Source organism: Arthrobacter humicola (assembly GCF_022803015.1).
GTDB classification, from domain to species: Bacteria; Actinomycetota; Actinomycetes; order Actinomycetales; family Micrococcaceae; genus Arthrobacter; species Arthrobacter humicola_A.
Genome location: NZ_JAFKON010000002.1, coordinates 398,318 through 512,087 on the forward strand (window position 1 = coordinate 398,318; position 113,770 = coordinate 512,087).

The window sequence follows — 113,770 nt, forward strand, 5'->3', positions numbered from 1 at the left end:
TGCGCGAACGCCTGGCCGGCAAGCTCGGCGCGGGGAACTGACGGGAAGGCGCGACCGGTCAGGCCGGTGTTAGGTCACACGTTTGGGTCTTTTTGTTTGTCTTGGTGCGGCCTAGCGTGGATTTACGGCGCCGCCCGTCCGGGTGGCCGGAGCATGGAGGAGATCCAATGACGACGCACGTAGCCGACTGCAGCGTGAGCAATTGCTCCTTCAATGACCACTCCCACTGCAACGCGGCCGCCATTACCGTCGGCGGCGCCGCAGATCATGCCTCCTGCGCGACCTTCATCGACATCGGTGTGCACGGCGGGCTCCCCAAGGTGCTGGCCGACGTCGGCGCCTGCCAGCGTTCCGAGTGCACCCACAACGACCATCTGATGTGCAAGGCGCCCGAAGTTCACGTGGGCCCGGGCGTCGACAACGCCGACTGCCTCACCTACGCCCACACGTAGCCGCACCCGCCGTCCGCGTCCATCGACCATCCGCCCCGCTGGCGCTGAAATTCCCCACCTTTGGTCGCCGCACCCGGCGTGTCGGGGCGGACCGCCGGTGAGGCCCGGCGTCGCTGGTTCAAAGGTGGGGAGAATCGGTGGTGGCAGAGGGCAAACGTGGCGGCAGGCGCGCTAGCCCTGGGTGAGCCGGTACCGTTCGATCTGCTTGAGCCGGCGCAGGAGGCTGTCGCGCCGGGGGTGCGGAACGGCGTCGGCCGGCTCGGCGGTGAGCTCGATGTGTTCGGTGCCGTACTGCCACAGCAGCAGGTCATCGAGGAGCCGGTCCGGGCCGGGGGAGTAGCGGTGGTCCAGGGCCTTGCGGACCTCGGTGATCCGGTTGGCGCTAAGCAGCCCGGCGAGCTGCATGGTCTGGTTGAGGCCGTGGGCGGCCATGAGCTCCGCGGCCCAGCCCCAGTCGTCGTCGACCTTCCGGTCCACGTGCGGAAGCAGGGTCCGCCAGACGTCGCGGATCCGGTTGGGCGTCAGCTGCGCGGCACCCTCCCCGTCCATGTCCCAGTAGCCGCGGACCTCCTCGTAGCGTTCGTGCAGGTCCGAGAACGCGCTCTCCACGGTCTCCAGCATGGCGGCCGTGGCGGTGAACTGACGGTCGAAGTGCGGGGTCCAGGCCCGCGGGTCCTCGGCCTTGAACCGGATGTCGTGCTCGATCTCGCTCCAGGCGTGGGCGAAGACTGTGCGGATCTGGCACTCGAAGAAGTAGCTGCCGTTCGGCGGGACGTCCGGGTTGAAGGCCAGCTGGTAGTCCTTGACGGCCTCGTTCTGGATGGTCCGTAGGATCAGGTGCCGGCTGGAGTAGCCGTAGGTGCCGGACTCAATGGAGCCGATGTCCTTTTCCCTGTCGCCCCGGCAGTCAAAGAGCTGGCGCTGGCGCTTGATCAGATTCGCCACCACCGCGTTTTCCGCCGGCAGCTTGGTGATCACACGGATTCCCACCATGTCATTCAGGGTCCGGAACGGGTCCGGGAACTTCAGCACAGGTGGCCCGCCCGGCTCCAGCGGTTCTTCAGTGCGGGAGATCTTCTCGCGGAAGGATTCAACGGTCTTGGTGCGTCCGGTGACGAACAACGGCGTGACTTCGGTGTCCTTGAGCATGGTCCGCAGCGTGAGCAGGACCTCCCGGGTGACCAGCTTCAGGGCAGGCCGGACCCGCTCGTACAACTCCACGTTCTCCTGCACGGAATCGCGCAGGCTCACGTCCAAACGGTCCCAGTTGCTCGCCATGGCTCCAGCTTACGGCGCACCACCGACACCGGCCCGCAGGCTGGCACCGCCGGGCACGCCCGCAGGCAAGTGCAGCGCAGCAGGCATGGGAGCGGTCCGGCATGCGAGGGGTCCGGCCTGCGCGGGGCCGCTTGGTGCCCAAGGTAGGCTCAACACATGGCTGAAATGCGGCGGCGGACTATGATCGCGGCCGCAGCGGCGGTGACTCTGGGGGCAGTCTCCGCCGCCTGTTCACCGGGCCCCAAGGAGGACGCTGTGAAGAGGCACAAGTACCAATATGGCGAGGACCCCAGCCAGTGGGGTGAGCTCTTCCTCCCGGAAGTTGCCGCGCCCAAGGGTGTGGTGGTGGTGATCCATGGCGGGTACTGGCGTTCGCAGTACGGCGCAGAACTGGGGGAGCCCCTTGCCAAGGACCTCGCCGCACACGGCATGGCAGCCTGGAACCTGGAGTACCGGCGGGCCGGCAACGGCGGAGGCTGGCCCAACACCTTCGCCGACGTCCTGGCCGGCATCGACAAGCTCGGTGAACTGGCCGACGAGCACGGGCTGGGACTGGACCGCGTGGTGGCCCTGGGCCACTCGGCTGGCGGTCACCTCGCCGTCTGGGCGGCGGGACGCCGCCGGCTCGCGGGGCTTGGTGCCCCGGACGCGGACCGCCAGCTGACGCGTCGGGGCGACGACGACGGCGCGGTGCAGCTCACCGGCGTCGTCAGCCAGTCGGGGGTACTTAACCTCGCGGCCGCCGAGCGGCTCAACCTCAGCAACGGCGCCGTCAGCAACTTCCTGGGCGGCTCGTCGGAGAAATATCCCAAACGGCATAAATTTGCGGACCCCATGAGTGCGGTGCCGCTGGGCGTGCCCGTATATGCCGTTCACGGCACGGAGGACGATACCGTGCCGGTAAGCCAGTCCGAGACCTACACCGGAGCAGCCAAGGCGGCCGGTGCGCCGGTCCAGCTGCTCAAGGTCCCGGGCGACCACTTCGCGCTCATCGATCCGAAGGCACCCGCGTACCGGAAATGCCGTGAACTCGTGCAGCAGCTGCTGGTCTGAAATCCGGACGTCGCCAGGCGCCCGCCTGCCCGCCCGGCGCCCGCCCGGCGACCTGCCAGGCCTGCCGCCCGGCCGGGAGGGGGTCCCGGTGTCCCTGACGGCATCCCCTGGCCGGCGAAAGCGAATAGACTGGAGCGCAGGTGCGCCGGGAAGTCTGGTCGGCATAGTTCCGTCGACCCCATTTTGAGGATCCCATGAGCGCCCTGCCCCCTTCGCCAACACCCTCTTCACCAACACCGCCCCCTCCTTCGCCGCCCCGCCTCACCATTTTCGGCCGGGGCAGCTATGCCGAGGCCCTGCGGATCGGCGAGATCCTCCGCAAGGAAACCGTGGGCGGCGCCCTGCTGGTCGCCGCGGCGATGGTGGCCCTTATCTGGGCCAACTCCCCGGCCTCGGAGAGTTACTTCGCGCTGCGCGACTTCACCATCGGCTACGCGCCCTGGCATCTGGACCTGAGCCTGGGCGCGTGGGCCGCCGACGGCCTGCTGGCCATCTTCTTCTTCCTGGTGGGGCTCGAACTCAAGCGCGAGTTCGTTGCCGGCGACCTGCGCCAGCCGAGCAAATCCGTGGTTCCGGTGGCCGCCGCCGTTGGCGGTGTGGCCGTTCCGGCACTCATCTACGCGGCCATTAACCTCTCCGGTCCCGAAACGCTGCACGGCTGGGCCATTCCCACCGCCACCGACATCGCCTTCGCCGTCGCGGTGCTGGCGCTCATCGGTTCCCACCTGCCCAGTGCGCTGCGGATCTTCCTGCTGACCCTCGCCGTCGTCGACGACCTCCTGGCCATCGCCATCATCGCGATCTTCTACACCAGCGATCTCCACCCCGAGCCGTTCCTGCTGGCCCTGCTCCCGCTGGGCCTCTACACGTTCCTGGCGCACAAATACCGGCGGTTCTTCGGCACGCACGCAGCCGCAGCTTGGGTGATCCTGCTGCCGCTCGGCTTCGCGACGTGGGCCCTCGTGCACGCATCAGGCATCCACGCCACCGTGGCCGGGGTCCTGCTCGGATTTGCCATTCCCGTCAAACGTTCGAAGGCCAGCGGCGGCCCTGAAGCCGGCCCGGGCCTGGCGGAGATTTTCGAACACCGGTTCCGCCCCATCTCGGCCGGGATCGCCGTCCCGGTCTTCGCGTTCTTTTCCGCCGGGGTGGCCATAGGCGGCTGGCAGGGCCTCGGCGCCGCCCTGACGGACCCCGTGGCGGTGGGCATCATCGTGGCGCTGGTTGCCGGAAAGCCGGCGGGGATCCTCGGCACCACATGGCTCATCACCAAAGTCACGCGGGCACGCCTGGACGCGTCCTTCAAGTGGATCGACGTCTTCGGCCTCGCCATCCTCGCCGGCATCGGTTTCACGGTCTCGCTGCTGCTTGCCGAGTTGAGCTTCGGCCAGGGCACTGCGCACGAAGACCACGCGAAGGTAGGGATCCTCGCGGCCTCACTGCTCGCCGCGCTCCTCGCCACCACGGTGCTCCGCACACGCAACCACCAGTACCGGCGTGCGGAGGAGGCGGAACAGGTCGACTCGGACCACGACGGCATCCCGGACGTCTACCAGCAGGACCGCCCCGCAGGCTAGGTTGGCAGGCCAGGCCGACGGGCTATATTTGGGGTGTGGCGGGAGGGGCCGTCCGGAGGGTCAATGATACCCCAAGGGGTATCATTGATTGAGCTGGAATACGCGCGCCGGGCCGTCCGGCGCCCGCGAAAGGAACAGGCATGAAGAGCATTTCCGTCAAGGACCTGGCCGCCCTGGGCGACGCCACCGAAATCGTCGATGTCCGCGAGGAAGACGAATACGTCGCCGTCCGCGTTCCCGGCGCCCGGAGCATCCCGCTCTCACGGTTCGTCCAGTCCCTCGCCGAGGTCCCGGCCAGCGGCACCGTCTACGTCATGTGCGCCGCCGGGGGCCGCAGTGCCCAGGCCGCCACCTACCTGGAGGACCAGGGATACGACGCCGTCAACGTCACCGGCGGGATCATGAAGTGGCAGGACGAGGGACACCCCGTCAACCGGGGCTGACCTTCAAGGGGCTGACCGCACCGGAGGGACCATGGAAGTCATCGTCATCGAGACCCCGCAGCTCGGGGACCGCAGCTACCTGGTCCACGACGGCTCGGTGGCGCTGGCGATCGACCCGCAGCGCGACACGGACCGCATCGAGGCGGCCGCCCGTGACGCCGGGGTAGCCATCACGCACGTGGCCGAAACGCACATGCACAATGACTACATCACCGGCGGGCTGATCCTGGCCCGCGCCCACGGCGCCAGCTATCTCGTCAACGCCGCCGACGCCGTCGGGTTCGAGCGCACTCCCATCACGGACGGCCAAACAGTCCGCGTGGGCTCGCTTACCGTCAAGGCGGTCGCCACGCCCGGCCACACGCATACCCACCTGTCGTTCATCGTGGACGACGGCGGGAAGCAGGCTGTCTTCTCGGGCGGCAGCCTCCTGTATGGCTCGGTGGGCCGCACGGACCTTGTCGCCGAGGCGGACACGGTTGGCTTGACCCACGACCAGTACGCTTCGGTCCGTCGCCTCGCCGCCGAGGCCGGCCCTGACGCGGCGCTGTTCCCGACCCACGGATTCGGCTCGTTCTGCTCCTCCGGACCCGCCAGCGGTGCCCGGTCCTCCACCATCGGCGAGCAGCTTGCCGCCAACCACGCCCTAACGGACCCCGATGAGGACCACTTCGTCCGCCAACTCATCGCCAACCTCACGGACCACCCCTCCTACTACGCGCACATGAGTCCGGCCAATGTCCGGGGCCCGGGCCCTGCCGAGCTGGCCGTTCCGGCATCGCTCGATGCCGCCGAACTCACCCGGCGCCTGGCCGGCGGCGAGTGGGTGGTGGACCTGCGCCGGCGCGTGGCGTTCGCCAACAGCCACCTCAAGGGCAGCGTCAGTTTTGAGTATGGCGCCGGCTCCAGTTTCACCACCTATCTCGGCTGGGTGCTGCCGTGGCGCGAACCGCTGACCCTGGTGGGCTCGCGGGAAGACGTTGAGAACGCCATCCGCGACCTCTCCCGGATCGGCATCGAATCCCCCGACGCCGCGCTCGGTTCCGAGCCGCACGCCCTCGCCCCGCAGGCCGGGCTCGCCTCCTACCCGCGCGTGGGCTGGGACGGCGTGCTCGCCGGCCGGGCGCCTGAGGACACCGTCCTGGACGTGCGCCGGGCCGACGAATTCGCCGCCGCCCGTGTGGTGGGCGCGGTCAACGTGCCGCTGCACGAGCTGTTGCTGCGCCTCGGGGACATTCCCGCCGGGAAACTCTGGGTGCACTGCGGTTCCGGGTACCGTGCCGGGGTCGCCGCCAGCCTCCTGCAGCGGGCAGGCCGGGACGTGGTCCACATCGATGCCAGGTTTGCCCACGCCGCGTCCGCGGGGATCGTGCTGGACACCACCGCGGCCTGAGCGCCTGCGGCCCGGGAGCGCCGGCAGTGACGCCGGCACGGCGGAAACGGGAGGCGGGCGCAACACACGGCACCGGAGGGCATTCTCTGGCAGAGTATGGTCATGCTCACAGTTATTGGCGAGGGGCTGGTTGATGTAGTCCAGCGGTCCTCCGGCGTCCAGGCCCATGTCGGCGGCAGCCCCCTCAACGTGGCCGTGGGGCTGGCGCGGCTGGACCATCCGGTCCAGTTCATCGGCCGCTACGGCCGCGATGCGTATGGTGAGGCCCTCGCCGCGCACCTGAAGTCGAGTTCCGTGCTGCTCCCGGTGGGACCCGATGAGCTGCCCACCAGTGTGGCCGCCGCCCTGATCGACGACGCCGGCGCCGCCACGTACACGTTCGACCTCGCCTGGGAGCTTCCCGGCGTCGCGGCGCGCCTGCCGTTCCTGCTCCAGGGAACCACACTGCTGCATACCGGTTCGATCGCCACCATGCTGGCGCCGGGCGCCGCCGATGTGTTTGCCGCCGTCGAGCGCGCCCACCCGTCCGCCACCATCAGCTTCGACCCCAATTGCCGTCCCAGCATCATCCCGGACGTGGACTACGCCCGCGGGCAGGCCGAAAAGTTCGTGCGCCTCGCCGACGTTGTGAAGGCCTCCGACGAGGACCTCGAATGGCTCTACCCGGGCGTGGACCCGCTGGACTCGGCCCGCCGCTGGCAGGCGATAGGCGGCTCCGAAGGGCCGGCAATGGTGGTGGTGACCCGCGGCAGCAAGGGGCCCTGGGGTATCAACGCCGCAGGTGAGGCGCAGTTCCCCGCCCCCGAGATCAACGTTGCGGACACAGTCGGCGCCGGCGACTCCTTCATGGCCGCGCTCCTGTCCGGCGTGGTGGATCTGGGCCTGGACGGGGCACAAAACCGCAAGGGCCTGCGCGAACTCTCCGCCGAAAGCCTCCGCGATGTCCTCGCCCATGCCTCCCGGGCAGCGGCGGTCACCGTGTCCCGCGCCGGCGCGAACCCGCCCACGCGCGCGGAGCTGGCACGGATGGAAATGGGGGCCCAGCCCCTGCAGTGAGTGAAAGGCAGCCATGACACGCCACGATGTTCCGGTGTTCCCCGTCCGCAGTGAATCCTTCGCGGAGGGCCAGACGCTCCCGGCTGCCCAGCGCAGCGGCAAAATGCGCGCCGGCGGCCGGGACGAATCCCCGCAGCTGAGCTGGAGCGGCGCCCCGGCCGGCACCAAGGGCTACGCGGTGACGATGTTCGACCCCGACGCCCCGGGGCGCGGCGGCTTCTGGCACTGGGCCGTGCTGGACGTCCCCGCCGACGTCACCTCGTTGCCGGCAGGAGCGGGCGCGGAGGGCGGCAGGCTCCTTCCCCCGGGCGCCATCCAGTTGAAGAACGACGGCGGGTTCCACGGCTATCTGGGCGCCGCGCCGCCTCCCGGACACGGGCCGCACCGGTATGTCATCACCGTCCACGCGCTCGACATCGCACCTTCCGGACTCAACGAGCACACCGCTCCGGGCAGCCTGGAAGCGAAGCTGTCGCAGCACACCCTGGGCCGCGGCACGCTCACCGGCATCTTCGAACGCCACTGAGCCCGCCTCCGCCGAGCTCGCCGTCGCCCCGCCTGCCCGCCCGCCGCCACCTGCCGCCGTCGAACTCGCCGGAAACTCCCCAGTTCGCCGTGATTGTCCGGCGAACCCGACGCGGTCCGGCGAACTCGGCGCACACCTCGGCGAATGCCTCCGCGAGGGCCTGCCGCCCCGGCGCACGTAGACTGGCACTATGCGGCTGGTAGCAAGTGACATTGACGGAACGATCCTCGGCCATGACGGCAAAATCAGCGACCGGACCGTCCGCGCGTTCCACGCCTGCCGCGACGCCGGGCTGGAACTGGTGTTCGTCACCGGACGGCCGCCGCGCTGGCTCCACCCCCTGCAGGACCAGCTGGGGCATACCGGAACGGTCATCTGCTCCAACGGCGCGGTCGTGTGGGACCTCGAGGCGGACCGCCTGCTCTCGGCGCGGACACTGGACCTCGACGCCATGTTCGAGGTCCGCCGCATCATCAAGCGCTTGCGTCCGTCGGCGCTGTTTGCCGCCGAAACCCTGACGGGCTTCCATCTGGAACCGGGCTTTATCCAAAACGGCTCGAGCGAACTGCTCGGGGAATTCACCCCGGCCCCGCTGCACACCACCCTCACCGAGGGGGACGCCGTGGCGAAGTTCCTGGCCATTGTCCGGGAGGGCACCGCCGACGAGTTCCTGGCCGAGGTGACGCCCGCCGTCGCCCATCTGGCCGCCGCGACGCACTCGGCGCCGAACATGGCCCTCCTCGAGCTGTCTCTGCCAGGCGTGAACAAGGCCGTGGCCCTGGCTGAATATGCGTCGTCCCTCGGCATCGGCGCCGCGGACGTGGTGGCATTCGGGGACATGCCCAACGACATCGAGATGCTTCGCTGGGCCGGGCACGGCTACGCGATGGCCAGCGGCCACCCGGAAGCGATCCGGGCCGCCGGGCGGCAGGCCCCGCACTTCGACGACGACGGCGTTGCCCAAATCCTCGAGGCCAAGCTCGCCGAACTCGGCGTCCGGCTGCCCTAAAACCCCGGCCCCGGCCCAGGTCCCCACGCCCGCACCCGGCGCCCGCCCACGTCCCCGCACCCGCGGCCCGGTTCACGCGCCCGCCCACGTCCCCGCACCCGCGGCCCGGTTCACGCGCCCGCACACGTCCCCGCACCGGTCGCCCGGTTCCCGGCGGACACCGGATTCCCAGCTCGCTGTCAACTGGCGTTCACCTTGGCCTCCTAGGCTGAAAGCTCGCGACGAAACGTTTGACCGAGAATGGGGACATCATGGCCAGGCACCGCATCAACAACACGGACGAACAACCCCTGCACCCGGTGGAACCGGACCGGCACTGGCGGCAGCTGCGCCAGGGCGACCGCGTCAGCGTCCGGCTCGCCCCGGGCGTTGAGGCCGGTGGGCTTGTGGACGCCGTGACGGCGGACCACAGCGTGGTCTGGGTCGACCTCGACGGCGGCCGCGGCCGCACGCTGCTGCACTGCAGCGACGGCGTCGAAATCCGCCAGCAGGCTGCTGACACCCCGTCCCGCTGAGGCCGCTGACCCGGCCCCGCTGACCTGGCACCGATGGGCCCGAGCCGCCAGTGCCGGGCCGCAAGCCCCGGTCGAACCCCGGTCCCGGCAGACCAAGGTACGCTTCAGGAGTGACTGACCTGCACCCCTACTTTGCCCCTCGCGGGGATCGCGACGGCGGCCCGGCGGGCGCCGCCACCCCGGCCCCGGGCGGTTCCCGGGCGCCGCTGGCGCTGGCCCACCGGGGCTTTTCGCTGGACGGGCTGGAGAACTCGATGGCCGCGTTCCGAGCTGCCGTCGACCTCGGGTTCCGGTATCTGGAGACGGACGTGCACACCACGGCCGACGGCGTGTTGGTGCTCTTCCACGACAAGACCCTGGACCGGATCACAGAGGGCCGGGGCCAAATCGCGGACCTTCCGGCCTCAACCGTGGCCCGGGCCAGGATCGGCGGGACCGAACCGATCCCGCGGTTCGATGAGTTGATCGCTGCCTTCCCGGACGTCCGGCTCAATATTGACGTCAAGGACTGGAACTCAGTGGGCACCCTGGCCTCGGCGATCGAACGCCACGGACTGCACGACCGCGTGCTGGTGGCCAGTTTCTCGGACCGGCGGCGCCGGGCAGTGCTGAAGCAGCTGAGCCGTCCCGCCGCGAGCTCGGCCGGCATCGTGTCCAACGCCGTGTTCGTCCTGCTGGGCCCCGTGCTGCCGACGCCGTTGATGTCTGCCGTGGTGCGCCGGTCACTGCGCGGAGTCCACGCCCTGCAGGTTCCCGTCCGCTACGGTGCCGTGCCGGTGGTGACGCCGGGCTTTATCCGGCGGGCACACCGGCACGGGCTGCAGGTCCATGTGTGGACAGTCAACGAGCCCGCGGAAATGCACCGGCTGCTCGACCTTGGCGTCGACGGGATTGTCACGGACCGCGCGGACCTGCTCAAGTCGGTCCTCCAGGAGCGCGGAACCTGGTCCTGAAGGATCGCTCCGCTCAGGCGGAAAGTTCCATCATGAGTGGCGGCAATTCGTCGGTTAGCTCCCGGGCGAGATAGCCCAGCCCGCCCAGCCGGCTGGCAAGGCGGTCTCCGGCCGCAGCATGCAGATGCGTTCCCCAGCAGGCGGCCTGCGCATTGCCCGTTCCCCTGGCGCGGAGGCCGGTGATGGCGCCGGAGAGGACATCCCCGCTGCCCGAGGTGCCCAGCCCGCTGTGCCCTGTGGTGATTTCCCAGAGGCCGGCCCCGGACGCGGCAGCCCTGCTGCTGCGGGGTTCTGCGATGGCCCCCTGACACGTGACCACGGCCCGGTATTTGTCGGCCACCTCAGGGAGCTGGCGGTGCAGGTCCTCGACCTCCCGCCCGAGCAGGATGCCCGCCTCCGTGATGTTCGGGGTCAGGATCAGCCGGCCGGCCCACGGCGCCAGTTCGGCTTCGAGTTCCGGGACACTGGCCAGGGCAAAAGCATCCAGGACAATGCACGGCGGGCTGCCCGGGGTGGCTTGGAGGAGTTCGCGCAGCAGCGCCGTGGTCTGGTCCTTGTCGTCCAGGCCCGGCCCCACCAGGACGGCGTCGGCGGTTTCCAGCTCGGCGGCCAGGGACCCGGCGGCGGAACCGACCACGGTCCCGGCCGTCGTTTCCGGCAGGCCAAGGACACCGGCTTCGGGCAGGGCGATGGCGAGCGGCACCGCCACGGACTCCGCCACGGCCAGGGTCAGCCGGCCCGCGCCCGCGCGGAGGGCGGCGACGCCGGCGAGCAAGGCCGCTCCGGGCGTCTTGCGCGCACCGCCGATCACCAGCACGGAGCCCCGGTCATCCTTTCCGGAGCCGCCGTCAGGGAGCGGCCAGGCGCGCAACAAAGCGGGGGTGACGGCCTCGGCCCGGGGGCGGCGTTTCGCCTGCCGGGAGTTAGCGGGGGTGGACATCGGCGTCTCCCGAGTGCTGGGTTACCGGGACACCTTCGCTCGTGAGGTGGTCGGCCATATTGAACGCCTCCAGCTGCCATTCCCCCCGGCCGCCGGGCCGGACGAAGCGGCTGACAGAGGCGTTGAGGATGGTGGACGCGGCCGCGATGTCCAGCAGCTGCTCCTCCGAGAGCCCCTCCAGGATGTAGCGGATGAGCAAGATCACGGCGTCGTGGCAGACCAGCAGGACGCCCCCGCCCGGGTGCCTGTTGTCGAGGTCGGCGAGCAGCGAGCGAAGCCGCAGCACGACGTCCGCCCAGGACTCGCCGCCCGGGGGCCGGTAATAGAACTTGCCGAGCCACCGCCGCCGGCCGGCCTCCTCCGGGAGGCGGGCTTCCACCCCGGCCGAAGTGAGCATGTCCAGGATGCCGAGCTCACGGTCGCGCAGCCGCTCATCGATCAGGACAGATGTTTGCCAGCCGCCGGTCTGGACGGCGAGTTCCGCAGTCTGGCGTGCGCGCAGGTAGGGCGAGGACCAGACTGGCGTGCGCCGGCCGTCCGGGTAGCCCGCGAGGAGCCTGCCCAGGGCCAGCGCCTGCTCCCGTCCCGTGTCCGACAATCCGACATCCGCATCCCGGGCCGGGACATCAATGACATGCGCGCCGGCCTGCTGAGCCAGCGTGGCGGCAACGTTGCCCTGGCTTTCACCGTGCCGCACCAGCAGTAACTCGGTCACGCCCGGAACGCCGTGTCCGTAGTGGCTCACCGATCCCCCTATCCGTTGCTTTCCAACGTTGTCCTCTGCCGGGGCTGGCCCGGGCTGGAATATGTGTGGCAGACAGGTTACTCCCAGTGGCACGGATTTGTCCCTGCGCCGGGGCGAGCAACATCCGGGGCCGCCGGGCTGGCAGGATAGAGCCATGCGCATCCTCATCGCCCCGGACAAGTTCAAGGGCTCCCTCACCGCCGTCGAAGCCGCCGCGGCCATTGCCGAAGGCGCCCTGCGCGTCTACCCCGAGGCCGACGCCATCCAGTTTCCGGTGGCCGACGGCGGCGAAGGGACCCTCGAGGCGGCCGTCGCGGCCGGCTACGAGGAACGGCTCAACGCGGTCGTCGGCCCGATCCTGGCCCCGATCGGTGCCGCGTGGGCCATCCGGGCGGATGCTTTCGGCGGGGCCACCGCGGTGATTGAAACGGCGCAGGCCTCAGGGCTGGCGCACATGGAGCCCACACCGGCCAACGCGCTGCGCGCCCACAGCTATGGCTGCGGCCAGCTGATCGCCGCCGCACTGGACGCCGGTGCCACGGAAATCGTGCTGGGCGTGGGCGGTTCGGCCATGAGCGACGGCGGCAGCGGCGCCCTCCGCGCCCTCGGACTCAAGCCGTTGGACGCCGCCGGCAACGTGGTGCCCCTCGGCGGCGGGTCGCTTGCCGACGTCGCGTCCGTGGACATCAGCGGCCTGGACCCGCGGCTGGCCGGGGTGAAGTTCAGGATCGCCGTCGACGTCCAAAACCCGCTGTTCGGCAGCGACGGCGCGGCACACGTGTTCGGCCCGCAAAAAGGCGCCGACGCCGATGCGGTGGAACTGCTGGACGCCGGCCTGCGCAACTGGGCCTCGGTCCTGCGCCAGAGGACCGGCCGGGACGTCAACGTGCCCGGCGCCGGAGCGGCCGGCGGGTTCCCGGCGTCGTTCCTGGCCTTCAGCACGGCCGCCCTGGAAGGCGGCTTCGAGCTGGTGGCCGGCCTCACCGGGCTGGACGCGAAACTCGCGGTGGCTGATTTGGTCATCACCGGAGAAGGCTCCATGGACAGCCAATCGCTGACAGGCAAGGCACCGATCGCCCTCGCCGATGCCGCCCAAGCCCTTGGCATTCCGGTGGTCGTGGTGGCCGGCCGGATCCTCGTCACCCCGGAGGACCTTGCCCGTCACGGCGTGGTGGCCGCGGCGCAGCTGCTGGACGTCGCCGGCAGCCCCCAGGACGCAGTAGCAAACGCCGCAAAGTACCTTACCTGGGTCACCAGCCAGGTCCTCGAAGGCGCCTGACGCCCCTGATGGCCGGCCGTGCCGGCCGGCTTGCCGCCTAGGCGCCGGTCTCGTAGTGCGGTTCGGCCACGGGTTTGGACTCGGGGGAGCCCTTCTCGCGCAGGTAGACCGAGGCGCCCACCAGGACCGCCACGGCGAGGAACTCGCTTTGCCAGTTCTGGAAGGACTCGAACCAGAATCGGCTCGTCGCCAGATAGCCCAGCACAGTCACGGTGGGCTGTCCGTGCGCCTCCTGGTCACTGTTGTAGTCCTCCGCGCCGCCAACCGCGTGCAGGGCGATCGACGCCAGGAACAGCAGGAGGAACATGATCGAAAGCGAGTGTTCGTAGAGCTTGAGGACCCAGCCGCCGCGCCGCACCGGCCACGGCGTGGACTCTTTGAGCTTTGCCTGCCGGGGGTCCTCGTCCTGCGGGGCCGTCCGGCCCATCGGCTTGGACTCTGAGGACCCCTTCTGGAACAGGAAGACGGTGAGGATGACGTACATGCCCATCTGCAGGAATTCCGACTCCCAGTTCTCGAACGTCGCCTCGAGGAAGTTCCCGGTGCCAAGGTACTGCAGGACGGTCACGGCAGGTTCGCCGTGGGCCAGCTGCTCGTCGCTGTAGGTGCTTGCCCCGCTCAGGACCATGCCGCCGAAAAACACGACGAACAGCCCGATATTGGCTAAAAGCAGTCCATGTTCCTTGACCCACTTGCCCATGGTTCCCGTGCCTGCGGTGTGGCGCTCATGTGAAACGTTTGTCATAGCGACTCCTCATTGCGGGCCCGTCGACGGATCCAGGCAGGGACAAGTACCAGCAGCAGCACCAGCACGGCGAGCAGCCCGACGCCGGCGATCAGGCCCGCCGTCCGGCCTACGGTGACATCGAAGATGAGTGAGGTGGTGCCCACGCTCAGCAGCCCCACCCCGGTCAAAGAAAACCTGACGATGATGTCCGCGCTGCTCACGAGGGCCTGCTTCAGCCCTTGCCGGAACAGCCGGCGGTGCACGCTCACGGGCAGCAGGATCGTGGCCGTGGTCAGGGCGGCCAGGACGACGTTGGCGAGATACAGGCGGGTCTGGTAGTCATCGAGCGTCTCGAAGCGCGACTGAAACGGCAGCGTCAGGAGGAAGCCGGCGAGAATCTGGACGCCGGTCTGCAGTACGCGCAGTTCCTGCAGCAGTTCGACCCAGTTGCGGTCCATCCGCTCCGCAAGGGACTCGTCCCTGCCGTCGTTCTTCGGCGCTACTGGGCCAGCCATCGGTACTCCTCCGCAAAATCCTGAAACCAAGGGAACCCGCCGCAGCATGTGGCTCCACCCTCAACCTAGGCTTGAGAGTTGCCAAAAACAAGTTGGTACTAAGCTTGCTGACGATATTGTGGTTAGGGTAGAAACTGATTACTTCGCTGGGGTGGATTCAGCAGGCCCCGGCCACACGGGACCGATGAACCTCCCTGGAAACCGACACGTTGTTAGGCGGACTATGAGCGACTCAAGCGAACGGCAGGACCAGCCCAAGCAGCCCGACCAGCCGCGCGATCCGCGCGCCGGCTACCATTCCGGCCCGTTCCCGGAACAGGTCCAGAAGCAGCCCGGCCTCACCGCGCCCATGGAGCCCAAGCCCGACCACGGCGAGGAAAGCTACCGCGGCAGCGGTGCCTTGAGCGGCAAGGCCGCCCTGATCACGGGCGGCGACTCCGGAATCGGCAGGGCGGTGGCGATCGCCTTCGCCCGGGAGGGGGCCGACGTCGCCATCTCCTACCTGCCGGATGAAGAAGACGACGCGCAGGACACCGCCGAGTGGATCCGAAAGGCCGGCCGCAAGGCCCTGCTGCTCCCCGGCGACGGCCGCAGCGAGGACTTCGCGGCGGACATCGTGAAGGCGACGCTGGCCGAATTCGGGCGCCTCGACGTCCTGGTGCTCAATGCGGCCTACCAGAAGAACCGCGAGAGCTTCGAATCACTGCCCACCGAAGAGTTTGATCGAGTTTTCAAAACCAATCTGTACTCCCTGCTCTGGACGGCTCGTGCCGCGGTCCCGCATCTGGAAGCGGGTGCGTCGATCATCACCACTGCGTCAATCCAGGCCTTCAACCCGTCCCCGGAAGTCATTGACTACGCCATGACCAAGGCGGCCCAGGTGGCCTTCACCAAAGCCCTGGCCCAGGAGCTCGGACCCAAGGGCATCAGGGTCAATGCCGTGGCCCCGGGTCCCATCTGGACACCGCTGATTCCGGCCACCGAATGGCCCGACAAGCTCCCGTCCTTCGGCCAGGACACGCCCCTGCAGCGGGCGGGGCAGCCGGCGGAGCTCGCGGCCGCCTATGTCCTTCTCGCCTCCGACCACGGTTCCTACATTTCCGGAGCCGTGCTTCCGGTCACCGGAGGCAAAGGCCTCTGAACCCGCTCCGGACCCGTCCACTGCCAGCTAGTCCCATTTCCAGCACCAGTTTCCAGTACCAGGAGGAATGACATGACTGAAAACCAGCAGGATCCCAAGACCGTCACCGAGGAAGCGGGCGGCTACGGCACACCGACCGCCGAGCAGGAGATGGGCGGCGATGGGAAGAAATTCGCCCAGCCCCGCGAGGAGGAGGCCTTCGACGCCGCCGGGCTGAACCAGGACAGCCCCGACGGCGAGACGTATCCGGCCGGCGCGCCGGACCTGAGCCAGTTCGGTGCAGAAGATCAAGACAGTGCAGGAGAACCCGGAGCAGGTCGCTTCGGAGGAGCGGAGGAACAAATGAGTTCAGAAAACGCCAGCGCAACCCCCGGCTTCGACCCGGACGCCTCGGAGAATTCCGAGGCGGCAGTGCCGTCGTCGGAAGCGGAGATGGAGGGGGCCAACACGGAAGAGCCCGACGCCGGGCGGCCCTTCTCCTCTGAGTCCGGACAGGACGCGGCGGGGCTGCCGGACGGCTCCGGGACGGACCTGCCGGAGAACAAGTCGCCGAAGGACCGCGACGATGACAAGGACGCCTTCGACGCCGGCTAGTCCCAGGCCCGCCGCTGCCGGCGCTGCCGGCCGTGACAGCGAAAAGGCCGGACTCCTGCCCGTGGGCGGAGTCCGGCCTTTCTCGTCGGCGGGATTGCCCGCCCGCCGCGCGCTTCCGGGCGGCGTTCTTTAGCGGCGCTTCTTGGGGGAGCGCTTGACCGCTGCCTTGACCGCGGCCGTCGAAGCTGCGGCCGGCGCGGGATCTTCGGTTTCCGGTTCGGCCACCGTGCCGCGCACCTTCGCGATCGCCTTCATGCCGTGGTAGATCACCAGGGCCGCGGCCGAGCCGAGCGCGATCCCGGTGAACTTCAAGTCGCCGATGGTCCAGGTGTAGTCGGCAATCCCGACAATAAGGGCGACGGCGGCCGTGGTCAGGTTGATCGAGTTGGAGAAGTTCACCTTGTTCTGGACCCAGATTTTCACGCCCAGCACGCCGATCATGCCGTACAGCATCGTGGCCGCGCCGCCCAGGACGCCGGCGGGGACCGTGGCGATAAGCTCGCCAAACTTCGGCGAGAAGCTCAGGATCACTGCGAAGCCGCCGGCCACCCAGTACGCCGCCGTCGAATACACCTTGGTGGCGGCCATGACGCCGATGTTCTCGGCGTAGGTGGTCGTCCCGGACCCGCCGCCGAGAGCGGCAAGTACGGTGGCGGCGCCGTCGGCCAGCAGCGCGCGGCCGGAGACGCCGTCGAGGTTCTGCCCCGTCATGGCGGACACGGATTTCACGTGGCCGATGTTCTCTGCCACCAGCACCAGAACGACCGGCACGAAGAGGCCCACGACGCCGAGGTGGAATTCGGGGGTCTGGAAATGCGGCAGGCCCACCCACCCAGCACTGTCCACCTTGGAGAAGTCCACCTCGCCCCGGATCATCGCAACAAGGTAGCCCACCAGGACACCCACCAGGATGCTCAGCCGGCCCAGCATGCCGCGGAACAGCACGCTGACCACGATGATGACGGCCAGGGTGATGAAGGCGGTCACGGGGGCCTGGTCGAAGTTGGCCTTCGCCGCGGGTGCCAGGTTCAGGCCGATCAGCGCCACGATCGCGCCGGTCACGATCGGCGGCATGACCCGGTTGATCCAGCCGGCGCCGAACTTCTGCACCACGGCGCCGACGACGGCGAGGGTCGCGCCTGCCAGGACCACGCCGCCGAGTGCCCCGGGGACGCCGAACTGCTGCTGGGAAGCCATGATCGGCGCGATGAACGCGAAGCTGGAACCGAGGTAGCTGGGCACCCGCCCCTGCGTGATGACCAGGAACAGGAGCGTGCCAATGCCGGAGAAGAACAGGGTGGTGGCTGGCGGCATGCCCGTGATGATCGGGACCAGGAAGGTGGCACCGAACATGGCCACAACATGCTGCATCCCGATCCCCACCGTCAGGGGCCAGGTGAGCCGCTCATCCGGCCTGACGACCTCACCGGGGCGGACGGACTTGCCGTTGCCGTGGAGCTTCCATTTGGTGCCGAGCATGCTCATGCCGGGAGCCTTTCAGAGAATGTGGGGCGGGCGGGAAGGAATCTTCCCGAGCAACTTTACCGCGCAGCATTTCCCGGCCGTCCCGTCGGGCCGTCGTGCTGCGTGAGGGCCGGTGTGCCCGAGGTCACAGGGCGCAGCGGGAAGCAGGCGCCGTCCGTTGAAGTTGCAACTATTGACAGCAGGAGACGCCGGCCGCCCAAGAGTGCGCCGGCCCAGCGAAAGGGATGCCCATGACACTCGCCCACGATGAAGCAGTAATCGAGGCAGCCGCCGTCGACGCCATCTTTGCCGAAGCCCGCACGGCGAACGCCTTCACCGGCGACGTCACCGACGAGCAGGCCCGCGCGATTTACGAACTGACGAAGTTCGGCCCCACGGCGTTCAACTCCCAGCCGCTGCGCGTTACGTACGTGCGCTCCGACGAAGCCCGCGCCACGCTTGTTGATGCGCTGGCCGCCGGAAACCGCGCCAAGACGGCATCAGCGCCGCTCGTCGCGGTCCTGAGCTACGACACCGCCTGGCAGGACCAGTGGGACGCGTTCCTTCCCGGCTACAACGCACCCAAGGCCATGTATGACGCCGCGCCGGAACTCGCAGCGGCCACGGGCAACAACAACGCCCACCTGCAGGCCGGCTACTTCATCCTCGCGGTCCGCACCCTGGGCCTCGCGGCAGGTCCCATGACCGGTGCCGACTTCGCCAAGATCGACGCCGCGTTCTTCCCCGACGGGAGCCAGAAGAGCTTCCTGGTGGTCAACATCGGCCAGCCCGGGGCAGACGCCTGGGGCGAAGCCAAGCCGAAATTCGCCTACGAGGACGTCGTCCGCACCGTCTAACAGCCCCCGGCGCCGTTCTCCGGCACTGTCCTTCCGCGGAGGTGCCTGCGGCACTGTCCTCCCGCGGAGGTGCCTGCGGCACTGTCCTCCCGCGGAGGTGCCTCCGGCACCATGGGGGACAGGCCGGAGGCACTCGGGATGCGATTCTGCGGTTCAGCGCAAGGCCCACATCCAGGGCCACTTCCCATTTTAGTCCGCGCCGTCGCCGCCGGCACTGTGAGTTTGCGGAGCCCGCCCGGCCCCGGAGGCGCCGCGGCGTGGCACACTTTTCCCATGCGGAACCTGATCGCGGTGGCCTTCGTGGAACCGGTAGCCGAGGGGCTCGAGTTTCCCCGGGATGACTGGCCGCTGCACCTCACCCTGGTCAAATTCGACGTGGTCAAGGCCGGCGTCGTGCAGTCCGACGTCGTCGAACCCGGCCAGGAAACCCGCGCGGAACCCGCGCCGGGCACGCCGCCGGCCGCGGGCGATCCGCTCGCCGGCCACATCGCCGCCCTCATGGCGGACCCGGTGGCCGCTGCCCTGGGCTGCCGGATCAGCGTGGGCGGCGAAGCCGGGTTCGGGCGCGCAGGGTCAATCCCGGTCAACCTGATTGAACCCAACGACGAGCTGCAGGTCCTCCACAACGAGCTGGTCCGGATCGTGGATCAGCTGCCCGGCCGGATCTCCACGCCTGCCTTCACCCTGGAGGGGTACCGGCCGCACGTCTCGCACCACGGCGACAAACGGCTCCGGCAGGGCGACACGTTCGCGCTTGACCGAATAGCGCTCGTGGACATGGCGCCTGACGGCGGGCACGCCACGCGCCGGATCCTGAAGTTGTGGACTGTCGGCCAGGCGTAGGCGCCAGAACGGCGTCTGGGGAGGGCGCGACGTCATATCCGCGACGCCGGCGCTGGATTCCTGCGGACCGGGTGCCATACTTGGGTCAACTTCGGCAGCTATTCGACGGTAATTCGAAGACGAAGTGAGTATTTCGGGCAAGTCACAGCGGACCGGGGGGACCACTAAATGATGCTTGACGCCGCGACACTGCGGGTTGCCTTGGCGCTTGTCGACCTCACACTGCTCATGCTTTTCTACTTCATTACGTTCCGGCGCACCCGGTCGCACTACAGCGGCTGGTGGTGCATGGCGCTCCTGCTGTTCCTGGTCGGCAACGCCGCGTACCTGCTGGAGGGTACAACGCAGCAGGGGTGGGCCATCCCTGCCGGCAACGTCCTGCTGGTCGCCGGTGCCGCCAGCATCTGGGCCGGCGGTCGATCCCTCCGCGCCCCCTCCCTCCGGCCTTGGCAGCTCGCGGCCGGTCCTGCCGCGACCGCCGTCGCTTCCTTCCTCGGCCACCCGGCCACCAACGTCTGGGCGGGAGGCCCGGTGTACCTGGGATTCATGGCCTTGCTGATCGGCCTGGCATCCCGGGAGCTGTTCCTGCTCGAGCGCGACTACTCGCGCGTCCACCGTCCCCTCGCGGTGGGCGCCGGCATCCTGGCCGTGTTCTACCTGGGCCGCCTCGTCGCTTTCCTGGCGAACGGACCGGACGGTGCCGTCTTCACGTCGGTGTTCGGCTCCGTCCCGATGACGGTCTTCTCGACGATCACGCTCGTGGTTGCTTCCTTCACCATGGCCGAGCTGAGCTACGAACAGCAGACCCAGGACCTCAGGGCGCGGGCCACCGTGGACGGCCTCACGGGCCTGCTCAACCGTTCTGCGTTCCTGGACCTCGCCGAAAACGAACTGCGCCGTTTGCGCCGGACCGGCACCACGGCATCGATCATCCTCGCGGACCTGGACCACTTCAAGGCCATCAACGATCAGTTCGGCCACTCGGCCGGGGACTCCGCGCTGCAGGCCTTTGCCAGGGCCTGCTCCGGCACCGTCCGCTCCACCGACCTCGTGGGCCGTTACGGCGGCGAGGAATTCATCCTCCTGCTGCCTGGCGTCACGCCGGACAGGGCACGGGAAATCGCTGCCGACATCAGCGTCCGGCTCCATCAATCCGGGTCCGCAGTCATTCCCCGGCTGCCCACCGTGAGCTACGGCATCGCGTCCACCGGCGCCGGAGCGGGCAGCCTCGACGCCGCAGTGATCTCGGCCGACGCGGCCCTCTACCAGGCAAAGACGCTTGGTAGGGACCGCGCCGAGTTGGCCACCGGCGGCTGAACTACGAGATAACCCCGTCCACCAGCGCCTTCGCCTCGGCCTGGACCTGCTTGAGGTGCTCGGCACCCTTGAAGGACTCGGCGTAGATCTTGTAGACATCTTCCGTGCCGGAGGGCCGGGCTGCGAACCAGGCGTTTTCGGTAACGACCTTGAGGCCGCCAATCGCGGCCCCATTGCCCGGCGCCTCGGTCAGTTTGGCCGTGATCGTTTCGCCGGCCAGTTCGGTCGCGGTAACGTCCGACGGCGAGAGCTTGCCCAGCGCCGCCTTCTGCTCCCGGGTGGCGGCCGCGTCGATCCGGGCGTAGACGGGGTCGCCGAACTGGTCGGTGAGGCCCTTGTACAGCTGCGACGGTGATTTGCCCGTCACCGCCGTGATCTCCGAGGCCAGCAGGGCCAGCAGGATGCCATCCTTGTCGGTGGTCCAGACGCTCCCGTCCATCTTGTTAAAGGAGGCGCCGGCGGATTCCTCGCCGCCGAAGGCGCCCTCTCCGGACAGCAGCCCGGGGACGAACCACTTGAAGCCCACGGGCACTTCGACAAGTTTGCGGCCCAGGCTCTCGGCCACGCGGTCGATGATGGATGAGGAAACCAGGGTCTTGCCGATCACGGACTGCGGGTTCCAGCCGGTCCGGTGCCGGTACAGATAATCGATGGCGACGGCGAGGTAGTGGTTCGGGTTCATCAGCCCGCCGTCGGGGGTGACGATCCCGTGGCGGTCGGCGTCGGCGTCGTTGCCGGTGGCGACGTCGAACTTGGCGCCGTCGGACATGCGGTTGATCAGGGACGCCATCGCCGACGGCGAGGAGCAATCCATCCGGATCTTCTCGTCCCAGTCCAGCGTCATGAAAGCCCACTGCGGGTCGACGGTGGGGTTGACCACGGTGAGGTTCAGGTGGTGGCGCTCACCGATCTCGCCCCAGTAGTCCACCGACGCTCCGCCCATCGGGTCGGCGCCGATCCGGACGCCCGCCTCGCGGATCGCGTTGAGATCCAGTACCGAGGGGAGATCGTCGACGTAGCTGCTCAGGAAGTCGAACTTGCCGGTGGTCCCGGCGGCCAGGGCCTCGGCCACCGGAATCCGCTTGACGCCGCGCAGGCCGTTTTCCAGCAGCTCGTTGGCGCGGTTGGCGATCCAGCCGGTGGCGTCGGTGTCCGCGGGGCCGCCGTGCGGAGGGTTGTACTTGAATCCGCCGTCGCCCGGGGGGTTGTGGCTGGGGGTCACCACGATGCCGTCGGCCTGCGGCGCGCCAGGGGCGGCATTGCGGTTGTGCGTCAGGATGGCGTGGCTCAGGGCAGGGGTGGGCGTGTAGCCGTGGCGGGCGTCGATGAGGACGTGCACGCCGTTGGCGGCCAGCACCTCAAGGGCGGAGTTTTGTGCGGGCTCGCTCAGGCCATGGGTGTCCTTGGCCATGTAGAGGGGGCCGGTGATGCCCTGGCCTGCCCGGTATTCCACGATCGCCTGCGTGATGGCGAGGATGTGGGGTTCGTTGAAGGACGCCTTCAGGCTCGATCCACGGTGCCCGGAGGTGCCGAAGGCCACCCGCTGGCCCGGGTCCGAGAGGTCCGGCGAAACGTCGTAGTACGCATCCAAAAGCGCAGTGAGGTCAACAAGGTCTTGGGGTTGGGCAACTGTGCCCGCGCGGCTAGCCATGGCACCAGCATGCCAGACGAGGGCGGGGTGCAACACGGTTTCGCGCCAAACCCGCTCCTGTGACGAAAGAAAACCCGCCAATAGGCCCGGTCCCAAGCCAACCGTGCGGCGGTACTCTGGATCCAGGGACTTCTTGAGGGGACAAGCCATGACTGAACGGCCAAAACAAGGCAAAGACGAGACCCCGGAGGGCTACCAGCCGACCCTGCGCCTCCCGGACCAGCAACCCGACGTTCCGCCGGGGCAGACACCACCCGCCGGCCAGGACCAGGGACCGTCGGCGACGCAGCAGTTCGCGCAACCCGAATCCCCGCAGCAGCCCTACCCGGGCCAGCAGCCTCACACAGGCCAGCAGCCCGACACGGGCGAGCAGCCCCACGTCGGACAGCAGCCCTACACCGGACAGCAGCCCTACACCGGCCAGGCGGCACCTGACCGCGGCCAGTACTCAAGCCCGTACCCCCCGATCTACAGCCAGCCGGCCGCCCCGTATGGCCAGCCGTCGCCGTATGCCCAGCCGGGCAGCCCCAACGCCTACGGCCAGCCCGCGTACTACGGTGCGCCGCCGTCGCCCAAGAGTCTGAGCATCGCCAGCATGTGCTGCGGCATCGCCGCGCTGGTGGGATTCGGATTCTTCCTGCTCCCGCAGCTGGCCGCCGTGATTCTGGGGCACCTGGCCCTGCGGCGCGAACCGGCCGGCCGGGGCATGGCGATCGCCGGCCTGGTGATGGGTTACGTGGGCATCGCCGTGACCATCCTGGTCCTGGTCATTTTCGGACTGGTCATCGGCACCGCGCGCAACAGCGGGTACGGAGCCTAGGTCTGCCCTGTGGCCCCGGAGCCGCGCCTGGTCAGGCTGTCAGAGCAGCCACCAGGGGCTTCGCGTTGGCCTCAAGCCAAGCGCGCCGGCGGTTGATCTGGCCGCCCACGCCGTCCTGCCACATCCGCGCCCAGCCGCCGCCCAAGGCCGCGGCGTTGTGCCGCATCCGCTCGTAGCTGAGCGCCGCGGCGTCGATCCCGGCGCCGGGAACCCGGCGTCGTTCATCCTCGCTCCAGCCGTAGGCGTCGGCGAAGATGCGCAGCCGGCGGAACGGATTCTGGTCTTCCCAGCCCGGCCACGCATCTGACGGGTCGCGGAGCGGCACCCAGTGCATGGCGGTGTTGAGCGAATCGTGAAGTGCCGTGGCGGGCCCGGCGAGGTCAAAATCCACCAGTCCCGCGGCCAGGCCGTCCCGGACCACCACGTTCTGGGGTGTCACGTCCAGGTGGCAGATGAGTCCGGAAGCGTCGGTGGGGTTAGGCCGGACCGGCCGGGGCGGGAACGCGTGGGCCCGCGGCACGAAGCCGGCGGACGCGGTGTGCAGGCGCCGCACCAGGCGGGCCACGGAGGCCAGCAGTTCCTCGGACTGCACCCAGGATTCCGGCGGCGACCCGGCGCAGTCTCCCGGCACGAAGGTCAGGACGTCCCGGCCCTGCGGGTCGCGGCCGAGGAAGCGGGGGGAGCCCTCAAAACCGGCGTCGTCCAGCCAGTCGAGGTACTCGGCGACGGCGAGGGATTGCGGCTGGTGCGGGCGGCGGATGGTTCCGCCAACCCGCACCACGCCGTCGGTGACATCGCCTGCCGGCATGAGTTCGACGTCGGACGCCTCGCCGGGGGCGGGGGTGTAGACGCGCGAAGCAACCGGAACGCGATGTGCGGTGCTCATCGGGTCAGCGTACGCCGCCCATGAGCTTCTTGATCGCCGGGGAGGCGACCGCCAGGCCCACAGCCAGCAGCATTGCGGTTCCGCCGATGCCGATGAAGTAGGGCAGCTCGTCCTGCGGGTTGTACAGACCGGACAGGATGCCGGCCAGGGTGGTGCCCAGGGACACGGAGAGGAAGAACAGTGCCACCATCTGGGTGTGGAAGGCCTTCGGCGCCAGCTTGGTGGTCACAGACAGGCCGATGGGGGAGAGGAACAGCTCTGCAAGCGTGAACAGAAGCAGGATTCCGACCAGGGCCAGCAGAGGGGTCTTGCCACCGCCGGCCAGCGGAATGAAGGCCAGGAACGCAAGGCCCATCACGAACAGGCCGATCGAGAACTTCAGGGCCGAACCGGGCTGCTTGCGGCCGAGCCGGGTCCAGAGGGCGGCCATGATGCCGGCGAAAATGATGATGAACACCGGGTTGATGGACTGGACCCAGGCGGCAGGCATTTCCCAGCCGAACAGGTTCCGGTCCAGCTTCTCCTCCGAGTACACGGCGATGAAGGTGAACTGCTGCTGGAACAGGGCCCAGAACGCGGCGGAGGCGATGTACAGCGGGATGAATGCCGCGACCCGTCCGCGCTCGGTGGGGGTGACCTTCTTGCTGCTGAAGATCAGCGCGAAGTACAGCACCGACGCGCCGATTGCGGCGTAGGCCATGGACATGGCCAGGTTTTCGGCGTTCACCGTGCCGGTCACGAGCAGAACGGCGATGATCAGGGCGATGCCGGCGAAGACGAGGCCGTAGCGGGTGCGCTGGGCGGCCGGGAGAGGGTTCGGTACCCGGTGTGCTTCTTCGGGCAGCTTCTTGCGGCCCAGCGAGTAGATGACAAGGCCAATGGCCATGCCGACGGCGGCGGCGCCGAAGCCCCAGTGGAAGCCCTGGCTTTCCTGCAGCCAGCCGGTGACCAGCGGGCCGATCAGCGCACCGGCGTTGATGCCCATGTAGAAGATGGAGAACCCGGCGTCGCGGCGTTCGTCCTTCTCCCCATACAGGCTGCCGACGAGGGCGGTGGCATTGGCCTTCAGGCCGCCGGAGCCGACGCCCACCAGCACCAATCCGGCGATCAGGCCGGGTATGCCGGGCACGAGTGCCAGCCCGATGTGGCCGGCCATGATCAGGACGGCCGCGCCGAACAGCACCCGCTCGGACCCGAAGAGCCGGTCCGCGAGCCAGGCGCCGAGGATTGTGGAGAGGTAGACGCCGCCACCGTAGGCGCCGACGAGGCCGGCCGCCAAAGCTTGTGGGATCTCAAGGCCGCCCTGGGCAGCCGTGAAGTACATGTAGTAAAGGAGGATCCCCTGCATTCCGTAGAAGGAGAAGCGCTCCCACATCTCTACGGAGAAAAGGCTGGCCAGCATCTTTGGGTGGCCAAAAAACGAGGTGTCGCCCGGTGTTTTGGTGGGGGGACGTAACGAGGGATCGCCCGGCGTTATAGCGGGGGGATTGGATAAATGAGTTGTGCTCATTTACTTAATGGTGACATTGTGACGCGCGATTGTCACATTCGAGCAGGCCCGAGGCAAGCAGCCCGGATGGTGTTTTGCCTCTCTTTCGCCTCTCTTTCCGCCGGCTTCGCGGGCGTTCCGGGCTGGGCGGTCGTGTCCTAGACGGGCTTGCCGGCGGGCTCCTGGGCGGGCTCGCCGGCGTCGAACATAATGATCTGCCGGATGGCGTGGCCGTCTGCCAGCTGGTCCATGGCCCGGTTGATATCGGCCAGGGCGATGCGGTCCGAAATCAGCTCCTCGACGGGCAGTTTCCCGTCCCGCCACAACTGGGCGTATTTCGGGATGTCGCGCGACGGGACGGCGGAGCCCAGGTAGCTGCCCACGATCGTCCTGGCTTCGGCGGTGACGGTCAACGGTGCAAGCTGGGCGCGGGCCTCGGGGGAGGGCAGTCCGGCCGTGACGGTGGTGCCGCCGGGGGAGGTGGCGGCAAAAGCGGTCTCGAACGCGCGGGGATTTCCCGCGCACTCGATCACGAACCTGGCTTTGACCCCGGCGTCGAGGACCTGCTGCGGGGTGTATGTCTCGTGGGCGCCGAGGCCGCGGGCGTGATCGAGTTTCTGCTCCAGCGTGTCCACGGCGATGATCCGCGAGATTCCTTGCGAGACGGCGGTGATGAGCGCCGCCATCCCCACCCCGCCGAGGCCGACGATCATGATGCTGTCCTGCGGGCGGGGCCGGGCCGCGTTGAGCACCGCGCCGCCGCCGGTCAGCACGGCGCAGCCCAGCACTGCCGCGATGTCCGCGGGGATGTCGTCGTCCACCGGCACGGCGGAAGCGCGGTCCACGACGGCGTGGGTGGCGAAGCCTGAGACGCCCAGGTGGTGGTGGACGGGCTCGCCGTCGCGGCTCAGGAGCCGGGATCCGTGCAGCAGGGTCCCGTCGTTGTTGCTCTTGGACCCTGCCGTGCAGGGCAGCCGGCCGTCCTCGGCGCAGTTCGCGCAGTGCTCGCAGCGGGGCAGGAAGGACATGACCACCCGCTGGCCGGGCTGCAGGTCCGTGACGCCGGAACCGACCGTCACGATGCGGCCCGCGGCCTCGTGGCCCAGCAGCATGGGTACCGGCCGGACCCTGTTGCCGTCGACGACGCTCAGGTCCGAGTGGCAGATTCCGGCGGCCTCCATCCGGACAAGGATCTCGGTGGGCCCGGGAGCCGCCAGTTCCAGCTCGGAGATGCTGATCGGCCTGGACTCCGCGAAGGGGCGGGAGCGGCCGATTTCCTCAAGTACTGCACCGGTGATCTTCATCGATCCTCTTTCGCGGCCTGGTCGGGTTTGAGTGAACGATAGCCGCCTGCCGCCGTCAGCGTCCATTTGGGGGAGGGGGAGGTCCGACGGCGGCCGCGGGCTTGGGGTGGCTGGTTTCCAGTGCCTCGCCGGGGGACATGCCCGTTCTTGGTGCCCGGGGGTGTGTGGTGGCTGAGTTCCTAGATGCCAGTTAGGGACATGCCCACTCTTGGCCCGGGCGTGCGTGTGTTGGTTGAGTTCCGGGGCCTCACCGGGGGACATGTCCATTTGTGGAGCCCGGGCGTGGACAAGATGGCATTATGTCCACCCGCCCAGGCCGCGGGCGGACATGTCGGTGATGAGAACTGGGCATGTCCATTGCGCGGCGTGAGGGGCGGGCGGGTCCGATACGCGTCGTGCGGAATGGGCATCTCCCGACTGGTGGAGGACGGACATGTCCGGCGCCCGATGTGAGTTCCGGGCATGTCCCCTGCGCGGCGTCAGGAGTGGGCATGTCCCCGGGTGAGTGCCGGGTCCGCGGCTAGAAGCCCAATTGGGCGGCCACCTGCAGCAGGAGCCCCTCGGAGCCCATCGGCCCGATCAGCTGGATGCCCATCGGCAGGCCGGAACCAGGGGCGCCGTCGGTCCAGTGCACCGGGATGCTGATGGCCGGCAGCCCGCAGACGTTGACCATGGATGACCACGGCGCGTACTCGCACTGTTTGCGGTAGTCGCCGTCGGCGTCGCCCGCCCATTCCGCGGCCGGCCAGTAGCCTCCGCCGTGGGTCGCGCCCGTGAACCAGCCCACCGGGCGGGGTGTCTGCGCCAGGGCCGGCGTCACTATGAGGTCCCATTGGGCGTACTGGACAATCGTGTCCTGCTGGAACTGCCGGAGGAACCCGAGGGATTCGTTGAGTTTGGCTGCACTGCGCTGCTGTGCCCGCCGGCGGAAGGTCCTGGTGAGCGGCGTCAGGAGCGCCTCGCGCTGCGGCGAGATGCGCGCGCTGCCAATGCCGGCCGTCCAGGCTGTGGTGAAAGCATCCGGGTAGCGGTTGTCGTAGCGAATCGCGGCTTCCATGGCCTCGTGCCCCGCCGCCTCCAGCCGCGAGATGCCGTCCGCGAGTGCGTCGAGCGCCTCACTGTCCGGGATGAAGGGAAACTTCGTTTGCCACGGGCTGTCGAGACTTATGCCGATCCTCAGCGGGCGGGGCTCCCTGGCGGTCAGCTGGAGGTAGCTGGCGTGCGCCCGGCTGGCCATGCCCGGACCGCCCGCACCCTGTCCGCCCGCACCCTGATTGTCCGGGCCCGGCACCAGGGCATCCAGCAGCAGCGCGGCGTCGGCGGCGGAGCGGGCGAGCGGTCCGGCAACCACGAGCTGCGCGGGATCGCCCGAGCTTTCCCCGGCCGGCACCAGCCCACGTCCGGGCTTCAACCCGACCAGCCCGCATGCCGCGGCAGGGATCCGCACGGAGCCCCCGCCGTCGGACCCTGGGGCGAACGGCAACAGCCCCGCGGCCACCGCGGCAGCGCTGCCGCCCGAGGAGCCGCCCGAACTGCGGCTGAGTGCATACGGATTGCGCGACGGCGGGGCGATCCGGTTCTCGCTGTAGGCGGTCAGGCCGAACTCCGGGACCTGTGTCTTGCCCAGCGAGAGGACCCCGGCGGCCTTGAGCGCGGCGGGAACTGCGCCGTCGGCCAGGGCCGGCTTGCGTTCCAGGGCCGCACTTCCATGCGTGGTGACGACCCCTGCCACATCCGTCAGGTCCTTGAAGGCGACCGGCATTCCATGCAGCGGGACCAAGGCGCCGCCGTTGCGGCTCCGGAGGGCGTAGCGCCGGTCAGCTGCCCTGGCGTCTTTCCGCGCCTGTTCCGCGGTGACCGTGATGAAAGCACCGAGGTGCGGGTTCTGGGCTTCGATCCGGTCCAGGAAATGATCGGCGGCGGCCCTGGCGGACAGCTCCCCGGAACGGAGCGCATCGCGGAGCTCGACGGCGGAGAGTTCGTGGATTTCAGCCAAGGAGGCGGGACTCCGGCCGTATCTGGGGCCGCGCGGGCCGGCTACCCGGGGGACATGCCCATTCCTGGGACCGGCGGAAGGACACATTTGCATCATGCCCAGCGCTCGCGGCCAAGGCGGGGCATGTCCCGTGGCGCGGGCCGCGGACCGGCCGCTCCGCGGGGTGTTCGGCAGCCATGAGGTCTCCTTTGCGGTCCCCAGAAGCGTAACGTGCCGCCAGCGGGCGTGCGGTGCCAGCGGCGGGGGATACGCTGGGATCGGAGCTTGAATTCTGCGGAAAGGGTCAACATGAGCGACTTCCAGAGCGTAAGCGTGTCTGGCATCCCCGATGGTGCCAAGATCGTGGACGTCCGCGAGGACTATGAGTGGGCTGCGGGCCACGCCGAGGGTGCCCTGCACATTCCCATGGACCAGTTGCCCTCCCGGATTGAGGAGCTGGACCCGGACGAGGACGTCTACGTCATCTGCCGCACCGGCGGCCGCTCCTTCCGGGCCACCCAGTGGCTGGTCGGAATGGGATATTCCGCCGTGAATGTGGCCGGCGGCATGGACCAGTGGGTTGAGACCGGCATGCCGCTGGTGTCCGACAACGGCCTCAAACCGGTTGTCCTGTAACTGAAGAAGGAAGAACTGATGCCCGCACCGACGCTCACCTACACATTCCTCGGACCCGAGGGCACCTTCACCGAAGCGGCCCTGATGCAGGTCCCGGACGCGGCGGAGGCCATCCGCATCCCGTCCTCGAATGTGAACACGGCGCTGGACAAGGTGCGGGACGGCTCCGCCGATGCGGCCATGGTACCGATCGAAAACTCGGTCGAGGGCGGGGTCACCGCCACCCTCGACGCCATCGCCACCGGCCAGGAACTCAGGATCCTCCGGGAGGCCCTGGTGCCCATCAGCTTCGTCCTGGTGGCCAGGCCCGGCGTGGCGCTCGGGGACATCCGGCGTGTCTCCACCCACGGCCATGCCTGGGCCCAGTGCAGGCTCTGGGTGGACGCCAATATTCCCAATGCTGAATACATCCCCGGTTCTTCCACCGCCGCTGCCGCCATGGGCTTGCTGGATGGTGACGGCGCCCACTACGACGCCGCGATCTGCGCCCCGATCGTGGCCACCGAACAGCCGGGCCTGATGGTGCTGGCGGAAAACATCGGCGACAACCCCGGAGCCGTCACCCGGTTCGTGCTGGTGGGCCGCCCGGGTGAACTGCCGGCCCCCACCGGAGCCGACAAGACCACTGTCGTGGTGCCGCTGCCCGAAGACCGGCCGGGTGCGCTGATGGAGATCCTGGACCAGTTCGCCACCCGCGGCGTGAACCTGAGCCGGATCGAATCCCGGCCCACCGGGCAGTACCTGGGCCACTATTTCTTCAGCATTGACGCCGACGGCCATGTCGCCGACGCCCGGGTGGCCGACGCGCTCGCGGGTCTTCACCGGATCAGCCCGGCCACCCGCTTCCTCGGGTCCTACCAGCGTGCCGACGGCCACCGGACCAGCGTCGCGCCGCATACCTCCGACCAGGCATTCCGCGCCGCGCATGCGTGGGTGAAAGACATACTGGGCGGCGCATCTGCTGTGCCGGAATATACCCCGGGGGCTTCGCCCAGAGCGTAGGCGAATGCCATATGGCGCACTTCCACCCCCTCCCAACTGTGCGTATGCTTGCCTGATCCATATTGGGGAATTCCCCTACGGGAGGGAGCGGGTCATGTCAGGCACCAGCACAGAAAATGACGGCCAGGGAATGATTGTCAATCCCAAGCCGACAGCTGAAAATCAGGACTGGGACGGCGACGACGCCGACCGCGCGGACCGCCTGCGCTTCGAAGAGGAGCAGGCAATGATCCGTGAGCAGTCCGAAGCCCGGGCCGCCAAGGCTGCGGCCGAGGCGAAGAAGGCGGCAGAGGCCAAGAAGGCCGCCAGCGCCTAGTCCCTCGCTCCTGGCGCGCTGCAGTGGCGCGCTCCAGCCGCCGTCGGCCTAGCGGCCTTCGGTGCCGTCCTTGACCCTCACCAGCAGGGATCCCGGGTCCACCTCGACGGTGACCATCGTGGCCTCGCCGGAAGGATCGCCGTCGACCTGGGTGGGCATCGGTTCCGGGCACCGGATAGTGATCTTGCCGCACCGGTAATAGGTCATGACCGGCAGGTCCTTCTTGTGCTTCAGGACGATCTTTGTGTACATGGCCAGCCAGCCGATCGCACTGCGCGGGCTCATCACCACCACGTCCAGCATCCCGTCATCGATCATGGCCTGCGGGATGAAGTCGATTCCCCCGGGGATCAGGCCGCAGTTCGCGAACAGGACGCTGCGGATCTTCCGGGCCTGCTCAGGCTGGCCATCCAGCGCGATGGAGACCTTCTTGCGGCGCCCCAGAAGGTGCCGGGCCCCGGCTTCCGTGTACGCCAGCCAGCCCACCGCCCTCTTCAGGCCGTCAAGGGTGTCGCTGACTACTTCGGCGTCCATGCCGATGCCTGCAATCACCAGGAACGTGTGTTGCGCTGACTCCCCGGTGAGCGAATTTTCCAGGGTGAGCCGCGCCGTATCGATGAACCGCTGGTCCCCGAACAGGGCGGCCTGCACGTTGCCGGGCAGGTCGTTGACCTCCAGATGCACATTGCGGGCCAGGAGGTTTGCGGTGCCCAGCGGGATCACGCCCATGGCGGTGTCCGTCCCGGCGAGGACCTCCGCCACTACACGCACGGTACCGTCGCCGCCGCCGGCCAGGACGACGTCGGCCCCGTAGGCCACCGCAGCCCGCGCCTGCGAGAAGCCGGGGTCCTCTGCGGTGGTTTCAAAGACGCGGGGCGCCGGCCAGCCGGCCGCCGCGCACGCTGCCTCAATCAGGCCACGGGCCTCGGCAGACTTGGCCTTGATGGGGTTCAGGACCACGGCCACCTTCTGGCGGCCCGGGCCCGGGCTGTGGGTTTCCTCCCACACGGCACTGCGGGTGTGCTTGGCCTTCAGCCGGCGCACCCCCCACCAGCTGGAGACGGCAAAGACCAGGGCCCCAGCGATGACGAGGTAGAGCAGCCAGTCGCGCATTGTGATCCAACAGTATCCCGCCAGCGCATGCAGGCCGGCTTGCCGGGCAACCGTGACCGGATTGGATACTCTTGTCTGGTGATCGACGTAAAAGACCTCAGCGAAAATCCGGACAAGTTCCGTGCCAGCCAGCGCGCCCGGGGCGCCGACGAATCCGCGGTGGACGCGATCATCGCTGGGGACTCGGCCCGGCGGGCAGCCCTGATCCGGTTCGAGAACCTGCGGGCCGAGCAGAATGCGTACGGGAAGAAGGTCGCGCAGGCCAAGGGCGAGGAAAAGCAGGTCCTCCTCGCCGAGGTCAAGGCTCTGGCGGCCTCCGTCAAAGCGGCATCGGCCGAGGCCGATCTCGTCCAGGCCGCCCAGGACGAACTCCTCCGGACCATCCCCAACCTGATCGAGGACGGCGTCCCGGCCGGCGGTGAGGACGACTACATTGTGGTCAAGACGGTGGGCGCGCCGCGCGAATTCCCCGACTTCGAGCCGAAGGACCACCTCGAGATCGGCGAGCTGATCGGGGCCATCGACATGGAACGCGGGGCGAAGGTTTCCGGTTCACGCTTCTACTTCCTGCGCGGCGTCGGCGCCCGGCTTGAAATGGCGCTGCTCCAGATGGCCATGGAACAGGCGATCGACGCCGGGTTCGTCCCCATGATCACGCCCACCCTGGTCCGCCCGGAAACCATGCAGGGCACCGGCTTTGACGTCAAGCACGACGCCGAGATCTACCGTCTCGCCGAAGACGACCTGTACCTCGTGGGCACCTCGGAGGTGGCCCTCGCCGGCTACCACGCCGACGAGATCCTGGACCTTTCGGCCGGCCCCATCCGCTATGCCGGCCAGAGCTCGTGCTACCGGCGCGAGGCGGGCTCGCACGGCAAGGACACCCGCGGCATCATCCGGGTCCACCAGTTCAACAAGGTGGAGATGTTCATCTACACCACGGTTGAGGACGCTGCCGCCGAGCACGCCCGCCTGCTGGCATGGGAAGAGGAGATGCTGGCCAAGTGCGAGCTCCCGTACCGCGTCATTGACACCGCCGCCGGCGATCTGGGCAATTCCGCGGCCCGGAAGTTTGACTGTGAGGCCTGGGTCCCCACCCAGGGCGCATACCGGGAGCTGACCTCGACGTCGAACTGCACCACGTTCCAGGCGCGCCGGCTGAACATCCGGGAACGGGTTCTGAACGAGGACGGCGCGCCCAAGGGCACGCGGGCGGTCGCCACGCTCAACGGCACCCTGGCCACCACCCGCTGGATCGTCGCCATCCTGGAGCACCACCAGAACCCCGACGGCTCCGTCAACGTCCCCGCCGCCCTGCAGAAGTACCTCGGCGGCATGACGGTTTTCCCCGTCCTCTAACCCCGGTCCCGACCCCAGCCAGGCCTCCGATGGCCGCCGGGTAAACGCCCACAACAAGGACATTATGTGGGTGTTTACCGCAAGTTCACGCCTTGCTGTGGCGTGTGTCCTAGCGGCAGTCGGGGGTCTCTGCTCTACTTGTGAGATGACAACAATGACTGAATCCTCAGTCGCCGGCAACGATGACCGGCGCACCACACACCAGAACATGACAGACCAGAACACGGCGGCCCCGGCCAGCGCGGCCCGGGTGGGAAACTCCCGGAACCGAGCCGGCGACAAGATGCTGATCGCCCTGGACGTCGATGGCACCCTTGTGGACCACGACGGGCATATGTCGGTTCCTGTCCGAGAGGCCGCCCAGGCCGTGGTGGCCGCAGGCCACCACGTCATGATCGCGACCGGCCGCTCCCTCAACGCCACATTGCCCGTCATCGAACATATCGGGATCGAGAATGGTTACGCCGTGTGCTCCAACGGCGGTGTGATCCTGCGCGTCGACTCCGGACTGCCCGAGGGCTACGAAATCCTCCACAAGGCAACGTTTGACCCCGGGCCGGTCCTTCGCGCGCTGCGCAAGCGGTTGCCCTCGGCCAAGTACGCGCTCGAGGACGGGGACGGCAACTTCCTGTCCACAGAACGCTTCCAGGACGCCAGCTTCGGCGTCGAAGCGGTCGGCGTCGACTTCCAGACCATGCTGGAGGCTACCGCCGTGCGCGTGGTGGTCTTCAGCTCGGAGAATACGCCCGAAGAATTCAACACCGCGATCCGCCACATCGGGCTCGCCGGCGTCACGTATTCGGTGGGCTGGACGGCGTGGCTGGACATCGCCGCTGCCGGTGTCACGAAGGCCAGCGCACTGGAACAGCTCCGCGACCGGCTCAGCATCGAAACGCACCGTACTGTCGCCGTCGGCGACGGCCGCAATGACATCGAGATGCTGACCTGGGCGCGCCGCGGCGTGGCCATGGGCCAGGCCCCCGTTGAGGTGATTGCCGCTGCTGACGAAGTGACGAAATCGGTCTACGACGACGGCGCCGCGCACGTGCTTCGCAGCCTCCTCTAAGGCCTCAAGGGCGCGGCAAACGGTCGGGCGGTTCCGAGGAGGGGCCGGGACGGGCTAGCGGACGTCGAGGATGAGGCTCAGGAGCCGCGCCGCAGCGGGCCGGGCCGCGTGCTCTTCGTTCCACTGGGACCGGGCCACGGCCTTGCTCACGGCCTGGGTGGTGATCCCGAGTTCCTCTGCGACCGTCTTCTGCTGACCCCGAACCCCCGGGGTGAGCAGGTCCAGTACCCGCCATTCCGCCTGGCTGCGGTCGTGCACAATGTGGCCCAGGAGGCGCAGCACGGCTTCCGCCTCTGCGGCAAGATCGGCCAGCGGGCCCTCCACGGCCACCCGGACGCGGTCCTTGTGGTTCCGGAGACGATCCACCGCGCGCCGGGCGTAGATCAGCCCGTGCCCGGAGGCGTCCTTGATCTGGTTCGGCAGGGGTTCATTGACCGGGCCCACGCCAATGCCCACGTACCAGCTGCCGCTGCGCAGGGCGATCATGGCCGCTTCCACCGTCTGATGCGGACAGTCCAGGATCCCTTGGACTTCATCCTCAACGGAACGATCGAAATCAAGGCGCGCCGGAATGTGCCGCAGGTCCTTGAGGAGCTGCGGCACGCGGTCGCCGTCGCGCCGGCTGTCGGTTTGATTGATGGTCAGCGTGAACATTCTGGATGACACACTACCTGCTGGCACTTGCGGGGCAAGTTGCCGGCGGCCGGTGACGGACCGGGGTTGTGCCCCGTCCGCCGAACGTGTTGCGATGGACCAAATGTGCCGACGCAGGAACCACGAGGCGAGGATCCCAGTGAGTAGTGACGTGAATGGAACCACCCGCGCACAGATGCCGGCCGACGGCCCGTCCCTGGACAATGCGGTCCTGGACACAGGGATCCTGGACACCGCGGCCCTGGACCTGGTGGACCGCTGGTGGCGGGCGGCGAACTACGTCTCGGTGGGGCAAATCTACCTCCGGTCCAATCCGCTGCTGCGCGAACCCCTCCGCGCGGAACACACGAAGTCCAGGCTCCTTGGTCACTGGGGGACCACACCCGGACTGAATTTTGTCTATGCCCACCTGAACCGGGCTATCCGCCGGGACAGCCAGCAGATGCTTTTCATCGCCGGTCCCGGCCATGGCGGCCCCGCGGTGGTCGCCAACGCCTGGCTGGAGGGGACCTATTCGGAAATTTACGGCCACGTTGGTAACGACGAAGCCGGCCTGTCCGAGCTGTTCAGGCAGTTCTCCTACCCCGGCGGCATTCCAAGCCACGCCGCCCCGGAGACCCCCGGTTCGATCAGCGAAGGCGGCGAGCTCGGCTACTCGCTGGCACACGCGTATGGGTCTGTCTTCGACAACCCGGACCTGATCACGGCCGTCGTCATCGGTGACGGCGAAGCCGAGACCGGGCCGCTGGCTGCCAGCTGGCATTCGCACAACTTCCTGAACCCGGCGGCCGACGGCGCTGTGCTGCCCATCCTGCACCTCAACGGTTACAAGATCGCCAACCCCACGATTTTGGCCCGTATGCCCGAGGCCCAGCTGGAACAGCTGCTGCGCGGCTACGGGCACGTCCCCCATTTCGTCACCGTGGCCGATCCGGCCGACACAGCCGCGGCGCACCGGGATTTCGCGGCCGCACTGGACGCCTGCCTGGCCGGGATCCGGACCATCCAGCAGCGCCACCGCAGCGGCACTGCGCAGGACGGCACTGCGCAGGACGGTGCTGCGCAGGACGGTGCTGCGCAGTGGCCCATGATCGTGCTCCGTTCGCCCAAGGGCTGGACCGGGCCCAAGACGGTGGACGGGGAGCAGGTGGAGGGCACCTGGCGCAGCCACCAGGTTCCGCTGAACGAGGTCCGCACCAATCCTGGGCACCTGAGCCAGCTGCAGCAGTGGCTCGAGTCCTACCGGCCGGCGGAACTCTTCGACGATCGCGGACGCCTGAGGCCGGAGACGGCCAGGAACGCCCCGGCCGGTGCGCTGCGGATGAGCGCAACCCCCCATGCCAACGGCGGGATCCTGCTGCGCCCGCTCAACCTGCCGGACTACCGCCGGCACGCCGTCGACGTCGCCGAGCCCGGCATCGAAAGGATCAGCCCCATGGTGACGCTCGGCCCCTGGCTGCGCGACGTCATTGCGCTGAACCCCGAGACCTTCCGGCTCTTCGGCCCCGACGAGACGGCATCGAACCGGCTGCAGGGCGTCTACGAGGCCACCGACAAGGTCTGGCAGTACAGGATTGATGCGCTGGATGAGCATATTGCCCGCGCCGGGCGGGTAATGGAAGTCCTCAGCGAACACCTCTGCCAGGGCTGGCTGGAGGGATATCTGCTGACGGGACGGCACGGGGTGTTCAACTGCTACGAGGCGTTCATTCACATCATCGATTCGATGTTCAACCAGCACGCCAAATGGCTCAAAGTCCACCGGCAGCTGCCGTGGCGCCAGCCCGTGGCCTCACTGAACTACCTCTTGTCCTCCCACGTGTGGCAGCAGGACCACAACGGCTTTTCGCACCAGGATCCCGGCTTCATCGACCACGCCGTGAACAAGAAGGCCGAAATCATCCGGGTCTACCTGCCCCCGGACGCCAACACGCTTCTGGCCGTGATGGAGCATTGCCTGGCCTCCCGCGACTACGTCAACATCGTGGTCAGCGGCAAGCAGCCCTCGCCAACCTGGCTCGGGCCCGACGCGGCCTCGCACCATTGCCGCCGGGGCCTGGGCATCTGGGAGTTCGCCGGCTCCGAAGTCGCCGGTGAGGAGCCCGACGTCGTCCTTGCCTGCGCCGGCGACGTCCCCACGGTCGAAACCGTCGCCGCGGCCGAGCTCCTGAAGCAGGGGGCGCCCGGGCTGAAAGTGCGGGTGGTCAACGTCGTGGACCTCATGCGGCTCCAGGACGCCAGCGAGCACCCGCACGGGCTGACGGCCCGGGACTTCGACGGCATCTTCACGGCGGACAAACCGGTGATCTTCGCTTATCACGGCTACCCCGCGCTGATCCACCGGCTCACCTACCGGCGCACCAACCGGGAGGGCCTGCATGTTCGCGGCTACAAGGAGGAAGGCACCACCACGACCCCCTTCGACATGGCCATGCTGAACGGAATCGACCGCTTCCAGCTGGCAATGGACGCGATCGACCGGGTCCCCGGACTGGCCGGGAGGCACTCGCTGCTGCGCCAGTCCCTGCAGGACAGCCGCATGCGGGCCCGCGACCACACCCGGCAGTACGGTGAGGACCCGGCGGAGATCAGCAGCTGGTCGCTGCGGATTTGAGCAGTGCCCGCCGGGCTAGCCCGGGAGCTCCTGCAGCCCGCCCCGGGGCAGATGGATCCAGCCTTCGGTCAAGGCAGCCGCGGCGTGCCCGGGCCCGGGCCGCAGCGTCGCGCCGACGGCGACGGCCCGCGCGGACAGGGCGGCGATGAGGGCATCGAACATGTCATCGGACGCCGCAAGATCGGCCCGGTACTCCGCCAGGTCCAGCCACGGCGCCTTCACGGCCAGATCCGCCACCGCTGAGGACAGCTTTTCCGCCTCCGGCGCCCCGCGCCCCTTGTAGCCGCGGGCATGGATCCCCCAGAGTTTCAGCGACGCCGCCGGGTACACCTCGGCAAGCCGGCCGCTGCCGTCCCTGGCCTGCGGCCCGTACTCCTTTGCGATCTTCGCCTGGATCACCGCGCAACGCATCGCCGGGTGGGCCAGCCGGTCCGCGGAGACGCTGAGCGGGATCAGGCCGGTGCTGCCGGTGACGAAACGGTCGGTGTCGCGGTAGGCGAGCAGCCGGCGGCCCTCGATCCCGTCATGGTCCAGCACTGGATGTGGTTCAAAGCTCAGGTGCCCGGCGATGAAGGGAAGAAACGCGTCCGGCCAGCCCAGCGGGGAATCGATCCCCGTCATGGCGCTGGTGCCGAAGAGGCGGAGGATCTCCTCGTCGCCCACGTCCAACGACAGATGCGCCAGGCGCGCCGCGCCGTGATCCCATTCGATGACGGCCGCTGCCGTCTTCTTCGCGGCGGCAGCGAGGTCGACGCCGAGAGTCCGCATCACCGCGCCCCAGCCACTTGACTGAACGCCGATCGAAAAACGCCCAACAAAAACGCGGGGTCACGTACCGCCCGTTCCGGAACCCCGGATGGGCGGTACGTGACCCCGCGCTGGAGTACAGGAACGGTCAGTGGCCGGCTGCCGGAACGTAACGCTTGATGGAGGCTGCCAGTTCGGCTTCGGCGGCGGCACGGTCGCCCCAGCCCTCGGCCTTGACCCACTTGCCCGGCTCCAGGTCCTTGTAACGGGTAAAGAAGTGCTCGATTTCCTTGATCAGGAACTCGCTGACATCGCTGATCTCTTTGATGTGGTCGAACCGGGCATCGGTCGGGACGCACAGGACCTTGGCGTCGCCGCCGCCGTCGTCGGTCATGTTGAACACGCCGATCGGGCGGGACTCGACGATCACGCCGGGGTAGAGGTCGAAGTCCTGCAGGAGCACCAGCGCGTCCAGCGGATCTCCATCCTCACCCAGGGTGTTCTCGAAGAAACCGTAGTGGGTGGGGTACTGCATCGACGTGAACAGGACGCGGTCCAGGCGGACGCGGCCGGTCTCGTGGTCGACTTCGTACTTGACGCGCGATCCTTTGGGGATCTCGATGGTCACGTCATGCTTCATGGAATGCTCCTTGACGAATTCAGGGGGTGCGCGGCACGTGCATAAGGGCTGTCGGTGCCGCCGACTACTATTGAGGATATAGCGAGAGGCGCTGGTTTCAGGAACTAGTGGGGACATTTCAGGACTAAGGACCAGCAGCAGCATGAAACCGAGAACCAGCCGCGAGGGTACCCAGCCGGTGCCCGGCAGGGGTCGCAGGATGCCCGCGCTGCTGCTCCAGACCCTCCTCGTGGTGGCAGTGGCTGTGCCGGCCGGCATCGCCATCTCCCCGGCGTTCCTCAGCCATGACGGGTCATCCGACGCCTCGCAGACAGCACCGCCCTGGCAGCAGATCCCCGCCACATTGAGCCCTCCCGGCAACAGTTTGGGGGCAGTCGGGCCCCTCAGCACTTCCGCGCCGGTTCCGGCCGGGGCCGCCCTCGCCGCGCAGTTGAACAAGACCCTTAGGCCCGACGGCGCCGGCACCTTCACCGGCATCGTCCAGGACGCCGCGACGGGGCAGGTCCTCTTCGACCGGGCTGCCGACGAGGCCCGCGTTCCGGCGTCGAACATGAAGCTCCTCACAGCCGGTGCGGCCCTGCGTGTCCTGGGCCCCGACCGCCGCTTCAGCACCCGGGTGCTGGCAGGGCCGACCCCCGGCTCGGTGGTCCTGACCGGCGGAGGTGATGTCCTCCTGGGCGCCGGAGAATCGGCCCCGGGCGCCGTTCTGGGCCGCGCCGGGCTGACCACGCTCGCGAAGGCCACTATCGATGCCCTCAAAGCCGGCGGCGTCACCGCCACGGTGAACGTCCTGCTGGATGACTCCCTCTTCAGCGGCACCTCGCTCAGCCAGGCGTGGAGCCCAGAGGACGTAGCCGCCGGGGAGATGGCCCCGCTGTACCCGCTGGCGCTGAACTCCGCCAGGTTCGATCCCGCCAAGACCACCGGACCCCGCCCGCGGGACGCCGCCATGACCGCCGCCGAGGTGTTCGCCGCCCGGCTCACGGCGGCCGCGGCGGCCGGGGGGCTGTCCGTGGCCCCCGGCGTCGCCCGGGGCCGGCCCGGTGACGCGCCGGAGGGCGGGCACGCCAAAGTCCTGGCCGAGGTCCAGTCCGCCACGGTGGGGCAGCAGGTGGACTTGATGCTGCAGACCTCGGACAACTACCTCGCCGAGGTGATGGGACGGATGACCGCCCTCGGCGTCGGCCGGCCCGGCAGCAGCGACGACGCCATTGCCGCCGTGCTGCAGCAGGTCAAGGACATGGGCGTTCCCACTGACTCGCTCCGGGCCGCGGACGTCTCCGGCCTGGCCCTGGCCAACAGGGTCTCGGCCCGGCAGCTCACGGACGTGGTCCGGGCCATGACCTCGGGCACAGACCCCCGGCTGCGCGCCGCCCTGAGCGGGTTCCCGGTCGCCGGGCTCACCGGCACCCTGGGGGACCGCTACACGGATGCGGCCTCGGCCGCGGGCGCCGGGCTGGTCCGCGCCAAGACGGGCACACTGAACACAGTCATTGCGCTTAGCGGTTCCGTGGTCGACGCCGACGGCCGGCTCCTGGTCTTTTCCTTCGTCGGCAACGGGCTGACCCCCGGCGCCGCGAACAAAGCCGCGCTGGACCGCTCCGCCGCCGTCCTCGCCGGCTGCGGCTGCCGCTGACGGCGCGGGCCGGCCGGGACCCCGCGCAGGTCTGGCTCTTCGCGCCGGTCTGGCCCTTCGGCCGGAGGTCCCGGAGCCCGGCCGGTTCGCCGGTCAGCGAAAATTAAGGCGCATTGTCGGGGCCCTGTGATCTGATGGACCCCATGGAGTCCTCTGCAAGCGAGACATCAAGCGAGACATCACCCAAGACGCCGAGTGCGGCATCGGTCCAGGTCCCGGATCTCATCAACTGGGAGCTCGCCGCGTCCACGGCAGCCCGGCTGACGCCGGCGGGCCCCGTCCTGGGCAGCGCCGAGATCGGCGCCGCCGTCGAAAATCTGCGGCTCATGGCGGACATTTCCGTGCCGCACGTCCACCACATCACCGGCCTGGACGCCGCCCGGGACCTGCGTGACTCCGAGGTCCTCGTCGTGGACCGGGCCTCATGGGCCAAGGCCAACACGCAGAGCTTCGCCGTCATGCTCAAGCCCGCCATGGGAAAGCTGCTGGAGGGCCGCGGTTCCATCAGCCCCGGCGCTGCCGGGGTCAGCGCGGCCATCACCGGCAGCCAGCTCGGCGCCATCCTGGCCTTCCTTTCGAGCAAAGTCCTGGGCCAGTACGATCCCTTCTCAGCGCTGGCCGAAAACTCCACGGCCCCCGCTTCCGGACGGCTGCTGCTCGTAGCGCCGAACATCATCTCCGTGGAACGCGAACTGAAAGTCGAACCCGCGGACTTCCGGCTCTGGGTCTGCCTCCACGAACAAACCCACCGGGTGCAGTTCGCCGCCGCACCGTGGCTGCGGCACCACATGCTCCAGGAGATCGAAAACCTCAGCGGACTGTTGCTGGGCAATGTCGATTCCCTGATGGAACGGGCCTCGGCGGCCGCGAAATCGCTGAAGGACCGCGCGGCACCCGGCGCCGCGCCCGGACGCGGCGCCATCCTGGACCTGCTCCAGAACCCGGAGGAAAAGGCGGCCCTGTCCCGCCTGACTGCCCTCATGAGCCTGCTCGAGGGTCACGCCAATGTGGTCATGGACGCCGTGGACGCCAGCATCGTTCCCTCGGTGAAGACCATCCGGCAACGTTTCAACGACCGCGGCCAGGACCGCGGCATGATCGAGAAATTCATCCGCAACCTGCTCGGCCTCGACGCCAAGATGCGCCAGTACAGTGACGGCGCCAAGTTCGTCCGGGAAGTGGTGGCCGCCGCCGGCATGGGAGGCTTCAACAGAGTCTGGGAGTCCGCGGACCACCTCCCCAGCGAACCCGAGATCCACGACTCCCGGCTCTGGCTCGACCGGATGGGCCTCTAGCCGCCATGACTGCCCCCGACGGCGCCGGTTCGACCTCGATTTCCAGCGGACGACGCCGGCCCGGCCGCCTCGCGCCGGTGGTCGGCACGGCACGAAAAATGCTGCAGGACGCCCTCGCCGCGGCCGGCTACCCGGACCGCGTCCTGGTTGCCTGCAGCGGCGGCCCGGACTCGCTGGCTCTCGCCGCCGTCGCCGCCTATTTCGGGCGCCGGGGCCACGTGGACGGCCATCCTGTCTCTGTCGGCGCCGTCGTCGTGGACCACCAGCTGCAGCCGGGCTCGGCCGCGGTCGCGGCCACCACGGCCCGGACCCTCGAGGAGCTCGGGATCTCTCCCGTGACGATCAGGACTGTCGACGTCGCCTCCAGCGGCGCGGGCCCCGAGGCCGCCGCCCGGGACGCCCGCCATGCGGCCCTTGAGGCCGCCGCGGACGAGGCAGGTGCAGCCGCGATCCTGCTCGGCCACACCCTCGATGACCAGGCCGAACAAGTGCTCCTGGGCCTGGCGCGCGGGTCGGGCACCCGGTCCCTCGCCGGGATGCGGCCGGCCCGCGGCCGGCTGCTGCGCCCGTTCCTGGGCCTGCGGCGCGCGGACACCCTGGAGATCTGCCGGGTGGAGGACCTGGAGCCCTGGCACGACCCGTCCAACACCGATCCCGTGTACGCGCGTTCCCGGACCCGGGTTGAGGTGCTGCCCCTGCTGGAGGACAAGCTTGGCCCCGGCGTTGCCGAATCGCTCGCCCGCACGGCCGCGATCCTGCAGCTCGACGCCGATTATCTGGAGGACGTGGCGAACGACACGTTCGAGCGGCTGCGCCAGCAGACAGGGGAGGAGATCAGCCTTCCGGAGGCCGGGCTGAGGGATCTTGCCCCGGCCGTGAGGTTCCGGGTGATCGCCAAGGCCGCCGCCGCCGTCGGCGGTCAGCAGCCCAGCTACCAGCGGCTGCTCGCGGCGGAAGCGCTCCTGCGCCGGCAGGGATCGGCCGGCCCGGTGGAGCTTCCCGGCGGGGTCAGCGTCTTCCGGCTCTCGCTCGCGCAGCTCCTTGCGGCGGAGCCGTCCGCCGCCGGTGTTCCCCGCGAAGCCGCCCGCTGTGGGAAGCTTGTATTCCGGCCTCAACAGCCGCCCCGAAATTAGTCGCACCCCGCATCTACACAGGAGCCATTGGTGGATTCAAACGACGTCCAGGCAGACCTCAAACACGTTCTCTACACCAAGGAACAGATCCAGCAACGGATCACCGAACTCGCGGCGCAGATCGACAAGGACTACGAGGGCCGCGACCTCCTGATCGTCGGCGTGCTCAAGGGCGCCGTCATGGTCATGGCAGACCTGGCCCGTGCGCTGCACACCCACGTCTCCATGGACTGGATGGCCGTGTCCTCGTACGGCTCGGGCACGCAGTCCTCAGGCGTGGTCCGCATCCTGAAGGACCTCGACACCGACCTCATGGGCAAAGACGTCCTGATCGTCGAGGACATCATCGATTCCGGCCTCACGCTGTCCTGGCTCAAGACGAACCTGGAATCGCGCGGCACGGCGTCAGTGGAAATCTGCACCGCCTTCCGTAAGCCGACTGCCGCCAAGGTCAAGATCGACGTCAAGTACGTCGGCTATGACATCCCCAACGAGTTCGTGGTGGGCTATGGCCTGGACTACGCCGAGAAGTACCGCAACCTGGACTTCGTCGGCACCCTGGCCCCGCACGTCTACGAGTAAATCGTTCACGCGAAGGCAACCCCGCCCGGGCCCCGGGCGGCCGGAGGCCCGGCCCCGCTACGCCCACAGGGAACTTTTGCCCTTTGCCGTGCGTGAGGTAGTGCGACGGTGTATAGCTAGAAGCTGACGCAGCACCACACGCGCGCAGACCGGTCGCCGTGCAGCACTACCAGGAGGGACGGGGCCAGCCCCGAACAGATGAAAGCTAAGAGTTTCTTCAAGGGCCCCGGCATCTGGATTGTCGTCGTGGTGGCCATGCTGCTGCTGGCATTTGCCACGCTTGCGCCGGGCGGCGCCAGCCGGATCGACACCGACAAGGGCCTTGAGCTGCTGACAGCCGGCGGCAAGGTTGAACAGGCCAAGATTTTTGACGCCGAGAACCGGGTGGACCTGGTCCTGAAGGACAACCTTCAGGTCGACGGGCAGGACAAGGGCAAGAACGTCCAGTTCTACTTCGTCAACGCCCGCGCCCAGGACGTCGTCAAGGCCGTCACGGACTCCAAACCGTCCGGCGGCTTCACCGACCAGCCGATCGAAAACAACTGGTTCTCCGGGCTCTTCTCCCTGCTGGTGCCCGTGCTGTTGCTCGGCGTCCTGTTCTGGTTCCTGCTCTCCCGGATGCAGGGCGGCGGCTCCAAGGTGATGCAGTTCGGCAAGTCCAAGGCCAAGCTCGTCAACAAGGACATGCCCCAGGTGACCTTCAGCGATGTCGCCGGCGCCGATGAGGCCGTCGAGGAACTCGAGGAGATCAAGGAATTCCTGCAGGAACCGGCCAAGTTCCAGGCCGTTGGCGCCAAAATCCCCAAGGGCGTGCTGCTCTACGGCCCCCCGGGCACCGGCAAAACCCTCCTGGCCCGCGCGGTTGCCGGCGAGGCCGGCGTACCCTTCTTCTCCATCTCAGGCTCCGACTTCGTGGAAATGTTCGTCGGCGTGGGTGCCTCCCGTGTCCGCGACCTCTTCGAGCAGGCCAAGTCCAACGCGCCGGCGATCATCTTCGTCGATGAGATCGACGCCGTCGGCCGGCACCGCGGCGCCGGAATCGGCGGCGGCAACGACGAGCGCGAGCAGACCCTGAACCAGCTGCTGGTGGAAATGGACGGCTTCGACGTCAAGACCAACGTCATCCTGATTGCCGCCACGAACCGCCCCGACGTCCTGGACCCCGCCCTGCTGCGTCCGGGCCGCTTTGACCGGCAGATCGGGGTTGAGGCCCCCGATTTGATCGGCCGCGACCAGATCCTGCAGGTGCACGCCAAGGGCAAGCCGATGGCTGCCGGCGTCGACCTCAAGGCTGTTGCCAAGAAGACACCCGGCTACACGGGCGCGGACCTGGCCAACGTTCTGAACGAGGCCGCCCTGCTGACGGCCCGGTCCAACGCCAACCTGATCGATGACCGCGCCCTGGACGAGGCGATTGACCGCGTCATGGCCGGCCCGCAGAAGCGCAGCCGGGTCATGAAGGAACACGAACGCAAAGTCACCGCGTACCACGAAGGCGGCCACGCCCTCGTCGCGGCTGCCCTGCGGAACTCCGCCCCGGTCACCAAGATCACCATCCTGCCCCGCGGCCGTGCCCTCGGCTACACCATGGTGGTCCCGGAAAACGACAAGTACTCCATCACCCGCAACGAGCTGCTCGACCAGATGGCCTACGCCATGGGCGGCCGCGTCGCCGAGGAACTCGTCTTCCACGATCCGTCCACGGGTGCATCCAATGACATCGAGAAGGCCACCGGGATCGCCCGGAAGATGGTCACCGAGTTCGGCATGAGCGAACGGGTCGGATCGGTGCGCCTCGGCCAGGGCGGCGGCGAGCCGTTCCTGGGCCGCGACGCCGGCCACGAGCGCAACTACTCGGACCAGATCGCCTACATCGTCGACGAGGAAGTGCGCCGCCTGATCGACGGCGCCCATGATGAGGCCTACGCCATCCTGACCGAGAACCGGGATGTCCTGGACGAGCTGGCGCTGGAACTGCTCGAACGCGAAACACTGAACCAGGCCGAAATCGCGCAAATATTCACCCACATCCGCAAGCGCGACTTCCGCGACGTCTGGCTCTCCAAGGAGACCCGCACGCTCCAGACCGCCGGCCCGGTGGAGTCACGCCGCGAAAAGGCGGAGCGTGAAGCCCAGGAGGAAGCCACCCACGCCCGGCTCGAAGAGCCCTTGGATGCCCAGCCCCCGCATGCCCAGGGCGTCGGCGGGCAGGAGTCCTTCCAGGGCGGTGCAACAGATATCGGGACTGATGGTCATCCCGGCTAGGCTTCTTCTGTGACTTCTAACTTCGACGACGACGTTCCCGCCCCCGCCGCTGCTTCGGCGGGGGACGGGGGAGCCCCGCATTCAAAGTCCAAAGTGGACCGCCCCAGGATCGAAGCGGCAGTACGGGAAATCCTGCTGGCGATCGGTGAGGACCCGGACCGCGGCGGCCTCATTGACACCCCGAAGCGGGTGGCCAAGGCCTACGTGGAAATGTTCGCAGGCCTGCACCACGACCCCGCCGAGATCCTGGCCACCACCTTCGACCTCGAGCACGAGGAACTCGTGCTGGTCAAGGACATTCCGTTCTATTCCACCTGCGAGCACCACCTGGTGCCGTTCCACGGGGTGGCGCATGTGGGCTATATCCCGTCCCACGACGGCAAGGTCACGGGCCTGAGCAAGCTGGCGCGCGTGGTGGACATGTTCGCCAAGCGCCCGCAGGTCCAGGAACGCCTGACCACCCAGATCGTCGAGGCCCTCGTCACGCACCTCAATCCGCGTGGCGCGATCGTCGTCGTCGAATGTGAACACCTGTGCATGTCCATGCGGGGAATCCGCAAGCCCGGCGCCAAGACCGTCACCAGCGCAGTGCGCGGGCAACTCCATGACCCGGCCACCCGTGCCGAAGCCATGAGCCTCATACTCGGAAGGTAAGAACACAGACCATGGACTCCCTAGCTGCAGCCCCGGGCACCGGCCCCGCCACTTCGCCCCTGCCCATCCTGCGCAAACCGCGCCCGGCGGCGAAGTTCCAGGACCTGCCCACGGACCGGACACTGGTGATGGGAATCCTCAACGTCACCCCTGATTCCTTCAGCGACGGCGGAGCCCACGCGACGGCGGACACGGCGATCGCGGCCGGGCTGCGGATGTTCTACGCCGGGGCGGACATCATTGACGTCGGCGGCGAATCCACCCGCCCGGGTGCCACGGCAGTCGGCGCTGACGAGGAACAGCGCCGCGTCCTGCCGGTCATCGAGGCCCTGGTCAAGGCCGGCGCCCTGGTCAGCATCGACACCACCCACGCCGCGACGGCTGCCGCGGCCCTGAAGGCCGGCGCCGCGATCATCAACGACGTCTCGGGCCTGACCATGGAACCGGAAATGGCCGAACTCGCCGCCCGCACCAAGGTCCCCTACATCCTCACGCACCGCCGCGGCGACGCCAGCAGCATGAACTCCCTGACGGACTACCGTGACGTCGCCGGGGAAGTCGTGACGGAGCTCGCCGGCGTCCGCGACAAGCTGTACGCCGCCGGGGTCGCGCCGGAACAGATCATTGTGGACCCGGGACTGGGCTTCGCCAAGAACGAGGGCCAGAACTGGGAGCTCCTGCAGCACCTGGATGTCCTGCAGGCCATGGGCCACAAGGTCCTCGTCGCCGGCTCACGCAAACGCTTCCTCGGCAGCCTCCTGACCGTGGCCGGCAAGGCCGCCCAGCCGGTTGAACGCGACGCCGCCACCGCCGCCATGACCGCCATCAGCGCCTTCCGCGGCGCCTGGGCTGTGCGCGTGCACGACGTCGGCGCGAGCCTGGACGCCGTCAAGGTCGCCGCCCGCATGGTTCCCCCGGCACCGGCCGGTTCCGCCAACGCCGGCACCAACTGACCGGCCGGCACCATGGATCAGATCACGCTGAGCGGCGTCACCGCCGTCGGCCATCACGGTGTGTTCGATTTCGAGCGCCGCGACGGGCAGCCCTTCGTTGTCGACGCGGTGCTGCACCTGGACTTCAGCAAAGCGGCCGCTTCCGACGACGTCCTGGACACCGCGCATTACGGCGAGGTGGCCAACTGCATCCGGGACTGGATCACCGGTGAGCCGCTGAACCTGATCGAGGCCCTCGCGGTGCGGATTGCCGAGGACGTCCTGCAGAAATTCGCCGTCGCCGCCGTGGACATCACCGTGCACAAGCCCAAGGCCCCGATCGAAGTCGACTTTGGCGATGTCGCCGTCAGCGTGCACCGGAGGCGGACGTGAGCCCGCTCTACACCCGTGCTGTGATCGCGCTCGGCAGCAACCTGGGGGAGCGCAGCGACACCCTGTCCGCCGCCGTTGCAGACCTCGTCGACCCGCCGGAGGTGCGCCTGCTGGCCATCTCGCCGATCGTCCAGACCAAGGCCGTGGGAGGTCCGCCGGACCAGCCCGACTTCCTGAACATGGTGATTGCCGTCGAGACGTCGCTGCCGCCGCTCGGACTGCTCGAGCACTGCCACGACGTGGAGCAGAAGCATTTGCGGGTGCGCGAGGTCCGGTGGGGGCCTCGGACCCTGGACGTGGACATCATCACGTACGGGGATGTGGTGAGCTCCGATCCCGAGCTCACCCTGCCCCACCCCCGGGCCGCGGAACGGGCGTTCGTGCTCTATCCGTGGTCGCTGATCGATCCCGCGGCGGAGCTCAACGGCGAACGCGTGGGCGATCTCGCGGCGAAAGCCGCCGATTTCGCCGACCTTGCCACCTTTGACGGCTTCCAGAACCCCGCCGCAGCGGATGTCACTGCCACGGAGATCACCGGCGTGCCCGGTGCGGCGGAGCGGCCGTGAAGCTGACCAGCCCCCTGCTCCTGCTAGCCATTTGCGTGGTCCTGGCCGTGGCCGGCTGGTTCGCCACCATGCTCTCCGGCCGCTACGGCCTGGCCACCCCGGTGCTGCCGCTGACGGGCCTGGTGACCATGGGCGTGATCGTGGCCCTCACGCTGGTGCTGGGCATCCGCGTGCTCCGGTGGCGCAACGGCAAGAAGAAGAAAATCCTCAACCCCATCCTGGCTGCCTGGACCCTGGTCCTCGCGCAGGCCTGCGCCTACACCGGCTCGGTCCTGCTGGGCTGGCACGCGGGAATCGTGGTGGAGCAACTGAGGCTGTGGAACCTGCGCAGCAACCAGGAGATCACCTGGCAGGCCCTGGCCATGGCTGGCGGCGGCCTGATCATGGTGATCGTCGGGCTCGTCGTCGAGCGGTTCTGCCGGATTCCCCCCGAGGACGGCGACGCCGATTCCCGGCCAGGCGTGCAGGGAAAGCGCAGCAAGCCGTCGGCGGAAGGCGAATATGCCTACCGAAGCGATTGATCCTCCGGGCATCGACTGGCTCCGGGTCTCCCCGAAGTACGTCACGGTGCGCCTCGCGGGGTGGGCGCTGGGAACCCTGGTCGCGGTGGCCCTGCTGTCGCTTCCCCTCATCCTGGTGCTGACCGGCGTGTGGACCTGGCTGCCGGTCTGGCTGGCCGTCGCCCTCCCCGCGGTCGCGCTGCTGCTGGCCCTGTGGCGGCTCGCGCTGATTCCCCGGCAGGTGCGCTCGATCGGCTACGCCGAGCGTGAGGATGACCTCCTGATCCGGCGCGGCATTTTCTTCCAGCGCACCCTCGTGGTTCCTTACGGGCGGATGCAGTACGTCGACATCGCGGTGGGCCCGGTCGAACGCCAGCTGGGCCTGTGCACACTGAAGCTGCACACCGCGGCCGCCGCGACCAGCGCCGAGATTCCCGGGCTGCCCGCGAGCGAAGGCGCCCGGCTCCGCGAACAACTGTCCGCCCGCGGCGAAGCCCGGCTGGCCGGGCTGTGACGGGAAGGCCGTGACGGGATGGCGCTGACACCGGAGGATGCCGGACGCGCCGCCGACGCAACCGCCGTCGGATCCGGTATCGAAGGAACTGCCGACGCCGGCTGGCTGCGCGTACACCCCGCCTCGCCCTTTGTCCGCGGCTGGGTGGCGCTGGCTGCGCTGCTGTTCTTTTTTGGACGCGACAGTTTCGAACGGTTCCTGCAGGGCGGCCCGCTCTTTGACGAGCGGCTGGCCGGACGGGCGCCCTGGCTGCTGCTCGGGGGCGGCGCCCTGATTCTGCTGACCGTTCTCGGCTACGTCCTGAGCTGGTACTTCACCCGCTACCAGGTGGCCGGCGGCTACGTGCGAGTCAACACCGGGTTCCTGTTCAAGCAGCAGCGGCAGGCCAGGCTGGACCGGGTGCAGGCGATCGACGTCGTGCAACCCCTGCTTGCACGGATCTTCGGACTGGCTGAATTGCGGTTCGAAGTCGCCGACGCCGGCCAGTCCGCGGTGCGCCTGGCGTACCTGCGCGCGGACGAGGCCCGGCAGCTCCGCGCGATAATCCTGGCCCGCGCCTCCGGTGCCGCGGGCGGGACACCGGTGCGGGAGCCGGGAGACCCGGAGTCCGGAGAGCCGGCGGCCGCCGCCGTGGAAGCCCCGGAACAGGCCGTGCTCACCGTGCCGCCGCCGCGCCTGGTGGGCTCGCTGCTCCTGAGCGAACAAAGTGTCGTGATCCTGGCTGGCGGCATTGCCTCGGTGATGCTCTCCGCCGTCACGGAAAACCGGAACTTCACGGTCTTCCTGATCCCTGCCGCGATCGGGCTCATCGCCTCCTACTGGTCCTCGTTCAACAAGGGCTACAACTTCACGGCCGCCATCTCCCCGGACGGCATCCGGCTGCGCTACGGCCTGCTGGACACGCAGGCGCAGACCGTTCCGCCGGGCAGGATCCAGGCGCTGAAGGTCAGCCAGCCGCCGCTGTGGCGGATATTCGGCTGGTACCGGATCCAGGTCAACGTGGCCGGCTACGGCCTGGCCGGCAGCGCCGGCGAAGGATCGGCCCGAACCACGCTGCTTCCGGTGGGATACCTCGGCGACGTCATGGAAATCCTCTCCCTGGTGCTCCCGGATCCCGGGACCCCGGACCCGGTGGGGCTGTTCACCGCGGGGATCACCGGCCTCGCGGACCCTGCCGGGACCCCGGACAGCGCAGCGGGGAAGGACCCCGACGGCGGCTTCGTCACCAGCCCGCGCCGGGCCCGGTTCCTGGCGCCGCTGGGCTGGCGGCGCAACGGCTTCGCGGCAACGGAGACCGCCCTGCTCCTGAGGTCGGGCCGCTGGTGGCGGAACTTCGTGGTGGTGCCGCACCAGCGCACCCAGTCCATGGCGCTCCAGCAGGGCCCGCTCGCCCGGCGGTTCCGGGTGGCGGACCTGGTCCTGCACACCACGGCGGGTCCGGTGGCCCCGCGGCTCATCCAGGCCGGGCTCGACGAGGCCCGGGCCCTGTTCGATGCCCAGTCGGCCCGTGCCCGTGCCGCGCGCAAGCACCAAAAGAGCGAACACTGGCTGGAGCCGGCGGCCCAGCCGGCCGCACCACCCGCCGAAGACCCCCAGGAAGGCCCGCATCATGGCTAAACCAGGACGCCTCGGCGTCGGAATCATTGGCGCAGGGAAGGTCGGCGCCGTCCTGGGGGCGGCGCTGCGCGGAGCCGAGCACGCCGTCATCGGGGCGTCCGCCGTTTCGGACGCCAGCAAAGAACGCGTCGAAACGCTCCTGCCCGGCGTCCCGATCCTGGACGTGCAGGACATCGTGGAGCGGGCCGAACTGGTCCTGCTCGCCGTCCCGGACGATGCCCTGGGCCCGCTGGTGAACGGACTGGCCAAGCTCGGCGCCTGGCAGCCCGGCCAGCTCGTGGCGCACACCTCCGGGCGCTTCGGCGTCGGGATCCTGCATCCGGTCCGCGCCGCCGGTGCCGTGCCGCTCGCGCTGCACCCGGCCATGACGTTCACGGGCATGAGCCTGGACCTCACCAGGCTCCTGGACTGCACCTTCGGCGTCACGGCCGACGCAGCGATGCTGCCGATCGCCCAGGCACTCGTCGTCGAAATGGGCGCCGAGCCCGTCGCGATCGCCGAGGCCGACCGCGTCCTCTACCACGCTGCCCTCGCGCACGGATCCAACCACCTGGTCACGCTCGTGGCGCAGGCCTCGCAGCTGCTCCGCGACGTCGGCGTCGACGCCCCGGACCGGATGCTGGGCCCGCTGCTGCGCGCCACCCTCGAGAACGCCCTCGCCTCCGGTGAAACGGCCCTGACCGGGCCCGTGGCCCGCGGCGACACCGGCACGGTGGCCGCGCACGCCGGCGCCCTCCGCGAGTACGACGGCGGCGCGGCCGGCGATATTCTTGAGGCGTACCTGGCCATGGCCCGGGCGACAGCCCGCCGGGCAGGAAGCCGCGGGCTCCTGAAGCCGGAACAACTCGACGGCATCGAACAGGCGCTCGGCGGCCCCGGCCAGAACGGGACGCCCGCCCCGGAAGGACCCTGACATGGCAATCCAACTCGTCACCACTGCTGCCCAGCTCCGCGCCGCAAGCGCCCGGCTGCTGGCACAGAAAGGCGGCACGTCCCAGGGCCTCGTGCCCACCATGGGCGCCCTGCACGAGGGACATGCCCAGCTGGCCCGGACGGCCGTCGCCCAGAACGACGTCGTGGCGGCCACCATCTTCGTCAACCCGCTGCAGTTTGGCGAGGCGGCGGACCTCGAACGCTACCCCAGGACCCTCGACGCCGACCTCGCGCTGCTCGACGCCGAAGGGGTAGACCTGGCGTTCGCGCCGGGTGTTGAGGAGGTCTACCCCGGCGGGGCACCCCTTGTGCGGATCACTGCCGGACCCCTGGGCGAAAAATGGGAAGGCGCGTCCCGGCCGGGGCACTTCGACGGCGCGCTGACCGTCGTCGCGAAACTGCTCCACTACGGCATTCCTGGGGCCGGCCTGCCCGGGGGCGGCCAGCCCGCGTACCGCGCCTATTTCGGCCAGAAGGACGCGCAGCAGCTGGCCCTGGTCCAGCGCATGGTGGCTGACCTGAATTTTCCCGTGGAGATCGTGCCGGTGCCCATTGTGCGCTCGGCCGACGGCCTGGCGCTGTCCAGCCGCAACCGATTCCTCTCCGAAGACCAGCGCGAGGCGGCCCTGGTGCTCTCCCGCGCGCTGCGGCTCATCGAGGAGCGCGCCAACGCCCATGAGCCGCTGGACATCGAATCCGCGCAGGCCCTCGTCCGGTCCCAGCCGCTCGTGGAGCTGGACTATTTCGAGGTGGTGGATCCGCGCACCCTCGAGCCCCTGGCGGAGAACTGCCGGGACACCCCGTTCCGCGGCGAGGGGCTGGCGATCATCGCTGCCAAGGTCGGGCCCGTCCGCCTCATCGACAACGCGCCCCTGAACTCGTAGCCCCAACCCCACCACCAATACGCAACGCGGGGTCAGATACGGCCCATGCCGCCGCCCGTCATCGGCTTATCCGAACCCGCGTTGTTTTCGCGGTGACGGGAATGCCCCCGGGCCCTAGACTGTTGGAACCTGCAGCAGCGCCGACGCTCGCCGGACCCACACCAAACTCCCTGAGGGAATTCCCATGTCAACAGACGTCTCTTCCAACGCCTCTGGCGATCCCGCACCGGGCGCTGCCCCCGCCATCCCCGGATCGGCCACGCCGGCCGCGCCCGCGGCATCCACCGCGCCCACCGCGCCGGCAAAGATGCCCCGGGAGTCCGTGGCCATCATCGCCACGCTGCTGGTGGCCACCTTCGTCGTGATCCTCAACGAGACCATCATGAACGTGGCCCTGCAGCGGCTGATGGTGGACCTGAACATCGATGCGCCTACCGTGCAGTGGCTGTCCACGGGTTTCATGCTCACCATGGCCGTCGTGATCCCCACCACCGGGTTCATCCTGCAGCGGCTGACCACCCGTGCCGTGTTCATGCTGGCCATGGGACTCTTTTCCGGCGGCACCCTGCTGGCCGCCCTCGCGCCGGGCTTCGAAGTCCTGCTGCTGGCCCGCATCGTCCAGGCCGGCGGCACCGCCATCATGCTCCCGCTCCTGATGACCACCATCCTCACTCTCGTGCCGCTGGAGCGCCGCGGCGCCGTCATGGGCAACGTCAGCATCGCCATTTCGGTTGCGCCGGCACTGGGCCCGACAGTTTCCGGCCTGATCCTCCAGCATTTTTCCTGGCGGTTCATGTTCGTCTTCGTGCTGCCGATCGCCCTCGCCGCGCTCGCCATCGGGGCCAGGTATCTGACCAACATCGGTGAGACCGAGAAAACCCGGCTCGATGCCCTCTCCGTGGTGCTCACGGTCCCCGCCTTCGGCGGCCTGGTGTACGGCCTGAGCCAGATCGGCGGCGGCCAGGCAGGCTCCCGCACCCCCGCCGTGGTGGCACTGGCCGTTGGTGTGCTGGCCATGGCAGCTTTCGTCCTGCGCCAGTTGAAGCTCCAGAAGACCGGCGGCCCCCTGCTGGACCTGCGCGCCTTCACGTTCCGGATGTTCACCGTTTCCGTGCTGCTGCTGGTCGTGGCCATGATCGCGCTGTTCGGCGCGGTGATCCTGCTGCCGTTGTACCTGCAGGAAATCCGCGGCCTGACCTCCCTCGAGACCGGCCTGGTCCTGCTGCCCGGCGGCCTCGCCATGGGCCTGCTGGGGCCCTTCATCGGCCGCGTATTCGACAGGATCGGGCCCCTGCCGCTGACAGTGACAGGCTCGATCATGATGGTGCTGTCCCTCTGGCAGTTCTCCATGCTGGACGCCACGTCGCCGCTGGGGTGGATCATCGCCCTGCACGTGGCACTCAGCCTGGGCCTGGCGCTGCTGTTCACCCCCGCCTTCACGACGGGGCTGAACCCGCTGCCGCCGCACCTGTACTCCCACGGCTCGGCCATCATGAGCACGCTGCAGCAGGTGGCCGGCGCCGCCGGCACGGCGCTCCTGGTCTCGATCTACGCCTTCGTGGCCGTTGCCTCGGGCATGGTCGCCGGCATGCATGCCGCATTCCTGACGGCGGCCGTCATAGCCGTCGCCGCCGTCGTACTGTCCACCATGATGCGCAAAACCGAAGGCGCGGGACACCTGGCCGCCCACTAGCTGCAATTAAAAAAACAACTGTGAGTCTTGCAGTGGTTGGTCTGGGACTAGCTGGCAGTGTTGATGCCGGTCGTTCTGCCGGGCGCGTGACTCGAAAAACAATTTGCCCCTTGAGGGTGCGTTTCCCCCGACTTGTCCGCACTGGGCGGAGCGGCCGGTGTTGGCCTGTCCCACATCGGTGGCTTGATTAGAAGCTTGCCCAGCCTTTGCAGGTTGTGGCTCATCACAGTTTTGCCTCGAAGAGACCCTTCCCAGGTTCAACGTCGGCCGTCATGCGGCCGTTCTTGCCCGTTCGAAAGGAAGGAGGGTCGCTGCGTTGACTATCGTTGCTCAGACCCGCCCGTTCGTCATCGGCGTGGACTGCCACGCCCGCACCCACACGTACGCCATCATCGAGGCCAGCACCAGGCGACAGATCGCGTGCGAGCAGTTCCCGACCACCCCGGCAGGGATTTCCCGCGCACTTGCCTGGGTAGGCCGACGGACAGACGGCGACATGGCCTGTCTATGGGCCGTCGAGGGCATCGGCTCCTACGGGGCGCGCCTGGCCAGGGCAGTAACCGACGCCGGCTACGACGTCGCCGAAGCTCCCCGGATGAACGCCCGCGGGCGCCGGGGAATCGGCAAATCCGACCCGCTGGACGCCGCCGCCATCGGAACCGCTGTCCTGGGGCTGGAGGAGTCCCAGCTCCGAGCTCCGCGACGGGATGAAGGAACCCGCGCTGCGCTTAGGATCCTGAGCGCAGCGCGGGATCAGTTGACCCGGGACCGAACAATGAATGCCAACGCACTCCTGGCCTTGCTCCGGGCCCATGATCTCGGGATCGACGCCCGCAAACCGCTGGTTCCCGCCCAGATCGCCACTATCACCAGATGGCGGGACCGACAGGAACCGGTCGAACTTTCGATCGCCCGCGAGGAAGCAGTTCGGTTGGCACGCCGCATTCTCGAAGTGACCACCCAGCTGGCTGCGAACCAGAAACGCATGACAGAGCTGATCCAGCAAAGCCCCGCTGCGCCGCTGTTGGAGATGGTAGGCGCCGGGGCTGTCACGGTCGCTACTGTCCTGACAGCGTGGTCGCATCCAGGAAGGGTTCGCAGCGAAGCTGCTTTCGCCTCGCTGGCAGGGGTGAATCCCTTGCCGGCCTCGAGCGGTAACACTGTCAGGCACCGGCTTAACCGGGGCGGTGACAGGCGCCTCAACCGGGCCTTGCACACCATCACCATGACCCGGATGACCCATGACTCCGGAACGCGGGAGTACGTCGCCAAACGCACCCAAGAAGGCCGCAGCTACCGCGAAATCCGCAGATCCCTTAAGCGCTACATCGCCAGAACCCTCTACCGCCAACTCAACGCCCTTTACGCCGCTGCGGAACCCCCCATTCCACGTTGTTGGAATGGTCGGCCTTTGGGGACCGGACCCTCCGAACTTTCAGGCTTTGCTTTGAGACGACCGGGCGCGCCTGCCTGAAAGTTATGCATGGTCCTCAGAAACGTGGTGGGCCTTTCCGCAGGTTTGTCTAAGGTTTTGATCAAGATCCTTGCAGGTAAACGACAGGGAGGTCTAAGGTCGGCGCATCACTCGTTGGGGGTTCGGGCTTTCGGCAACTGGGAATTGCCGCGGATCATTTTCGTAGAAAGTTCTTGGGGGATGTCTACTGCTCGGAGTCTGGTTCGGTCTGCCCTTTTCACCCTGTCCCTGTGCTGAGGCTGTGGCTTAGCGTACTGCTGGTCCTGGCGGTGGGGCCTGTCGGTCTTCTGGGCATTGCTGGCCCTCTACCGTCTGCGCATGCTGCCGGTACGGTGATCACCAACCAGACAATTAGCGCGGACGCAGTGTGGACGGCGGCGGCATCGCCGTATTGGGTTCAGGGCACGCTGAGAATCAACGCCGGGGTGCGTTTGACCATGGAGCCCGGCGTCATCGTGAAGATCGGGAACACTTCCAGCAGTAATGGTCAGATCTTCGTCGACGGGCAGCTGACCGTGCGTGGATCTTCAGCTGCCCCGGTGATCTTTACTTCATACCGTGATGACTCTGTTGGTGGTGATACCAATGGGGACGGCGCTGCATCGTCACCCCAGCGGGGGGATTGGTATCACATTTATTTCAGCGATTCTGCGAGGTCCCAGTCGGTGATGGACCGCGCTGTCGTCCAGTATGGTGGCTACGGGTCGGGGGGCCTCTGCGGGCCCTATGCAGAACTACGGGTAGCTGCGGGTGCTGTCTTGTCATTGACGAACAGCGATGTTCGCCATTCTCAGTATGCGGGCGTTTCAGTCGAGTTCGGGGCCGGAGAGGTTCGGGTCGCCAATAACAGGTTCTCTGAGAGCAACTGTGGCATTGGCGCTCCCACCGGGGCGATCACGGATAATGTCTTTGAGGGCACAATTTCGGGCTACGCCGCAGCGTTCCTCGGATCGAATAACGTGAAGTTCTACGACAACTACGTGTCCAAAGCGGTCCTCGCGAACAGCTCGCCGGGCCCAACCCGGCAGCAGTTGGACATGCGGGGGAACGCCTTGATTGGTGGGGTGTCGAATGAGCCGTCGAACCAGGACGCACAGGACCTCGCCTATAACTGGTGGGGCCATGGTGTGGATGACCCGCCGACTGGTTGCTTTAGCTTCCAAACCACGTACATCCCGGATGTGACGTATGCCTTGGTGAACGGAAGCGCCTGCTATCAGCAGGGCAATCCGTCCATAGCGGGCTACTTTACGAAGGTCACGCCAGCACTCACGGCAGCACCGCCGATTCCCTCGGCCGGGGTTACCGGGACGGGCACCTATGCCGGGTCTGTTGCTGATGAACAGATATATGGCCCGGATGGGGGTTCGGAGTTCGGGACCGCGCCGGTCGGTTCGCAGTCCGACCCGGTGAACACTGCGATTGGCGCGCTCGTGCATTCGGAGTCCGACCTTGCCCTGGCGTCAAAGACTGGGAACCTTAGCCTGAACCGCTTCTACACCTCCGCCGATGCGGCGGAAGGTCCGTTCGGCCGAGGCTGGAGCCTGGGCTACGACATCCGCCTGAGCGTGCAGGGGCCCGAGGCTGTATTGAAAGCAGGCACCGGCCAGCGGCTGAAGTTCACGAAGAACGCGGACGGCAGCTTCACGGCACCGCCAGGAGCAACCTCCGGCCTGGCCCAGAACGCGGACGGGACCTTCACCGTCACCACCCGCTCGGGGCTTGTTCATTCCTTCGATGCCGCGGGGCGGCTGACAGCACTTACTGACGGTTCGGGTCGCGGACCCGCCTACATGTATGACGGAGGCGGAAGACTGACCCAGGTCAGCGACGGCGGCAGATCGATCTCATTCACCTGGGACACCACAGCGGGCCGCATCACCGGCGCCCTGACTTCGGCGGGGCAGTCCGTGACCTATAGCTACACCGGCGGGCTGCTGACCGGGGCCACGAACGCCCTGGCCGGGACCACCACCTACACCTACGACGCCGGGCAACGTCTCTCGGAGATCAAGGCACCTTCGGGCCGCACGATCGTCAAGACCGTGTATGACAACAGCACCGGGCGGGTGGCTGAGCAGTGGGACGGGCTCGGCAACCGCAACGTCTTCACCTGGGACCCGGCGGCCTCGACGGCGACCATGACGGATTCCCGCGGCGGGCTCTGGAAGGACGTCTACCTCGGTAATGTGCTGCAGCGCCGGATTGACCCGGTCGGGAACGCCACGGAGTACGAGTACGATAGCCAGCTGCGGCTGATCGCCACGTATGGGCCGGACGGCATCCGCAACGGGTTGTCCTACACCCCCGGTGGCGACGTGAAGTCCTTCCAGGGCACCACACCGATAGTCCGGTCAGAGTACAACACCCAGCACATGCCCACGACCACGGTCAACGCCCGTGGGAACAGCAGCACCCGCGGCTACGACGCGGCCAACAACCTCACCCAACTGGCCCGTCCCAATCCCGCCGGCGGGACCCAGACCAGCTCGATGGCCTATGACCCGATGGGTAACATCACCTCCGCAACGGACCCGAGCGGCAACACCAGCACCTTCGAATACAGCTCCGACGGGGACCCCATCAAGACCACATCCCCGCTGGGCTCCGTGACGTCCATGGGCTACGACAACGCCGGACGGGTCGCCAGCATGGTCTCCCCCCGAGGGAACGCCGCCGGCGCGGACCCGGCCCAGTACACCTGGCGGTACGAGTACGACGCCCTTGGCCGAATGGTGAAGGCGACCAACCCGGCCGGGCAGTTCGAGACACTTGATTACGACATGGATGGCCAGATCATCAAGGCCACGGACACCTCCGGCCGTTCCACCACCTACTAGTACGACGCGGCCGGGCACGTCACCAGCGTGCAGGGGCCGGACGTGAGTGTCCCGGCTACCACTACGGCCTACGACTCCAACGGCAAGATCACAGCCCTGACTGATTCAATGGGCCGGACAACGGCATTCCAATACGACGCTGCCAACCGGGCCACTACGGTGACCAACCCGCTGGGAACCTATACCCTCACCTACACCAGGCGGAACCAGATTGCGACCGTGACGGACCCGCAGAACGCGGTCACCTCGTACACGTATGACCCGGCAGGCAGGCTGACACGGGCCGATCTACCGGGCACGGACAGCGACGTCACCTATACCTACGATGCGAACGGCAACCGCGTCTCCATGGCGGATCCCAACGGCACCACCTCCTACACCTACGATTCTCTGGACCGGCTCACCACAGTCACTCGAGGCGGGCGGACCTTCACTCTCGCCTACGACGCCGGGTCCCGGCTGACCGGCCTTACGAGTCCCGATGGGGCAGTCACCGGCTACACATACGATGCGGACGGCCGGGTCACGCAAGTCAAGAACGGCACCAGCGTCGTTGCGGACTACACCCACGACCTGGACGGCAATACCCTCACGATCGCGCGGGCCGACGGCTCAACAGCCACCCGCACCTACGACAACCTCGGGCGGCTCACCCGAATCACCGACGCCACCACCGTCGCGATACTCCTGGACGAGACGTACGCCTACGACACCGCGGGCAACCCCCTGACCATCACTCGCCCGGACGGTACAACCGACACGTTCAGCTACGACTCCCGGGACCGGCTTACAAAGGCCTGTTACACCACCGCCTGCGCCGCCAGCAGCGAAGTCCTGGAATGGACCTACGACCACGCCGGCAACGTCCTCACCGAAGTCCGCAACGGAGCAACCACAACCCACACTTACAACACCAAAGGCCAGCGCACCCAAACCACCGCCCCCGGCGGCACCACAACCTACACCTACGATCCGAAGGGTCAGGCCCTCACCGCCGGCGGCACATCCTTCACCTACACCACTGGTGGCCGCACCGCCACGGCCACCACCCCGGCAGGCGCCCCCACCTACCAGTACGACGGTGACGGCCGCCGCCTCAGCGCCACCCTTGGGACCGCGAAAACCAGCTTCGAATGGGACCCCTTCTACCAGCTGACCAACGAACTGGACACCAACGGCGCCCTTATCCGCCACTACACCAACGGCGACCAGCCCCTCACCGCCCACGACGCCGCCGGGACGGCTGCCTACTTCCACACTGACCGGCTCGGATCCATCCGCGCTCTCACCGACGCCACAGGGACCGTCACCTCAGTAGGGGCCTGGGAACCCTACGGCCGGCCCCGGGTCACCGGCCCGAACAACCCCAACGCCCCGCCCCTGGGCTGGCTCGGCCAATACCGAGACCCCACTGGCCTTACACACCTCCGCGCCCGCCAATACAACCCAAACGCCGGCATCTTCCTCACTACAGACCCCGCCGCAGCCACCACCACCTCCGGCACCTATACGTACGGATCTTCCAACCCCCTTCGATACATCGACATCACCGGCCTCTTCTCATGGAATGAGGCCCTCGGCAACATCCAACAAGTCAGTGGAATCGTGTCCGATGTCGCCGGAGTTATAGCCATCGCAGCAGCCGTAACCGGCGTTGGTGCACCGATAGCCGCCATGGCTGGCGGCATAGCCCTCGCCGCCGGTGCAATACACGCCGGAACCAAAGCCATCCAGGCGTATAACACCTGTAACAGCGGCAAAGGATCCTGCGGCGACGCAGTCGCCGACGTACTCCTTTCAACCGCAGCCGTAGTCCCAGGAGGGAGACTCATCAAGGGCGCGGCTTCCGGAGCGAAGGCCATGTCCAGGGTGGCAAGAGCCGGAGATGAATTAGTCGATGTCTGGCGCGTAGTAGGGTCAGATGAGGCAGCCCAAATTGCAAGGTCAGGTACCTACCGAGTCCAGCCCGGAGGAATGGGCAAATACTTCTTCCCGACCCAGGGGCAAGCCGAAAACTTGGGACAGGGGTACATAAAACTAGGCCAGGGACAACAAACGCTCACGCACGGACAAGCGCCTCGATCGGTCATTGACCGGGCTGAACCTGTTCACGCCGCAAGCGAAGGCCCCGCCTGGTTCGTTCGCACAGCAGATATTCCATCCATTTGCAACGTCATCTGCATAGGACCGATCGGCCCATGAGCCCACATACAGTCTCGGCACAGTTCTGCTTCTACGCGGCAGAAAGCGGTGGTCTAGCGGCGGAAATGACAAGCCCAACGCCGTCCTTGATCATGATCTTCCCTCCCCTGACTGAGGCTGAGGAAGAGCCAGTTCAATTCGGTGCCATCCTTGATTTGGCCGGCGAGAATGTTCGACCCGACTCGATGCCGGAAGGAAAGCTCATCTTCTGGTCAGATTTATCAAGGTTGTATGCCTCCAAAGGTGTTGCTTTCCAAATCTGGTACGACGGACGATTTGTAGGAGAGGGAAGAGTCAACGACATCGTGGAAGATGCCTGAGTTCGGGTAGCACTTCATGATTCCAGCTATTGTCTCGTAAACGTACAGCTTTTCAAGACACAGTCCCCGGGCCTCGGGAGGGGCAACGGCCGTCGCGCGAGCAGACGGAATAGCCGCGTACTCGGCGTCTCGTAAAGGCGTCTCGCCGTAAATCGTCTCGCTGCGGGCGCGTCGGCGACTTTTCGAGTCAGAATTGCTTCATGAGGCAACTGGGTTACACCCGGGTCAGTACTTCCAGCCAGGACGCCCAGCTCCAGCTGGACGCAATTGTTGCAGCTGGTGTGCAGGAACGTGATGTCTTTGCCGACGTGACCTCCGGAAGCAAGACGGCGACCGAGCGCCCCGGAATGAAGAGGCTCCTCGAGTACGCCGTCGAGGGTGACACGGTCGTTGTGTGGCGGGTGGACCGGCTGGGCCGATCATTGATAGACGTGCTCAACACTGTGGCCTTGCTGCGCGGCCGCGGTGTCCAGGTCCGGTCCATCTCCGATGGCATCGACCCGGCAACCTCGACCGGACGGCTGATGCTGAACATGCTCGCAACCCTTGCCGAGTATGAGCGCGAGCTCATCGTCGAGCGGGTCAATGCCGGCATCGCTGCCGCTCGGCAAAGCGGCACACGTTTCGGGCGGCTGCTTTCCGACCCCGCAGTCATTGCCGACAAACTCGCGATCGCCCAGGACGCTCGCGCCAAAGGCCGCACCGCCGAGGACGCCGCCCGTCTCGTTGGCTGGAGCCGCGCAACGCTCTACCGCCACCAGCAAGCCGGTGCCGCGAGCGAGAGCACCACAATCTAGCCCGAAAACCACGCGCTGCATGAAGACTCCGGTTTCCGACCTCCTTAGCCAGCGACCAGGTCTACTGCACGGACCTCGCTTCGCTCGGGCTGTAGAAGCCTTTTTCTGTTTATTGCTGCTGTCCTTATGGTGTTGTCGGGTGGTTCCGTGGCCGTTGTAGGGTCGTGGCTACCCAGGGGAGGCGGGTATGGCTTTGTTGCTGTGGCCGGACGATTCACGTCGTGACGGCTCCGTAGGATTGGCCGCCCGCCACCCCGCGATGACCCGACCGCTGATTGAGAGACGCGACATGATCGCCGGATAAGGACACGACGGCGCGGTTATCTGCCGGGTTCCACCCATCCGACAGACTGGAGGCTGTTTTGGCGAAATTGTGGGCCGGCATCGATGCCGGCAAAGCCCATCATCACTGCGTCGTGATCGACGCCGACGGAAACCGTCTGTTCTCGCAGAAAATCCCCAACGACGAACCGGCCCTGCTCGAGCTCATCGCCGCCGTTCTGAAGCTCGGGGACGGGGACGAGGTCATCTGGGCAACGGATCTGAACCACGGCGGCCCGGCGTTGCTGATCGCCCTGCTCGTCGCCCATGGCCAGAGCATCCTCTATATCCCGGGCCGGATCGTCCACCACGCCTCCAAGCTCTACCGCGGCGAGGGCAAAACGGACGCCAAAGACGCCGCCGTGATCGCGGACCAGGCCAGGATGCGCCGCGATCTGCAGCCGCTGCGGGCCGGGGATGAGATCAGCACCGGGCTGAGGATCCTGACCGCCCGCCGGGCGGACAAATCCGCGGACCGGGTCCGCGCGATCAACCGCCTGCAGGCCCAGCTGCTCGAATACTTCCCCGCTTTGGAGCGGGCCTTTGACTACAGCCGCTCCAAGGCAGCGCTGCTGCTGCTGACCAAACACCGGACCCCGGACGGGATTCGCCGTACCGGCCAGGCCAGGCTCCATGCCTGGTTGAAGAAACACGGCACCCGTTCGTCCGCCGCGGTCGCCCAGGCCGCGGTGGATGCTGCGAAATCCCAGCACACCACCGTCCCGGCCCAGCACATGGGGGAGCTGATCGTCGCCGCCCTCGCACGGGAGATCATCACCCTGAACGAGGAACTGGCAGAGCTCGATGCGCTGATCAGCGTGAAGGTCACCGAACACCGGCACACCCGGACCCTGCTCAGCGTGCCCGGCTTCGGCCCCGTCCTGGCCGCGGAGTTCCTGGGCGCTACCGGCGGGGACCTCACCGTCTTTCAGACCGCGGACCGGTTCGCCGGCGTCGCCGGACTCGCCCCCGCACCCCGGGACTCCGGCCGGATTACGGGCAACCACCACCGCCCCCGCCGCTACGACCGCCGGCTGCTGCGGGTCTTCTACCTCTCCGGGCTATCGGCGCTGAAATCCTGCCCGGCCTCCCGGGCCTACTACGACCGCAAACGCGGCGAAGGCAAAACCCACGTCCAGGCCATGCTCTCCCTGGCCCGCCGCCGACTGAACGTTCTCTGGGCCATGCTCCGCGACGGCACCACCTACACGCCAGTCCCGGCGGAGGCACAACCACTGGCCGCCTGACGAGTCGACACCGGGCCCGGACCGGAGCGCAACGTTCCGTTCAGCGATTTCAAGTGCTAAGAATTTTCCGAGCCAGTTCGACGAGAACCGCCATTTTTCGCTGTGATTCCTCTTTGAGAACCGGGTTTGTCTTTGCATCGAGGTACCAGCCGAGCCGGTCATAGGCATGAACAACCGCCTCAGTGCCCGTGGTCGTCTCCTTCAACGTGACGGTCATTCCTATCGGAATGCTCTTTCGACCCCACGGCAGCATCGTGCCCCATATACGGAGAGAAAAGTTCGATCCCTCACGCACGGAGACCGACTCGCCTTCGTTGCGCGGAATGTAGCCCGCAGCCCTCAATCCCGCCATCAGCACCGCAATCGATTCTGGCGCTGTCGTTTGAACGGGAATTGATTCGCTTAGCTCGTAGATGCTCTCCATCGGGATCCCCTTGTCTCGGCACAGTCACATGCACGGCTCGACACATCCCTGAACCGTGGTGGTACTGCGAATCCTAATGGGCCGTACAACGAAACATGCAGCTTCTGATCGGGCCAAAAAGCCGTCCGCTTAGGGTCCCACTGCTGGAACGAAAAGGGCCTCGCTGCGCTCGGGCAGCACAAGGTTTTTTCCTTTTTTGCTGCTGTCCGTTGGATCTTACGTGCCCGCTCCACCGGCTCAACCGTCCTGCGGACGGCAGCCCACCGGATGCCTTGGGTCGGCGCTGCGCTGATTTCCTCCCGCAATCCATCCGCTGCTTGCCCTTCGGGTTGCCCCGGCTCCGTCGGGCACAGCTACGCGATGCTCCGCCAGCAGGCAAAAAACATGGTGGGGGAGAGGAAGCCGGTTGTTGAGGCACCCGCCCCGCCCCAAGAAACGGAGCATCACCCCATGAACACACAAACCATGACCGGCACGGTCACGGCCGACACCGCCGAACCTGTCACTGCCCCGGCCCTTCCCGCCGACGACCGGGCAGGGGACGGGTATGACTGGATGGACACCCTCGAAGGCACCGCCTGGTCCGTGCTGGCGAACTGGGGCAGCGAGGGCTGGGACGCCGGATCCTGGCCCTACATCATCGTCGCCGTCGCCCGCACCCGTGACGGGAACGGGGAACTGTTCGGCTACGGCACCTACGTCGAAGGCGACACCGCGACTTATTGGTTCCGGTCCCAGGACGCCTGCTTCGAAGCGATCACCGCCGAGGTGTTCTTCCACTGGGCCTCCGGCCAGTCCGACGGCCCGGACAACCTCCCCGCCACCGCGGCCAGGCTGCCGGAGCAGGACCGGAAGCCCTACCCGGGCTGGGCGGACTAGAAGCACCTTGGGCGTCCCGGCCGCCACCGGCCGGGACGCCGGAGCGGCACACCAATATCCGTTGACAACATCATTGAGATTCCTTCGGATCATACGTGCCCGCTCCACCGGCTCAACCGTCCTGCGGACGGCGGCGCAGCCGATGGCTTGTGTCGGCGCTTCGCTTATTTCCTCCCACAAACCATCCACTGCTTGCCCTTCGGGTTGCCCCGGCTCCGTCGGCCACAGCTACGCGCTGCTCCGCCAGCAGGCACAGAAGCGTCGGGGGGAGAGGGGAAGCTGGCCGGTCACCAAAGCCGCCCCGCTATGGTCCGCGCCAGCACCCGATTCCAGCCGCTTGACAGACATAGAAGCGTCGCGGGGTGACTTAGCGCCGGTCCGGACCTCCGGAATGGGCGCCATTTGACCCAGCGTTGCTTGATAGGGCGTTGCGTGGTGCGGGTTAGCCTGCGTAAAACGCGCTCAGCTCGGCGATCAGCTTGTCCGGCGCCTTGTTGACACCGTCGTGGCCCATGCCCGGCAGGATCGTATAGCTGGAGCCGGAGAGGACATCGTGGATCTGGGCGCAGGCCACCCCGAAATAGGCCGGACTCTTCTCGCCCACGATGATCAGCGTTTCCAGCGGCAGTTCCAGGAAGGGTTCGGCCGGCATGTCCGCGGCGATGATCGCCTTGATCTCGCGGACGCCGGTCTGCATGAGGTCGCGCAGCTGCTTGCCGATCGGGGTGCCCGCCGAGAGCTTGTTCGCCAGCGTCAGCATGGACAGCGGCATCCGGGAGAGGGCGCTGCCGGTCTCCAGGCCCTTGAGCAGGACGGCGAGGGCGCGGTCGTCGTCGCCGGCTGCGGTCGCCCGCTCGTATTCGGGCGTCCAGTCCGCCGTGACGCTGTGGTTGACGGACACGGCGGGGTCGTACACGGCCAGCCGTTCCACCGGCAGGGTGCGGGCCGCGTGCAGGGCCACTGCCCCGCCGAAGCTGTGGCCGAAGACGTCCGTGCTGGCGGTGTGCTTCATGACGGCGTCGAGGTCGTGGATGTCCACGTCGAGGGTGTAATCCTCAGGCTGCGGGGAGGACGAGCCGCGGCCGCGACGGTTGAAGGTGTGCACCGGCCGTCCCAGTGATGCGCTGAGTTTCTGCGCGAAACGGGTGTAGTCGGCGGCCGTCACCATCGAGGCCGGCACGACGACGATGCCCGAACCCGCCGAGGCGAGCTCGGCGCCCGTGCTCAAAAGCTCGATCGTTCCGCCGTTGGGGGTTCTGATGTTCTCGCGGGTCATGCTCCGAGCCTAGCCGAGGCCACGCCCCAGTGCAGTAAGCCGCGGTGCACTACGGCACCGGTCCAGCACGGCGCAGTCCACTATGACCGCAATCCACTGTGACCGCAGTTCAGTTGTGGTCCCGTCGCAGCGGCGCTGCATGATCGCCCCGCGCTAGTTGCCCAGCCGGCCGCCGGAGACCTCGAGGTAGCAGGCGCCGCAGAGCGACTCGTACCAGACGTCCTGGCCGTCGATCGCAACCTGGTTCCCGTCGAACACCACATGGTCCCCGATCCGGCGCGTGTTGAAGATGGCCTTCCGTCCGCAGCGGCAGATGGTCTTGAGCTCTTCGAGGGTGTGCGCGATCTCCAGCAGGCGCAGGGAACCGGGGAACGCGCGGGTCCGGAAATCGGTGCGGATACCGTAGGCGAGGACGGGGACGTTGTCCAGGACCGCGATGCGGAAGAGGTCGTCCACCTGCTCCGGTTCCAGGAACTGGGCCTCGTCCACCAGCAGGCAGGCCACCGGCGGGGTGTCCACGTGCTGCAGGAGGGCGTCGGGATCGTCGCCGTGGGCCTGGGCGGTGAACAGGTCGCGGGCCGACGCGCCGGCGGGGATCAGGAAGTCCACCGAACGGGTCATGCCCAGGCGGGACACGACGTCGGAGTCGCCCTTGGTGTCCACGTCCGGCTTGGCCAGCAGGACCCGCTGGCCGCGTTCCTCATAGTTGAAGGCGGCCTGCAGAAGCCCCGTAGATTTGCCGGAGTTCATGGCGCCGTAGCGGAAGTAGAGCTTGGCCAAGGGGGTCCTTTCGAAAGGGTCGCCCCCGATTCTAGCGGTCGGTCGCGTCGCAGCCCTCAGCGGCCGGGCCCACTGCGCCGCCACCGGGCCGGCACGCCCGCGGCTGCAAGGCTGCCGGCCAGGCTGACGGGCGGCGGAGTCGCAGCCCCGGGTCCGCCGTGGAGGAACCGGGCCGTGCGGAGGGCCAGCCGGCTTCCCGGCCGGATGGGGCCTTCGTGGAGCTGCCCGGGGACCACGGCGAAGCTGACCGCGGGGACGGCGTCGGCAAGCTGGTGGCTCGTGTCGGCGAAGTAGCCGGGGCTCCAGCCGCCGCTGAGCATGAGGGTGGGGGTGGTGATGGCGGCAAAATCCTCGAGTTCGGCGTCGGCATCCAGTACGGCGCGCATCTCGGCGACGGCCGTGGGCAGCAGTTGCCGCATTTCGGCGCCGAGCCTGGTCCGGGCCGAGAGGATGCTGAGCATGCGCAGTGCGCCCAGGGGCAGCATGGACACCGGGCCGGCCGTCTCCAGGCCTTGCACCAAATGCGCCCAGGCGTGGTCGAGTTCGCCGGCAGCCACGGACCTTTCCAGTTCGGGCCGCCAGCGCTGGGTGAGGTTCCCGGAGAGGCTCACGGCGGCGTCGTAAGTCACCATCCTGCGGATCGGCAGGCGCCGGGCGGCCTCGAGGGCCACGAACCCGCCATAGCTGTGGGCCACGACGTCGCTGGCGCCGGTCTCGCGGAGCACGGTTGCCAGGTCGGCCACCTCGGTGGCGGCGGAATAGTCGGCAGGCTGGTGCGAGGAACCGGCGCGTCCGCGGCGGTTGTAGCAGTGCACCGGCTGGTCCAGCAGCCGGCAAAGTTTTCGGGCAAAGGACCGGTAGAGCGCATCGGTGATCAGGGTCCCGTGCACGACGACGACGCCGGATCCTTCGCCGCGGGACGCCACGGCGGCGTCGGACGCGGTTGTTCTGCCCGGTGCGTGCCCCGCCGGGCGGATGGTGTGCAGCTCAAGGTGTCCCTTGCCGTCGTCGGTCCTCACTGTCCATGTCTCCACAACTTCGAGTCTATTCCCGCACCCCGTCCCCCTGGCCGCCGCCCGGGCAGAACCGGGCCGGGACCTTCCCGGACGCAAATCGACGGTAAACTTGGGGATTGTGACTTCCCAAAACACCCCCACCCCGAACACCGCCGCCGAGCCGCATGATGCCAGCGAACAGACCCGCATCCGCATGGAGAAGCGCGCCAAGCTGATCGAACGCGGCGTCGAGGCATATCCGGTGGGTGTCGAACGCACGCACTCGCTCACGGAAATCCGGGAGAAATACGCCTACCTGCAGGCCGATGAAACCACCGGCGATGCCGTTGGCGTGACCGGCCGCATCGTCTTCATCCGCAACACGGGCAAACTCTGCTTCGCCACCCTCCAGGAGGGCGGCCTGGACGGCAAAGCCGTGCGGCTGCAGGTCATGCTGAGCCTGGCCAACATCGGTGAGGAGGCGCTCGCGGAGTGGAAGTCCCTCGTGGACCTCGGCGATCACGTCTTCATCAAGGGCGAGGTCATTTCCTCACGCCGCGGCGAACTCTCCGTCATGGCGGATTCCTGGACCATGGCCTCGAAGGCGCTGCGCCCGCTGCCCGTGCTGCACGCCGGGCTGAACGAAGAAACGCGTGTCCGCCAGCGCTACGTGGACCTCATTGTCCGCGACGAAGCCCGCGAGATGGTGTACACCCGCGCCGCGATCACCCGCTCCATCCGCGAAACCCTGCACCGCCAGGGCTACGTTGAGGTGGAAACCCCCATGCTGCAGCTGGTTCACGGCGGCGCCACGGCCCGTCCCTTCGAGACGCACATGAACGCCTTCGACCAGAAGATGACGCTGCGCATCGCTACCGAGCTCTACCTCAAGCGCACGGTGGTCGGCGGGATCGACCGCGTCTACGACATGGGCCGGGTCTTCCGCAACGAGGGCGTGGACTCCACGCACAGCCCCGAGTTCACCACTTTGGAGTCCTACGAGGCGTGGGCGGACCAGTTCGTCATGGCGGACCGGATCAAGGAGATCATCCTGGACGCCGCCGACGCCGCCGGTGTGGGCCGCGTGCTGCAGACCGAAGCCGGGGAGATCAACCTCGACGGCGAATGGACCTGGCTGGCTGTCTACCCCGGACTGTCCGACTTCGTGGGCCAGGAAGTAACCCCCGATACCCCGGTTGCCGAGCTGCTTGAGCTGGCTGCCAAGCACGAGGTCAAGGTCGACGCCGCCTGGGAAGCCGAGAAGCTCGTCGTCGAACTCTTCGGCGAACTGGTGGAGCCGACGTTGCTCAACCCCACGTTCGTCTACGACTATCCGCCGTCCGCGCAGCCGCTGGCCCGCCAGCACCGCGAAGACGGCCGCCTGATTGAGGCCTGGGACCTCATCATCGGCGGCATGGAGCGGGGCACGGCCTTCTCCGAACTGATCGACCCGGTCATCCAGCGCGAACGCCTCACCGAACAGTCCCGCCGTTCCGCCGCGGGTGACGTGGAGGCAATGCAGCTGGACGAAGACTTCCTCCGTGCGCTCGAGTACGGCGCGCCGCCCATGGGCGGGATCGGCCTCGGCATCGACCGGCTCGTGATGCTGTTCACCGGATCCGGCATCCGCGAAACGATCCTCTTCCCCCTGTTGAAGCCCGAAGGACACTGAGCATGGACTACATCGCCGTATTGCTGCCCCCCATCGTGGTGGGCCTGCTTTTCTGGTTTGCCATGAAATCCATATTCAATGCCGACAAATCAGAGCGGCAGGCAGAAGCCCGCGCCCATGCCGAAGCCGAAACTAGGGCCAAAGGACCGGAATCCGGGACCCTGGGAAGCTAATTACCCGAAAGAAGTAATAGTTCCCTATTGCCGCCTTCGGTTTTCCTTTGGACAGAGTTTTGCGCTTTGACTCCCTGCTGTAACGCGGAGGATACTTATTCCAGATACATCCTGCTTTTCTTAACGCTCGATCTTTGGAAAGAGAGTCCTTTATGGCACAGAAAGTAAAAATCATCCTCGTTGATGATCTGGATGGGGGATCCGCGGACGAAACTGTCCGGTTTGGCCTTGACGGCGTCAGCTACGAAATAGACCTGTCGTCAAGCAATGCATCAGAACTGCGCTCCGCGGTGGACCGATTTGTGACGCACGCGCGCAAAACGTCAAGCGGACGCGCCACGCGCACGAAAATTTCCAGCGGACGGAATCAGGACTCTGCCCAGATCCGCCAGTGGGCACGGGACAACGGCTATGCGGTAAACAGCCGCGGGCGCATCCAGGCTGAAATTCAGGAAGCTTACCAAAAGGCTAATTCCTAGCAGGGACCCGCGTCAGGGTGCAGTGCGGGGCCCGGCATGAGGGCGCAGTATCCAGCCGCAATCACGTTTCATGGCGTCGTAATCGACCGTCTGTCAAATGCCAATGCCCCCGTTATCTGACGGGGGCATTGCCATGCCGGCGTCGGGGCGCCCGTCCAGCAGATCGGCCCGCCCGTCCGGCGATGAACAGACTCCGCCGCCCGTGTTCCTCCCCGGCAGCATTTCCAGGCAGATGTCCCGCACGAGGTGAACCATTTGCCGAAGATGGCCGCAATGGGTCCAGGCTTAGCGGCCATCTTCGGCAATTCGGGAACCTTTGCCATGCCGTCGGCGCCCGTCCGGCATTGCAACGTCCACCCTTCCGGCGGTGCGCCCGTCCGCCCGTCCGCGCGGCCGGAACGGCCCGCTTAGCGGCCGGTTTCGCCCTTCCGGATGGGCAGAATGCGCCGGTCCGGAGGGGTTCCGGGCGGTTCTTGCCCCTGGCCGGGGGACCCGGTCCGGGCGCGGTTGCGCAACCCTCCGGTTTCCCCTGTGGCGAACAAGCCCCAAATCTGGAACCCGGCCACGTAGCATCAAAGTACGTCGTAGCTAGGAGTGTGGCGAAATGTTTGAGCGATTTACGGACCGTGCCCGTCGCGTAGTTGTGCTTGCCCAAGAAGAGGCACGCATGCTGAACCACAATTACATTGGTACCGAACACATCCTCTTGGGTCTGATCCATGAGGGTGAAGGTGTTGCCGCCAAAGCCCTTGAATCCTTGAGCATTTCGCTCGACGGTGTCCGCGAGCAGGTCCAGGAGATCATCGGCCAGGGCCAGCAGGCGCCCTCCGGCCACATCCCCTTTACCCCCCGCGCCAAGAAGGTCCTGGAGCTCTCGCTGCGCGAGGCGCTGCAGCTGGGCCATAACTACATTGGTACCGAGCACATCCTCCTCGGCCTTATCCGGGAGGGCGAAGGCGTTGCCGCCCAGGTGCTCGTTAAGCTCGGCGCAGACCTGAACCGGGTCCGGTCGCAGGTTATCCAGCTGCTCTCGGGTTACCAGGGCAAGGAAGCCACGGGCGCCGGTGTAGGCCCCGGACAGGCTGAGGGGACCCCGGCCGGGTCCGTTGTCCTTGACCAGTTCGGCCGCAACCTGACCCAGGCGGCCCGCGAGAACAAACTGGACCCTGTGATCGGCCGCGAGCAGGAAATGGAACGCGTCATGCAGGTCCTTTCCCGCCGCACCAAGAACAACCCTGTGCTGATTGGTGAGCCCGGCGTCGGCAAGACCGCCGTCGTCGAGGGCCTGGCCCAGGCGATCGTCCGCGGCGATGTCCCGGAGACCATCAAGGACAAGCAGCTGTACACCTTGGACCTCGGGTCCCTCGTGGCCGGTTCCCGCTACCGCGGCGACTTCGAAGAGCGCCTGAAGAAGGTCCTCAAGGAGATCCGCACGCGCGGCGACATCATCCTGTTCATCGATGAGATCCACACCCTGGTGGGCGCCGGTGCCGCCGAAGGTGCCATCGATGCGGCCTCGATCCTGAAGCCCATGCTGGCCCGCGGCGAGCTCCAGACCATCGGTGCCACCACGCTGGACGAGTACCGCAAGCACATCGAGAAGGATGCCGCGCTGGAGCGCCGCTTCCAGCCGATCCAGGTCAAGGAACCCTCCGTCGCGCACGCGATCGAGATCCTCAAGGGCCTCCGCGACCGGTATGAGGCGCACCACCGGGTCACCATCACCGACGGCGCCCTCGCCTCGGCGGCGGCCCTTTCCGAGCGCTACATCTCGGACCGCTTCCTGCCGGACAAGGCGATCGACCTGATCGACGAGGCCGGTGCGCGGCTCCGCATCCGCCGCATGACTGCCCCGCCGGAGCTCAAGATCATGGACGAGAAGATCGCCGCCATGAAGCTGGAGAAGGAATCCGCGATCGACGCGCAGGACTTCGAAGGCGCCGCGTCGCTGCGCGACAAGGAGCAGAAGCTCATTGCCGAGCGCGCCGAAAAGGAACGCCAGTGGAAGACCGGCGGCATGGACGACATCTCCGAAGTTGATGAAGACCTCATCGCCGAGGTGCTGGCGAACTCCACCGGCATCCCGGTCTTCAAGCTGACCGAGGAAGAGTCCTCGCGCCTGCTGAAGATGGAAGACGAGCTCCACAAGCGCGTGGTCGGCCAGAACGAGGCCATCAAGGCCCTGTCCCAGGCGATCCGGCGCACCCGTGCAGGCCTCAAGGACCCCAAGCGTCCGGGCGGCTCGTTCATCTTTGCCGGCCCCACCGGTGTCGGCAAGACCGAACTGGCCAAGGCCCTCGCCGAGTTCCTGTTCGGCGAGGAAGACGCCCTGATCACCCTGGACATGTCCGAGTACTCGGAGAAGCACACGGTGTCGCGGCTCTTCGGCGCCCCTCCGGGCTACGTCGGCTATGAGGAAGGCGGCCAGCTGACCGAGAAGGTCCGCCGTCGTCCGTTCTCCGTGGTCCTGTTCGATGAAGTGGAGAAGGCGCACGCCGATCTCTTCAACTCGCTCCTGCAGATCCTGGAAGACGGCCGCCTGACCGACTCCCAGGGCCGCGTGGTGGACTTCAAGAACACCGTGATCATCATGACCACGAACCTCGGCACCCGGGACATCTCCAAGAGCGTTGCCACCGGCTTCCAGTCCGGCACGGACACGCAGACCGGCTACAACCGGATGCGGGCCCGGGTCACGGAAGAGCTCAAGCAGCACTTCCGCCCCGAGTTCCTGAACCGTGTTGACGATGTTGTGGTCTTCCCGCAGCTGACCCAGGACGAGATCATCGAGATCGTGGACATGTTCGTCGCCCGCCTGGAGAAGCGCCTCAAGGACAAGGACATGGGCATCGAGCTCACGTCCGCGGCCAAGGTTCTCCTGGCGACCCGCGGCTATGACCCCGCCATGGGTGCCCGGCCGCTGCGCCGCACCATCCAGCGCGAGATCGAGGACCAGCTCTCCGAGAAGATCCTCTTCGGCGAACTGCACTCCGGCGACATCGTGGTGGTGGACGTGGAAGGCGAAGGCGACGACGCGAAGTTCACCTTCGCCGGCAACGCCAAGCCGCGCATCCCGGAGATCGCTCCGAGCGTCTAAGCACCATCAACAACGGCCCCGCTGCCCCGAAAGGGACGGCGGGGCCTTTGCGTTGCCCGCCGTCGTGAAGCATTTGCCGGAGATGGCCGCTATGGGAGCTGGCTTAGTGGCCATCTTCGGCGAACGGTGGCCGTGCTGAAGTGCCAGGGCCCGTCCCGCATGATAGGGGAGCCGTGTCTGAAAGCAGTGTTTCACTCTTAGTGAACGTTTTGTGATCGATACCACATACGGTGTTGAATCGGTGCATGGCTGCTAAGGACTCAGAGACCCTGAGCGAACAACCCGAGACCCCCTTCCACGATCTGGACCACTACCTCGCGATCCCCAGAGTGAGCGGTTTGACGCTGAGCCCGGACGGCGCCCGGCTGGTGACCACCGTGGCGACCCTCGGCGCGAAAGGCACCGAATACTGCACCGCGCTGTGGGAGGTGGATCCGGGCGGGGCCAAACAGGCCCGCCGGATCACACGCAGCGCCAAAGGGGAGGCCGGTGCGGTGTTTGCCGCCAACGGCGACCTGTACTTCACCTCGGCCCGTCCCGATCCGGAGAGCCCCGAGGCAGACCCGGTGAACGCCCTCTGGATCCTGCCGTCCGACGGCGGCGAAGCCCGGGTGGCCTTGTCCCGGGCCGGCGGAATCGGCGGGGTCCACGCCGCCAAGGACGCCGACACCGTGGTGGTCGCGGCCTCGGTCCTGGCCGGTTCCACGGACGAGGACAATGACGAGGAACGCCGGAAAGCGCGCAAGGACAACAAGGTCGCGGCCATCCTGCACAGCGGATACCCTGTCCGCTACTGGGATGCGGACCTGGGCCCGGCGCAGCCGCGGCTGTTCGCCGTCGAACCCGGAGACCCGTTGGAGGCCGGAAAGCCGGCCACCGTCGACGCCGCGCCGCCGCTGAAGCTGCGCAACCTGACGCCCGACGCCGGCATGCGGCTCAGGGACGCCGAATCGGTGCTCAGCCCGGACGGCACGACGATTTACAGCAGCTTCGCCAAGCCCCTCGCCAATGCCGATTCACGTTCCGTCCTGGTCGCCATCGACGTCGCCACCGGCACCCGCACGGTCCTTCTGGACACGGAAGGCCAGAGCTACTTCCCGGGCCCGGTCAGTCCGGACGGCCGGAGCCTGGTGGTGGTCAGCGAAAGCGACACCACGCCGCTGGCAGCCCCGCGGGTCTTGCTGCACCTCCTCGACGTCGCCGGCTCGGCGGCCGGGGACGGCGCCCTGACGCCGCTCGCCCATGACTGGGACCGCTGGGCCCGCCCTGCCGCATGGCTGCCGGACGGATCGGCCCTGCTGGTCATCGCCGACGAGGACGGCGCATCGCCGGTATTCCGGATCGGTGTGGCCGGAGACCCGGGCGGGGCGGCCCAAGTGCTACGCCTGACGGCCGACGCCGCGGCGTACACCGACGTCGTTGTCGCACCGGACGGACGCAGCGCCTACGCCATGCGCAGCTCCTACGAATTCCCCGCCGAACCTGTACGGATCGACCTCGCCTCCGGTGACGTCGTCCGCCTGCCCGCGCCCGCGGAACGCCCCCGCTTCACGGGCACGCTGGAGCGCGTGGAGACGACGGCGGCCGACGGGGCCCGTGTGCCCGCGTACCTGGCCCTGCCCGAGGGCGCGTCCGCCGCGGCCCCGGCCCCGCTGCTGCTCTGGATCCATGGCGGCCCGCTGGGATCCTGGAACGCCTGGACCTGGCGCTGGAACCCGTGGCTGCTGGTGGCGCGCGGCTACGCGGTGCTGCTCCCGGACCCCGCCCTCTCCACCGGCTACGGCCAGGACCACATCCAGCGTGGCTGGGGGGAATGGGGCAAGGCTCCGTTCACCGACCTGATGGCCATCACCGACGCCGTCGTGCAGCGCCCCGACATCGACCAGACGCGCACGGCCGCCATGGGCGGCTCGTTCGGCGGGTACATGGCCAACTGGGTGGCCGGGCAGACGGACCGCTTCAAGGCAATCGTCACGCACGCCAGCCTCTGGGCCCTGGACCAGTTCGGCCCCACCACCGACGCCGCGCAGTACTGGCTCAAGGAGATGACGGCCGAGATGGCGCTGGAGAACTCCCCGCACCTGCACGTGGAGAACATCCGCACTCCCATGCTGGTCATCCATGGCGACAAGGACTACCGCGTGCCGATCGGCGAGGGACTCCGGCTCTGGTACGAACTGCTCGCCAAGTCGCAGCTGGCGGCAGACGGAAACGGCGAAACGGACCACCGTTTCCTGTATTTCCCGGACGAGAACCACTGGATCCTGCAGCCGCAGCACGCCAAGGTCTGGTACGGCGTCGTGGAGCACTTCCTGGCTAGGAACCTGCTGGACAAGGACGTTCCCGTCCCCGACGAACTCGGTCTCTGACGGACCGGGCCCGTGCCGGCAGAGAGCCGGCCGGGCCCGGGGCACCCGTAAGATTGGGCTGTGACTGAGACCGTGACTGAGACCGCGACTGAGACGATCCGCATCCGCCCCGCCCGCACCGACGACGTTGGCGCCATCAAGACCCTCGTGGCGCCGCTGGCCGACCAGCGGATCCTCATGGCCAAGGAAACCGTGGCCTACTACGAAAGCCTGCAGGAGTTCCGGATCGCCGAATCCGAAGACGGCGGGGTGATCGGCTGCGGGGCGCTGCACGTCATGTGGGAGGACCTCGCGGAGGTCCGCACCCTCGCGGCCTCGGACGCCTGGCGCGGCAAAGGCGTGGGCCACGCGCTGGTGGAGCGCCTGCTGGAGGATGCCCGCGCACTGGGAGTCTCCCGGGTCTTCTGCCTGACGTTCGAAGTGGAGTTCTTCAAAAAGCACGGCTTTGAAGTCATGGCTGACCAGACCGCCGTCGACCCCGTGGTGTATTCCGAGCTCCTGCGCTCGCACGACGAAGGCGTGGCCGAGTTCCTGGACCTGGCGCGGGTCAAACCGAACACGCTGGGCAACACCAGGATGATCAAGGAGCTGTAGCCGCCGCCGGGTTTTTGCGGCTGCGCGCGGCTGTTCGCCGGCCAGCGAAGGCGGCGCCCCGGCCAGCGAAAGTGGCTCCAGGCCGGCGCCGGCAGCCGCCAGGAACTCGACGTCCACGCAGGGCTTCCCTTCAGTAAATTTGGTGGATAAACTGATGCCGGCCCAGGGGGTGGGCCGCCATACTTCCGGAGGCAAAAAATTGCACAAAGCCGTGATTTTTCCCGATCTCTCCGCAATCCACAGCTCAATCGCCAGCGCTCCGGCAGGGCCGCCGGACCAGCCGCTGGAAGCGCTGCCGCCCGAACCCGCCAACCACTCCTCGCCCGGCACCGGCGCGCCCGTGACGGGGCAAACCGCCGAGACAGTATCTGCCGCATCGGGACCGCCGGCCACGTCCCGCGCCCGCAAGGGCCGGCTCGCCGCGCCGCCGTTCTCATGGCTGGGCGTCGATGCCTGGCCGCATTCTCCGGCGGGGGCTGACCAACAGGCCTGAAGCGCGGGGGTTCGGAACGCGCGGCCACAACCCCGCCGCCCCGGGATTCGCAGCCCGCCAGGGAGCCCGGGCCGGGGGAACGGGGAGCCTACCGCCGGCCGTGCCCCGGTAGTAGGGTCTAAGCAAGCAGCCAGGACACCATCCAGGGAGCACCGCCATGAAGAAACTCATCAATGATCCCAAAGCCGTGGTCGACGAGTCAGTGGAGGGGTTCGGGCTTGCTCACGCCGACCTCGTGACCGTCTTCCCGGACCCGAAATACATCGTGCGCAAGGTCGCTCCCGTCGCAGGGAAAGTCGGGCTCGTCTCCGGCGGCGGCAGCGGACACGAACCGCTGCACGGCGGGTACGTGGGCCTGGGCATGCTCGACGCCGCCGTCCCGGGCGCCGTGTTCACCTCTCCCACTCCGGACCAGATCCTGCCGGCCACGCTGGCCGTAAGCTCCGGCGCCGGCGTCGTGCACATCGTGAAGAACTACACCGGTGACGTCCTGAACTTCGAAACCGCCGCCGAACTCGCGCAGGCCGAAGGCGTCGAGATCCGCACCGTGCTCGTCAACGACGACGTCGCCGTGCAGGATTCGCTGTACACGGCCGGGCGCCGGGGCGTCGGCGGCACCGTCCTGGTCGAGAAAATCGCCGGTGCGGCCGCCGAGCGCGGTGACAACCTGGACGCCGTCGCCGCGATCGGTGACCGCGTCAACCAGAACGTGCGCAGCATGGGCGTGGCGTTGTCTGCCTGCACCGTTCCGCATGCCGGGGTGCCCAGTTTTGAGCTCGAGGAAAACGAGATCGAGATCGGCATCGGCATCCACGGCGAACCGGGACGGCACCGCATCCCGATGGAAAACGCCGACGGGATCACCGACCGGCTCCTGGATCCGGTGGTCAGCGACCTCGGCCTTGCTTCCGGGGACCAGGTGCTCCTGTTCGTCAACGGCATGGGCGGCACCCCGCAAAGCGAGCTGTACATCGTCTACCGCAGGGCCGCGCAGAAACTGGCTGAGCAGGGCGTCACCGTGGCCCGCTCCCTGGTGGGCAACTTCATCACGTCCCTCGAAATGCAGGGCTGCTCCATCACTGTCCTGCGCCTCGATGACGAGATGACAACACTCTGGGACGCTCCCGTGCACACTCCGGCCCTTCGCTGGGGCGTCTGACCGTGGGCTTGGACGTCGGCTGGGCGGTGAGGTGGCTGACGCTTTCGGCGCAGGCCATGGCGGAGCACCGGGTGGAACTGATCGAGCTGGACCGGCCCATCGGGGACTCGGACCACGGCGAGAACATGGACCGCGGCTTCAAGGCCGTGATGGACAAACTTGCCGAGACGCCGCCGGAAACCCCTGCCGCGGCCCTGAAACTGACGGCCATGACGCTGATGTCCAAGGTCGGCGGGGCGGCCGGCCCGCTGTACGGCACGGCGTTCCTGCGGGCCGCCACGGCCCTGGGTGAGGCCTCCGACGTCGACGCCGCCACCCTCGCTGCCGCGCTGCAGGCCGCCCGCGACGGGATCGTCGCCCGCGGCAAGGCCGAATCCGGCGACAAGACCATGGTGGACGCCTGGACGCCCGCGATCGAGGCGGCCGCCGCAGCGGCTGGCGACGGCGACGGCGATGTCAGGAAGGTGCTGCTAGCCGCGGCGGAGGCCGCCGAAGCCGGCGCCGTGTCCACGGATCCGATGCTCGCCCGCAAGGGCCGGGCCAGCTACCTGGGGGAGCGCAGCATCGGCCACCGCGACCCCGGAGCGGTCTCCAGCGCGCTGATTCTGCGCGCCGCGGCCGGAGCGGCCGAATGACAGTCCGGCTGGTGGTCGTCTCGCACAGCTCCAAGATCGCGGACGGCGCCGTCGAACTCGCCGCGCAGATGGCTCCCGACGTCCTGATCCTGCCCGCCGGCGGCACCGACGACGGCCGCATCGGCACGAGCCTGGACAAGGTCATGGCGGCCCTGGAGCAGGCTGCCGGTGACGGTGTGGTGGTGCTCGCCGACCTCGGCTCCGCGGTGATGACGGCCGAGTCCGCTGCGGAGTTTGCAGCCGACCCGGGCTCGGTGCTGATTGCTGACGCGCCCATCGTCGAAGGACTCGTCGCGGCCGCGGTGGCTGCCCAGGCAGGGGCCGAAGCGGCGGCGGTGAAGGACGCGGCCGAGGCCGTCTACCGGCCCCCGGCCCATCCCGCGGAGGCGGGGCATGTGCACCAGCAGCCGCCGGACGCCACCGGGGACTTTGAACTCGTCAACCAGACCGGCATGCATGCCCGGCCGGCAGCGAAGATCGCCGGAGGCCTGTCCGCCATGGACGCCGAGGTGACCGTGAACGGCGCCGATGGCGCCTCCATGACCGAACTCATGATGCTCGCCGCCGGCAAGGGAACCGTCCTGCACGTGGAGGCCAGCGGCCCGGACGCCGCCAAGGCGGTCGACTACCTGGAACGCCTGGTCGGCTCGGGGTTCGGTGAGCCGTAAGCGCTAGGGTGCCTGGCGGAGGCCGGCCGCGTCGAGCACGACGCTGGCGGTGATGAAGGTTCCGCACTGCTCACCAAACGGGTGCGCCGACCTGGGCGTGAACGCCGCGGTCCGGGCCGGCAGAGGGTTCCCCGCGGTGTCCGTGCCCGTGGCCGTCACCTCGATCCGGCTGGCGCTCAGCGTCTCCATCATCAGCATTCCGGTCAGGGTCCCGTCGGGTGAGGAAGTGGCCGAGCAGACGCCGTCGCCGCCGTAGGGGCCCGGCTCGCAGCCTTGGTCCACGGCCGTGCTCCCGGGAACCAGTTCGAGGTCCGCCTCCTTGCAGCGGCCGTCCTGGCAGGCGGCCAGGTGGATGGTCCGCACTGACGGGGCGTACTCCCGGTCCACCGTGAGCGACACAACGGGCGCCTGGGCGATCGCCGGGCAGGCGGCCTCCGGCCGGCACGTGACAGCCAGGACTGCGGTGAGGACCAGCACGGCCGCGGCCGCCAGCTTGCGCATGCTCCAGCGTAGATCCTCAGCCCGGGAGCCGGAAGCCGCCCTGGTGCAGTTCGGCGAGGCCGTCGCCCAGCAGCCCTGCCAGCGCCCGTTCCAGCTGCTCGGGGGCCGCGTTGAGCCGGTGCAGGGCCGCGAGCGGGATGCCGATGCCCTGCGGTTCGAAGCCCAGGTCCGCTGGAGCCTGGTGGAACAGGACCGGCGCCACGGGCTCCTCGGCTGCCCGCAGGACGGCCATCACGGCGCCGCGCACCTGCCGGTCCGTGCCGTGCCAGGCCTGTCCCTTGGGCGTGTACGTCGGCGCCGGCTCCCCGGCCGCCAGCCAGGCGCAGGACTCCCGGACAGGGCACTGGCCGCACTTGGGGGTCCGAGCAGTGCAGACCAGGGCGCCGAGTTCCATGACGGCGGCGTTCCAGCGCACCGAGGCGTCGGGGCGGTCCGGGAGCAGCGATGCCGCCAGCCGCATTTCGGCGGCGGTCAGGGCCTGCGCCGGCAGGGCAGAGCCGGTGACCAGCCGCGCGTGGACCCGGCGGATGTTCGTGTCCACCACCGTTTCGCGGCGTCCGTAGGCGAACGCGGCGACGGCCGCGGCCGTGTAGCTGCCCACGCCCGGCAGGTCCAGGAGTTCGGTATGGGTGTCGGGGACGGCCCCGCCGTGGCTGTCCCTGATGGCGACGGCGGCAGCATGCAGGCGCAGGGCGCGCCGGGGATATCCCAGCCGGCCCCAGGACCGGACGGCCTCCCCGGCGGGTTCGCCGGCCAGATCTGCAGGTTCCGGCCAGCGGCGCAGCCACTCTTCCCAGACCGGCAGGACCCGGACCACCGGCGTCTGCTGGAGCATCACTTCGCTGACCAGCACACCCCAGGGCGTGCAGTCCGCGGCCCGCCACGGCAGGTCCCTGGCGTTGGACGCGAACCAGTCATCCAGGGCCGCATGGAGGGCTGGGAGATTGCCGGCGCGGCCGGGCGCCCCGGCGGGCAGGGGTTCCGGCGGTGCCGCGGCGGATGCGGGGGGCGTGGGGGTTAGAGTTTCGATCCATTCAGCGTAATAGATCGGGGTAACGGATCGGGACGGCGTCCGGTCCCGCGGCGTGGTCGGGCGCCATAGCCCGCGCGGTTCTCTAGGCTAGAAGAATGGTCAGGCAAGGCACTTCAGGTACGGGCGGTTCGCGGCCGAAAGGTTCGGCCACGGGGCAATCCGGGCGCAAATCCGGACGGCCCCCGCTGCGCCGGGTCTACCGCCGCCGCCGGCTGTTTGCAGGGGTGGTCCTGCTGCTCGTCATCGCGGTGGCCTTCGGCGGCTTTGTGGCGGTCTCGAATGCCATGGGCGGGGGCCAGTCTGCCGGCGCCCAGCCGTCCGGGGCAGGGGCGTCGCCGGCGGCCAGCCCGGCTGGCTCCGCGTCGGGGAGCCCCACGGCGTCCGGGGAGGCTTCGGCCTCACCCACGGCCACATCGGGGGAGGGCTGCGAGCAGAATCTGATCACCGTTACGGCCGCCACCGACAAACAGGCTTACGCCGCCGGTGAGAAGCCGCTGCTGAGCCTCACGGTGACCAACAACAACAAGGTCCCGTGCGAGGTCAACATCGGGACGTCGCAGATGGAGTACATGATCACCAGCGGCTCGGACCGGATCTTCTCCTCCAAGGACTGCCAGGCGGAGAGCGCGGACCTGATGAAGACCATTGCTCCGGGCAAGAGTGAGACGGCGAACTTCCCGTGGCAGCGCAACCGCACGGTGCAGGGCTGCGAGTCCGTCGAGGCCACGCCCGGTGCCGGCGGCGCCTACTACGTCTTCACCGCCCGGCTGGCGAACAAGAACAGCCCCAAGGCCGTGTTCCAGCTCAGCTGACCCGTATAACTCCAGCTACCCCCGACGGGTTTGTGGAGGGGGTTAGAGGAAGCGGTCCAGCAGGCTGGCCTCGGCCATGCGGCTCAGGCCCTCCCTGACGGTCCTGGCACGCTGGTCACCGATCCCGTCGACGGTCATGAGGTCATCGATTGTTGCCGCCATCAGGAACTGCAGGCCACCGAAGTGGTCGACGAGCCGGTCGGCGACGGCCTTCGGCACGGCCTTGAGCCCGGAGAGCAGGCGGTAGCCGCGCGGCTGCACGACGGCGTCGAGGTTGGCCTCGCCGCCGGCGAAGCCGACGATCCCGGCGATCTTGCCCAAGTCGATCAGCTCGGTCGGGCCCAGGCTGACGAGGGCCTTGACCGCTTTGTCGATGTCCTCCGCTGTTGCGGCCGGACCGGAGTAGTCCCGGATGATGACGTCGCTGCCCGGGCCGCGGCCGACGGTGAGCTCGTCCAGCTGCAGCGAGAGCAGGCGGCCGTCCTCGCCCAGTTCCAGGACGTACTGGGAGATTTCCTCGGAGATCCTGCGCACCATTTCCTGGCGCTGCAGGGTGACCGCTACGTCACGGACCGTCACCATGGCCTCGATTTCCAGGGCGGAGAGTGAGCTGGTGACCTGGTCCAGGCGCGAGCGGTAGCGTTCCAGGGTTGCCAGGGCCTGGTTGGCGCGGGCCAGGACCTTCTCGGAGCCCTCCAGGACGTGGCGCAGCCCGTGCACGTACAGCGCGATGATCTGCATTGACTGGCTGACCGAAATGACCGGGACGCCCGTCTGGATGGCCACGCGTTCCGCGGTCCGGTGCCTGGTGCCCGATTCCTGCGTTTCGATGCTCGAGTCCGGGACGAGCTGGACGGCCGCGCGCAGGATGTTGCTGGCATCCTTGTCGCAGACGATGGCGCCGTCCATCTTCGCCAGTTCCCGCAGCCGGGTGGGGGAGAAGTCGATGCCGATCTCGAAGCCGCCCGAACAGATGGACTCGATGGTCCTGTCGATGCCCAGCACGATCAGCGCGCCGGTCCGGCCGCGGAGGATGCGTTCCAGGCCGTCGCGGAGGGCTGTGCCCGGTGCCACCCTGGCCAGGGTCGCCTTGAGCGCATCTTCAGGGCTCCGAGCCATAGATTTCCCTTCAAAGGTGCAGGGACGAGCCTGCAAGTGCGCCGGATTCCAGGGTCTCCCGGCAGGATCAAAGTACTCAGTTCCCCGATCTCCCCATGATAGGGGTAAAGCACGGCCACTTCCGCACAGGCAAGCCTTAAAGTGGTCCATTGCGGCGTGCCGCCGCGGGCCTCCTGAAGGGCTAGCGCGGGCGCCGTCCGTGAGGGCATTTTGGCGCCGCAAGGCCGCAGCTTCGTGCCCGGGCCCCGCGCAGCTTCATGCGCGGTCCGGCCGCAGCTTCGTCCGCGGTCCGCGGCCTGCGATAAACTTGGATCCTTGGGTGTACCGCGGGCTCTCCGCGCCGTGACCCGTCCACTGCCGCAGCGAAAGTAGCATCGTGTCTCAAGAAGTCCTCAGCCCCGCCCGAGTCCAGGAGATTCACAAGCAGGCGGCCCGGCGCCGGACTTTCGCGGTCATTTCGCACCCCGACGCCGGCAAATCCACCCTGACGGAGGCCCTGGCGCTGCACGCAAAGGTGATCGGCACGGCCGGCGCCTCCAGCGGAAAGGCCAACCGCAAGGAGACGGTCTCGGACTGGATGCAGATGGAAAAGGACCGCGGCATCTCCATCAGCTCTGCCGCTTTGCAGTTCGCCTACCGGGACACCGTCATTAACCTCCTGGACACCCCGGGCCACGCCGACTTTTCCGAGGACACCTACCGCGTGCTCGCGGCCGTGGACTGTGCCGTCATGCTGGTCGACGCCGCGAAGGGCCTGGAAACCCAGACCATGAAGCTCTTCGAGGTCTGCAAGCAGCGCAACCTGCCCATCATCACTGTCATCAACAAGTGGGACCGGCCCGGCCTGGACGCCCTGGCGCTGATGGACGAGATCACCGAACGCACCGGCCTGCAGCCGATGCCGCTGACCTGGGCCGTTGGCATCTCCGGCGACTTCCGCGGCGTCTGGGACCTGCGCAACGACCGCTTCGCGCAGTTCAAGCGCAACAACGCCGGCGCCAACATCGCCCTCACCGAATACTTCACCCCCGACGAGGCCGCCGCCAGCCAGGGCGACGACTGGTCCAACGCCGTGGACGAGGCCGGACTGGTCATCGAATCCAACCTGGCGTTCGACGTCGCGGCCTTCCACGCCGGCAAGGCGACGCCGATCCTCTTCAGCTCGGCCGCGCTGAACTTCGGCGTCAAGGAAATCCTCGACGCCCTCGTCGACTTCGCCCCGCCCGCTGCACCGCGGCCCGACGTCGACGGCGACCCCCGCCCCGTGGATGCCCCGTTCGCCGGGTTCGTCTTCAAGGTCCAGGCCGGCATGAACAAGGCCCACCGCGACCACGTTGCCTTCATCCGTGTTTGCTCCGGCATGTTCGAGCGCGGCATGGTGGTCACCCAGACCCGGACGGGGAAATCCTTCGCCACCAAGTACGCCCAGCAGGTCTTCGGCCGCGAACGCGAGGTGATCGACGAGGCTTTCCCGGGCGACGTGGTGGGCCTCGTGAACGCCTCCTCCCTCCGGGTGGGGGACAGCCTGTTCCTGGACCAGCCCGTAGAGTTCCCGGCGATCCCGCTGTTCGCCCCGGAGCACTTCCAGGTGGCGCGCTCCAAGGACCCGAGCCGGTTCAAGCAGTTCCGCCGCGGCATCGAACAACTCGAGCACGAGGGCGTCATCCAGGTGCTCCGCTCCGACATCCGCGGCGACCAGGCGCCCGTTCTTGCCGCCGTCGGCCCCATGCAGTTCGAAGTGGTCGAGGACCGCATGGCGCACGACTTCAGCGCCCCGATGCGGCTGGAGCGGCTCCCGTATTCCATGGCCCGGATCTCGACCGCCGACGCCATGCCGGCGCTGGCCAACGTCCCCGGCGCCGAAGTCCTGTTGCGCTCCGACGGGGAATACCTGGCCCTGTTCAACGACGTCTGGGCCCTGCGCCGGATTGAAAAGAACCACCCTGACCTCACCCTGGTGCCGATCGGGACCCACAACCCCGCAAAATAGCCTAGGCGGCGGACCGAAAGACTCCCCGGAAGTCTTCCGGAATCCGGTTTCCACGTTATGATAAGTAAGCTTGCTTATGATGCGGGTGCCGGGATTTGTCCCGGCTTTGGACTGATCCGCCCGCTTCCAGCGGCGGCCCCATTAGAGGGACCACGTAGACCTTTGACAACCATGGACCCCGGTTTCCTGCTCAGCGGGCGCTACCGGATCGAAGAACTCATTGGCCGGGGCAGCCAATCGAGCGTGTACCGTGCCACGGACGAGGTCCTGGGGCGTGAAGTGGCAGTCAAACTCTTCCGCGACGGGACAGTGGACGAAGAACGGACCCGCAGGCAAGCCGATGAAGTGCGGATCCTGGCGGGGATGGCCCACCACGCCCTCGTGACATTGTTCGACGCCGGCACGGACCTCAGTGACCCGACCCGCCGGCTCAGTTATCTGGTGATGGAACTCGTCCGCGGCCCCGACCTGCGCCGCCGCTCGGCCGAGGGCCCGCTGTCGGCGGCCCACATGGCGCTGATCGGACACGATCTCGCCGACGGTCTTGCGCACATCCACCACCACGGCATCATCCACCGGGACGTCAAGCCGGCCAACATCCTGCTCGTGGACTACAGCGTCGAGGACCGGCGCGCCCGCGCCAAACTCAGTGACTTCGGCGTGGCCATCACCATCCGCGAAGGCCACCACGGCGACCCCGATGACAGCTCCGGCACCCCGGCCTACCTCAGCCCCGAACAGGCTGCCGGCGAACCGGCGGGCCCCGCCAGCGACGTCTATTCGCTGGGGCTGGTCCTGCTGGAAGGCCTGACCGGGAAAATGGCCTATCCCGGCGCGCCGGTGCAGTCCGCCCTGGCCCGGCTGCTCCACGACCCGGACGTCCCTGAAGACATCGCGCCCATGTGGGCGGCCCTGCTGACCTCCATGCTGGACAGGGATCCGGCCGCCCGCCCGCCGGCCCGGGAAGTGTCCCTGGCCCTGCGCCAGGAAGTCATCAACGGCACAGGACGCCGCCGCCGGGACCGGGCCGCGCTGTTGACCGACGAAGAAGGGCGCATGCAGGCGGTCGAGCGGTACCGGATCCTGGACACTCCCGCGGACGGCGTCTTTGACCGGATCGCGGCGCTGGCCGCACGCATGTTCTCGGTGCCCGTGGCGATTGTCAGTGTTGTGGACCATGACCGGATCTGGTTCAAGTCCCACCACGGCACGGATGTCACGGAAATCGGCCGGGACCCCGGATTGTGCGCCTCCGCCGTCCTGCAGGGCGATGCCTGGATTGTCCAGGACGCCGTCAACGATCCCCGGACGCTGGCCAACCCCCTCGTGGCAGGCGAGTTCGGCCTGCAGTTCTATGCCGGGGTGCCGCTGCGCACTCCGGACGGCTACAACCTGGGCACCTTCTGCATCCTGGACCGTGAGCCCCGCGAGTTCAGCGATGAGGACACGGCTGCGCTGGAGGACCTGGCGGCGCTCGTGATGCACGACCTGGAGTTGCGGCTCCACAGCCGGCGGGCGCTCGCCGGGTAACCCGCGGTCCGCCTGACGGGCTGGCCTACCGCCGGCCGGCGTGAAGGGCCAGTTCGAGTTCGAAGCGCGCCGTTGGGTCCTCGAGGGCGTCGCCAAAGAGCTCGCGCAGCTGCGCTGCCCGGTAGCCCACGGTCTGCGGGTGAATCCCGAGCTCGGCGGCCACGGGCGCCCGCTGGCCCCAGTGGCGCAACCAGGAGAGCAGGGTTTCGGCGAGCCGGTCGCGCTGTGCGGGCCGGAGCCCTTCCAGCGGCGCGAGCCGGCGGTTGGCGAGTTCCGTGATCGCTGAGGGTTCTGCACCGAGAATCACCTGCGCCAGGTGCTCGTCGGCCCAGATCGGGGGATCATCCGGTCCCTCCCGCGGAGGCAGTGCTGCGGCCGCCAGCACGGCCAGCCGCAGCGAATCCGGAACCCTCTCCCAGCCCCCGGCCGGTCCCACGGAAGCGCCGCGCCCCTTCAGGGCACGGTCCAGGTCGTCCCGGGCGGAGCGCGACATCCGCGCCGGCACCAAGGCGACAACATCGGTCTCGCGCTCAATCACAAGGGTGCCCGGGCCCAGGCGCAGCCGCAGCCCGGCCGCCCGGTCCAGCGGCAGCGTCACCACCGCCATGCGCTGGGGCAGGGACCAGTCCGCCATCGCCGCCGTCTGGCGCAGGGCCGCCTCGTCGGCCTGGCCTAGCAGGAGCAGGTCCAGCAGTTCGGTGCGCCGCCGGTCCACTGCTCCGGCCCGTTCGGACTGCTCAAAGGCGTAGGCCTCGGCGCTGACCGCCGACAGCTCATCGATGTACGCGAGGATCGATTCGCCCAGGTCCACCACGACGCCCTGGCCCAGATGGTGTTCCACTGAGACTTTGGACATCTCCCGGAACGTCACGCGGGCGCCCATCCGGTAGGCGCTCAGGAGCGCGTCCATGCTCCGCCCCTGCCGGAACTCGCCGCTGCCCAGCCCGGCCACCAGTTCCCGGCTTTCCTCGGACAGCGCCGGCAGCCGGGTCCCGGGCAGTTGCAGGAAGCGGTCCAGCGCCGCGGCCACGCCCCTGCGCAGCCCCCTGCCAAAGCGCCCCTCGATCGGCCTGGCGTACGCCGGGACGAGCTGCGGGACGGCCTCGATGATGGCCTCGACAATGCCGGGCATCCGCGGCCGCAGCATGTCGCTGACCTCCCGCGGCAGGGCCAGCCAGGGAGGATCGTAGGCGGGGGTGGGGTCGGCAGGCTCCCGGGCAGGGGATGTGTTCATGGAAAGTCCGATGAGTTGTTGCGGCGGGATAGTTTTCTCAAGTCGATCGTATGCCTTGGGTGAAGAAGTATGGCGCAATCTGACATAAGCTTGATGAATGATCCGGCTCCGTAAGCTGGCGCGCGCCGCATCTCTACTGACCACCCCACTAGCTCCAGAAGACATTCTGTCGCTGTTCAATCCCGTGTTTTCCGCCCGCCAATTGCGCGGCGTGGTCACCAGGGTGGTTCCAGAAACGGCCGATTCCGCCACCATTTTCTTCCGTCCCGGCCGCGGCTGGCAAGCACATCTTGCCGGCCAGTGGGCCCGTATTGGCGTCGAGCTCGACGGTGTCCGCCACTGGCGGTCCTACTCGCTCAGCGCCCCCGCCGGACAGGACCCGGCAATCACCGTGACCGACATGGGCGCCGTGTCCGGGGCCCTCGTGCGCGGCACCAAGCCCGGCGACGTCCTGTTCCTGGCGCCCCCGCAGGGCGATTTCGTCCTTCCCGAGCATCCGCGGCCGCTGCTCATGCTCACGGCCGGCAGCGGGATCACCCCGGTGATGTCGATGATCCGCACGCTCGTTCCGCACCGCCCGGATTCGGACGTCGTCCTGATCCACACCGCCCGCACCGCCGCGGACACCATCTTCCGTGAAGAACTCGCCGAGCTCGCCGACCAGTTCCCCAACCTGCGCGTCACGCACTGGTTCACTGGTGAGAGCGGACGGCTGGACTTCACCTCGGCCGCCGACCTGGACCGGCTCTGCCCGGACTGGCGCCAGCGCGCCGCCTACGCATGCGGTCCGGAAGGGTACCTCAACGACGCCGAGGCGTTGTGGGAGGCCGAAGCGGAGGACGCCCAGCAGGCCGCGGCCAGCTCGGGCACCCTGACCATCGAACGCTTCAGCACCAGCCTCGCCGGCGGCGCAGGGCACGACGGCGGCCTGGTCACCTTCGAGGCCTCCGACCGTGAAGTCGAGGCCGATGGCGACACCCCGCTGCTCGATGTCGGCGAGGACGCCGGCATCCTCATGCCCAGCGGCTGCCGGATGGGTATCTGCCACAGCTGCCTCATCCCGCTGCGGGCCGGCCACGTCCGTGACCTGCGCACCAACGAAGTGCACGGCGAGCCCGGCCAACTAATCCAGACGTGCGTGTCGGCAGCCGCCGGCCCCGTTAACCTCGACCTCTGAGGAGTATCACCGCATGACGATTGTTTCCAACAAACCGGACCTTTCCGACGCCGACACCCCCGCCACCAGCGGTTCAGCGGACACAGCAAAGGTCGTCACGGTCGCGAAGACGCGGCCCGGAGCCCTCGCCGAAACCGGCAGCCCGCTGCTGCGCCCTCCCGCGGCCGCCCACCTCTCCGACGAGCAGGTGGCGGAGCTGGGGCGCGAACTCGACGCCATCAAGGATGACATCCTCGCCAAGCGCGGGTCCGCCGATGCCGCCTACATCCGCCGCATGATCAAGATCCAGCGCGGCCTGGAGCTCTCCGGCCGTGCCCTGCTCCTTGTCAGCAAGAAGAAGCCCGCCTGGTTCGCCGGCACCGCGCTGCTGAGCTTCGCCAAGATCCTGGAAAACATGGAACTTGGGCACAACATCCTGCACGGGCAGTGGGACTGGATGCGGGACCCGGACATCCACTCCACCACCTGGGAATGGGACTTCGTCACCCCCGCGCGCTCCTGGCAGCACACCCACAACGATCTCCACCACCGCTGGACAAATGTGGTCGGCAAGGACAACGACATCGGATACAACCTGCTGCGGATGGATCCGGACCAGAAATGGACTCCCTTCAACCTGGGCAACCCGCTGTACAACGCGCTGCTGGCACCGGTCTTCGAGTGGGGCATCGCGATCTACGACCTCGAACTGGTGGACTACAAAGAGGGCCGGAAGTCCAAGGAAGCCCTGACCAAGGACCTGAAGGCCCTCGGCCGCAAGGCACTGACGCAGTTCACCAAGGACTACGCCGCCACTCCCGCCGTCGCCATGCTGACCGGTTCCGGCAAGCAGGCCCTCTACGGCACGCTGACCGCCAACGCCGTCCGCAACGTGTGGGCGCACGCAGTGATCTTCTGCGGCCACTTCCCCGAAGGCACTGACACCTTCACCGAGGAAATGGTGGAGGGCGAGACCCGCGGTGACTGGTATGTGCGGCAGATGATCGGCTCGGCCAACATCTCCGGCTCCAAGTTCATGCACCTCATGACCGGCAACCTCTCGCACCAGATTGAGCACCACCTGTTCCCGGACCTTCCCTCGAACCGCTATGCGGAAGTGCAGCCGAAGGTGCAGGAGATCTGCAAGCGCTACGGACTGCCGTACACCACGGGCCCGCTGCTGAAGCAGGTCGGCTCCACGTGGGCGAAGATCTTCAAGCTGGCCCTGCCGCCCAAGAAGGCCTAGCAAACCCAGGCCGGCTCAGCCGGAGTGAAATCAGGAGAGGGGCGTCTGCCATCGCGGCAGGCGCCCCCTTTTCGTTGTGCCGGAACGTGCTCAGGATTTGCCCGCCACACCGAGGACGTGGGCCAGCCGCGGATTGCCGGGAAGCACCGAAAAGCCGAAGCGCTCGATGCCCTGCACGCTCAGGCCTGCCGCGGCGATCATGGCGGCGGTGTCACGGTTCGGGTGGCATCCGCCTGCCAGCCGGCCCCACAGCGGTGTGAGCAGGTCTTCGGCGGCCCCCAGCAGGCGGTGCGCTGAGCGGACGTGTTCGTAGAACAGCAGCAGGCCGCCGGGGCGCAGGACCCGGACCACCTCCGCCAGGGCGAGGGACGGGTCCGGCACGCTGCACAGCACCAAGCTGGAAACAACGACGTCGGCCGAGGCATCCGCCGCCGGCAGCGCTTCCGCCACGCCGTCCCTCACCGTGACGGGCACAGGCGCCCTGCCGGCGGCGGCGAGGGCCAGCGCACGGAGCGTGGGGTCCGGTTCGAGGGCCAGCACACCGGACACCGCGGAAGGGTAGAACGGGAAGGTGGCCCCGTAGCCCGCCCCGATTTCGATGACGAAGCCGTGCGCCGGCGCCACGAGCCGGCGGCGGTGCTCTGCTGCGCCGCGGGCGTCCATCCGCGGACCCACCCGGGCATACGATCTCCCGAATGATGACTCACGGCGGGTGGTTTCCGGCATCGGGGCCTCCAACAGGTCAGCTGACCGCGGCCGGGTTGAGCTTAAGCCTGCGCAGCAACTGGGCGTTCAGGGCAACCACAATGGTCGACGCCGACATCATCACGGCGCCCGCGGCGGGGGACAGGACAATTCCGGCGAAGGCGAGGACACCGGCAGCCAGCGGCACCGAGATGACGTTGTATCCGGTGGCCCACACGAGGTTTTGCCACATCTTCCGGTAGCTCGCCCTGGAAAGATCGAGCATTGACAGCACAGCCCGCGGATCGTTGCCGGCCAGGACCACACCGGCGGATTCCGCGGCCACATCCGTGCCGCCGCCAATCGCGATCCCCACCTCCGCCCGTGCCAGCGCGGGGGAGTCGTTGACGCCGTCGCCCACCATGGCCACCTTCAGCCCGCGGCCCTGGAGCTCCGCCACTTTCTTGTCCTTGTCGGCCGGGAGTACCTCGGCGAACACTTCGTCGATGCCGAGCTCGGCGGCGACGGCGTGCGCCACCTGCCGGGCGTCGCCGGTGACCATGGCCACCTTGATGCCGCGTGCCTGCAGGGCCCGGACGGCCTGGCGGGACTCGGGCCGCACGGCATCCTCGAGGCTGACAGCACCCAGGACCCTGCCGCCGTCCACGACATGAAGCACCGCCGCGCCGCGCTCCAGCCAGGCGCCGGTCGTGGCGGCCAAATCCGACGGCTCCGGCAGACCCAGCTCCCGGAGCAGGGCCGGACCGCCCACCTGGACCGTGCGGCCGTCGACCGTGGCGCGGACTCCGCGGCCAGTCAGCGACGTGAACCCGTCCGCCGTCGGAAGCTTCAGTCCCCGTTCACGGGCCGCGGCAACGATTGAGCGGGCCAGGGGATGCTCACTGTCAGCCTCCACGGCGGCCGCGAGTGCCAGCACCGTATCCTGCGCAGCGTCTTGGCCGGTTGTTCCCGCGTCTGCGGCGGCGACTTCCTTGAGTTCCGGTTCGCCCCTGGTCAGGGTTCCGGTCTTGTCGAACAGCACGACATCGACTGTCCGCATGCGCTCCAGCGCCATCCGGTTCTTGATCAGGACGCCCGCCCGGGCGGCGCGCTCGGTGGAAATGGCGATGACGAGCGGGATGGCAAGGCCGAGGGCGTGGGGGCAGGCGATGACCAGGACAGTGACGGTGCGGGTGACCGCGTCTCCTAGGCTGCCCATCAGGGTCCAGAAGATGAACGTCAGGACGCCGGTGCCGGCCGCGAAGTAGAAGAGGAAGGCCGCAGCCCGGTCGGCCAGGGCCTGGGCCCGGGAGGAGGAGGCCTGCGCCTCGGCCACGAGGCGCCGGATCCCGGCGAGGGCCGTGTCCTCGCCGATGGCCGACACCCGGACCCGCACGGAGTTGTCAGTGGCGATGGTGCCGGCCACCACGGGATCCCCCGGGGCCCGCAGGACGGTTTTTGATTCGCCCGTGATCATGGATTCGTCGAATTCGGCCTGCCCGCCGCTGACGGTGCCGTCGGCCGGCATCCGGCCGCCGGGGCGGACCAGGATGGTGTCCCCGGCACGGAGTTCGGCGAGGCTGACGGTCTCCGTGCCGGCGGCCGTGACGCGTTCCGCTTCGTCGGGCAGCAGCGCCGCCAGGGCATCCAGCGCACCCTGCGCCGAGCCGAGGGCGCGCATCTCGATCCAGTGGCCCAGCAGCATGATGGGGACCAGCAGCGCCAGCTCCCACCAGAAGTCGAGATCGAAACCGCCGATGCCGAGGCTGGTCACCCAGGAGGCGATAAAGGCGACGCTGATGGCCATGGCAATCAGCAGCATCATCCCCGGTTTTCGCGTCTTCAGTTCATTGAGTCCGCCCTGGAGGAACGGACGGCCGCCGTAGAGGTAGATCGCCGTGCCGAAGACCGGCGGGATCCATGCTGAGCCGGGGAAGGCGGGAGGAGCGTAGCCCAGGAGTTCCGCGAACATGGGGCTGAAGAAGACCACCGGCACGGCCAGGGCCAGGGACAGCCAGAACCTGTCCCTGAACATCGCGACGCTGTGCCCGGCATGCTGGCCGTGAGTGTGTACCGTGTGCTCGTCCGCGGCGGAGCCCACAGCATGGTTGCCGTGCGGCGTCCCGCCCGGGCGGTGGTTTCGGAGGCCCTGGTCCGCGCCGGGGCTGCTGTGCCGGTGTTCCATGGTGTGTGCTCCTGACGGATGCTCAGTCATCTGCGGCTACGCCCAACATACCCCCGGGGGGTATCTTTGGCAAGAGGGCATTTCCAGCCTCAGCGGACCTCGATAAGGCCCATCATCCCCAGGTCCCAGACCACCGGGGCGCCCGGCTTCCGCGGCGTCAGCTGATCAGCAGTCCCAGGGCCTCGGCCAGGTGGCCGACCTCGCGGACCGAGAAGCCCGCCGGAACCGGTCCGTGCCCGTTGGGGCTGGCCGGTACCACGGCATGGGTGAAGCCGAGCCGGTGCGCCTCCTGGATGCGCTGGTTGATGCCGGGCACCGGGCGGACTTCGCCCGCCAGGCCCACCTCGCCGAAGGCTATGAGCCGCTGGGGGAGCGGCTTCCTGGCCTTGGCCGAAGCCACCGCCAGGGCCACGGCGAGGTCCGTGGCGGGTTCGCTGAGCTTGACCCCGCCGACCGTTGCCACGTACGAGTCGTCCTTGTTCAGCAGGCAGCCGGCGCGCTGCTGCAGGACGGCCAGCAGCATCGCGACGCGCGAGCTGTCGAGCCCGCTGGTGGCGCGGCGGGGCTGGGAGCTGGCACTCTCGGCGAGCAGCGCCTGCACCTCGGCCAGCAGCGGCCGGCGGCCCTCCAGCGTGACCGTGATGCAGGTTCCCGAAACGGGCTCCTTGGTCCGGGAGACGAACAGCCCACTGGGATCGGCGAGGCCCTCGATGCCGTCCTCGTTCAGATCGAAGCAGCCGACGTCATCGGTGGGTCCGTAGCGGTTCTTGACCGCGCGCAGCAGCCGCAGCCGCGAGTGCCGTTCGCCTTCGAACTGGCAGACGACGTCCACGAGGTGTTCCAGCAGCCGGGGCCCGGCGATGGAGCCGTCCTTGGTCACGTGCCCGACCAGCAGCGTGGTCATGTTGCGGCGCTTGGCCGCGGCGATCAGGGACGCCGCCACCTCGCGCACCTGGGACACGCCGCCGGCGCTGCCCTCGACGTCGGCGCTGCTGAGGGTCTGCACGGAGTCCACCACCAGCAGGCGTGGCTCCAGCTTCTCCACCTGCCCCAGGGCCTGCCCCAGGTCAGTTTCGGCAGACAGGTACAGGGATTCGGCGACGGCGTCGATCCGGTCCGCGCGGAGCTTGACCTGGGCCGCGGATTCCTCGCCGGTGATGTAGAGGACGTCCTGCGCCGTGCGGGCGAACTTGGCCGCAACGTCCAGCAGCAGCGTCGACTTGCCCACCCCGGGCTCGCCCGCCAGCAGGATCACGGCGCCTGGCACCAGCCCGCCGCCGAGCACACGGTCGAGTTCATCCACGCCGGTGGGCAGGAACGCGGCGGTAGTGGCGTCGACGTCGGCGATCCGGCGGGCCGGTTCCAGGACCGTCGTGGCCGCCGTCGTCCGGGCGACGGCGGTGCCGGTCTCCTCCACGCTGCCCCACGCCTGGCACTCGCCGCAGCGGCCCACCCACTTGGCCGTCGTCCAGCCGCATTCGGCGCATTTATAGCCGGGCGCCTTCGGCCCCCGGGAAGTCTTCGTAGCCATTGGTCCACACTATCGGGGGCCAGCGACAACAAGTGCGCCGGCGGCGGGGTCAGCAGGCCCGTGCCCCCAGCTGCAGCAGCTACAGCGGGGGCAGGATGTCCCGGGCTTCCTTGGAATCCAGCCCGGCGGCCTCGAGCAGGTCCACCATGAGCGGGCGGAACAACATGACCACCGTTTCGCCCTCCAGCCGCTGGACGTCCAGTATCCGCGGATGCAGCCGGCCTGCGATCTCCCGCAGCTCCGAGCGTGCTGTCCGCAGGTGGGCGCGGCGGGCGCCGTCGTGGACTTCCGCCAGGCCGAGCGAGAGCTCGTCGACGGCGGCGGCCGTCTCCTGCAGGACCTCGGCGATGTTCTGGGTGGCCTCGTCCGAGAGCGCCGCATGGTTGATGGCGCTGGTCAGTCGGCGCGCAAAGACCCGGCTGTTGCGCAGCGCGAGATCGATGTAGTCCAGCGACTGCTCCATCTGGTCCAGTTCGTCCCGGTGCCGCCGGTAGGCTGGGGCCAAGGTTGCCACTTCGCCGGAGGCACGCAGCGACTGGCGCATGGCGTCGACGAGCGGCTGGCAGTTCCGGCCCCGGATGAGGGCGTGCCAGGCCTGGGTGGAATCGCTGTAGCTCAGCGCCGAGGCGCATTCCCGCAGCACCTCGGCGAGCTCGTGCAGGAGCTTCTTGACGTCGCTGCGGGGTTCACGCCGCGGATCCTTGGGAACGAGGACGGTCATCAGCAGCGCGAACACTCCGCCCACCACGGCGTCGATGCTGCGGGTGAACGGGCCCCCGATCGGTGCGGGCAGGAGCACCACGAGCACCGACTGCAGGCCCAGTTGCGTCGTGAAAATCGTCCCGCTGTCCAGGAACCTGGCCAGCAGGATGGAGAAAAGGAGCACGACGGCGGCCTGCCAGATTCCGGAGCCCAGCCAGTGCAGCAGCAGGTCTCCGACCACGATTCCGAGCGTGCAGCCCAAGCCCACCTCGATGACGCGGCGCAGCCGGGGGTCGCGGGAAAAACCGAGCGCAATAAGGGATGACGTGGCCGCAAACAACGGCCCGCTGTGACCCAGGACGTATTCTGCGAAAGCGTAAGCGCCCACGGCGCAAGTGGTCATCTGGATGGCCGGGCCCAGGGAGTTCCGGCTCCGGACAAAGCCGGTGCGGACCCGGCCGCGCAGGAATCGTGCGCTTGCGGAGAGTCCAGTCGCGGAGGCCATGCCCTCCAGTCTATTTGCTGCGCCGGGACGGCCGGCACGGCAGGACACGGCACGGGCCGCGGGCACTGTGCGGCTGATACGACTGTGACGCACAGAACACAATGGCGGCCCGGCATATGTAAGCCAATAGTCCCGCGTCGTTCACCGGCCGTTCACTTTGGTCCGCAATTCTCTTCACCTGGGCCACTTACGGTCGGTAAAGGTACAAACCCGTACGCATCCCTGCGGGCCTTCTCCGGGCCCGGCACTCACAGCCCTGGAAGGGGTACAACTCAGTGAAGGCTCTCCGCTTCGGCCGCAACGCGGCTATCGCTGTAATCGCCGTCGGCGCACTTGCGCTGACCGCCTGCGGTTCGGACAACGCAACCAACACGGCCCAGACCGCCGCGCCGTCCGCCTCGGGTCCCGCGGTCACCGGCACCCTGACCGGCATCGGTTCTTCCGCCCAGGGCGCAGCCATGGATGTCTGGAAGACCAACTTCGCTACCGCGAACCAGGGCGCAACTGTGCAGTACTCCCCGGACGGTTCCGGCGCCGGACGCAAGGCGATCCTCGACGGCTCGGCCCAGTTCGCCGGCTCCGATGCCTACCTCAAGGATGACGAACTCGCCAGCTCCAAGGAAAAGTGTGGTCCCGACGGGGCCATTGACATTCCGGTCTACATTTCCCCGATCGCCGTCGCCTTCAACGTCCCTGGCATCACGGACCTGAAGCTCGACGCCGCCACCGTCGCAAAGATCTTCCGCGGCGAGGTCGCCAACTGGAATGACCCCGCCATCGCGGCCATGAACCCGGGCGTCCAGCTTCCGGACCTCAAGGTCACCCCGGTGAACCGCTCCGATGACTCGGGCACCACCACCAACTTCACCGACTACCTGTCCGCCGTAGCCCCCACCGTGTGGACCGACAAGGCAGCCGGCGTCTGGCCCGCCAGCCTGAAGGGCGAGAACGCCAAGGGCACCTCCGGCGTCGTCAAGACTGTCACCGACACCCCCGGCGCCGTGACCTACGCCGACGACTCCGCTGTCAGCGGCAAGCTCGGCACCGCGCAGATCAAGGTCGGCGACTCCTTCACAAAGATCTCCGCCGAGGCAGCTTCCAAGGCAGTCGACCAGGGCAAGCCGGTCGAGGGCCGCAACGCCAACGACCTCGCCATCAAGCTGGACCGCACCACCACGGCCGCGGGCGCCTACCCGATCGTCCTGGTGTCCTACCACATCGTCTGCACCACCTACGACACGCAGGCCACCGCTGACCTGGTCAAGGCCTTCGTCAAGTACGCCGCCTCCGACGCGGGCCAGCAGGCCGCCGCCGACGCCGCCAAGTCGGCGCCGCTGTCCAAGACCCTCCAGGACAAGGCAATGGCTGCCGTCGACTCCGTCAAGGCCAAGGCCTAGGAATACGCTGCGCCGCGAGGCGAAGTGGAAAAGGGCATAGTGGAAACACGGGCCTGATCAAGGTTCCCTGCATCATGGCGGCCGTCACCGGCGGCCGCCATGGAGCAGGGAACTGACGCGTTTGTTCCATACATCAAGATTTGCCGGGCACCGGCCGCGGAGGCCTCCGCACCCGGCGCCCGGATCCCATCCAAACCGAAGGACCGTGAAGTGACCACCACCTCCCTGACCAAGTCCCGGGGCGCAGGCCACGCCGGTGACAAAGTCTTTTCCGCAGCCACCTTGGCAGCAGGGTGTTTGATCCTCGTCGTGCTCTTCGGCGTGGCACTGTTTCTCGTGATCCAGGCGCTCCCCGCCCTCGTGGCTCCGGCGGACAAGATCCAGGGCGGCGAAGGATTCTTCACCTACATCTGGCCGCTCGTCATCGGCACCCTCATCGCCTCGGTGATCGCTCTCGTGATCGCGACGCCGATCGCGATCGGCGTCGCGCTGTTCATTTCGCACTTCGCGCCGCGCCAGCTCGCCTCCGGCCTGGGTTACGTGATTGACCTCCTCGCCGCCATCCCGTCCGTGGTCTACGGCGCCTGGGGCGTCGCGTTCCTGGCCAAGGAAATCTCGCCGTCGTACAACTGGCTGGCCGAGAACATGGGCTGGCTGCCGATCTTCCAGGGCCCCGCCTCCGCCACCGGCAAGACCATCCTGACGGCCGGAATCGTGCTCGCCGTCATGGTCCTGCCGATCATCACCTCCCTGACCCGCGAAATCTTCCTGCAGACCCCCAAGCTGCACGAAGAGGCCGCGCTGGCGCTCGGGGCCACCCGCTGGGAGATGATCCGGATGACCGTGCTGCCGTTCGGCCGGCCGGGAATCATCAGCGCCGTGATGCTGGGACTGGGCCGGGCCCTCGGCGAGACCATGGCCGTCGCGCTGGTGCTGTCCTCCGGAGCCCTGACCGCCAGCCTGATCCAGACCGGCAACCAGACCATCGCCGCCGAAATCGCCCTGAACTTCCCCGAGGCCAGCGGGATCAAGGTCAACACGCTGATCGCCGCGGGCCTGGTGCTGTTCGTCATTACCCTCGGAGTAAACATGATTGCCCGGGGAATCATCAGCCGGCACAAAGAATTCTCGGGAGCCAACTAAATGACCTCCACCCTGACTCCGGTACGCAAGCGCTCGGCGCTGACCAGGGGCCAACTGCCCAAGGCCGCGCCGTACATCGTCCTGGCCGTTGCCTTGATCCTCGGCGCGGCGATCCTCGCGCTGATCGGCTTCAATGCCTTCGGCTGGGGCGTCGTCTCCGCCATCCTCTTCGCCGCCGGCCTGGTGGGCTGGAGCCTTGTTGTGGAAGGCGCCCGCAAAGCCAAGGACAAGCTGGCCACCTGCCTGGTTGTGGGGGCCTTCCTGGTTGCCCTGCTGCCCCTGTTCTCGGTGATCTGGACCGTACTGATCAATGGGCTCCCCGGGCTCCTGGATCCCGGTTTCCTCACCACCTCCATGAACGGGGTCACCGGCGCCTTCGACAACAAGACGGTGGAGGAAGGCGCCCCCCTGCTGGGCGGCATCTACCACGCGCTCATGGGCACCTTGCTGATCACGGTGCTCGCCACCCTCATCTCGGTCCCCGTGGGCCTGCTGACCGCGATCTACCTCGTGGAATACGGCGAGGACCGCGCACTGGCCCGGGCCATCACCTTCTTCGTGGACGTCATGACCGGCATTCCCTCGATTGTCGCAGGCCTGTTCGCCGCCGCCGCGTTCTTCGCGGTGGTCGGCCCGGGCACCAAGACCGGCGCCGTCGCCGCCGTCGCACTGTCGGTGCTGATGATCCCGGTGGTGGTCCGCTCCAGCGAGGAAATGCTCAAGATCGTGCCCAACGAACTCCGCGAGGCCGCCTACGCCCTCGGCGTCCGCAAGTGGCGGACCATCCTCAAGGTGGTCCTCCCGACGGCGATCTCCGGCATCGCGTCCGGCATCACCCTGGCGATCGCCCGCGTGATCGGCGAAACCGCGCCGATTCTGGTCACCGCCGGATTCGCGACCACCATCAACACCAACGTGTTCAGCGGCTGGATGGCCTCCCTGCCGACCTTCATCTACACCCAGATCCTGAACCCCACCTCGCCGTCGAACCCGGATCCGTCCTCCCAGCGGGCCTGGGGCGCGGCCCTGGTACTCATCATCCTGGTGATGCTGCTCAACCTCGGCGCCCGCCTGATTGCCCGCATCTTCGCCCCCAAGACAGGCCGCTAGGCCATCCGCGCCCGCCGCCCCTACCTCCAGCAAGTGAAGGAACACCATGTCTAAGCGCATCGACGTCAAGGACCTGAACGTCTACTACAGCAAATTCCTGGCCGTCGAAGGCGTCAACATCAACATCGACGCCAAGTCCGTCACGGCCTTCATCGGCCCCTCGGGTTGCGGCAAGTCCACCTTCCTGCGCACCCTGAACCGCATGCACGAGGTCATTCCCGGCGCGAGGGTTGAAGGCGAAGTGCTGCTGGACGGGGACAACCTGTACGGCCCCGGCGTCGACCCGGTCACCGTCCGGTCCCAGATCGGCATGGTGTTCCAGCGCCCCAACCCGTTCCCCACCATGTCCATCCGGGACAACGTGCTGGCCGGCGTGAAGCTGAACAACACGAAGATCTCCAAGGGCGAGGCCGATGTCCTGGTGGAGCGGTCCCTGCAGGGGGCCAACCTGTGGAACGAGGTCAAGGACCGCCTGGCCAAGCCCGGCTCCGGGCTGTCCGGCGGCCAGCAGCAGCGCCTGTGCATTGCGCGCGCGATTGCCGTTGAACCCCAGGTGATCCTCATGGACGAGCCCTGCTCCGCCCTGGACCCGATCTCGACGCTGGCCATTGAGGACCTCATCAACGAGCTCAAGGACCAGTACACGGTGGTGATCGTGACGCACAACATGCAGCAGGCGGCCCGCGTGTCGGACAAGACGGCCTTCTTCAACATTGCCGGCACCGGCAAGCCGGGCAAGCTGATCGAGTTCGGCGACACCCCCACGATCTTCAGCAACCCGACCGAGAAGGCCACCGAGGACTACGTCTCCGGCCGCTTCGGATAACCAGGCTGCTACAGGCCGGCCGCCGTCGAGAGCGCCAACTGCAGGACGAACGCGGCGGCAGCGGTGACAACCGGGGTCGCTACCCAGAACACCAGGATGCGGATCACCAGCCGCCGGTCGGTGCCCGGGAAACACTGGTTGGCGCCGGCGCCAAGGGTTGCCGCCGTCACCGTGTGCGTCGTGGAGACGGGCCAGTGCAGCCCGATCGCGCCCACCAACAGCATCACCGCACTGTACATCTGCGCGACGAATCCGCGCAGGGGATCGACCCGGGTCAGCCGGTAGCCGATGGTGTAGGAAATCCGCCACCCGCCCGCGAGGGTTCCCGCCGACAGCAAGACGGCCGTCAGCAGGGCCACCCACACCGGCACTGAACCGCCGTCGGAGAGCCCGGCCGCCAGCAGCGCCAGGATCACCACCGCGCTGGTGCGTTGGCCGTCCTGCAGCCCGTGCCCGAAGGCGACGGCGCCCGCGGCAATGGCCTGGGCCCGCCGGGAGCGGGTGTTGACGACATTGGGCGGCGTGTACCGGGCCGCCCAGCCCGCGGGCCAGACCAGCAGGAACGACCCCGCATAGGCGATCACCGGTGAGATCAGCAGCGGGAGCACCACCTGGGACAGGAGCGAGGCGTCAACGCCCATGACGGGGTTTCCGCCGACGGCGACGCTGGCGACCCCCGCCCCGGCGAGCCCGCCGACCAGGGCATGGGTGGAGGACGAGGGGATGCCGCGCCACCACAAGTAGACGCCCCATAGGATGGCACTCAGCAGCGCGGCCAGCAGAATCGTCAGGCCGTTTGTGCCCGGCGGCAGCGACAGCCACGCCTGGCTGACGGCCAGAGCCAGGGCGGCGCTCAGCCCGGCACCGATGAAGTTGAACAGGCTGGCCAGAATCACCGCCACTGTTGGGGTCAGCGCGCGCGTCCGCACGGCCAGCGCCACCGACGAGGACGCGTCCCTGAACCCGTTGAGGAATGCAAAGGCCCCGGCGCAGAGCAGCACCAGGGCAAGGAAGAAGAGCACCACGTCAGGATTCCTTGACGATGATGCTGCCCACCTGGGTGGCGATCCGGCGCATGTCCTTCGTGACTTCCACGAGCTGGTTCGCGACATCGCGGTTGCGCGCGTACTGCATGGCCTTCATCTCGTGGAGCATGTCCGCGACCCAGACCCGGTGCGTGCGCTCGGCACGCTTGGCCAGGCGCAGGATCTCGATCCAGTAGTCCTCGAGGTCGTCCAGATTGTTCAGCCGCCGCATCGCATCGACCGTTAGTTCGGCCTGGCGGCTGATGATTTCCAGCTGGTCGGCGGCCCGTCTGGGCAGCCGTTCGAGCTTGTAAAGGGAGACGAGCTCGGCGGCGGCGTCGAGCTTCTCCATGGCCTCGTTGAGGAACCGGGACAGCGTGTACATGTCCTCGCGCGGCAGCGGGTTCACGAAGCTGGTGCGCATGTGGGTCAGGAGGGCAAAGTGCAGCTCCGCGGATTTGGCCTCGTGGTTGTGCATGTCCTCCACCAGCCGGGCATGCTCGCTGGCCGGGGCGCCGAGGATCTCGGAGAGCGTTCCGGTCCCCAGCACGATCTGGCGCGCCATTTGGGAGAGCAGGTTCAGTCCGGCGGACTCCTGGGGGAACAGGCGCAGCTTCACGTGGTGTCACCGGTCTTCCGGGAGGGGGTTCGCGGGTGGAGTCGGCCGGCCGTGTGACTTGACGGTGACCAGTGCATACGCATCACTTTACCGTCCGCGGCGGGTCCGGCCCGGCCCGACGCGGCGTGTGACGGCGCAGGTGAAAACCGGGCGAACATCAGGGTAAGAAGGCATGAAAATGGTGCCGAACCGGATACGCCTCTCGGCGGTAGGCCGCTCTAGGCGGCTAAATGTTGAAGCCCGGGGGTTTCGCGGTTCGGCACCGCTTTTAGTTTTCTACGTAGGTTCATGCAAGTCAACATTGACAGCCTGCCCGAGCCGTGCGTGTCCTGGGTGCTGCGGGCCCGTCATCCGGGCGCCTGCCGCCCGGCCCGGCTGGCCCCTCAGTCCAGCTCGCCCAGCCGCCACGCGTTGGCGGCGTGCTCGAGGTCCTCGGCCGTCTTGACGAGCAGATGCGAGTTGCGGGTGAGTTTGCTGGCGTGGTTTTCGTTGCTGTGCTCGGCGTTGTCCGCAAGCGTTGCCTGGCCCAGGGCCACCACGCGGCAGAACGCTGCGGAGCGTTCCAGGGCGACGTCGAATTCGCCGTCGAACGCCCCGGAGAGGATGGCGTCCGCCATGGATTTCATCTCATCGGCGCCGGGCGGTTCGGCCGCGCCGGCGACCACATGCGAAACCTGGGCCGTGTCCTTGCCCGCCTTGAAGTAGACGGAGATCCGCTCGGGATCCTGGATGGTGGCGGCCCGCAGGGCGTACAGGCGCCACAGCGCGCCGGGGAGGGACCGGGCGGGGCTTTCGGCCCACATTTCGGCGATTGCTTCCAGGCCCTGCTCATCGGCGAGTTTGACGAGCCGTTTGGTGACTTTAGGATCGTCGCTGTCCCGGCCGCGGCGCACGAGAGCCTGCGCGGCCAGATGGGCCGCCTCCGAGACGCGGGCAGGATCGGCCCCTCCGGCGAAAGGCTCAAAGTCGATCGGTGCGAAGGGTTTCGGCTTGTGATGCCGCGGGCCGGGGGCGCTTGATCCTGCTTGCTCGCTCATGCCCCCACGCTACTCCAGTGCCGCAAGGGAATCGAGGATCGGTGCGCCCTGCTGCCATAGACGCCGGGGGCCGACGACGCCGGTGCGGCCAACGTGAAAAAAGCTGGCCCGGGTCTGGGGTACAGTGTTAACGTCCAGAAATGGACTGGGCCGAAACGCGCTGCAGCAGCGGATTTATCCGCTGGTTCGGGGCTCTCGGCTGGGGCCTTTAGCTCAGTTGGTAGAGCATCGGACTTTTAATCCGTGGGTCGTGGGTTCGATCCCCACAGGGCCCACTCTTTTAGCGAAGAGTGGAAAAACCCCGGTTTCCTGGCAACAGGAAGCCGGGGTTTTTTGTGCCCGCCACCGGGGTCCTGTCCTGGCGGGCCGGGGCCCCAGCCCCCAGGGCTCCGGGGCCCTGGGGCCCTGTGGCTGCAGCCCCCCGGATTGTACGGCTGGCTAGTTACCAGTTCCGCTAGGCTTGGCGAATGGACTCCCACGGCGCCTCCGGATACTGGTATGGCCCCGATGACAGCCTGGATCCTCCGGCGGCGATCCTGCAGGCCCTCCGCGACTATCGGATCTCGGAGGTGGCGACCAGGCGGTCCACCCGCGATTCGATGGGGATGGGTGAGACCGACCTGCTGGCTTTGCGCTACCTGCTGCGGGCCAAAGCGACAGGCGAACGGGTTGGCCCGAAGGATCTCAGCCGCGTCCTGGGCATCACCACCGCTTCCACAACGTCCCTGATCGACCGGCTGGTAGCAAGCGGGCACGTCCGGCGGGAGCCGCACCCGACGGACCGGCGCTCCCTTGTGATCGTGCCGACGGTGGCGACGGATTCCGAAGTCCGCGCCACGCTTGGACACATGCACCGGCGCATGATGGCGGTGGCAGAGTCCATGAGCGCGGAGGACGCCCGCGTGGTTATCACTTTCCTCCGCCGGATGAGCGCGGCCATCGGCGCCGAGCGGCATGACTAGCTCGTTTAACTAGTTATATGTATGCTTACTACTTGTTTTTTAGATCTCAACGAGAGTAGGCGCCGTGGCTGAATCCGCAACCCTGACCGGGGACCCCGCGACAGAGCTCCCGCCCGGTGCCCCGCTGCACTGCGGCGCACCCATGCAGTGGACCTCGCCGGAGCCGGCCATGCCCTCCTACTCGTTCGGGCCCGCGGACCCGTCCCTCGATCTCCCGGCCCTGTGGCGCTGTCCCTGTGGCTTCCAGCTCGACGGCGGTATCCAGTTGGGGGACGGACTCCACTTCGCCGACGGTTTCCAGGCGGAGAGCGTGTTCCAGCCGGAGGTCGGGTACCGGTTGGGCGGGATCCAGCTGGATGGTGGCGAACAGGGCGTCGATCAGGCTGCCGCGGGGCTTGCCGCGGCCTGCTGACCCAGCGGCCGCTTCTCACCAGCCCGCTCTTCACCGCAGCACCGCGTCAGCCGGGCCCCGGCTCCTCACCCCGGGGCACCAGCCGGGGCCGGGCCGGCACCAGCGCGGTGGGGGAGGCCACCTGCAGCCGGTCCGCAGGGAGACCCGGCAACCCGGATGCCGCGTCCAGACGAAACGTTACGACGTCGCCGGAGCGTTCGTGGGCGACGTGCAGCAAACCGTCGCGGATCAGATGGTGCCGGGGCCAGTTGCCGCCGCTGGGGACGTCGGCCACCGGACGCAGCGCCGCGCCCCCGGCCTCCACCTCCAGCACGCAGATCCGGTTCGAACCGCGGACGCCCACATAGGCGTACCTGCCGTCGGCCGCCAACGCGATCTCTGCCGCCGAATCATCCGGCTGCGCCCCGCCGGCGGCGGCGGGCCCGACGAAAGCGAGCCGGAAGTCCCCGGAGTCCGGCGACAACCCGGCCACAGCCACCTCGATTGAATACTCGGTCACCACAAAGACGTGGCCGCCCGGATGCTGGACCAGGTGCCGGGGGCCGCTGCCCCGCGGCAGGACCACCTCGTGGTCCAGGACCGGGCCCAGAGCCCGCTCCGGTCCGGAGCCGACACTCCAGATCCGCAGCAGGTCGTGGCCGAGGTCGGTGGTCATCACCCTGCCGTCGGCCAGCATGAGTGCCGCGTGAGCGCGGCTCGGCCGTTTTTCCCGTTCGCCGGGGCCGCCGCCGGGAGCCTCGCCGTACGGGTCTCGCGATTCGACGCCGGCCGTCCGGTCAACGATGCCGCCGTCGGCGTCGAGCTCATAGAACAGCACCTGGCCGTCGCCCCAGCAGCAGACAACGAGGAAACGGCCGGAAGGCTCGACGGCGACATGGCAGGCCGCGTCACCGGCCGGCCACGCCGGGCCCGCGGGCTCCAGGCCAAACGCGCCGGCCCGGCGGTAGGCCCGGACGGTCCGGGCCTGCTCGGCCACGGCATAGAGCACGGGGAGAGAAGGGTGGACCGCCAGGAAGGACGGCGAGTCGGCCGGCGCCGCAACACCCAGCCACCGCATTGTGCCGTCCGCCGCCGCGGCAACCGCGCCGATCCCCGTGCCGCGGCCGCCGGAATCTGCCGTGTAGGAGCCGGTCCAGACGAGATCGTGTGCAGGCAGGGAGTCCATGCTGCCATCCTGCCAGCCGCCGCCGCCAAGGCATCCCAAGCAGGCATCCCAAGCAGGCGGCACAATCCGCCGCCGCAACCCGCCGCCGCAAAACCCCGACCAATCACAGCAGACCCAATCACAGCTGGCCGCGGGCGGCTTCGGTAGCATGGGGCAATCGAGCAACTGCAGCAAAGGAGGTGGGTCCCGTTCACGCAAGTCCAGCAAGGATGCTCGCCCAGCAGTGCCGGCCGCGGCCAGCTCACGGTGAGGGCGTCTGACACCCGACCGAAAGGCGCTCCCATGCCAGTAGTCCGCCATCTTTCCCCGCACGAGATACTCACGGCCAGGCTCCGCTCAGCCGGCTGCGTGTTTGCCGAAGACGAGGCCCGTCTGCTGATCGACGCGGCCCCGACGCCGGAGGCGCTCGAACGGATGGCCGGCCGGAGGGTCGCAGGCCTTCCCCTTGAACACATTCTCGGTTGGGCGGAATTCTGCGGACTCCGCATCGCGGTCGACACCGGAGTCTTCGTGCCCCGCCGCCGGACGGAATTCCTTGTCCGGCAGGCCGCTGCGCTGCTGGACGCAAGCCGCATGGCGCGGGGCGACGCCCCGGCACCGGTCGTTGTCGATTTGTGCTGCGGGTCCGGCGCTGTCGGTACGGCGCTCGCGGCCCTCGCCGGCCCCGCCGAACTCCACTGCGCCGATATTGACCCCGCGGCTGTGTCCTGTGCACGCACCAACGTCCTGCCCCTGGGCGGGGAGGTCCACGAGGGTGATCTCTATGCTCCCCTCCCGCCAGGCCTCCGGGGCCGGGTCCGGCTGCTGGCCGTCAACGCCCCCTACGTTCCCTCGGCAGACATCGAAACCATGCCGCAGGAAGCGCGCGTCCACGAGCCGCGGGCCTGCCTCGACGGCGGCGCCGACGGGCTTCAGGTGCAGCGGCGGGTCGCCGCCGGCGCACGTCAGTGGCTGGCGCCCGGCGGCCACGTGCTGATAGAGACCAGCCGCCGGCAGTCCGCGCAGACGGCCGGAATCCTCCGCGGGCACGGGCTGGCGGCCCGGGTGCTGCGCTCGGAGGACCTGGGGGCCACCGTGGTGGCCGGCGAGCTGCTGCCCTCCGGCGGGCGGTAGCCGGCAGAGGCGGCGACGGTGGCCCCTCAAAGAACCCCTAGGGCAGTTTGTCCTCGTTCACGTTGGTGGCCGGGCCCGCCGGGGTGGCACCGCCCTCGTCCGACCAGTCCTGGCCGGTCTGGTCGGTGAGCGCAGGGTCGGAATGGACATCGCTGGCCGCGGGTGCCGGCGTTCCGGGCGTGGCTGCTCCCTGTTTTCCGGGCGTGGCCGTTCCGGGCGTGGCCGCGGACGTGCTTCCGTGGCCGGCATCGCGGTGGACAGCGGAGCTTATGACGGTACCGGCGCGGCGGGCGGCTTCGCCGAGATGCTCGGAGACCTCGGGGGCTTTGTCTTTGACCGTTTCTGCTGCCGCGGCCACCTTGTCCTGGACCGGCTTGCTGTGCCAGAGCTCTGCCGACCTGGCCTTGAGCTTGTCATAGGCTGCGCGGCCTGACCGCGATCCCAAGACGTACCCTGCTGCCAGTCCGGTGGCGAAAAGAAATTTGCCCTTCATGCTGTGCTCCTGCTCCCTGACGTAGGTGAAAAGTAGACGTTGTTGAACAGTTCCTGGACGGTGGGTGGCAGTGCCGGCCCATGCGGCCGGCAGGCCGCCTTGCTGTCAAAATAGTGCAAAAAACCGGCCCCGGGAATAACCCAGAGCCGGTTTCCGGTCAGCTTCCGTGTTAACGGGCTGAGCGCTTGCTGATCATGCCGTAAACGAGCAGGACGATGATCGCACCGCCGATGGCCAGCAGCCAGGTCGACAGCGAGAAGAACTCGTTGATGCCCACGCCGAACAGTGCGCTGCCAATGAATCCGCCGAGCAGGGCGCCGACGACGCCCAGGATCAGAGTGATGATGATGCCACCGCCCTGACGTCCCGGGAGGATGGCCTTAGCGATTGCGCCGGCGATGAGGCCCAGAATCAGAAATGCGAGAAAACCCATTTTTCGTTCCTTCTTCTTTCATAGAGGAGGCACCCGGATTGCCGGGTGCGCTACATCCTTCTGCCCTAATACTAATCATGCTTAGTATCAAAGAGCCACCCGACACCCGTGGGTTCGGCGGGCGGGGTGCCAAAACAGCCGACTGCGCCCTACCATGCGTAGTCTTCCGGAGCCGTCCTGTGGCCCGGGAAAATCTCGTCGAGGCGCTTGAGCGCATCGGTGTCGAGCTTCAATTTGTGCGCCCTGACGGAGGCTTCGAGCTGCTCGAGGGTACGCGGGCCGATGATCGGAGCGGTGACTGCCGGCTGGTGGAGCAGCCACGCGAGTGCCACGTCCGCGGGTTCCTGACCCAGTTCGGCGGCGAATTCCTCGTATCGCCGGATCTGTTTCTGGTGCGACTTGAGCGCATCGAGGGCCCGGCCCGCGATGCGCCGGACGCCGTCGTTCTCCTTCTTCAGCACTCCGCCGAGCAGGCCGCCGTGCAACGGCGACCATGGCAGGATCCCCAGGCCATACTGCTGGGCGGCCGGGATGACCTCCAGTTCCACGTCCCGGGTCAGCAGGTTGTAAATCGACTGCTCGCTGACCAGCCCGTTGTAGTTGCGGCGGCCGGCGGTTTCCTGGGCCCGGGCGATGTGCCAGCCGGCGAAGTTGCTGCTGCCGGAGTATAGGATCTTGCCTTGCTGGACGGCGACCTCGATAGCCTGCCAGATCTCATCCCAAGGCGTGTTCCGGTCCACGTGATGGAACTGGTACAGATCGATGTAGTCCGTCTGCAGCCGTTTCAGGCTGGCGTCGAGCGCCCGGCGGATGTGCAGTGCCGAGAGTTTGGACTCGTTGGGCCGGTCGGTCATGGTGCCGAACAACTTGGTGGCAAGCACCGTGCGCTCGCGGCGCTCGCCCCCCTGGGCGAACCAGCGGCCGACTATCTCCTCCGTCCAGCCGCGGTGGCTGGACCCGCCATACACATTGGCCGTGTCGACGAAGTTGATGCCGGCGGCCTGCGCGGTGTCCAGGATGGCGAAGGCCTGCGTCTCCTCGGTCTGCGGGCCAAAGTTCATGGTGCCCAGGCAAAGGCGCGAGACTGTCAGGCCGGAGCGGCCCAGATGCGTATAGCGCATGAAGTTTTCCTCTCCGCCCTGGCCTCCTCTGCCCTGACGGGTTGCGGGTTTCTCCGGAGCGGGGCGGTGCGTGCCGGCCCGCTCCGGAGTCTGGCGTCAACGCTCCAGGCGGAACCCCAGCTTGATGGTGACCTGCCAGTCGGCGACCTGCCCGTTTTCAAGGTGGCCGCGGATCTCCTTGACTTCGAACCAGTCAAGGTTCCGGAGGGTCTTGGCGGCCTCGGCGATGCCGTTCCGGACGGCCGCATCGACGCCCTCGCTCGAGGTTCCGACAATTTCAGAAATGCTGTAAGTGTGATTAGACAACTTCGCTCCTCGTGATCGCCATCGATGCCCGGCTGTGGGCCGTTCCTGCAGACTAGCCGACCGAACCCGGCCGGACTAGGGGTTTGTGCCCGGAGTCCGGGACCCCGGGAGGCGGTCCGGGCAGCGGGCGTTTGGCCTGCCGGGGCGGGGCGTCTGCGCGCGGCCTGATCCGGCTCACCATCCAGGGCAGCATGTAGTGCGCCATCCAAGCCAGGTCACCGGCCCGGGTCTCCCGCCAGTTGCCCGGCGGCATCGGCTTCGGCTCCAGCGGCCGCAGGCGGTGTGGCACGCTGAGCGTGTCCAGGACCATGGCCGCAATGGTGTGGTGTCCCAGCGGCGAGAAGTGCAGGCGGTCCGGATCCCACATCTGCGGATCGCTCAGTTGCCGCAGGGCCCACAAGTCGGCGATGACGACATCATGCCGGGCGGCGATGACACGGATGTTCTCGTTGAATACCGCGACCTTCCCCCGGATGTGTCCGAACACAGCGGTCTCGCCCCAGTCCGGCCCGGTGAAGAGGACCACCGTGGCCCCGGTGGCGGAGAGGGCTGCCACGGCGTCGTCCAGGGCGGCGGCCATCCGGTCCGGATCGCCGCGATGAAACACGAGATCGTTCCCGCCGGCGGAGAGCGAGACGAGGTCAGGCTTCAGGTTCAGGGCCGGTCCGAGTTGCTGGTCGAGGATTTCGCGCAGGACCAGGCCGCTGATGGCAAGGTTTGCGTACCCGAACTCGCGGCGGCCCTCGCCGAGTTCCTCGGCGATGCGGTCCGCCCACCCCCGAATGCCCCCGGGGCTCAGCGGTTCCGGGTCGCCGACGCCTGCCGTGAACGAGTCGCCCAAGGCGACATACCGGCTCCACGGCCGGGAACGCAGGTCACCGGCAGGCCCGCGTGCGGAGCTCTGATCCCCTGGATGCCACGGCCCCGCGGCGGGGAGGTTGACGCCGGTACCGCCGGCGTCCGGCTCTAGGAACCTGGCGGCGTTCACATCACCAGCAATACGCCGATATTCCATGCCTCGCTAGGTACTTATGCCCCTAGCGGGGCGGCATGAGGCCGCGGCGGCCACCCCTGGCCGTCCGCCACCCGGGAGGCGAAATACTCAGGGGGGTATAATGGGGAGCCTGACGCATCGAACCGGAGGAACCAATGGAACTCGATCCCACTGACATGAAGCCTGTTATTAACCGGCTTCGCCGCGCCCAGGGCCAGCTCGCGGCCGTCACCAGGATGATCGAGGAGGGCCGTGACTGCAAGAGCGTCGTGACCCAGCTGGCGGCCGTGTCGAGTGCCCTGGACAAGGCTGGATTCTCCATCATTGCCACGGGCCTGCAGCAGTGCATGCAGCAGGAAGACCCCAGCCTGGACCGCGCCGAACTCGAGAAGCTCTTCCTCTCACTCGCCTGAGCTCATCATCCGGGCAAAGCGCGGGACCGCGTCAGGCGGGGCCGCCGGCCAGCACGAAGGTCTTCAGGTCGTCAAGGGTCTGCTGCATGTGGGCGTCCATGGCGTCGCGGGCGCGGTGCGGGTCGCGGGAGGCCAGGGCGTCAGCGATGTTCTGATGGTGCCCGATGGCGTGCTCCTGGATCTCCGGCACCTTGGAAGTTTCCGTCCGCCGTTTTTCCAGCACGCGGTGCAAGGGTTCGAATAACACGGCGACGAAGACGTTTTCCGAGGCCTGCAGGATGAGGTCGTGGAAAGCGAGGTCTTCCTCCACGAATGCCGCGAGATCATTCCTCTCGTGGGCCAGCCGCATCCTGTCGACGTGCGCGCGGAGGGCCTCGATGTCCGTGTCCGACATCCGCCCGGCAGCCAGTTCGCAGGCGCCCGTCTCCAGCATCCGCCGGAGCTCGATGAGCTGGATGGCGGCCGAGGCGTCATTTGTGCCCTCCGAGGCTGCCCGCAGTACGGCGTCCAGGGATCCCCAGCGGTTCACCGGGTTCACGAACGTGCCCCGGCCGCGTTCCACGCTGAGGATCCGCTGGGCTTCAAGGGTCTTCATGGCCTCGCGCACGGTCATGCGGCTGACTTCGTGCCGGGAGCTGAGCTCCAGTTCGCCGGGGACGCTCGCGCCGGGCGGAAACTCGCCGCCAATAATCCGGTCCAGCAGTTCGTCGGCCACAACGCCGACCAGCGATTTCCTAGCCAATTCTCCCCGTCCAGCGACTTGTTGCCTGATGGCGTGCTCCGTGATGGCCAAGTCTACTTGCGCGTCGTTGTGCCATATGCCACACTAGCATTCATATGCAAGATGTCTGACATCTTACATTTTGTTCCTGCTGCGGCTCGCGGAGAACCGCAGTTTTCCACTGACAGATCCACACACAATGGAGTGCATAGTGCCCCTCGAAGCAGACGTGCTGGCCGCTTTCCCCGCGGAAGTACAGATCCCCGCCCGGCTGGTGGCAGACAGCGTGGCCGCCTCCTCCGAGGCATCCCCCCGTGTCCTGGTCGTACTCGACGACGACCCCACCGGCACCCAGTCCGTGGCGAACCTGCCGGTCCTCACCCGCTGGGAAGTGGCGGACTTTGCCTGGGCGTTCGCCTACGAAGTCAACGGCCAGCGCCAGCGCGCGGTCTACGTGCTGACCAACACCCGCAGCCTTGACCCTGCCGAGGCGGCTGCCCGCAACGAGGAGATCGTCCGCAACGCACTCGCGGCCGCAGCGTCCGCTGAACCCGCGCTTCGGCTCAGCTTTGTCAGCCGCAGCGACTCCACCCTCCGCGGACACTACCCGCTCGAACCGGACGTCATCGCCGCCACCGTCACCGCCGTCAACGGCGAGAAGACGGACGGCGTCGTGATCGTTCCCGCGTTCCCCGACGCCGGCCGCGTGACGGTCGGCGGCGTGCACTTCACCCGCGGCACAGGCAAGGACGCCGGGCAGCTCACCCCCGTGGCCGAGACCGAATTCGCCCGCGACGCCAGCTTCGGCTTCGCCAACTCGGAGATGGCCAAGTACGTCGAGGAGAAGTCGAACGGCCGGTTCCCCGCGGATTCGGTGATCGTGCTGGATCTGGACATCATCCGGGCGTCCGCCGATCCGATGATCTCCGCCAAGGCCATTGCCGATGCCATCGATGCCGCCACGGATTCGACTCCGATCGTGGCGGACATCGTCACCGAAAACGACTTACGGGCGCTGGCCCTGGGCCTGGAAGAAGCGGAAAGCCGCGGCAAGAAGCTGCTCTACCGCGTGGGCCCGCCGTTTGTCCGGGCACGGATCGGCCAGGAAATCCGCACCGAACTCAGCGGCGAGGAAGCCTATGCGGGCAATACCCCCTCGGAAGCCGGCGGCCTGATCGTGGTCGGCTCGCACGTCGGTGTCACCACCCGCCAGCTCAACGCCCTCACCGAGCAGCACAGCGCGGCCCGGATCGTGGAGATCGACGTCGAGAAGCTCCTCGGCGACAACGCGGGGGAGTACCTGGACGAAACCGTGGACACGGTGGTCGCTGCACTCCGCGGCGGCGACGTGATCGTGCACACGAGCCGGCTCCTGATCAAGACCTCCGACGCCGCCGAAAGCCTGCGAATCGCCCGCACCGTCTCCGCCGCCGTCGTCGCGGTGGTGAACCGCACGCTGAAGACTTTCCCGCCCCGCTTCGTGATCGCCAAGGGCGGCATCACGTCCTCGGACGTGGCCGCACACGGCCTGGAAATCCGGCACGCGATAGTCCGCGGGCCCATGCTGCCGGGCATCGTCAGCCTGTGGGAACCGGTGGACGGACCTGCCAAGGGCATCCCGTACATCGTCTTCGCCGGCAACGTGGGCGACGACCAGTCCCTCGCCGATGTCACGCGCAAGCTCAGCAACACCTTCTAATCCCCGCCGGCTCCCAGCCTTAACAACCTCAGGCAGGGCCCCGCCGGTATGGGCCCAGCACCACACGTCATTCGATGGAGAACACCATGACCAGCAACTACACCATCACCGTCCTTGGCCTTGGCGCCATGGGCCTGCCCATGGCCACGCGCCTGGCAAGCGAGCTCACCGTCCACGGCTTCGACATCGCCGAGCCGCGCCTGAAGCTGGCCGAAGAGGCCGGCATCCGCACCTTCGCCTCCGCACGGGAAGCCTCGAAAGGCGCCGACGCGCTGCTGCTGGCAGTGCGCAACGGTGAACAGCTGGGCGATGTCCTGTTCGGCGAGAACGGCGTGGCCTCCGTGCTCAAGCCGGGCGCCGTCGTGATCCTGGGCAGCACCGTGGGCACCGAGGCCATCCCGGCCACCGTCGACCGCCTGGCCGAATACGGCGTCGAACTGGTTGATGCCCCGCTGTCCGGCGGCCCCAGGCGTGCCGGCGAGGGCGACCTCCTGATCGTGGTGGGCGCCTCGCCCGAGGCCCGGGAAAAGGCCCGCCCGGCCCTTGAACTGCTGGCCTCCACCCTGACCGTGGTCGGCGACAAGCCCGGCGACGGCCAGGCCCTCAAGACCGTCAACCAGCTGCTCTGCGGCATCCACATCGCCGCCGCCGCCGAGGCGATGGCCCTGGCCGACGCCCTCGGCCTGGACCAGGCCAAGACCCTCGCCGCCCTCGAAGCCGGCGCAGCGGGCTCCTTCATGCTTTCCAACCGCGGACCGCGCATCCTGGAGGCCTACACCGAGGACGGCGCCGAAGTCCTCAGCCGGCTGGACATCTTCGTCAAGGACATGGGGATCGTCGGCAAGGCCACCCGCGCCGCCGGCCTCGCCGCCCCGGTAGCCGCCGCCGCCGAGCAGCTCTACCTCCTCGGCCAGGCCCAGGGCCTCGCCGCCGCCGATGACTCCGCCGTCATCAAGGTCGTCGCGCCCACCAGGCGCACCGCCTAACCAGCCATCCCATCCCCGACGACGGCGGTCCCCCCTCCGCCGTCGCCGGGTCCCCACCCCACTGTTCCGCCACTTTTACCTCACGGTTGAATCGTCGGACGACCTTCCTGTCAAAGGAGACACCTCT

General features: G+C 68.0%; 107 protein-coding genes, 1 tRNA gene and 1 pseudogene (1 of these 109 only partly in view). 72 read left to right on the forward strand and 37 right to left on the reverse strand.

The genetic code is table 11. From position 1 onward, the window contains the following. Nucleotides 1-41: the 3' end of a SulP family inorganic anion transporter gene (locus ARTB_RS06795; RefSeq protein ID WP_243178277.1), read on the forward strand. The gene continues 1,480 nt to the left of window position 1, outside the view; the window shows 41 of its 1,521 coding nt (coding positions 1,481-1,521); the start codon falls outside the window, past its left edge; its stop codon occupies nt 39-41. 126 nt (nt 42-167) lie between these two features. Beyond that, nucleotides 168-452: a DUF1540 domain-containing protein gene (locus ARTB_RS06800; protein ID WP_028275954.1), complete on the forward strand. Its 285-nt coding sequence runs from the start codon at nt 168-170 to the stop codon at nt 450-452. Between the two features lie 171 nt (nt 453-623). On the opposite strand, the gene ARTB_RS06805 is transcribed toward ARTB_RS06800, so the two are convergent. After that, nucleotides 624-1,730 carry a GTP pyrophosphokinase gene (locus ARTB_RS06805; protein ID WP_028275955.1) on the reverse strand — a complete coding sequence of 369 codons (1,107 nt, stop codon included), beginning with the start codon at nt 1,728-1,730 and terminating at the stop codon, nt 624-626. Nucleotides 1,731-1,985: 255 nt separating this feature from the next. Here ARTB_RS06805 and ARTB_RS06810 point away from each other — a divergent pair, with 255 nt between their 5' ends. From ARTB_RS06810 to ARTB_RS06850, 9 genes are all read left to right on the forward strand, one after another. Continuing rightward, nucleotides 1,986-2,783 (forward strand): alpha/beta hydrolase, encoded by a 798-nt coding sequence (locus ARTB_RS06810; protein WP_243178278.1) that lies wholly within the window; start codon nt 1,986-1,988, stop codon nt 2,781-2,783. 194 nt (nt 2,784-2,977) lie between these two features. Beyond that, entirely contained in the window at nt 2,978-4,360 is a 1,383-nt protein-coding gene (gene nhaA / locus ARTB_RS06815; RefSeq protein ID WP_028275957.1) for a Na+/H+ antiporter NhaA, read from the forward strand. 140 nt (nt 4,361-4,500) lie between these two features. After that, entirely contained in the window at nt 4,501-4,803 is a 303-nt protein-coding gene (locus tag ARTB_RS06820) for a rhodanese-like domain-containing protein (RefSeq protein ID WP_028275958.1), read from the forward strand. Between the two features lie 31 nt (nt 4,804-4,834). Next, a complete protein-coding gene (locus ARTB_RS06825; RefSeq protein ID WP_243178279.1) occupies nt 4,835-6,196 on the forward strand; it encodes an MBL fold metallo-hydrolase in 1,362 nt (453 codons plus the stop codon). 102 nt (nt 6,197-6,298) lie between these two features. Then, entirely contained in the window at nt 6,299-7,252 is a 954-nt protein-coding gene (locus tag ARTB_RS06830; protein ID WP_243178280.1) for a carbohydrate kinase family protein, read from the forward strand. A 13-nt stretch (nt 7,253-7,265) separates the two neighbouring features. Beyond that, nucleotides 7,266-7,778, forward strand: a complete 513-nt coding sequence (locus ARTB_RS06835) for a YbhB/YbcL family Raf kinase inhibitor-like protein (protein ID WP_243178281.1) — start codon at nt 7,266-7,268, stop codon at nt 7,776-7,778. Nucleotides 7,779-7,968: 190 nt separating this feature from the next. Next, the gene (locus ARTB_RS06840) at nt 7,969-8,787 is read left to right on the forward strand and encodes an HAD family hydrolase (RefSeq protein WP_243178282.1); all 819 of its coding nucleotides are present in this window, start codon (nt 7,969-7,971) and stop codon (nt 8,785-8,787) included. Between the two features lie 251 nt (nt 8,788-9,038). Continuing rightward, on the forward strand, nt 9,039-9,302 hold the full coding sequence (locus tag ARTB_RS06845) for a hypothetical protein (RefSeq protein WP_243178283.1): 264 nt from the start codon (nt 9,039-9,041) through the stop codon (nt 9,300-9,302). Nucleotides 9,303-9,412: 110 nt separating this feature from the next. Beyond that, nucleotides 9,413-10,255, forward strand: coding sequence for a glycerophosphodiester phosphodiesterase (locus ARTB_RS06850; RefSeq protein ID WP_439954091.1), 843 nt, complete (start codon nt 9,413-9,415; stop codon nt 10,253-10,255). A 13-nt stretch (nt 10,256-10,268) separates the two neighbouring features. On the opposite strand, the gene ARTB_RS06855 is transcribed toward ARTB_RS06850, so the two are convergent. Both ARTB_RS06855 and ARTB_RS06860 read right to left on the reverse strand, forming a co-directional pair. Further along, nucleotides 10,269-11,195, reverse strand: coding sequence for an NAD(P)H-hydrate dehydratase (locus tag ARTB_RS06855; RefSeq protein ID WP_243178284.1), 927 nt, complete (start codon nt 11,193-11,195; stop codon nt 10,269-10,271). Continuing rightward, on the reverse strand, nt 11,179-11,940 hold the full coding sequence (locus ARTB_RS06860) for a histidine phosphatase family protein (RefSeq protein ID WP_243178285.1): 762 nt from the start codon (nt 11,938-11,940) through the stop codon (nt 11,179-11,181). Before ARTB_RS06860 ends, ARTB_RS06855 begins: the two co-directional genes overlap by 17 nt. A 154-nt stretch (nt 11,941-12,094) precedes the next feature. On the opposite strand from ARTB_RS06860, the gene ARTB_RS06865 reads away from it, so the two are divergent. Continuing rightward, entirely contained in the window at nt 12,095-13,219 is a 1,125-nt protein-coding gene (locus ARTB_RS06865; protein ID WP_028275966.1) for a glycerate kinase, read from the forward strand. Between the two features lie 37 nt (nt 13,220-13,256). Here ARTB_RS06865 and ARTB_RS06870 read toward each other — a convergent pair whose 3' ends face one another. Both ARTB_RS06870 and ARTB_RS06875 read right to left on the reverse strand, forming a co-directional pair. Continuing rightward, on the reverse strand, nt 13,257-13,964 hold the full coding sequence (locus ARTB_RS06870; RefSeq protein ID WP_243178286.1) for a DUF6766 family protein: 708 nt from the start codon (nt 13,962-13,964) through the stop codon (nt 13,257-13,259). Continuing rightward, nucleotides 13,961-14,461, reverse strand: a complete 501-nt coding sequence (locus ARTB_RS06875; RefSeq protein ID WP_243178287.1) for a DUF6328 family protein — start codon at nt 14,459-14,461, stop codon at nt 13,961-13,963. The genes ARTB_RS06870 and ARTB_RS06875 overlap by 4 nt, the downstream gene beginning before the upstream one ends. Before the next feature lie 223 nt (nt 14,462-14,684). Here ARTB_RS06875 and ARTB_RS06880 point away from each other — a divergent pair, with 223 nt between their 5' ends. Next, a complete protein-coding gene (locus tag ARTB_RS06880; protein WP_243178288.1) occupies nt 14,685-15,602 on the forward strand; it encodes an SDR family oxidoreductase in 918 nt (305 codons plus the stop codon). A 72-nt stretch (nt 15,603-15,674) separates the two neighbouring features. Continuing rightward, nucleotides 15,675-16,196 carry a hypothetical protein gene (locus ARTB_RS06885; RefSeq protein WP_243178289.1) on the forward strand — a complete coding sequence of 174 codons (522 nt, stop codon included), beginning with the start codon at nt 15,675-15,677 and terminating at the stop codon, nt 16,194-16,196. A 129-nt stretch (nt 16,197-16,325) separates the two neighbouring features. Here the strand turns inward: ARTB_RS06885 and ARTB_RS06890 are convergent, their stop codons facing one another. Continuing rightward, nucleotides 16,326-17,681, reverse strand: coding sequence for a uracil-xanthine permease family protein (locus tag ARTB_RS06890; protein WP_243178290.1), 1,356 nt, complete (start codon nt 17,679-17,681; stop codon nt 16,326-16,328). Between the two features lie 230 nt (nt 17,682-17,911). On the opposite strand from ARTB_RS06890, the gene ARTB_RS06895 reads away from it, so the two are divergent. The 3 genes from ARTB_RS06895 (at nt 17,912) to ARTB_RS06905 (ending at nt 20,677) form a co-directional block, all read left to right on the forward strand. Continuing rightward, complete coding sequence (locus ARTB_RS06895) at nt 17,912-18,517, forward strand: malonic semialdehyde reductase (RefSeq protein ID WP_028275972.1); 606 nt, start codon at nt 17,912-17,914, stop codon at nt 18,515-18,517. Between the two features lie 273 nt (nt 18,518-18,790). Then, the gene (locus tag ARTB_RS06900) at nt 18,791-19,360 is read left to right on the forward strand and encodes a hypothetical protein (protein WP_243178291.1); all 570 of its coding nucleotides are present in this window, start codon (nt 18,791-18,793) and stop codon (nt 19,358-19,360) included. A 168-nt stretch (nt 19,361-19,528) separates the two neighbouring features. Further along, on the forward strand, nt 19,529-20,677 hold the full coding sequence (locus ARTB_RS06905; protein ID WP_243178292.1) for a GGDEF domain-containing protein: 1,149 nt from the start codon (nt 19,529-19,531) through the stop codon (nt 20,675-20,677). 1 nt (nt 20,678) lies between these two features. Here the strand turns inward: ARTB_RS06905 and pgm are convergent, their stop codons facing one another. After that, nucleotides 20,679-22,328 carry a phosphoglucomutase (alpha-D-glucose-1,6-bisphosphate-dependent) gene (pgm, locus tag ARTB_RS06910; RefSeq protein WP_243178293.1) on the reverse strand — a complete coding sequence of 550 codons (1,650 nt, stop codon included), beginning with the start codon at nt 22,326-22,328 and terminating at the stop codon, nt 20,679-20,681. A gap of 148 nt (nt 22,329-22,476) precedes the next feature. Between pgm and ARTB_RS06915 the strand changes: the two genes are divergently transcribed. Beyond that, nucleotides 22,477-23,148, forward strand: coding sequence for a DUF4190 domain-containing protein (locus ARTB_RS06915; protein ID WP_243178294.1), 672 nt, complete (start codon nt 22,477-22,479; stop codon nt 23,146-23,148). A 31-nt stretch (nt 23,149-23,179) separates the two neighbouring features. On the opposite strand, the gene ARTB_RS06920 is transcribed toward ARTB_RS06915, so the two are convergent. The 4 genes from ARTB_RS06920 to ARTB_RS06935 all read right to left on the reverse strand — a co-directional run bounded on the left by ARTB_RS06920 (nt 23,180) and on the right by ARTB_RS06935 (nt 28,823). Then, the gene (locus ARTB_RS06920) at nt 23,180-24,034 is read right to left on the reverse strand and encodes a phosphotransferase (protein ID WP_243178295.1); all 855 of its coding nucleotides are present in this window, start codon (nt 24,032-24,034) and stop codon (nt 23,180-23,182) included. 4 nt (nt 24,035-24,038) lie between these two features. Then, nucleotides 24,039-25,544, reverse strand: a complete 1,506-nt coding sequence (locus ARTB_RS06925) for a peptide MFS transporter (RefSeq protein ID WP_216699111.1) — start codon at nt 25,542-25,544, stop codon at nt 24,039-24,041. A gap of 137 nt (nt 25,545-25,681) precedes the next feature. Continuing rightward, the gene (locus tag ARTB_RS06930; protein ID WP_243178296.1) at nt 25,682-26,827 is read right to left on the reverse strand and encodes an alcohol dehydrogenase catalytic domain-containing protein; all 1,146 of its coding nucleotides are present in this window, start codon (nt 26,825-26,827) and stop codon (nt 25,682-25,684) included. A 520-nt stretch (nt 26,828-27,347) separates the two neighbouring features. Beyond that, a complete protein-coding gene (locus ARTB_RS06935; RefSeq protein WP_243178297.1) occupies nt 27,348-28,823 on the reverse strand; it encodes an amidase in 1,476 nt (491 codons plus the stop codon). Between the two features lie 288 nt (nt 28,824-29,111). Between ARTB_RS06935 and ARTB_RS06940 the strand changes: the two genes are divergently transcribed. The 3 genes from ARTB_RS06940 (at nt 29,112) to ARTB_RS06950 (ending at nt 30,756) form a co-directional block, all read left to right on the forward strand. Further along, nucleotides 29,112-29,438, forward strand: coding sequence for a rhodanese-like domain-containing protein (locus ARTB_RS06940; protein WP_028275982.1), 327 nt, complete (start codon nt 29,112-29,114; stop codon nt 29,436-29,438). An 18-nt stretch (nt 29,439-29,456) separates the two neighbouring features. Then, nucleotides 29,457-30,440 (forward strand): prephenate dehydratase, encoded by a 984-nt coding sequence (pheA, locus tag ARTB_RS06945; RefSeq protein ID WP_243178298.1) that lies wholly within the window; start codon nt 29,457-29,459, stop codon nt 30,438-30,440. Between the two features lie 94 nt (nt 30,441-30,534). Continuing rightward, complete coding sequence (locus ARTB_RS06950) at nt 30,535-30,756, forward strand: hypothetical protein (RefSeq protein WP_018774949.1); 222 nt, start codon at nt 30,535-30,537, stop codon at nt 30,754-30,756. A 48-nt stretch (nt 30,757-30,804) separates the two neighbouring features. Here ARTB_RS06950 and ARTB_RS06955 read toward each other — a convergent pair whose 3' ends face one another. Next, a complete protein-coding gene (locus ARTB_RS06955) occupies nt 30,805-31,869 on the reverse strand; it encodes a diacylglycerol/lipid kinase family protein (protein WP_028275984.1) in 1,065 nt (354 codons plus the stop codon). Between the two features lie 78 nt (nt 31,870-31,947). Between ARTB_RS06955 and serS the strand changes: the two genes are divergently transcribed. Together serS and ARTB_RS06965 are read left to right on the forward strand one after the other, a co-directional pair. Further along, entirely contained in the window at nt 31,948-33,228 is a 1,281-nt protein-coding gene (gene serS, locus ARTB_RS06960) for a serine--tRNA ligase (protein WP_243178299.1), read from the forward strand. Nucleotides 33,229-33,373: 145 nt separating this feature from the next. Continuing rightward, the gene (locus ARTB_RS06965; protein WP_243178300.1) at nt 33,374-34,294 is read left to right on the forward strand and encodes an HAD family hydrolase; all 921 of its coding nucleotides are present in this window, start codon (nt 33,374-33,376) and stop codon (nt 34,292-34,294) included. Nucleotides 34,295-34,348: 54 nt separating this feature from the next. Here the strand turns inward: ARTB_RS06965 and ARTB_RS06970 are convergent, their stop codons facing one another. Further along, nucleotides 34,349-34,948: a hypothetical protein gene (locus ARTB_RS06970; protein WP_243178301.1), complete on the reverse strand. Its 600-nt coding sequence runs from the start codon at nt 34,946-34,948 to the stop codon at nt 34,349-34,351. Between the two features lie 175 nt (nt 34,949-35,123). Between ARTB_RS06970 and ARTB_RS06975 the strand changes: the two genes are divergently transcribed. Next, nucleotides 35,124-37,562: a phosphoketolase family protein gene (locus tag ARTB_RS06975; protein ID WP_243178417.1), complete on the forward strand. Its 2,439-nt coding sequence runs from the start codon at nt 35,124-35,126 to the stop codon at nt 37,560-37,562. Nucleotides 37,563-37,577: 15 nt separating this feature from the next. On the opposite strand, the gene ARTB_RS06980 is transcribed toward ARTB_RS06975, so the two are convergent. Both ARTB_RS06980 and ARTB_RS06985 read right to left on the reverse strand, forming a co-directional pair. Then, complete coding sequence (locus tag ARTB_RS06980; RefSeq protein ID WP_243178302.1) at nt 37,578-38,330, reverse strand: DUF429 domain-containing protein; 753 nt, start codon at nt 38,328-38,330, stop codon at nt 37,578-37,580. A 127-nt stretch (nt 38,331-38,457) separates the two neighbouring features. Then, a complete protein-coding gene (locus tag ARTB_RS06985; RefSeq protein ID WP_018774943.1) occupies nt 38,458-38,949 on the reverse strand; it encodes an inorganic diphosphatase in 492 nt (163 codons plus the stop codon). 142 nt (nt 38,950-39,091) lie between these two features. On the opposite strand from ARTB_RS06985, the gene dacB reads away from it, so the two are divergent. From dacB to ARTB_RS07090, 21 genes and pseudogenes are all read left to right on the forward strand, one after another. Then, on the forward strand, nt 39,092-40,585 hold the full coding sequence (gene dacB / locus ARTB_RS06990; RefSeq protein WP_439954092.1) for a D-alanyl-D-alanine carboxypeptidase/D-alanyl-D-alanine endopeptidase: 1,494 nt from the start codon (nt 39,092-39,094) through the stop codon (nt 40,583-40,585). A 134-nt stretch (nt 40,586-40,719) separates the two neighbouring features. Next, the gene (locus tag ARTB_RS06995) at nt 40,720-41,880 is read left to right on the forward strand and encodes a zinc-dependent metalloprotease (RefSeq protein WP_028276932.1); all 1,161 of its coding nucleotides are present in this window, start codon (nt 40,720-40,722) and stop codon (nt 41,878-41,880) included. A gap of 98 nt (nt 41,881-41,978) precedes the next feature. Beyond that, the gene (tilS, locus tag ARTB_RS07000; protein WP_243178425.1) at nt 41,979-43,013 is read left to right on the forward strand and encodes a tRNA lysidine(34) synthetase TilS; all 1,035 of its coding nucleotides are present in this window, start codon (nt 41,979-41,981) and stop codon (nt 43,011-43,013) included. A 30-nt stretch (nt 43,014-43,043) separates the two neighbouring features. Then, the gene (gene hpt, locus ARTB_RS07005; RefSeq protein WP_018774939.1) at nt 43,044-43,595 is read left to right on the forward strand and encodes a hypoxanthine phosphoribosyltransferase; all 552 of its coding nucleotides are present in this window, start codon (nt 43,044-43,046) and stop codon (nt 43,593-43,595) included. Between the two features lie 198 nt (nt 43,596-43,793). Next, nucleotides 43,794-45,860 carry an ATP-dependent zinc metalloprotease FtsH gene (gene ftsH, locus ARTB_RS07010; RefSeq protein ID WP_028276931.1) on the forward strand — a complete coding sequence of 689 codons (2,067 nt, stop codon included), beginning with the start codon at nt 43,794-43,796 and terminating at the stop codon, nt 45,858-45,860. Nucleotides 45,861-45,869: 9 nt separating this feature from the next. Continuing rightward, complete coding sequence (folE, locus tag ARTB_RS07015) at nt 45,870-46,514, forward strand: GTP cyclohydrolase I FolE (RefSeq protein ID WP_230007204.1); 645 nt, start codon at nt 45,870-45,872, stop codon at nt 46,512-46,514. Nucleotides 46,515-46,525: 11 nt separating this feature from the next. After that, nucleotides 46,526-47,467, forward strand: coding sequence for a dihydropteroate synthase (gene folP, locus ARTB_RS07020; RefSeq protein WP_243178303.1), 942 nt, complete (start codon nt 46,526-46,528; stop codon nt 47,465-47,467). A 12-nt stretch (nt 47,468-47,479) separates the two neighbouring features. Further along, nucleotides 47,480-47,839 carry a dihydroneopterin aldolase gene (gene folB / locus ARTB_RS07025; protein WP_223914703.1) on the forward strand — a complete coding sequence of 120 codons (360 nt, stop codon included), beginning with the start codon at nt 47,480-47,482 and terminating at the stop codon, nt 47,837-47,839. Next, nucleotides 47,836-48,405 carry a 2-amino-4-hydroxy-6-hydroxymethyldihydropteridine diphosphokinase gene (folK, locus tag ARTB_RS07030; RefSeq protein ID WP_243178304.1) on the forward strand — a complete coding sequence of 190 codons (570 nt, stop codon included), beginning with the start codon at nt 47,836-47,838 and terminating at the stop codon, nt 48,403-48,405. Before folB ends, folK begins: the two co-directional genes overlap by 4 nt. Beyond that, nucleotides 48,402-48,926, forward strand: a complete 525-nt coding sequence (locus tag ARTB_RS07035) for a DUF3180 domain-containing protein (RefSeq protein WP_028276927.1) — start codon at nt 48,402-48,404, stop codon at nt 48,924-48,926. The genes folK and ARTB_RS07035 overlap by 4 nt, the downstream gene beginning before the upstream one ends. Then, nucleotides 48,907-49,419, forward strand: coding sequence for a PH domain-containing protein (locus tag ARTB_RS07040; protein ID WP_243178305.1), 513 nt, complete (start codon nt 48,907-48,909; stop codon nt 49,417-49,419). Before ARTB_RS07035 ends, ARTB_RS07040 begins: the two co-directional genes overlap by 20 nt. 18 nt (nt 49,420-49,437) lie before the next feature. Then, nucleotides 49,438-51,036, forward strand: a complete 1,599-nt coding sequence (locus tag ARTB_RS07045; protein WP_243178306.1) for a PH domain-containing protein — start codon at nt 49,438-49,440, stop codon at nt 51,034-51,036. After that, nucleotides 51,029-51,949 carry a Rossmann-like and DUF2520 domain-containing protein gene (locus ARTB_RS07050; protein ID WP_223914698.1) on the forward strand — a complete coding sequence of 307 codons (921 nt, stop codon included), beginning with the start codon at nt 51,029-51,031 and terminating at the stop codon, nt 51,947-51,949. Before ARTB_RS07045 ends, ARTB_RS07050 begins: the two co-directional genes overlap by 8 nt. Nucleotide 51,950: 1 nt before the next feature. Then, a complete protein-coding gene (panC, locus tag ARTB_RS07055; RefSeq protein ID WP_243178307.1) occupies nt 51,951-52,853 on the forward strand; it encodes a pantoate--beta-alanine ligase in 903 nt (300 codons plus the stop codon). Between the two features lie 184 nt (nt 52,854-53,037). Next, a complete protein-coding gene (locus ARTB_RS07060; protein WP_243178308.1) occupies nt 53,038-54,546 on the forward strand; it encodes an MDR family MFS transporter in 1,509 nt (502 codons plus the stop codon). A 316-nt stretch (nt 54,547-54,862) separates the two neighbouring features. After that, nucleotides 54,863-55,906, forward strand: a pseudogene (locus ARTB_RS07065) (IS110 family transposase); the annotation flags it as partial. Between the two features lie 1,073 nt (nt 55,907-56,979). Beyond that, nucleotides 56,980-58,860, forward strand: coding sequence for a DUF6531 domain-containing protein (locus ARTB_RS07070; RefSeq protein WP_243178309.1), 1,881 nt, complete (start codon nt 56,980-56,982; stop codon nt 58,858-58,860). A 42-nt stretch (nt 58,861-58,902) separates the two neighbouring features. Next, nucleotides 58,903-61,062 (forward strand): RHS repeat-associated core domain-containing protein, encoded by a 2,160-nt coding sequence (locus ARTB_RS21750; RefSeq protein ID WP_243178310.1) that lies wholly within the window; start codon nt 58,903-58,905, stop codon nt 61,060-61,062. Next, on the forward strand, nt 61,059-61,382 hold the full coding sequence (locus ARTB_RS07080; protein WP_243178311.1) for a hypothetical protein: 324 nt from the start codon (nt 61,059-61,061) through the stop codon (nt 61,380-61,382). The genes ARTB_RS21750 and ARTB_RS07080 overlap by 4 nt, the downstream gene beginning before the upstream one ends. A 200-nt stretch (nt 61,383-61,582) precedes the next feature. Next, nucleotides 61,583-62,179 (forward strand): recombinase family protein, encoded by a 597-nt coding sequence (locus ARTB_RS07085; RefSeq protein ID WP_243178312.1) that lies wholly within the window; start codon nt 61,583-61,585, stop codon nt 62,177-62,179. Nucleotides 62,180-62,541: 362 nt separating this feature from the next. Further along, nucleotides 62,542-63,747 (forward strand): IS110 family transposase, encoded by a 1,206-nt coding sequence (locus ARTB_RS07090; protein ID WP_243178313.1) that lies wholly within the window; start codon nt 62,542-62,544, stop codon nt 63,745-63,747. A gap of 49 nt (nt 63,748-63,796) precedes the next feature. Here ARTB_RS07090 and ARTB_RS07095 read toward each other — a convergent pair whose 3' ends face one another. Next, nucleotides 63,797-64,171, reverse strand: a complete 375-nt coding sequence (locus ARTB_RS07095; protein WP_243178314.1) for a hypothetical protein — start codon at nt 64,169-64,171, stop codon at nt 63,797-63,799. Between the two features lie 450 nt (nt 64,172-64,621). Here ARTB_RS07095 and ARTB_RS07100 point away from each other — a divergent pair, with 450 nt between their 5' ends. Then, nucleotides 64,622-65,050 (forward strand): hypothetical protein, encoded by a 429-nt coding sequence (locus tag ARTB_RS07100; RefSeq protein WP_243178315.1) that lies wholly within the window; start codon nt 64,622-64,624, stop codon nt 65,048-65,050. Between the two features lie 442 nt (nt 65,051-65,492). On the opposite strand, the gene ARTB_RS07105 is transcribed toward ARTB_RS07100, so the two are convergent. The 3 genes from ARTB_RS07105 to ARTB_RS07115 form a co-directional block, all read right to left on the reverse strand. Beyond that, a complete protein-coding gene (locus tag ARTB_RS07105) occupies nt 65,493-66,326 on the reverse strand; it encodes an alpha/beta fold hydrolase (RefSeq protein ID WP_028276921.1) in 834 nt (277 codons plus the stop codon). Nucleotides 66,327-66,479: 153 nt separating this feature from the next. Continuing rightward, nucleotides 66,480-67,106: a thymidine kinase gene (locus tag ARTB_RS07110; RefSeq protein WP_028276920.1), complete on the reverse strand. Its 627-nt coding sequence runs from the start codon at nt 67,104-67,106 to the stop codon at nt 66,480-66,482. A 56-nt stretch (nt 67,107-67,162) separates the two neighbouring features. After that, nucleotides 67,163-68,140, reverse strand: coding sequence for an alpha/beta fold hydrolase (locus ARTB_RS07115; protein ID WP_243178316.1), 978 nt, complete (start codon nt 68,138-68,140; stop codon nt 67,163-67,165). A gap of 100 nt (nt 68,141-68,240) precedes the next feature. Here ARTB_RS07115 and lysS point away from each other — a divergent pair, with 100 nt between their 5' ends. From lysS to dhaM, 10 genes are all read left to right on the forward strand, one after another. Then, nucleotides 68,241-69,773, forward strand: a complete 1,533-nt coding sequence (lysS, locus tag ARTB_RS07120; RefSeq protein ID WP_243178317.1) for a lysine--tRNA ligase — start codon at nt 68,241-68,243, stop codon at nt 69,771-69,773. A 2-nt stretch (nt 69,774-69,775) separates the two neighbouring features. Beyond that, nucleotides 69,776-69,946, forward strand: coding sequence for a hypothetical protein (locus tag ARTB_RS07125; RefSeq protein ID WP_223914693.1), 171 nt, complete (start codon nt 69,776-69,778; stop codon nt 69,944-69,946). 152 nt (nt 69,947-70,098) lie between these two features. Continuing rightward, nucleotides 70,099-70,425 (forward strand): histone-like nucleoid-structuring protein Lsr2, encoded by a 327-nt coding sequence (locus ARTB_RS07130; protein WP_028276918.1) that lies wholly within the window; start codon nt 70,099-70,101, stop codon nt 70,423-70,425. A gap of 604 nt (nt 70,426-71,029) precedes the next feature. Next, nucleotides 71,030-73,522: an ATP-dependent Clp protease ATP-binding subunit gene (locus ARTB_RS07135; protein WP_028276917.1), complete on the forward strand. Its 2,493-nt coding sequence runs from the start codon at nt 71,030-71,032 to the stop codon at nt 73,520-73,522. A gap of 245 nt (nt 73,523-73,767) precedes the next feature. Next, entirely contained in the window at nt 73,768-75,891 is a 2,124-nt protein-coding gene (locus ARTB_RS07140; RefSeq protein ID WP_243178318.1) for a S9 family peptidase, read from the forward strand. Between the two features lie 60 nt (nt 75,892-75,951). Next, the gene (locus ARTB_RS07145) at nt 75,952-76,485 is read left to right on the forward strand and encodes an amino-acid N-acetyltransferase (RefSeq protein WP_173403079.1); all 534 of its coding nucleotides are present in this window, start codon (nt 75,952-75,954) and stop codon (nt 76,483-76,485) included. Nucleotides 76,486-76,696: 211 nt separating this feature from the next. Then, nucleotides 76,697-76,978 carry a hypothetical protein gene (locus tag ARTB_RS07150; protein WP_243178319.1) on the forward strand — a complete coding sequence of 94 codons (282 nt, stop codon included), beginning with the start codon at nt 76,697-76,699 and terminating at the stop codon, nt 76,976-76,978. A 157-nt stretch (nt 76,979-77,135) separates the two neighbouring features. Further along, nucleotides 77,136-78,137, forward strand: a complete 1,002-nt coding sequence (gene dhaK / locus ARTB_RS07155; protein WP_243178320.1) for a dihydroxyacetone kinase subunit DhaK — start codon at nt 77,136-77,138, stop codon at nt 78,135-78,137. A 2-nt stretch (nt 78,138-78,139) separates the two neighbouring features. After that, nucleotides 78,140-78,772 carry a dihydroxyacetone kinase subunit DhaL gene (gene dhaL / locus ARTB_RS07160; protein WP_243178321.1) on the forward strand — a complete coding sequence of 211 codons (633 nt, stop codon included), beginning with the start codon at nt 78,140-78,142 and terminating at the stop codon, nt 78,770-78,772. Then, a complete protein-coding gene (dhaM, locus tag ARTB_RS07165) occupies nt 78,769-79,440 on the forward strand; it encodes a dihydroxyacetone kinase phosphoryl donor subunit DhaM (protein ID WP_243178322.1) in 672 nt (223 codons plus the stop codon). Before dhaL ends, dhaM begins: the two co-directional genes overlap by 4 nt. Nucleotides 79,441-79,443: 3 nt before the next feature. On the opposite strand, the gene ARTB_RS07170 is transcribed toward dhaM, so the two are convergent. Then, nucleotides 79,444-79,941, reverse strand: coding sequence for a hypothetical protein (locus ARTB_RS07170; protein ID WP_243178323.1), 498 nt, complete (start codon nt 79,939-79,941; stop codon nt 79,444-79,446). 16 nt (nt 79,942-79,957) lie between these two features. Continuing rightward, nucleotides 79,958-80,794, reverse strand: a complete 837-nt coding sequence (locus ARTB_RS07175; protein WP_308197224.1) for an A/G-specific adenine glycosylase — start codon at nt 80,792-80,794, stop codon at nt 79,958-79,960. Between the two features lie 275 nt (nt 80,795-81,069). On the opposite strand from ARTB_RS07175, the gene ARTB_RS07180 reads away from it, so the two are divergent. Continuing rightward, the gene (locus ARTB_RS07180) at nt 81,070-81,786 is read left to right on the forward strand and encodes a hypothetical protein (protein WP_243178324.1); all 717 of its coding nucleotides are present in this window, start codon (nt 81,070-81,072) and stop codon (nt 81,784-81,786) included. A 42-nt stretch (nt 81,787-81,828) separates the two neighbouring features. On the opposite strand, the gene disA is transcribed toward ARTB_RS07180, so the two are convergent. After that, nucleotides 81,829-82,905, reverse strand: coding sequence for a DNA integrity scanning diadenylate cyclase DisA (gene disA, locus ARTB_RS07185; protein WP_018774911.1), 1,077 nt, complete (start codon nt 82,903-82,905; stop codon nt 81,829-81,831). Between the two features lie 376 nt (nt 82,906-83,281). On the opposite strand from disA, the gene ARTB_RS07190 reads away from it, so the two are divergent. Together ARTB_RS07190 and ARTB_RS07195 are read left to right on the forward strand one after the other, a co-directional pair. Beyond that, nucleotides 83,282-84,895: a peptide chain release factor 3 gene (locus ARTB_RS07190; RefSeq protein WP_028276909.1), complete on the forward strand. Its 1,614-nt coding sequence runs from the start codon at nt 83,282-83,284 to the stop codon at nt 84,893-84,895. A 171-nt stretch (nt 84,896-85,066) separates the two neighbouring features. Then, nucleotides 85,067-86,425: a protein kinase domain-containing protein gene (locus tag ARTB_RS07195; RefSeq protein ID WP_243178325.1), complete on the forward strand. Its 1,359-nt coding sequence runs from the start codon at nt 85,067-85,069 to the stop codon at nt 86,423-86,425. 25 nt (nt 86,426-86,450) lie between these two features. Here the strand turns inward: ARTB_RS07195 and ARTB_RS07200 are convergent, their stop codons facing one another. After that, a complete protein-coding gene (locus tag ARTB_RS07200) occupies nt 86,451-87,659 on the reverse strand; it encodes a PucR family transcriptional regulator (protein ID WP_243178326.1) in 1,209 nt (402 codons plus the stop codon). Nucleotides 87,660-87,756: 97 nt separating this feature from the next. On the opposite strand from ARTB_RS07200, the gene ARTB_RS07205 reads away from it, so the two are divergent. Together ARTB_RS07205 and ARTB_RS07210 are read left to right on the forward strand one after the other, a co-directional pair. Further along, the gene (locus ARTB_RS07205; RefSeq protein WP_243178327.1) at nt 87,757-88,836 is read left to right on the forward strand and encodes a ferredoxin reductase; all 1,080 of its coding nucleotides are present in this window, start codon (nt 87,757-87,759) and stop codon (nt 88,834-88,836) included. 13 nt (nt 88,837-88,849) lie between these two features. Next, nucleotides 88,850-90,061, forward strand: a complete 1,212-nt coding sequence (locus ARTB_RS07210; protein ID WP_243178328.1) for a fatty acid desaturase family protein — start codon at nt 88,850-88,852, stop codon at nt 90,059-90,061. 90 nt (nt 90,062-90,151) lie between these two features. Here ARTB_RS07210 and ARTB_RS07215 read toward each other — a convergent pair whose 3' ends face one another. From ARTB_RS07215 to ARTB_RS07230, 4 genes are all read right to left on the reverse strand, one after another. Next, nucleotides 90,152-90,787 (reverse strand): class I SAM-dependent methyltransferase, encoded by a 636-nt coding sequence (locus ARTB_RS07215; RefSeq protein WP_243178329.1) that lies wholly within the window; start codon nt 90,785-90,787, stop codon nt 90,152-90,154. 16 nt (nt 90,788-90,803) lie between these two features. After that, on the reverse strand, nt 90,804-92,930 hold the full coding sequence (locus ARTB_RS07220; RefSeq protein ID WP_243178330.1) for a copper-translocating P-type ATPase: 2,127 nt from the start codon (nt 92,928-92,930) through the stop codon (nt 90,804-90,806). A gap of 157 nt (nt 92,931-93,087) precedes the next feature. Further along, the gene (gene radA, locus ARTB_RS07225; protein ID WP_223914678.1) at nt 93,088-94,461 is read right to left on the reverse strand and encodes a DNA repair protein RadA; all 1,374 of its coding nucleotides are present in this window, start codon (nt 94,459-94,461) and stop codon (nt 93,088-93,090) included. A 79-nt stretch (nt 94,462-94,540) separates the two neighbouring features. After that, a complete protein-coding gene (locus ARTB_RS07230; RefSeq protein ID WP_028276614.1) occupies nt 94,541-95,668 on the reverse strand; it encodes an FUSC family protein in 1,128 nt (375 codons plus the stop codon). 275 nt (nt 95,669-95,943) lie between these two features. Here ARTB_RS07230 and pstS point away from each other — a divergent pair, with 275 nt between their 5' ends. From pstS to pstB, 4 genes are all read left to right on the forward strand, one after another. After that, the gene (gene pstS, locus ARTB_RS07235; protein ID WP_028276613.1) at nt 95,944-97,065 is read left to right on the forward strand and encodes a phosphate ABC transporter substrate-binding protein PstS; all 1,122 of its coding nucleotides are present in this window, start codon (nt 95,944-95,946) and stop codon (nt 97,063-97,065) included. A 210-nt stretch (nt 97,066-97,275) separates the two neighbouring features. Beyond that, nucleotides 97,276-98,208 carry a phosphate ABC transporter permease subunit PstC gene (gene pstC / locus ARTB_RS07240; RefSeq protein WP_243178331.1) on the forward strand — a complete coding sequence of 311 codons (933 nt, stop codon included), beginning with the start codon at nt 97,276-97,278 and terminating at the stop codon, nt 98,206-98,208. Next, a complete protein-coding gene (pstA, locus tag ARTB_RS07245) occupies nt 98,209-99,318 on the forward strand; it encodes a phosphate ABC transporter permease PstA (protein WP_243178332.1) in 1,110 nt (369 codons plus the stop codon). It abuts the gene before it with no gap. 46 nt (nt 99,319-99,364) lie between these two features. Beyond that, nucleotides 99,365-100,144 carry a phosphate ABC transporter ATP-binding protein PstB gene (gene pstB / locus ARTB_RS07250; protein ID WP_018774898.1) on the forward strand — a complete coding sequence of 260 codons (780 nt, stop codon included), beginning with the start codon at nt 99,365-99,367 and terminating at the stop codon, nt 100,142-100,144. 8 nt (nt 100,145-100,152) lie between these two features. On the opposite strand, the gene ARTB_RS07255 is transcribed toward pstB, so the two are convergent. The 3 genes from ARTB_RS07255 to ARTB_RS07265 form a co-directional block, all read right to left on the reverse strand. Further along, on the reverse strand, nt 100,153-101,169 hold the full coding sequence (locus ARTB_RS07255) for an inorganic phosphate transporter (RefSeq protein ID WP_243178333.1): 1,017 nt from the start codon (nt 101,167-101,169) through the stop codon (nt 100,153-100,155). A 1-nt stretch (nt 101,170) separates the two neighbouring features. After that, a complete protein-coding gene (locus ARTB_RS07260) occupies nt 101,171-101,788 on the reverse strand; it encodes a DUF47 domain-containing protein (RefSeq protein ID WP_028276610.1) in 618 nt (205 codons plus the stop codon). Between the two features lie 383 nt (nt 101,789-102,171). Next, on the reverse strand, nt 102,172-102,825 hold the full coding sequence (locus tag ARTB_RS07265) for a hypothetical protein (protein ID WP_018774895.1): 654 nt from the start codon (nt 102,823-102,825) through the stop codon (nt 102,172-102,174). Between the two features lie 202 nt (nt 102,826-103,027). Between ARTB_RS07265 and ARTB_RS07270 the strand changes: the two genes are divergently transcribed. The 3 genes from ARTB_RS07270 (at nt 103,028) to ARTB_RS07280 (ending at nt 104,199) form a co-directional block, all read left to right on the forward strand. After that, a tRNA-Lys gene (locus tag ARTB_RS07270) sits at nt 103,028-103,100 on the forward strand. Between the two features lie 192 nt (nt 103,101-103,292). Then, a complete protein-coding gene (locus ARTB_RS07275; protein WP_243178334.1) occupies nt 103,293-103,787 on the forward strand; it encodes a MarR family winged helix-turn-helix transcriptional regulator in 495 nt (164 codons plus the stop codon). A gap of 64 nt (nt 103,788-103,851) precedes the next feature. Beyond that, complete coding sequence (locus tag ARTB_RS07280) at nt 103,852-104,199, forward strand: hypothetical protein (protein ID WP_243178335.1); 348 nt, start codon at nt 103,852-103,854, stop codon at nt 104,197-104,199. 46 nt (nt 104,200-104,245) lie between these two features. Here the strand turns inward: ARTB_RS07280 and ARTB_RS07285 are convergent, their stop codons facing one another. Next, on the reverse strand, nt 104,246-105,364 hold the full coding sequence (locus ARTB_RS07285) for a lactonase family protein (protein ID WP_243178336.1): 1,119 nt from the start codon (nt 105,362-105,364) through the stop codon (nt 104,246-104,248). Between the two features lie 282 nt (nt 105,365-105,646). On the opposite strand from ARTB_RS07285, the gene ARTB_RS07290 reads away from it, so the two are divergent. Further along, complete coding sequence (locus ARTB_RS07290; protein ID WP_243178337.1) at nt 105,647-106,477, forward strand: putative protein N(5)-glutamine methyltransferase; 831 nt, start codon at nt 105,647-105,649, stop codon at nt 106,475-106,477. Between the two features lie 37 nt (nt 106,478-106,514). On the opposite strand, the gene ARTB_RS07295 is transcribed toward ARTB_RS07290, so the two are convergent. The 5 genes from ARTB_RS07295 to ARTB_RS07315 form a co-directional block, all read right to left on the reverse strand. Further along, nucleotides 106,515-106,970 (reverse strand): hypothetical protein, encoded by a 456-nt coding sequence (locus ARTB_RS07295; protein WP_243178338.1) that lies wholly within the window; start codon nt 106,968-106,970, stop codon nt 106,515-106,517. A 169-nt stretch (nt 106,971-107,139) separates the two neighbouring features. Continuing rightward, complete coding sequence (locus ARTB_RS07300) at nt 107,140-107,403, reverse strand: GlsB/YeaQ/YmgE family stress response membrane protein (protein WP_018774889.1); 264 nt, start codon at nt 107,401-107,403, stop codon at nt 107,140-107,142. A 149-nt stretch (nt 107,404-107,552) separates the two neighbouring features. Then, entirely contained in the window at nt 107,553-108,524 is a 972-nt protein-coding gene (locus ARTB_RS07305; protein ID WP_243178339.1) for an aldo/keto reductase, read from the reverse strand. A gap of 96 nt (nt 108,525-108,620) precedes the next feature. Continuing rightward, nucleotides 108,621-108,830: a dodecin gene (locus ARTB_RS07310; protein ID WP_243178340.1), complete on the reverse strand. Its 210-nt coding sequence runs from the start codon at nt 108,828-108,830 to the stop codon at nt 108,621-108,623. Between the two features lie 52 nt (nt 108,831-108,882). Then, the gene (locus ARTB_RS07315; protein WP_243178341.1) at nt 108,883-109,845 is read right to left on the reverse strand and encodes an SGNH/GDSL hydrolase family protein; all 963 of its coding nucleotides are present in this window, start codon (nt 109,843-109,845) and stop codon (nt 108,883-108,885) included. 134 nt (nt 109,846-109,979) lie between these two features. On the opposite strand from ARTB_RS07315, the gene ARTB_RS07320 reads away from it, so the two are divergent. Further along, a complete protein-coding gene (locus ARTB_RS07320) occupies nt 109,980-110,237 on the forward strand; it encodes a metal-sensitive transcriptional regulator (RefSeq protein WP_018774886.1) in 258 nt (85 codons plus the stop codon). Nucleotides 110,238-110,268: 31 nt separating this feature from the next. Here the strand turns inward: ARTB_RS07320 and ARTB_RS07325 are convergent, their stop codons facing one another. Next, complete coding sequence (locus ARTB_RS07325) at nt 110,269-110,979, reverse strand: FadR/GntR family transcriptional regulator (RefSeq protein WP_028276604.1); 711 nt, start codon at nt 110,977-110,979, stop codon at nt 110,269-110,271. A gap of 190 nt (nt 110,980-111,169) precedes the next feature. Between ARTB_RS07325 and ARTB_RS07330 the strand changes: the two genes are divergently transcribed. Further along, a complete protein-coding gene (locus tag ARTB_RS07330; protein ID WP_243178342.1) occupies nt 111,170-112,657 on the forward strand; it encodes a four-carbon acid sugar kinase family protein in 1,488 nt (495 codons plus the stop codon). Between the two features lie 86 nt (nt 112,658-112,743). Beyond that, the gene (locus tag ARTB_RS07335) at nt 112,744-113,643 is read left to right on the forward strand and encodes an NAD(P)-dependent oxidoreductase (RefSeq protein WP_243178343.1); all 900 of its coding nucleotides are present in this window, start codon (nt 112,744-112,746) and stop codon (nt 113,641-113,643) included. Nucleotides 113,644-113,770 lie beyond the last annotated feature (127 nt).

Excerpts from the sequence above, each read along its gene's own strand:
- ARTB_RS06800 (WP_028275954.1), top strand. The coding sequence starts at position 168 with ATGACGACGCACGTAGCCGACTGCAGCGTGAGCAATTGCTCCTTCAAT.
- ARTB_RS06805 (WP_028275955.1), bottom strand. The coding sequence starts at position 1,730 with ATGGCGAGCAACTGGGACCGTTTGGACGTGAGCCTGCGCGATTCCGTG.
- nhaA (WP_028275957.1), top strand. The coding sequence starts at position 2,978 with ATGAGCGCCCTGCCCCCTTCGCCAACACCCTCTTCACCAACACCGCCC.
- ARTB_RS06820 (WP_028275958.1), top strand. The coding sequence starts at position 4,501 with ATGAAGAGCATTTCCGTCAAGGACCTGGCCGCCCTGGGCGACGCCACC.
- ARTB_RS06825 (WP_243178279.1), top strand. The coding sequence starts at position 4,835 with ATGGAAGTCATCGTCATCGAGACCCCGCAGCTCGGGGACCGCAGCTAC.
- ARTB_RS06830 (WP_243178280.1), top strand. The coding sequence starts at position 6,299 with ATGCTCACAGTTATTGGCGAGGGGCTGGTTGATGTAGTCCAGCGGTCC.
- ARTB_RS06835 (WP_243178281.1), top strand. The coding sequence starts at position 7,266 with ATGACACGCCACGATGTTCCGGTGTTCCCCGTCCGCAGTGAATCCTTC.
- ARTB_RS06840 (WP_243178282.1), top strand. The coding sequence starts at position 7,969 with ATGCGGCTGGTAGCAAGTGACATTGACGGAACGATCCTCGGCCATGAC.
- ARTB_RS06845 (WP_243178283.1), top strand. The coding sequence starts at position 9,039 with ATGGCCAGGCACCGCATCAACAACACGGACGAACAACCCCTGCACCCG.
- ARTB_RS06855 (WP_243178284.1), bottom strand. The coding sequence starts at position 11,195 with ATGTCCACCCCCGCTAACTCCCGGCAGGCGAAACGCCGCCCCCGGGCC.
- ARTB_RS06865 (WP_028275966.1), top strand. The coding sequence starts at position 12,095 with ATGCGCATCCTCATCGCCCCGGACAAGTTCAAGGGCTCCCTCACCGCC.
- ARTB_RS06870 (WP_243178286.1), bottom strand. The coding sequence starts at position 13,964 with ATGACAAACGTTTCACATGAGCGCCACACCGCAGGCACGGGAACCATG.
- ARTB_RS06875 (WP_243178287.1), bottom strand. The coding sequence starts at position 14,461 with ATGGCTGGCCCAGTAGCGCCGAAGAACGACGGCAGGGACGAGTCCCTT.
- ARTB_RS06880 (WP_243178288.1), top strand. The coding sequence starts at position 14,685 with ATGAGCGACTCAAGCGAACGGCAGGACCAGCCCAAGCAGCCCGACCAG.
- ARTB_RS06885 (WP_243178289.1), top strand. The coding sequence starts at position 15,675 with ATGACTGAAAACCAGCAGGATCCCAAGACCGTCACCGAGGAAGCGGGC.
- ARTB_RS06890 (WP_243178290.1), bottom strand. The coding sequence starts at position 17,681 with ATGAGCATGCTCGGCACCAAATGGAAGCTCCACGGCAACGGCAAGTCC.
- ARTB_RS06895 (WP_028275972.1), top strand. The coding sequence starts at position 17,912 with ATGACACTCGCCCACGATGAAGCAGTAATCGAGGCAGCCGCCGTCGAC.
- ARTB_RS06900 (WP_243178291.1), top strand. The coding sequence starts at position 18,791 with ATGCGGAACCTGATCGCGGTGGCCTTCGTGGAACCGGTAGCCGAGGGG.
- ARTB_RS06905 (WP_243178292.1), top strand. The coding sequence starts at position 19,529 with ATGATGCTTGACGCCGCGACACTGCGGGTTGCCTTGGCGCTTGTCGAC.
- pgm (WP_243178293.1), bottom strand. The coding sequence starts at position 22,328 with ATGGCTAGCCGCGCGGGCACAGTTGCCCAACCCCAAGACCTTGTTGAC.
- ARTB_RS06915 (WP_243178294.1), top strand. The coding sequence starts at position 22,477 with ATGACTGAACGGCCAAAACAAGGCAAAGACGAGACCCCGGAGGGCTAC.
- ARTB_RS06920 (WP_243178295.1), bottom strand. The coding sequence starts at position 24,034 with ATGAGCACCGCACATCGCGTTCCGGTTGCTTCGCGCGTCTACACCCCC.
- ARTB_RS06925 (WP_216699111.1), bottom strand. The coding sequence starts at position 25,544 with ATGAGCACAACTCATTTATCCAATCCCCCCGCTATAACGCCGGGCGAT.
- ARTB_RS06930 (WP_243178296.1), bottom strand. The coding sequence starts at position 26,827 with ATGAAGATCACCGGTGCAGTACTTGAGGAAATCGGCCGCTCCCGCCCC.
- ARTB_RS06940 (WP_028275982.1), top strand. The coding sequence starts at position 29,112 with ATGAGCGACTTCCAGAGCGTAAGCGTGTCTGGCATCCCCGATGGTGCC.
- pheA (WP_243178298.1), top strand. The coding sequence starts at position 29,457 with ATGCCCGCACCGACGCTCACCTACACATTCCTCGGACCCGAGGGCACC.
- ARTB_RS06950 (WP_018774949.1), top strand. The coding sequence starts at position 30,535 with ATGTCAGGCACCAGCACAGAAAATGACGGCCAGGGAATGATTGTCAAT.
- ARTB_RS06955 (WP_028275984.1), bottom strand. The coding sequence starts at position 31,869 with ATGCGCGACTGGCTGCTCTACCTCGTCATCGCTGGGGCCCTGGTCTTT.
- ARTB_RS06965 (WP_243178300.1), top strand. The coding sequence starts at position 33,374 with ATGACAACAATGACTGAATCCTCAGTCGCCGGCAACGATGACCGGCGC.
- ARTB_RS06970 (WP_243178301.1), bottom strand. The coding sequence starts at position 34,948 with ATGTTCACGCTGACCATCAATCAAACCGACAGCCGGCGCGACGGCGAC.
- ARTB_RS06975 (WP_243178417.1), top strand. The coding sequence starts at position 35,124 with ATGCCGGCCGACGGCCCGTCCCTGGACAATGCGGTCCTGGACACAGGG.
- ARTB_RS06980 (WP_243178302.1), bottom strand. The coding sequence starts at position 38,330 with ATGCGGACTCTCGGCGTCGACCTCGCTGCCGCCGCGAAGAAGACGGCA.
- ARTB_RS06985 (WP_018774943.1), bottom strand. The coding sequence starts at position 38,949 with ATGAAGCATGACGTGACCATCGAGATCCCCAAAGGATCGCGCGTCAAG.
- dacB (WP_439954092.1), top strand. The coding sequence starts at position 39,092 with ATGAAACCGAGAACCAGCCGCGAGGGTACCCAGCCGGTGCCCGGCAGG.
- ARTB_RS06995 (WP_028276932.1), top strand. The coding sequence starts at position 40,720 with ATGGACCCCATGGAGTCCTCTGCAAGCGAGACATCAAGCGAGACATCA.
- tilS (WP_243178425.1), top strand. The coding sequence starts at position 41,979 with ATGCTGCAGGACGCCCTCGCCGCGGCCGGCTACCCGGACCGCGTCCTG.
- ftsH (WP_028276931.1), top strand. The coding sequence starts at position 43,794 with ATGAAAGCTAAGAGTTTCTTCAAGGGCCCCGGCATCTGGATTGTCGTC.
- folP (WP_243178303.1), top strand. The coding sequence starts at position 46,526 with ATGGACTCCCTAGCTGCAGCCCCGGGCACCGGCCCCGCCACTTCGCCC.
- folB (WP_223914703.1), top strand. The coding sequence starts at position 47,480 with ATGGATCAGATCACGCTGAGCGGCGTCACCGCCGTCGGCCATCACGGT.
- ARTB_RS07040 (WP_243178305.1), top strand. The coding sequence starts at position 48,907 with ATGCCTACCGAAGCGATTGATCCTCCGGGCATCGACTGGCTCCGGGTC.
- ARTB_RS07045 (WP_243178306.1), top strand. The coding sequence starts at position 49,438 with ATGGCGCTGACACCGGAGGATGCCGGACGCGCCGCCGACGCAACCGCC.
- ARTB_RS07050 (WP_223914698.1), top strand. The coding sequence starts at position 51,029 with ATGGCTAAACCAGGACGCCTCGGCGTCGGAATCATTGGCGCAGGGAAG.
- panC (WP_243178307.1), top strand. The coding sequence starts at position 51,951 with ATGGCAATCCAACTCGTCACCACTGCTGCCCAGCTCCGCGCCGCAAGC.
- ARTB_RS07060 (WP_243178308.1), top strand. The coding sequence starts at position 53,038 with ATGTCAACAGACGTCTCTTCCAACGCCTCTGGCGATCCCGCACCGGGC.
- ARTB_RS07080 (WP_243178311.1), top strand. The coding sequence starts at position 61,059 with ATGAGCCCACATACAGTCTCGGCACAGTTCTGCTTCTACGCGGCAGAA.
- ARTB_RS07085 (WP_243178312.1), top strand. The coding sequence starts at position 61,583 with ATGAGGCAACTGGGTTACACCCGGGTCAGTACTTCCAGCCAGGACGCC.
- ARTB_RS07095 (WP_243178314.1), bottom strand. The coding sequence starts at position 64,171 with ATGGAGAGCATCTACGAGCTAAGCGAATCAATTCCCGTTCAAACGACA.
- ARTB_RS07100 (WP_243178315.1), top strand. The coding sequence starts at position 64,622 with ATGAACACACAAACCATGACCGGCACGGTCACGGCCGACACCGCCGAA.
- ARTB_RS07105 (WP_028276921.1), bottom strand. The coding sequence starts at position 66,326 with ATGACCCGCGAGAACATCAGAACCCCCAACGGCGGAACGATCGAGCTT.
- ARTB_RS07125 (WP_223914693.1), top strand. The coding sequence starts at position 69,776 with ATGGACTACATCGCCGTATTGCTGCCCCCCATCGTGGTGGGCCTGCTT.
- ARTB_RS07130 (WP_028276918.1), top strand. The coding sequence starts at position 70,099 with ATGGCACAGAAAGTAAAAATCATCCTCGTTGATGATCTGGATGGGGGA.
- ARTB_RS07135 (WP_028276917.1), top strand. The coding sequence starts at position 71,030 with ATGTTTGAGCGATTTACGGACCGTGCCCGTCGCGTAGTTGTGCTTGCC.
- ARTB_RS07140 (WP_243178318.1), top strand. The coding sequence starts at position 73,768 with ATGGCTGCTAAGGACTCAGAGACCCTGAGCGAACAACCCGAGACCCCC.
- dhaK (WP_243178320.1), top strand. The coding sequence starts at position 77,136 with ATGAAGAAACTCATCAATGATCCCAAAGCCGTGGTCGACGAGTCAGTG.
- dhaM (WP_243178322.1), top strand. The coding sequence starts at position 78,769 with ATGACAGTCCGGCTGGTGGTCGTCTCGCACAGCTCCAAGATCGCGGAC.
- ARTB_RS07170 (WP_243178323.1), bottom strand. The coding sequence starts at position 79,941 with ATGCGCAAGCTGGCGGCCGCGGCCGTGCTGGTCCTCACCGCAGTCCTG.
- ARTB_RS07180 (WP_243178324.1), top strand. The coding sequence starts at position 81,070 with ATGGTCAGGCAAGGCACTTCAGGTACGGGCGGTTCGCGGCCGAAAGGT.
- disA (WP_018774911.1), bottom strand. The coding sequence starts at position 82,905 with ATGGCTCGGAGCCCTGAAGATGCGCTCAAGGCGACCCTGGCCAGGGTG.
- ARTB_RS07195 (WP_243178325.1), top strand. The coding sequence starts at position 85,067 with ATGGACCCCGGTTTCCTGCTCAGCGGGCGCTACCGGATCGAAGAACTC.
- ARTB_RS07200 (WP_243178326.1), bottom strand. The coding sequence starts at position 87,659 with ATGAACACATCCCCTGCCCGGGAGCCTGCCGACCCCACCCCCGCCTAC.
- ARTB_RS07205 (WP_243178327.1), top strand. The coding sequence starts at position 87,757 with ATGATCCGGCTCCGTAAGCTGGCGCGCGCCGCATCTCTACTGACCACC.
- ARTB_RS07210 (WP_243178328.1), top strand. The coding sequence starts at position 88,850 with ATGACGATTGTTTCCAACAAACCGGACCTTTCCGACGCCGACACCCCC.
- ARTB_RS07215 (WP_243178329.1), bottom strand. The coding sequence starts at position 90,787 with ATGCCGGAAACCACCCGCCGTGAGTCATCATTCGGGAGATCGTATGCC.
- ARTB_RS07220 (WP_243178330.1), bottom strand. The coding sequence starts at position 92,930 with ATGGAACACCGGCACAGCAGCCCCGGCGCGGACCAGGGCCTCCGAAAC.
- radA (WP_223914678.1), bottom strand. The coding sequence starts at position 94,461 with ATGGCTACGAAGACTTCCCGGGGGCCGAAGGCGCCCGGCTATAAATGC.
- ARTB_RS07230 (WP_028276614.1), bottom strand. The coding sequence starts at position 95,668 with ATGGCCTCCGCGACTGGACTCTCCGCAAGCGCACGATTCCTGCGCGGC.
- pstA (WP_243178332.1), top strand. The coding sequence starts at position 98,209 with ATGACCTCCACCCTGACTCCGGTACGCAAGCGCTCGGCGCTGACCAGG.
- pstB (WP_018774898.1), top strand. The coding sequence starts at position 99,365 with ATGTCTAAGCGCATCGACGTCAAGGACCTGAACGTCTACTACAGCAAA.
- ARTB_RS07265 (WP_018774895.1), bottom strand. The coding sequence starts at position 102,825 with ATGAGCGAGCAAGCAGGATCAAGCGCCCCCGGCCCGCGGCATCACAAG.
- ARTB_RS07275 (WP_243178334.1), top strand. The coding sequence starts at position 103,293 with ATGGACTCCCACGGCGCCTCCGGATACTGGTATGGCCCCGATGACAGC.
- ARTB_RS07285 (WP_243178336.1), bottom strand. The coding sequence starts at position 105,364 with ATGGACTCCCTGCCTGCACACGATCTCGTCTGGACCGGCTCCTACACG.
- ARTB_RS07290 (WP_243178337.1), top strand. The coding sequence starts at position 105,647 with ATGCCAGTAGTCCGCCATCTTTCCCCGCACGAGATACTCACGGCCAGG.
- ARTB_RS07295 (WP_243178338.1), bottom strand. The coding sequence starts at position 106,970 with ATGAAGGGCAAATTTCTTTTCGCCACCGGACTGGCAGCAGGGTACGTC.
- ARTB_RS07300 (WP_018774889.1), bottom strand. The coding sequence starts at position 107,403 with ATGGGTTTTCTCGCATTTCTGATTCTGGGCCTCATCGCCGGCGCAATC.
- ARTB_RS07305 (WP_243178339.1), bottom strand. The coding sequence starts at position 108,524 with ATGCGCTATACGCATCTGGGCCGCTCCGGCCTGACAGTCTCGCGCCTT.
- ARTB_RS07315 (WP_243178341.1), bottom strand. The coding sequence starts at position 109,845 with ATGGAATATCGGCGTATTGCTGGTGATGTGAACGCCGCCAGGTTCCTA.
- ARTB_RS07320 (WP_018774886.1), top strand. The coding sequence starts at position 109,980 with ATGGAACTCGATCCCACTGACATGAAGCCTGTTATTAACCGGCTTCGC.
- ARTB_RS07335 (WP_243178343.1), top strand. The coding sequence starts at position 112,744 with ATGACCAGCAACTACACCATCACCGTCCTTGGCCTTGGCGCCATGGGC.